General features: G+C 68.2%; 108 protein-coding genes, 2 tRNA genes, 1 pseudogene and 1 riboswitch (2 of these 112 running past the window's edge). Of the genes and pseudogenes, 44 read left to right on the top strand and 67 right to left on the bottom strand.

The window, feature by feature from the left end; genetic code table 11:
• The 6 genes from DL990_RS18315 to DL990_RS18290 all read left to right on the top strand — a co-directional run.
• Positions 1-128 carry the 3' portion of a type VII secretion target gene (locus DL990_RS18315; RefSeq protein ID WP_125782653.1) on the top strand. The gene continues 187 nt to the left of window position 1, outside the view, so only the last 128 of its 315 coding nucleotides appear in the window; its start codon lies off the left edge, out of view; the stop codon is at positions 126-128.
• Entirely contained in the window at positions 128-5140 is a 5013-nt protein-coding gene (locus DL990_RS42305) for a hypothetical protein (protein ID WP_125799379.1), read from the top strand. Before DL990_RS18315 ends, DL990_RS42305 begins: the two co-directional genes overlap by 1 nt.
• Positions 5124-5570 (top strand): hypothetical protein, encoded by a 447-nt coding sequence (locus tag DL990_RS18305; RefSeq protein ID WP_125782651.1) that lies wholly within the window; start codon positions 5124-5126, stop codon positions 5568-5570. The genes DL990_RS42305 and DL990_RS18305 overlap by 17 nt, the downstream gene beginning before the upstream one ends.
• A complete protein-coding gene (locus DL990_RS18300) occupies positions 5570-6013 on the top strand; it encodes a hypothetical protein (protein ID WP_125782649.1) in 444 nt (147 codons plus the stop codon). The genes DL990_RS18305 and DL990_RS18300 overlap by 1 nt, the downstream gene beginning before the upstream one ends.
• 20 nt (positions 6014-6033) lie before the next feature.
• A complete protein-coding gene (locus DL990_RS18295; RefSeq protein WP_125799378.1) occupies positions 6034-6900 on the top strand; it encodes a ferredoxin in 867 nt (288 codons plus the stop codon).
• Positions 6901-7020: 120 nt separating this feature from the next.
• The gene (locus DL990_RS18290; protein ID WP_125799377.1) at positions 7021-7299 is read left to right on the top strand and encodes a hypothetical protein; all 279 of its coding nucleotides are present in this window, start codon (positions 7021-7023) and stop codon (positions 7297-7299) included.
• Between the two features lie 130 nt (positions 7300-7429).
• Here the strand turns inward: DL990_RS18290 and DL990_RS18285 are convergent, their stop codons facing one another.
• The 5 genes from DL990_RS18285 to DL990_RS18265 form a co-directional block, all read right to left on the bottom strand.
• Entirely contained in the window at positions 7430-8587 is a 1158-nt protein-coding gene (locus tag DL990_RS18285; RefSeq protein ID WP_125782643.1) for a cystathionine gamma-synthase, read from the bottom strand.
• A gap of 51 nt (positions 8588-8638) precedes the next feature.
• Positions 8639-9229 carry a hypothetical protein gene (locus DL990_RS18280; RefSeq protein ID WP_125782641.1) on the bottom strand — a complete coding sequence of 197 codons (591 nt, stop codon included), beginning with the start codon at positions 9227-9229 and terminating at the stop codon, positions 8639-8641.
• A gap of 46 nt (positions 9230-9275) precedes the next feature.
• The gene (locus tag DL990_RS18275) at positions 9276-9836 is read right to left on the bottom strand and encodes a hypothetical protein (RefSeq protein ID WP_125782639.1); all 561 of its coding nucleotides are present in this window, start codon (positions 9834-9836) and stop codon (positions 9276-9278) included.
• A gap of 143 nt (positions 9837-9979) precedes the next feature.
• Positions 9980-11425 (bottom strand): hypothetical protein, encoded by a 1446-nt coding sequence (locus DL990_RS18270; protein ID WP_125799376.1) that lies wholly within the window; start codon positions 11423-11425, stop codon positions 9980-9982.
• A 233-nt stretch (positions 11426-11658) separates the two neighbouring features.
• On the bottom strand, positions 11659-13029 hold the full coding sequence (locus tag DL990_RS18265; RefSeq protein ID WP_125782635.1) for a cystathionine beta-synthase: 1371 nt from the start codon (positions 13027-13029) through the stop codon (positions 11659-11661).
• A gap of 205 nt (positions 13030-13234) precedes the next feature.
• On the opposite strand from DL990_RS18265, the gene DL990_RS18260 reads away from it, so the two are divergent.
• Positions 13235-14455 carry an acetyl-CoA C-acetyltransferase gene (locus tag DL990_RS18260; protein WP_125799375.1) on the top strand — a complete coding sequence of 407 codons (1221 nt, stop codon included), beginning with the start codon at positions 13235-13237 and terminating at the stop codon, positions 14453-14455.
• A gap of 101 nt (positions 14456-14556) precedes the next feature.
• Here the strand turns inward: DL990_RS18260 and DL990_RS18255 are convergent, their stop codons facing one another.
• From DL990_RS18255 to DL990_RS18235, 5 genes are all read right to left on the bottom strand, one after another.
• Positions 14557-16089 carry a DHA2 family efflux MFS transporter permease subunit gene (locus DL990_RS18255; protein ID WP_125799374.1) on the bottom strand — a complete coding sequence of 511 codons (1533 nt, stop codon included), beginning with the start codon at positions 16087-16089 and terminating at the stop codon, positions 14557-14559.
• A 224-nt stretch (positions 16090-16313) separates the two neighbouring features.
• Positions 16314-17582: a YeeE/YedE family protein gene (locus DL990_RS18250; RefSeq protein ID WP_125799373.1), complete on the bottom strand. Its 1269-nt coding sequence runs from the start codon at positions 17580-17582 to the stop codon at positions 16314-16316.
• 212 nt (positions 17583-17794) lie between these two features.
• Positions 17795-18376 carry a hypothetical protein gene (locus DL990_RS18245; RefSeq protein ID WP_233598720.1) on the bottom strand — a complete coding sequence of 194 codons (582 nt, stop codon included), beginning with the start codon at positions 18374-18376 and terminating at the stop codon, positions 17795-17797.
• A gap of 111 nt (positions 18377-18487) precedes the next feature.
• Positions 18488-19000, bottom strand: a complete 513-nt coding sequence (locus DL990_RS18240) for a hypothetical protein (RefSeq protein WP_125799372.1) — start codon at positions 18998-19000, stop codon at positions 18488-18490.
• Between the two features lie 74 nt (positions 19001-19074).
• Complete coding sequence (locus tag DL990_RS18235) at positions 19075-19914, bottom strand: Bax inhibitor-1/YccA family protein (RefSeq protein WP_125782625.1); 840 nt, start codon at positions 19912-19914, stop codon at positions 19075-19077.
• Between the two features lie 315 nt (positions 19915-20229).
• Here DL990_RS18235 and DL990_RS18230 point away from each other — a divergent pair, with 315 nt between their 5' ends.
• From DL990_RS18230 to DL990_RS18215, 4 genes are all read left to right on the top strand, one after another.
• On the top strand, positions 20230-21696 hold the full coding sequence (locus DL990_RS18230) for a SpaA isopeptide-forming pilin-related protein (protein ID WP_125799371.1): 1467 nt from the start codon (positions 20230-20232) through the stop codon (positions 21694-21696).
• Between the two features lie 10 nt (positions 21697-21706).
• The gene (locus tag DL990_RS18225) at positions 21707-22399 is read left to right on the top strand and encodes a class F sortase (protein ID WP_125799370.1); all 693 of its coding nucleotides are present in this window, start codon (positions 21707-21709) and stop codon (positions 22397-22399) included.
• Between the two features lie 99 nt (positions 22400-22498).
• Positions 22499-24490, top strand: coding sequence for an SDR family oxidoreductase (locus tag DL990_RS18220; protein ID WP_125799369.1), 1992 nt, complete (start codon positions 22499-22501; stop codon positions 24488-24490).
• Positions 24491-24608: 118 nt separating this feature from the next.
• Complete coding sequence (locus DL990_RS18215; protein ID WP_125799368.1) at positions 24609-25724, top strand: cell division protein DivIVA; 1116 nt, start codon at positions 24609-24611, stop codon at positions 25722-25724.
• 84 nt (positions 25725-25808) lie between these two features.
• Here DL990_RS18215 and DL990_RS18210 read toward each other — a convergent pair whose 3' ends face one another.
• Both DL990_RS18210 and DL990_RS18205 read right to left on the bottom strand, forming a co-directional pair.
• On the bottom strand, positions 25809-27134 hold the full coding sequence (locus DL990_RS18210) for an amidase (protein WP_125799367.1): 1326 nt from the start codon (positions 27132-27134) through the stop codon (positions 25809-25811).
• Positions 27135-27162: 28 nt separating this feature from the next.
• Entirely contained in the window at positions 27163-28257 is a 1095-nt protein-coding gene (locus DL990_RS18205; protein ID WP_125799366.1) for an alkene reductase, read from the bottom strand.
• Here DL990_RS18205 and DL990_RS18200 point away from each other — a divergent pair.
• Positions 28256-28738, top strand: a complete 483-nt coding sequence (locus tag DL990_RS18200) for a MerR family transcriptional regulator (protein ID WP_125799365.1) — start codon at positions 28256-28258, stop codon at positions 28736-28738. The genes DL990_RS18205 and DL990_RS18200 overlap by 2 nt on opposite strands.
• Positions 28739-28744: 6 nt before the next feature.
• Here DL990_RS18200 and DL990_RS18195 read toward each other — a convergent pair whose 3' ends face one another.
• From DL990_RS18195 to DL990_RS18185, 3 genes are read right to left on the bottom strand one after another with little or no spacing between them, the layout of a single operon-like run.
• A complete protein-coding gene (locus tag DL990_RS18195; RefSeq protein WP_125799364.1) occupies positions 28745-29320 on the bottom strand; it encodes a TIGR03086 family metal-binding protein in 576 nt (191 codons plus the stop codon).
• A complete protein-coding gene (locus tag DL990_RS18190) occupies positions 29317-29811 on the bottom strand; it encodes an SRPBCC family protein (protein WP_125799363.1) in 495 nt (164 codons plus the stop codon). The genes DL990_RS18195 and DL990_RS18190 overlap by 4 nt, the downstream gene beginning before the upstream one ends.
• A gap of 29 nt (positions 29812-29840) precedes the next feature.
• Positions 29841-30191: a helix-turn-helix transcriptional regulator gene (locus DL990_RS18185; protein ID WP_125782605.1), complete on the bottom strand. Its 351-nt coding sequence runs from the start codon at positions 30189-30191 to the stop codon at positions 29841-29843.
• Between the two features lie 269 nt (positions 30192-30460).
• On the opposite strand from DL990_RS18185, the gene DL990_RS18180 reads away from it, so the two are divergent.
• The 4 genes from DL990_RS18180 to DL990_RS18165 all read left to right on the top strand — a co-directional run bounded on the left by DL990_RS18180 (position 30461) and on the right by DL990_RS18165 (position 34854).
• Positions 30461-31702: a glycoside hydrolase family 3 N-terminal domain-containing protein gene (locus DL990_RS18180; protein WP_125799362.1), complete on the top strand. Its 1242-nt coding sequence runs from the start codon at positions 30461-30463 to the stop codon at positions 31700-31702.
• A gap of 139 nt (positions 31703-31841) precedes the next feature.
• Positions 31842-32798 carry a PHB depolymerase family esterase gene (locus DL990_RS18175; protein WP_125799361.1) on the top strand — a complete coding sequence of 319 codons (957 nt, stop codon included), beginning with the start codon at positions 31842-31844 and terminating at the stop codon, positions 32796-32798.
• Between the two features lie 108 nt (positions 32799-32906).
• A complete protein-coding gene (locus DL990_RS18170; RefSeq protein ID WP_125799360.1) occupies positions 32907-33611 on the top strand; it encodes a TetR/AcrR family transcriptional regulator in 705 nt (234 codons plus the stop codon).
• 37 nt (positions 33612-33648) lie between these two features.
• Positions 33649-34854: a cytochrome P450 gene (locus DL990_RS18165; RefSeq protein WP_125799359.1), complete on the top strand. Its 1206-nt coding sequence runs from the start codon at positions 33649-33651 to the stop codon at positions 34852-34854.
• Here the strand turns inward: DL990_RS18165 and DL990_RS18160 are convergent.
• Both DL990_RS18160 and DL990_RS18155 read right to left on the bottom strand, forming a co-directional pair.
• Positions 34851-35492 carry a histidine phosphatase family protein gene (locus DL990_RS18160; protein ID WP_125782596.1) on the bottom strand — a complete coding sequence of 214 codons (642 nt, stop codon included), beginning with the start codon at positions 35490-35492 and terminating at the stop codon, positions 34851-34853. The genes DL990_RS18165 and DL990_RS18160 overlap by 4 nt on opposite strands.
• A gap of 98 nt (positions 35493-35590) precedes the next feature.
• Positions 35591-36388, bottom strand: coding sequence for a TIGR03084 family metal-binding protein (locus DL990_RS18155; RefSeq protein ID WP_125782594.1), 798 nt, complete (start codon positions 36386-36388; stop codon positions 35591-35593).
• A 129-nt stretch (positions 36389-36517) separates the two neighbouring features.
• Here DL990_RS18155 and DL990_RS18150 point away from each other — a divergent pair, with 129 nt between their 5' ends.
• On the top strand, positions 36518-36964 hold the full coding sequence (locus DL990_RS18150) for a MerR family transcriptional regulator (RefSeq protein WP_125782592.1): 447 nt from the start codon (positions 36518-36520) through the stop codon (positions 36962-36964).
• A 109-nt stretch (positions 36965-37073) separates the two neighbouring features.
• On the opposite strand, the gene DL990_RS18145 is transcribed toward DL990_RS18150, so the two are convergent.
• Both DL990_RS18145 and DL990_RS18140 read right to left on the bottom strand, forming a co-directional pair.
• Complete coding sequence (locus tag DL990_RS18145) at positions 37074-38192, bottom strand: acyl-CoA dehydrogenase family protein (RefSeq protein WP_125799358.1); 1119 nt, start codon at positions 38190-38192, stop codon at positions 37074-37076.
• 77 nt (positions 38193-38269) lie between these two features.
• Positions 38270-38821: a DUF4190 domain-containing protein gene (locus DL990_RS18140; protein WP_125782697.1), complete on the bottom strand. Its 552-nt coding sequence runs from the start codon at positions 38819-38821 to the stop codon at positions 38270-38272.
• 224 nt (positions 38822-39045) lie between these two features.
• Here DL990_RS18140 and DL990_RS18135 point away from each other — a divergent pair, with 224 nt between their 5' ends.
• Together DL990_RS18135 and DL990_RS18130 are read left to right on the top strand one after the other, a co-directional pair.
• On the top strand, positions 39046-40245 hold the full coding sequence (locus tag DL990_RS18135) for a sensor histidine kinase (RefSeq protein ID WP_199746449.1): 1200 nt from the start codon (positions 39046-39048) through the stop codon (positions 40243-40245).
• A gap of 30 nt (positions 40246-40275) precedes the next feature.
• Positions 40276-40923 (top strand): response regulator transcription factor, encoded by a 648-nt coding sequence (locus DL990_RS18130; RefSeq protein ID WP_125782693.1) that lies wholly within the window; start codon positions 40276-40278, stop codon positions 40921-40923.
• Here DL990_RS18130 and DL990_RS18125 read toward each other — a convergent pair.
• The 5 genes from DL990_RS18125 to DL990_RS41280 form a co-directional block, all read right to left on the bottom strand.
• On the bottom strand, positions 40896-41474 hold the full coding sequence (locus tag DL990_RS18125; protein WP_125782588.1) for a hypothetical protein: 579 nt from the start codon (positions 41472-41474) through the stop codon (positions 40896-40898). The genes DL990_RS18130 and DL990_RS18125 overlap by 28 nt on opposite strands.
• Before the next feature lie 46 nt (positions 41475-41520).
• Entirely contained in the window at positions 41521-42357 is an 837-nt protein-coding gene (locus DL990_RS18120) for an alpha/beta fold hydrolase (protein ID WP_125782586.1), read from the bottom strand.
• Between the two features lie 38 nt (positions 42358-42395).
• A complete protein-coding gene (locus DL990_RS18115; RefSeq protein ID WP_125782584.1) occupies positions 42396-42911 on the bottom strand; it encodes a winged helix-turn-helix domain-containing protein in 516 nt (171 codons plus the stop codon).
• 1 nt (position 42912) lies between these two features.
• Entirely contained in the window at positions 42913-44172 is a 1260-nt protein-coding gene (locus DL990_RS18110; RefSeq protein WP_125799357.1) for a sulfite oxidase, read from the bottom strand.
• 100 nt (positions 44173-44272) lie between these two features.
• The gene (locus DL990_RS41280; RefSeq protein WP_158632636.1) at positions 44273-44701 is read right to left on the bottom strand and encodes a hypothetical protein; all 429 of its coding nucleotides are present in this window, start codon (positions 44699-44701) and stop codon (positions 44273-44275) included.
• Positions 44702-44914: 213 nt separating this feature from the next.
• On the opposite strand from DL990_RS41280, the gene DL990_RS18105 reads away from it, so the two are divergent.
• Positions 44915-47617, top strand: a complete 2703-nt coding sequence (locus DL990_RS18105) for a BTAD domain-containing putative transcriptional regulator (RefSeq protein ID WP_158632635.1) — start codon at positions 44915-44917, stop codon at positions 47615-47617.
• Between the two features lie 26 nt (positions 47618-47643).
• On the opposite strand, the gene DL990_RS18100 is transcribed toward DL990_RS18105, so the two are convergent.
• The 5 genes from DL990_RS18100 to nfi all read right to left on the bottom strand — a co-directional run bounded on the left by DL990_RS18100 (position 47644) and on the right by nfi (position 51093).
• Positions 47644-47717: transfer RNA gene (locus tag DL990_RS18100), tRNA-Leu, on the bottom strand.
• Between the two features lie 24 nt (positions 47718-47741).
• Positions 47742-48233 carry an SLATT domain-containing protein gene (locus tag DL990_RS18095; RefSeq protein WP_125799355.1) on the bottom strand — a complete coding sequence of 164 codons (492 nt, stop codon included), beginning with the start codon at positions 48231-48233 and terminating at the stop codon, positions 47742-47744.
• 77 nt (positions 48234-48310) lie between these two features.
• Positions 48311-49639, bottom strand: coding sequence for an NAD(P)/FAD-dependent oxidoreductase (locus DL990_RS18090; protein WP_007028829.1), 1329 nt, complete (start codon positions 49637-49639; stop codon positions 48311-48313).
• An 84-nt stretch (positions 49640-49723) separates the two neighbouring features.
• Positions 49724-50416 carry a uracil-DNA glycosylase gene (locus DL990_RS18085; RefSeq protein WP_125799354.1) on the bottom strand — a complete coding sequence of 231 codons (693 nt, stop codon included), beginning with the start codon at positions 50414-50416 and terminating at the stop codon, positions 49724-49726.
• Positions 50413-51093, bottom strand: coding sequence for a deoxyribonuclease V (nfi, locus tag DL990_RS18080; protein ID WP_125799353.1), 681 nt, complete (start codon positions 51091-51093; stop codon positions 50413-50415). Before nfi ends, DL990_RS18085 begins: the two co-directional genes overlap by 4 nt.
• A 28-nt stretch (positions 51094-51121) precedes the next feature.
• Here nfi and DL990_RS18075 point away from each other — a divergent pair, with 28 nt between their 5' ends.
• The gene (locus tag DL990_RS18075) at positions 51122-52627 is read left to right on the top strand and encodes a S10 family peptidase (RefSeq protein WP_125782572.1); all 1506 of its coding nucleotides are present in this window, start codon (positions 51122-51124) and stop codon (positions 52625-52627) included.
• Positions 52628-52750: 123 nt separating this feature from the next.
• Here the strand turns inward: DL990_RS18075 and DL990_RS18070 are convergent, their stop codons facing one another.
• From DL990_RS18070 to DL990_RS18015, 12 genes are all read right to left on the bottom strand, one after another.
• The gene (locus DL990_RS18070) at positions 52751-54409 is read right to left on the bottom strand and encodes a S8 family serine peptidase (RefSeq protein ID WP_199746498.1); all 1659 of its coding nucleotides are present in this window, start codon (positions 54407-54409) and stop codon (positions 52751-52753) included.
• 145 nt (positions 54410-54554) lie between these two features.
• Entirely contained in the window at positions 54555-55553 is a 999-nt protein-coding gene (locus DL990_RS18065) for an ABC transporter ATP-binding protein (RefSeq protein WP_125782568.1), read from the bottom strand.
• Positions 55546-56538, bottom strand: a complete 993-nt coding sequence (locus DL990_RS18060) for an ABC transporter ATP-binding protein (protein ID WP_125782566.1) — start codon at positions 56536-56538, stop codon at positions 55546-55548. Before DL990_RS18060 ends, DL990_RS18065 begins: the two co-directional genes overlap by 8 nt.
• Positions 56539-56544: 6 nt before the next feature.
• Positions 56545-57498 (bottom strand): ABC transporter permease, encoded by a 954-nt coding sequence (locus DL990_RS18055; RefSeq protein WP_125782564.1) that lies wholly within the window; start codon positions 57496-57498, stop codon positions 56545-56547.
• Positions 57491-58417 (bottom strand): ABC transporter permease, encoded by a 927-nt coding sequence (locus DL990_RS18050; RefSeq protein WP_125799351.1) that lies wholly within the window; start codon positions 58415-58417, stop codon positions 57491-57493. The genes DL990_RS18055 and DL990_RS18050 overlap by 8 nt, the downstream gene beginning before the upstream one ends.
• A gap of 109 nt (positions 58418-58526) precedes the next feature.
• A complete protein-coding gene (locus DL990_RS18045; protein WP_125782560.1) occupies positions 58527-60146 on the bottom strand; it encodes an ABC transporter substrate-binding protein in 1620 nt (539 codons plus the stop codon).
• A 256-nt stretch (positions 60147-60402) separates the two neighbouring features.
• A complete protein-coding gene (locus DL990_RS18040) occupies positions 60403-61356 on the bottom strand; it encodes a Ppx/GppA phosphatase family protein (RefSeq protein ID WP_125782558.1) in 954 nt (317 codons plus the stop codon).
• Positions 61357-61378: 22 nt separating this feature from the next.
• Complete coding sequence (locus tag DL990_RS18035; protein WP_125799350.1) at positions 61379-62581, bottom strand: lytic transglycosylase domain-containing protein; 1203 nt, start codon at positions 62579-62581, stop codon at positions 61379-61381.
• A 182-nt stretch (positions 62582-62763) separates the two neighbouring features.
• On the bottom strand, positions 62764-63279 hold the full coding sequence (locus DL990_RS18030; RefSeq protein ID WP_370451352.1) for a DUF501 domain-containing protein: 516 nt from the start codon (positions 63277-63279) through the stop codon (positions 62764-62766).
• Positions 63280-63297: 18 nt separating this feature from the next.
• The gene (locus DL990_RS18025; protein WP_125782691.1) at positions 63298-63660 is read right to left on the bottom strand and encodes a septum formation initiator family protein; all 363 of its coding nucleotides are present in this window, start codon (positions 63658-63660) and stop codon (positions 63298-63300) included.
• A 192-nt stretch (positions 63661-63852) separates the two neighbouring features.
• Positions 63853-65139: a phosphopyruvate hydratase gene (gene eno, locus DL990_RS18020; protein ID WP_016337276.1), complete on the bottom strand. Its 1287-nt coding sequence runs from the start codon at positions 65137-65139 to the stop codon at positions 63853-63855.
• A 104-nt stretch (positions 65140-65243) separates the two neighbouring features.
• A complete protein-coding gene (locus DL990_RS18015) occupies positions 65244-65732 on the bottom strand; it encodes a glyoxalase/bleomycin resistance/extradiol dioxygenase family protein (RefSeq protein ID WP_125799348.1) in 489 nt (162 codons plus the stop codon).
• Positions 65733-65804: 72 nt separating this feature from the next.
• Between DL990_RS18015 and DL990_RS18010 the strand changes: the two genes are divergently transcribed.
• Positions 65805-66218 (top strand): tetratricopeptide repeat protein, encoded by a 414-nt coding sequence (locus DL990_RS18010; protein ID WP_125782553.1) that lies wholly within the window; start codon positions 65805-65807, stop codon positions 66216-66218.
• Between the two features lie 33 nt (positions 66219-66251).
• On the opposite strand, the gene DL990_RS18005 is transcribed toward DL990_RS18010, so the two are convergent.
• Entirely contained in the window at positions 66252-66821 is a 570-nt protein-coding gene (locus DL990_RS18005; protein ID WP_125782551.1) for a helix-turn-helix domain-containing protein, read from the bottom strand.
• Between the two features lie 54 nt (positions 66822-66875).
• On the opposite strand from DL990_RS18005, the gene DL990_RS18000 reads away from it, so the two are divergent.
• On the top strand, positions 66876-67796 hold the full coding sequence (locus DL990_RS18000; protein WP_125782549.1) for an NAD(P)/FAD-dependent oxidoreductase: 921 nt from the start codon (positions 66876-66878) through the stop codon (positions 67794-67796).
• On the opposite strand, the gene DL990_RS17995 is transcribed toward DL990_RS18000, so the two are convergent.
• A complete protein-coding gene (locus tag DL990_RS17995; RefSeq protein WP_125782547.1) occupies positions 67769-68476 on the bottom strand; it encodes a murein transglycosylase in 708 nt (235 codons plus the stop codon). The two genes, DL990_RS18000 and DL990_RS17995, sit on opposite strands and share 28 nt — an antisense overlap.
• A gap of 153 nt (positions 68477-68629) precedes the next feature.
• On the opposite strand from DL990_RS17995, the gene DL990_RS17990 reads away from it, so the two are divergent.
• On the top strand, positions 68630-69040 hold the full coding sequence (locus DL990_RS17990) for a PPOX class F420-dependent oxidoreductase (RefSeq protein ID WP_125782545.1): 411 nt from the start codon (positions 68630-68632) through the stop codon (positions 69038-69040).
• A 73-nt stretch (positions 69041-69113) separates the two neighbouring features.
• Here the strand turns inward: DL990_RS17990 and DL990_RS17985 are convergent, their stop codons facing one another.
• The 9 genes from DL990_RS17985 to DL990_RS17945 form a co-directional block, all read right to left on the bottom strand.
• Positions 69114-69674: a hypothetical protein gene (locus DL990_RS17985; RefSeq protein ID WP_125799621.1), complete on the bottom strand. Its 561-nt coding sequence runs from the start codon at positions 69672-69674 to the stop codon at positions 69114-69116.
• A gap of 8 nt (positions 69675-69682) precedes the next feature.
• Positions 69683-71056 carry a hypothetical protein gene (locus DL990_RS17980; protein ID WP_125799347.1) on the bottom strand — a complete coding sequence of 458 codons (1374 nt, stop codon included), beginning with the start codon at positions 71054-71056 and terminating at the stop codon, positions 69683-69685.
• Positions 71053-71856, bottom strand: a complete 804-nt coding sequence (locus DL990_RS17975) for an ABC transporter ATP-binding protein (protein WP_125799346.1) — start codon at positions 71854-71856, stop codon at positions 71053-71055. The genes DL990_RS17980 and DL990_RS17975 overlap by 4 nt, the downstream gene beginning before the upstream one ends.
• Positions 71857-71873: 17 nt before the next feature.
• Positions 71874-72689: a zf-HC2 domain-containing protein gene (locus DL990_RS17970; protein WP_125799345.1), complete on the bottom strand. Its 816-nt coding sequence runs from the start codon at positions 72687-72689 to the stop codon at positions 71874-71876.
• A complete protein-coding gene (locus DL990_RS17965; RefSeq protein WP_125799344.1) occupies positions 72686-73228 on the bottom strand; it encodes an RNA polymerase sigma factor in 543 nt (180 codons plus the stop codon). Before DL990_RS17965 ends, DL990_RS17970 begins: the two co-directional genes overlap by 4 nt.
• Positions 73229-73324: 96 nt before the next feature.
• Positions 73325-74248 (bottom strand): MazG family protein, encoded by a 924-nt coding sequence (locus tag DL990_RS17960; RefSeq protein ID WP_125799343.1) that lies wholly within the window; start codon positions 74246-74248, stop codon positions 73325-73327.
• A complete protein-coding gene (locus DL990_RS17955; RefSeq protein ID WP_125799342.1) occupies positions 74245-75249 on the bottom strand; it encodes a hypothetical protein in 1005 nt (334 codons plus the stop codon). The genes DL990_RS17960 and DL990_RS17955 overlap by 4 nt, the downstream gene beginning before the upstream one ends.
• Positions 75250-75368: 119 nt before the next feature.
• Complete coding sequence (gene mfd / locus DL990_RS17950) at positions 75369-78923, bottom strand: transcription-repair coupling factor (RefSeq protein ID WP_125799620.1); 3555 nt, start codon at positions 78921-78923, stop codon at positions 75369-75371.
• Between the two features lie 56 nt (positions 78924-78979).
• Positions 78980-79894, bottom strand: coding sequence for an LLM class flavin-dependent oxidoreductase (locus DL990_RS17945; RefSeq protein WP_125782531.1), 915 nt, complete (start codon positions 79892-79894; stop codon positions 78980-78982).
• Positions 79895-79980: 86 nt separating this feature from the next.
• On the opposite strand from DL990_RS17945, the gene DL990_RS17940 reads away from it, so the two are divergent.
• Together DL990_RS17940 and DL990_RS17935 are read left to right on the top strand one after the other, a co-directional pair.
• Positions 79981-80745, top strand: coding sequence for a helix-turn-helix transcriptional regulator (locus tag DL990_RS17940; protein WP_125782529.1), 765 nt, complete (start codon positions 79981-79983; stop codon positions 80743-80745).
• A gap of 47 nt (positions 80746-80792) precedes the next feature.
• Entirely contained in the window at positions 80793-81977 is a 1185-nt protein-coding gene (locus tag DL990_RS17935) for a sorbosone dehydrogenase family protein (protein WP_125782527.1), read from the top strand.
• On the opposite strand, the gene DL990_RS17930 is transcribed toward DL990_RS17935, so the two are convergent.
• A complete protein-coding gene (locus DL990_RS17930) occupies positions 81974-82699 on the bottom strand; it encodes an SDR family NAD(P)-dependent oxidoreductase (protein WP_125782525.1) in 726 nt (241 codons plus the stop codon). The genes DL990_RS17935 and DL990_RS17930 overlap by 4 nt on opposite strands.
• 32 nt (positions 82700-82731) lie before the next feature.
• Here DL990_RS17930 and DL990_RS17925 point away from each other — a divergent pair, with 32 nt between their 5' ends.
• Together DL990_RS17925 and DL990_RS17920 are read left to right on the top strand one after the other, a co-directional pair.
• The gene (locus DL990_RS17925) at positions 82732-83253 is read left to right on the top strand and encodes an isochorismatase family protein (protein WP_125782523.1); all 522 of its coding nucleotides are present in this window, start codon (positions 82732-82734) and stop codon (positions 83251-83253) included.
• A gap of 3 nt (positions 83254-83256) precedes the next feature.
• Positions 83257-83649 (top strand): NUDIX domain-containing protein, encoded by a 393-nt coding sequence (locus DL990_RS17920; protein WP_125799341.1) that lies wholly within the window; start codon positions 83257-83259, stop codon positions 83647-83649.
• Positions 83650-83652: 3 nt separating this feature from the next.
• Here the strand turns inward: DL990_RS17920 and DL990_RS17915 are convergent, their stop codons facing one another.
• The 3 genes from DL990_RS17915 to DL990_RS17905 form a co-directional block, all read right to left on the bottom strand.
• Positions 83653-84255, bottom strand: coding sequence for a hypothetical protein (locus tag DL990_RS17915; RefSeq protein WP_233598714.1), 603 nt, complete (start codon positions 84253-84255; stop codon positions 83653-83655).
• Positions 84256-84357: 102 nt separating this feature from the next.
• Positions 84358-84951, bottom strand: coding sequence for a TetR/AcrR family transcriptional regulator (locus tag DL990_RS17910; protein ID WP_037318732.1), 594 nt, complete (start codon positions 84949-84951; stop codon positions 84358-84360).
• Positions 84952-85049: 98 nt separating this feature from the next.
• Positions 85050-86000, bottom strand: a complete 951-nt coding sequence (locus DL990_RS17905) for an acyl-CoA desaturase (protein WP_125674120.1) — start codon at positions 85998-86000, stop codon at positions 85050-85052.
• Between the two features lie 173 nt (positions 86001-86173).
• Here DL990_RS17905 and DL990_RS17900 point away from each other — a divergent pair.
• The 5 genes from DL990_RS17900 (at position 86174) to DL990_RS17880 (ending at position 91550) form a co-directional block, all read left to right on the top strand.
• A tRNA-Gln gene (locus DL990_RS17900) sits at positions 86174-86245 on the top strand.
• 43 nt (positions 86246-86288) lie between these two features.
• Entirely contained in the window at positions 86289-88037 is a 1749-nt protein-coding gene (locus DL990_RS17895; RefSeq protein WP_125782517.1) for a diguanylate cyclase, read from the top strand.
• A 44-nt stretch (positions 88038-88081) separates the two neighbouring features.
• Entirely contained in the window at positions 88082-89569 is a 1488-nt protein-coding gene (gene glmU / locus DL990_RS17890; RefSeq protein WP_125782515.1) for a bifunctional UDP-N-acetylglucosamine diphosphorylase/glucosamine-1-phosphate N-acetyltransferase GlmU, read from the top strand.
• Positions 89566-90546, top strand: a complete 981-nt coding sequence (locus tag DL990_RS17885; RefSeq protein WP_125782513.1) for a ribose-phosphate diphosphokinase — start codon at positions 89566-89568, stop codon at positions 90544-90546. The genes glmU and DL990_RS17885 overlap by 4 nt, the downstream gene beginning before the upstream one ends.
• Positions 90547-90674: 128 nt before the next feature.
• Positions 90675-91550 carry a TIGR03621 family F420-dependent LLM class oxidoreductase gene (locus DL990_RS17880; RefSeq protein ID WP_125799340.1) on the top strand — a complete coding sequence of 292 codons (876 nt, stop codon included), beginning with the start codon at positions 90675-90677 and terminating at the stop codon, positions 91548-91550.
• Here the strand turns inward: DL990_RS17880 and DL990_RS17875 are convergent.
• Both DL990_RS17875 and DL990_RS17870 read right to left on the bottom strand, forming a co-directional pair.
• Complete coding sequence (locus DL990_RS17875) at positions 91544-92161, bottom strand: NAD(P)-dependent oxidoreductase (protein WP_125782509.1); 618 nt, start codon at positions 92159-92161, stop codon at positions 91544-91546. The two genes, DL990_RS17880 and DL990_RS17875, sit on opposite strands and share 7 nt — an antisense overlap.
• A gap of 97 nt (positions 92162-92258) precedes the next feature.
• Positions 92259-93380, bottom strand: coding sequence for a hypothetical protein (locus DL990_RS17870; RefSeq protein ID WP_125799339.1), 1122 nt, complete (start codon positions 93378-93380; stop codon positions 92259-92261).
• Positions 93381-93721: 341 nt separating this feature from the next.
• On the opposite strand from DL990_RS17870, the gene DL990_RS17865 reads away from it, so the two are divergent.
• The 4 genes from DL990_RS17865 to DL990_RS17850 all read left to right on the top strand — a co-directional run bounded on the left by DL990_RS17865 (position 93722) and on the right by DL990_RS17850 (position 95787).
• Positions 93722-94333 (top strand): 50S ribosomal protein L25/general stress protein Ctc, encoded by a 612-nt coding sequence (locus DL990_RS17865; RefSeq protein ID WP_125782505.1) that lies wholly within the window; start codon positions 93722-93724, stop codon positions 94331-94333.
• 10 nt (positions 94334-94343) lie between these two features.
• The gene (gene pth, locus DL990_RS17860; RefSeq protein WP_125799338.1) at positions 94344-94940 is read left to right on the top strand and encodes an aminoacyl-tRNA hydrolase; all 597 of its coding nucleotides are present in this window, start codon (positions 94344-94346) and stop codon (positions 94938-94940) included.
• Between the two features lie 158 nt (positions 94941-95098).
• Positions 95099-95458, top strand: coding sequence for a DivIVA domain-containing protein (locus tag DL990_RS17855; RefSeq protein ID WP_125782501.1), 360 nt, complete (start codon positions 95099-95101; stop codon positions 95456-95458).
• Complete coding sequence (locus tag DL990_RS17850; protein WP_125782499.1) at positions 95458-95787, top strand: DivIVA domain-containing protein; 330 nt, start codon at positions 95458-95460, stop codon at positions 95785-95787. The genes DL990_RS17855 and DL990_RS17850 overlap by 1 nt, the downstream gene beginning before the upstream one ends.
• A gap of 61 nt (positions 95788-95848) precedes the next feature.
• On the opposite strand, the gene DL990_RS17845 is transcribed toward DL990_RS17850, so the two are convergent.
• From DL990_RS17845 to rsmA, 5 genes and pseudogenes are all read right to left on the bottom strand, one after another.
• On the bottom strand, positions 95849-97540 hold the full coding sequence (locus tag DL990_RS17845) for a fatty acyl-AMP ligase (RefSeq protein WP_125799337.1): 1692 nt from the start codon (positions 97538-97540) through the stop codon (positions 95849-95851).
• A 51-nt stretch (positions 97541-97591) separates the two neighbouring features.
• The gene (locus tag DL990_RS17840) at positions 97592-99367 is read right to left on the bottom strand and encodes an ABC-F family ATP-binding cassette domain-containing protein (protein WP_125782495.1); all 1776 of its coding nucleotides are present in this window, start codon (positions 99365-99367) and stop codon (positions 97592-97594) included.
• Between the two features lie 67 nt (positions 99368-99434).
• Positions 99435-100400 carry a 4-(cytidine 5'-diphospho)-2-C-methyl-D-erythritol kinase gene (locus DL990_RS17835; RefSeq protein WP_125791768.1) on the bottom strand — a complete coding sequence of 322 codons (966 nt, stop codon included), beginning with the start codon at positions 100398-100400 and terminating at the stop codon, positions 99435-99437.
• 122 nt (positions 100401-100522) lie between these two features.
• Positions 100523-101533 (bottom strand): annotated as a pseudogene (locus DL990_RS17830) (methionine ABC transporter ATP-binding protein).
• Between the two features lie 210 nt (positions 101534-101743).
• Positions 101744-101834, bottom strand: a riboswitch (SAM riboswitch).
• A 247-nt stretch (positions 101835-102081) separates the two neighbouring features.
• Entirely contained in the window at positions 102082-102918 is an 837-nt protein-coding gene (rsmA, locus tag DL990_RS17825; RefSeq protein ID WP_125782489.1) for a 16S rRNA (adenine(1518)-N(6)/adenine(1519)-N(6))-dimethyltransferase RsmA, read from the bottom strand.
• 40 nt (positions 102919-102958) lie between these two features.
• On the opposite strand from rsmA, the gene DL990_RS17820 reads away from it, so the two are divergent.
• Both DL990_RS17820 and DL990_RS17815 read left to right on the top strand, forming a co-directional pair.
• Complete coding sequence (locus DL990_RS17820) at positions 102959-103543, top strand: GNAT family N-acetyltransferase (protein WP_125782487.1); 585 nt, start codon at positions 102959-102961, stop codon at positions 103541-103543.
• A 145-nt stretch (positions 103544-103688) separates the two neighbouring features.
• Positions 103689-104711, top strand: a complete 1023-nt coding sequence (locus DL990_RS17815; RefSeq protein ID WP_125782485.1) for a DUF222 domain-containing protein — start codon at positions 103689-103691, stop codon at positions 104709-104711.
• Between the two features lie 60 nt (positions 104712-104771).
• Here DL990_RS17815 and DL990_RS17810 read toward each other — a convergent pair whose 3' ends face one another.
• The 3 genes from DL990_RS17810 to metG form a co-directional block, all read right to left on the bottom strand.
• Entirely contained in the window at positions 104772-106151 is a 1380-nt protein-coding gene (locus DL990_RS17810) for a resuscitation-promoting factor (RefSeq protein WP_125799619.1), read from the bottom strand.
• 413 nt (positions 106152-106564) lie between these two features.
• Complete coding sequence (locus DL990_RS17805) at positions 106565-107401, bottom strand: TatD family hydrolase (RefSeq protein WP_125799336.1); 837 nt, start codon at positions 107399-107401, stop codon at positions 106565-106567.
• A gap of 7 nt (positions 107402-107408) precedes the next feature.
• On the bottom strand, positions 107409-109202 hold the full coding sequence (metG, locus tag DL990_RS17800; RefSeq protein ID WP_199746447.1) for a methionine--tRNA ligase: 1794 nt from the start codon (positions 109200-109202) through the stop codon (positions 107409-107411).
• Positions 109203-109264: 62 nt separating this feature from the next.
• Here metG and DL990_RS17795 point away from each other — a divergent pair, with 62 nt between their 5' ends.
• The 5 genes from DL990_RS17795 to DL990_RS17775 all read left to right on the top strand — a co-directional run bounded on the left by DL990_RS17795 (position 109265) and on the right by DL990_RS17775 (position 113806).
• Positions 109265-109858, top strand: coding sequence for a PadR family transcriptional regulator (locus DL990_RS17795; RefSeq protein ID WP_125782481.1), 594 nt, complete (start codon positions 109265-109267; stop codon positions 109856-109858).
• An 88-nt stretch (positions 109859-109946) separates the two neighbouring features.
• A complete protein-coding gene (locus DL990_RS17790) occupies positions 109947-110957 on the top strand; it encodes an ATP-binding cassette domain-containing protein (protein WP_125782478.1) in 1011 nt (336 codons plus the stop codon).
• Positions 110947-111711 carry an ABC transporter permease gene (locus tag DL990_RS17785; protein ID WP_125782476.1) on the top strand — a complete coding sequence of 255 codons (765 nt, stop codon included), beginning with the start codon at positions 110947-110949 and terminating at the stop codon, positions 111709-111711. Before DL990_RS17790 ends, DL990_RS17785 begins: the two co-directional genes overlap by 11 nt.
• 92 nt (positions 111712-111803) lie before the next feature.
• Positions 111804-112418, top strand: a complete 615-nt coding sequence (locus DL990_RS17780; protein ID WP_125782683.1) for a glycoside hydrolase family 25 protein — start codon at positions 111804-111806, stop codon at positions 112416-112418.
• A gap of 110 nt (positions 112419-112528) precedes the next feature.
• Positions 112529-113806, top strand: a complete 1278-nt coding sequence (locus tag DL990_RS17775; RefSeq protein WP_125799335.1) for an aminodeoxychorismate synthase component I — start codon at positions 112529-112531, stop codon at positions 113804-113806.
• 1 nt (position 113807) lies between these two features.
• Here DL990_RS17775 and DL990_RS17770 read toward each other — a convergent pair whose 3' ends face one another.
• On the bottom strand, positions 113808-114198 hold the 3' portion of the coding sequence (locus tag DL990_RS17770) for a zinc-binding dehydrogenase (RefSeq protein ID WP_125799334.1). Its footprint extends 569 nt past the window's final position; only the last 391 of its 960 coding nucleotides appear in the window; the start codon falls outside the window, past its right edge — the gene reads right to left on this strand; the stop codon is at positions 113808-113810.

The raw sequence follows: 114198 nt of genomic DNA, 5'->3' as shown, positions 1-114198 counted from the left end.
ACGCGCTGAACAAGGCCGTCGAGGCCGCGACGACGGTGGCGAACAACGTGCGGTCCGCTTCCAACGCCTACCAGACGCAGGACGAAAACTTCGCCGCCGAGTTCAAGAACGCGCAGGTGCCTGACTGATGCCCGAGGGAAACCCGCTCGTCGCGAAGGCGCCGACGGATGGCGACGGTCCCGGACCGCTGACGGCCGGGAACAGCGAGTACGGCTACGCGGCGGGCATCGGTGTCGCCGAGTCGGCCATGGACGCCTTCAACGGCATCTCGAACGGTGACTGGATCGGCGGCGGGCTCGGCGTCCTGAGCCTCGCGGGCGAGATCGCCAGCGCCGCGATCGACCCGTTCGGCTACCTGATGTCGTCGGTGGCGTCGTTCCTGATGGAACACATGCAGCCGCTGAAGGACATGCTGGACGCCGTGGCGGGCGATCCGCCGGTCATCCAGTCGTATTCGGAGACCTGGGGCAACGTCGCCAAGAAGCTGGAAGACACCCAGGTCGAGTTCTCGAACGCGGTCAAGAACGGGACTTCGGGCTGGACCGGCGACGCGGCCGACCAGTACCGCAAGCAGGCCGCGGAACAGGCGGAGGCGATCAGCGGCGCGGCGACGGTCGCGGGCGCGATCAGCACCGTGGTGATGATCTTCGGCGAGATCGTCGCGTTCGTCCGCGAATTCATCCGCCAGCTCATCGCGGACGCGGTCGGCAAACTCATCGCGTGGGTCTTGGAGACGGTGTTCTCCCTCGGCTTCGGCACGCCCGTGGTGGTCGCGCAGGCCGTCACCGCCATCGCCGGGTGGGCCGCGAAGATCGCCGACAAGCTCAAGGAACTCTGCGACGCCATGCGGCGGGTCTCGCCGCTGCTGGGCAAGCTGGCAGACGTCTTCGAGAAGATCATCAAGATCTTCGGCAAGATCGCGGGCAAGGTCACCGGCCTGGACGTGATCAACACCAGGAACATCAAGCCGGGCGGCTTCGTCCAGCGTGGCGGCAGCGGTGGTGGGTCCGGCGGATCCGGCGGTGGCACGGGCTCCGGCGACGGCCCGGACGGCGATGGATCCGGCAGCGGCTCCGGCGACGGCTCCAACGGTTCGGGCGACGGCTCCAACGGTTCGAACGGCTCCGACGGTGACTCCGGTTCTTCCGGTAACTCCGGTTCTTCCGGCGACTCCGGTTCTTCCGGCGACTCGGGTCGCTCTGGTGATTCCGGCGGCGACAGCCCGTCGAACACCACGCGAGCCGGCGACGGCGGCGGTTCACCGTCCACAAGGGACAGTGGCGGCTCCTCCCGCTCGGACGGCGGCTCTCCCGGCCGCGCGGGCGATGGACCGTCCACTTCGGACGGCAACTCCGGCGGCACGCCGGACGGGGGCTCTCCCAACGCCGCCCGCTCCGACAACGGATCTCCCGGCGATTCCGGCACCCCGAACCGCACACCCGACAACGGCTCCCCGAGCCGTGCGGACACCGGCGGTTCGCCAAGCAACACACCCGACGCCACTCCTCACACCCGCGCCGACAGTGGCGGCTCACCGAGCAACACACCCGCGCCCCACACCCGCACGGACACCGGCGGTTCGCCAAGCAACACACCCGACGCCACTCCTCACACCCGCGCCGACAGTGGCGGCTCACCGAGCAACACGCCGGACAGCGGCTCCCCCGCACCCCACACGCGCGCCGACAGCGGCGGCTCACCCAGCCACACACCCGACGCGCCGAACACCCGCGCCGACACCGGCGGCTCACCCAGCCACACACCCGACGCGCCGAACACCCGCGCCGACACCGGCGGCTCACCCAGCCACACACCCGACGCGCCGAACACCCGTGCCGACACCGGCGGCTCTCCCGGCCACACCGGCGACGGCGGCGGCTCGCCCCGGACGCACGGCGGCGAGGGCGGCGGTTCACCCACGCCTCGTTCCGATCCGTCGCCCGGCCAGCACGGCGGCGGTAACGCCGGTGACGGCGGCAGTCCCACCCGGCCGACCGACAGCGGCACGACGACCAGCGGTACCGCGCCCACGGCACCACGTCTCGGCGACGCAGGCCCGTCACACGTGCCTTCGCAGCGTGGCGGTACCGGTGGCGACGGTTCGCCCGGTGTCCCGCCGCAGGGTCAGCCGATGGCAGGCGGCATGCCGCCCCAAGGCGCGCCGGGTGGCGCTCCCGGCGGCACCCCGGGTTCGCCCGGCGGCAGGCCGCAGGGTGGCGGCTGGACGGGCACGCCCGGTTCGCCGCGCACCCCGGACACGCACGCCCCGCGCACTCCCGACACCCACACCGGCCCCAGCCGCGGTCCGGGCCAGACCGGCCCCGGCGGACGGCCGAACCAGCCGCAGCCCGTCGCCCGTGGCAACGACTTCGGCCCCGGCGCCCAGCCGCACACCGGCACGCCCGGAACGCACGGCCCCGGCACCCGGCCCGGAGGCACCGGTCCCGGCAACACCGGACCGGGCGGCCGCGGACCCGGCGGCCATTCCGGGCCGCCGCATTCGCCGGACGGTCACGGCCCCGACGGACACGGCCCGCGCCAGGACCCGAACGGCCACCCCGACGGTTCACCGCACGACCGCGGCCCCGACGCCGAGCCGGATCGTCCGCTGACGCCCGACGAGGTCAACCAGCGGCATTCCGAAGGCACCCCCGCGGGTAGCTCCTACCACCGCGGGGATCCCGACATGGGCGACCTCCCGCACCGGGTCCAGCCGGATCCGGACGGCCGCTACACGGTCGACGTCCACGTCACCCCGGACGGGCACGCCCGGATCGGCAACCGCACCTACACCCCGGAAGAGTTCGCGGACATCCTGCGGCGCAACGGGGACTACGACGGCCGCCCGATCCGGCTGATCGGCTGCGACGCCGGCTCGAACGACTTCGCGCGCCGTCTGTCGCGCGAACTCGACACCGAGGTGATGGCGCCGAGCAAGCCGGCGTGGACCGACTCGAACGGGCGCGTCTTCTCGTCCGACTACGAGATCGGCCCCGACGGCCGCACCCGGCCCCGGATCCCGCCGAACGGTGAATGGGACGTCCACAGCCCCGACGGCACCGCCCGCCGGGCGAGCGACGACGGCTTCACCCCGGACACCTCGCACGCGGACAAGCAGGACGTGGACGCCGACAGCGCCCGCGATCGCGGTCAGGGCGACGATCTCAACCCCCAGCACCAGATCGAAGGACGCTGGGACGAGCCCGATTTCACGCCGCCCGCCCGTCCCGTCCAGCTACGCGACGATCAGTCGTTCTTCGACCCGACGACGCCTCCGCGCAGGCTCGACCCGGACACGCGGTACGACGTCACCGACGCGGACGGCAACGTGCGCAGCCGGGTCTACACCGACGCGAACCGCAACGTGACGCACGTCGACGCCGTCGCGCCGAACAGGCTGCACGGCCCCGGTAACCCGGAGATCATGCGCCCGGCGCCGAACTCCGACTACCGCGTGCAGGTCGGTCATCGGCACGACACCTTCCCGACCGACGCGGACGGCAATGTCCGGACGGTGACGCACACCGATGTGAAGACCCCGCAAGGCACCCGGGACGTCACGAGGATCGGTGACATCGAGTCCCCGCCGAAGCCCCGTGACCAGGTGCGGATCGAGGCGGACGACCCGCGGGCGCCGGGTGCGGACGACGCGTTCAGCCACCGGAGCGATCTGGACGCGAACACCCGCTACCACGTCACGGACGCGGACGGGAACTCCCGCGGCAGTTTCCAGACCGACGAGCACGGCAAGGTCAAGTGGGTCGACACCCACGAGGGAGCGAACAACCCGGAGCTGCGGGATCCGCTGCCCGACAGCAACTACCGGGTCGACCGCGGCCCGCTCCACCAGGAGTACCACGTCGGACCCGACGGGCGGCCGGAACACGGCCAGGGCTACCACCCGCCGCAGCCGACGGGGACCCCTGTCGATCACCCGAACGCGGTCAAGCAGGACGAGGCGTTCAACCGCCAGCACACCGACGAAAACGGGAACCCCAGGCTCGACGAGAACGACAGGCCGACGCTGGCGCCGAACAGCGTGCACCGGCCGACCGACGAGTTCGGCCATCCGCGGGGCGAGTTCCACACCGACGGGACCGGGCACATCAGCCACGTCGACACCACCAGCGGCCAGCGAGCCAGGACCAACCCGGAGGTCGCGGCCGCGCCGAGGGACGCGGACGTCACCCAGGACGGTCACTACGGAACCAGGAACGCCAAGAACGTCCAGGATTCGTGGCCCGCGCCCGACCGCGAAGTCACCTACTCGCACCAGGTTCCGCCCAAGAGCGAGAACGCGGTCGCCCACCAGAACAAGGACCCGCGCGGGTTCACCGACGGTGATCCGAGCTCGATGTCCGACGCCCAGCAAAAGGCGATCAGCGACAAGCTCGCGCACAAGGATCCGATCGCGGGCCGTGACGATCTGCCGCCCAACACCCGGATCCACGTGGTGGACAAGGACGGCCTGCCGTACGGGTCGTTCCAGACCGGGCCGGACGGCAAGATCACCCATATGCACACCGGGCAGCCGTTCAACGCGGATATGAACAACCCGCCGCCGAACGCGGTGGTCCGAGTCGACCACGGCCTGGAAATGCACGACGCCGACGGCAACCCGCTGGGCAGGCAGTCGCCCGGCGAAGTCCACCGGACGGACGCGCGAGGCAACACCGTGGTGACGTCGGCTCCCCCGGACCCGGGTGGCTCCAGCAACATCCGGCGTGACGGCTCGGCGCAGAGCCAGGTCGGCGGTATGGGCGGCAAGGACGCGTCCGGGAAGAACATCGACGACGGCGGCCACCACCGCGGCACGTCCGTCGGCGGCTCCGGCGAGGCGATCAACCAAGGCTCGCAAGGCCGTGTGGACAACAGCAACGCGGGCGCCAAGGAGCTCAAGGAGACCTACGACCCGGACGACAGCTGGTACCGGATGGAGCGGGATCGGGACGACACCGGCCTCGCGGGTAGGTTGGAGAACGAGGACACGTTCGAACTTCGGGATGCCGGTATCGACGACGCGCACACCCGCCAATACCGGGCTTACGGCCCGGACGCCGAAGGCCGGATCTCGGTAATCGTCAGGAGTTTCCCCAATGACCACAACAACCCACTCTGGCCCGATGACTTCCGGGGGTGAGAGTCACGAGGACCTGATCCAGCAGATCGGCATCGCGCTGCTGAACCTCGTTCCGGAGGAAGGCTGGCGGCGCATCGACCTGGTCAGCTCGATGACCGTGCCCGTACAGGATCTCGGCCTGACCGTGATCATGGACGACGGCTCCCGTCCGGAGATCGCGCCGCCCACCGAGCTCAACGTGATCCTCGCGAAGCTGCGCACGCTGCTGTACGAGCCCGGCCGCGGAACCTGGTTCTCGGCACGCATTTCGCTGAACCCGCCGGGGCAGATCTTCTTCAACTACAACAACGACTACGAACCGGTCCTCACGCCGCCGATGGAACCGGGACACTACGTCGAAGACCTGAAGAAGTTCCCCAGGGATCCCGAGCACATCCCGGGCTGGCTCGACGCGAAGCTCGCGGCGGCGGAAGAGAAGGAGCAGAACTGATGCCGATGCCCGTTGTGCCCACGAGCGCGGCACAGGCGAACGAGCTGTTCAAGGACTTCACCACTTGGATGGTGCACTCCGTACCCGCGGACTGGGAGCAGCTGTTCATCATCTTCCGTTCCGTCGGTGACTACTACGAAATCTCCGCGCAGGTCCTGACCGTGATGGGCACCGGCACCCCGTGGACACCGCCTGAGGGCGTCGCGGACTTCTTCGTGGAACTGCGCGACAGCATGGCGAAGCCGGGCGAAGGCGCGTGGAGTTCGATCCGCTATCACCTCGTGCACCCTGGCGGGTACTCGGCCGAGTACAACTGGGACAACGAACCCGTTTGGGATCACGTCCCGCCCGCCGAGTTCTTCGCACAGGAGCTGGAGCGCTACCCGCGGACCGGTGAGCGCGCGGAATGGCTTCAGCGACGTGCCGCCGGCCAGGCGGACTGACCATCGGTGAGCGAGGGCAGATGAGCCGACCACAACAACCGTTGAACCAGCAGCAGCAACAGCAGCTCGTCTGGCAGATCGGCCATGCCCTCGCGACGCCGCTGCCGCCCGGCTGGCAGCAGATGCGCGTCGAGTACCGGGCGGCGGGCAGGCATGTCGAGATCGACCTGCTCGTCACCGGTCAGGACGGTCTGCCGCGCCCGGTTCCGCCGAACCCGGAGGCCGCGCGACTGCTCGCGAACCTGCGGTCGGGGATGTACCAGCCCGGCCGAGGGACCTGGCTGAGCGCGATCCTGGTCTACGGTTCGGCGACCGTGCTCAGTACGGACTTCCTCGCGGATGTGGAGCCGCCGTGGCGGCAGGCGCCGCCATCGATCGGCTTCCAGGACGAGCTGCGCTTCTTCCCGCGAGCCGAACAGAACATCCCGGCGTGGCTGCGGCAGCGAGCAGGGCTCGACGCCGCGCCGCAGGCCGAGCCGCCGGTGGCCACTCCGCCCGCGCAAGCGCCGGAAGACTTGAAGTCGCCGCGGGTCTACGACGGGCTCGACGAGTCCGGTCGTCCGGTGGTGAACCGCGAGCCGTTGCCCCCCGCCGAACGGGATCGTGTGCTGGAGTACCTCGACGGCGCCCCGGTCGTACTGGCGTCGCGGACTTACGAAGCCGATGCCTTCGATCCGGACAGGGAACCGTTGGTTCCCTTGAACTTCCGCACGGACGGCCGCTGGTACTGGCCGGGCGCGGTCGCCTACTACCTGCGCGAGCACGACGTGGCGCCCGACCCCGAACTGCTCGGCCACATCCGGGCGTCGCGGTTCACCCTGCCCGAGGTCGGCGAGCCCGAACGCGAACTCGCGGTCGCCGCCATCACCGGTCAACCGTCCACTTAGGACTACATGTTTCGCGGGCGTCCGGACGGCCGGATGATGCCACCTGACGGATACGTCACGTGACAAGTTCACCGTCCGGGTACTCTTGACGATGGCGGCGAAGGCGACCAGGGAGCGCGCATGGCACGGGGGAACATCGGCAGGGTCCGGGCGACCCGTTCCGCCGGGATGCTCCCGGTCGTGCTGGCCCTCACGTCGGCCGCGCTGTTGACCGGCGCCGCCGTCTACACGGTCGACCGCGCCGGTTGCGTGGACCCGGGCCAGTACATCCGGCACGACAACCACATCGAACTCGTCGGCGGCTGCATCGACGGTTCCGAGCTGCCTGCCGCACCTCAGGGCACTTCGCACGAGGCGGACGCGAAGAGCGGCATCGCGCCCAGCAACTTCCGCCCGTAACCGGGCGCTTCCTCCCACCACACCGCGCTGACCAGCGCGAACGGAGCAAGGGACCTTTGCTGTCACTTAGTTAGCGTGGGTACGCTAACGATAGCAAGGGTCCCTTGCTATCGCCTGGGCTCGGCGGCGGTCAGCCCAGGGCCTTGGCCAGATCGTCGACCAGGTCGCTGCCGTCCTCGATGCCGACGGAGAGGCGCACCAGGTTGTCCGGCACCTCCAGGGTGGATCCGGCGGTGCTCGCATGCGTCATCCGGCCCGGGTGCTCGATGAGTGATTCGATCCCGCCCAGCGACTCGGCGAGGATGAACAGCTTCGTCTTCGCCGCGACGTCGAGCGCGGCCTGCTCGCCGTCGATGTGGGTGAACGAGATCATCCCGCCGAAACGCCGCATCTGCTTCGAAGCGACCTCGTGGCCGGGGTGCTCCGGCAGGCCCGGGTAGTAGACACGCTCGACCTTCGGGTGCTTCAGCAGCATCCGGGCGATCAGTTCGGCGTTGTCGCTGTGCCGCTCCATCCGCAGCGCGAGGGTCTTGATCCCGCGCAGGGTCAGCCACGCGTCGAACGGACCGGGCACCGCACCCGCCGCGTTGCGCAGGTAGAACAGCTGCTCGCGCAGTTCGTCCTCGTTCGTCAGGATCGCGCCGCCGACGACGTCGGAGTGCCCGCCGAGGTACTTGGTCGTCGAGTGCAGGACGACGTCGGCACCCAGCGAAAGCGGGTTCTGCAGATACGGGGTGGCGAAGGTGTTGTCGACGACCAGACGGGCGCCGGCGCCGTGCGCGGCCTCGGCCAGCGCGGCGATGTCGGCGATCCCCAGCATGGGGTTCGTCGGCGACTCGCACCAGATCAGCTTCGTTTCCGGCCGGATCGCGGCGCGGACCTCGGCGATGTTGCCGAGATCGGCGACCGTGTGCTCGACGCCCCACAGGCTGAGCACCTTGTCGATCAGCCGGAACGTGCCGCCGTACGCGTCGTTGCCGAGCACGAGGTGATCACCGGGCCGCAGGGTCGCCCGCAGCAGGACGTCACTGGCCGCCATCCCCGACGCGTAGGCCAGACCGTGCCGGGCGCCTTCGAGCGCCGCGAGCGCGACCTCCAGCGCGGTGCGCGTGGGGTTCGCGGTGCGGGAGTACTCGTAGTCGCCTTCGCGTGTGCCGCCGACGCCGTCCTGCGCGTAAGTCGAGGTCTGATAGATCGGCACGATGACCGCGCCGGTCCGGGGATCAGGGGTCTGCCCGGCGTGGATCGCGCGCGTCTCGAAGCCCAGCAGAGAGTAATCGTCGGCCATACGGTCCAGGGTACGACCACCCGCTCGAGATCCCATGGTCTGGGACCGAATTCACCACTGCCCGGGTGGTGGTCCACCCTGCTGCCGCCCACCGGGAGCGGGCGGATAGCCGGGCTGCGGGGGCGGATAACCGAAGTTCGGCGGCGGCCCGGCGAGGGCGGGCTGCTTCTTGGCCGCCAGCCAGCGCGCCGTCGGCGGGACCAGCGCCAGCACCAAGGTCGCGATCGCCGGGATCAGCACCACGATGAGGAGCCAACCGGCACCGAAGCGCAGGGTCACTCCGCTGTACGAGAAGAAGAAATGCGAGCCGATCGCCCGCATCAGGAAGATCGACGCCACGAGAAGGATCGTGGCCCCGGCCCCGATCACGGTGAGCACTCGCCCGGCGCTCTTGCGCAGGAGCAGCAGGAGCCCGCCGCTCAAGAGCAAGGCCGCGGAGAGGAAGTCGAGCACCGCGCCGACCACGAGGAACGAAACCGTGAAATCGACGAGTTCGATGACGTGGAACGCGAGTCCGGCGAGAAACCAGAGCCCGCCGAGGATCGCGAGGATCCCGGCGATCATTCCGGTGGCGCCGCTCGGTTGCCGTGCCGTTCCCGGTGGCGGGTAGGCGCCCTGCGGTGGGTACTGCTGATAAGTCATTTCTCCCCCTGTCGAAATCCTCGCCTCATCCTGCCAGCCGGACGGCTCACCAACCGCCTTGCCGGGGAAACTGATTCTGCGGCCGATAGGGCTGGACCGGGGCAGGTCGCCGGCGCAGGTACTTCCACGTCGGCGGAAGGATCGCCAGCAGCAGCGCCAGCAGGCCGAACACGATCATGGCCAGGCGGAGAACGCCGTCGAAGGTCGCGAACCGGAGCAGGATGTCGAGGTGGATCCGGTACGGCACGCGGAACGCGATCGGCTCCAGCGCGACGGCCACGATGGCGAGCAGTGAGCCGAGGATCAGCAGGACGGCGCCGATCACCGATCGGAAGAACGTCGTCAATGCGCCGACCAGCAGGAACAGCGCGGCGAGCAGGTAGAGCACCAGTTCGACGAGCGCGAAGCCGGGCAGGTTCGAGAGGCTGAAGCCCGACGGGAGTCCGATGAAGTAGCGGATCGGGATGAAACCGGACGCGAGAGCACCGAGGAGCCCGAGCACCGCGGCGATGATCGCCGTCGCGCCGGAGGGCCGGGCCTGCTGCGCGGGATAGCCGAAACCTGCCGGTCCGGGCTGCTGTGCGGGATATCCGTACGGACCGGTCACGTCGCTCCCGTCGGCAAGGGGTGAGTCAACGGCGCTCACCCTAGCCCCGCGGCCTTGGCCGCGGCAGGCGAATCCGGAAACGCGGGAAGCCCCCGGCCGACGGGCCGGGGGCTTCCTGAGCGAAACCGTTCAGCGGTGGCGAGTCACCACTGCTGCGGCGGCTGACCGGGCTGCTGGCCCGGCTGACCGAACCCGCCGCTGGGCGGGCCCTGCTGACCAGGCTGCTGCCCGAAACCGCCGGGCTGCTGCTGCTGCTGCTGCGGCTGGCCGAAGCCGCCCTGCGGCGACTGACCCGGCTGGCCGAAACCACCGCTGGGCGGACCCTGCTGGCCCGGCTGCTGCCCGAACCCACCAGGCTGCCCCTGCTGCGGGAAACCACCCGAAGGCGGACCGGCCTGGCCGGGCTGACCGTACTGGCCGGGCTGACCGGGCTGCTGCTGACCGTATTGCCCCGGCTGCTGCTGGCCGAACTGACCAGGCTGGCCGGGCTGCCCCGGCTGGCCGAAGCCGCCCTGCGGCGGTCCGCCGAATCCGCCGGGCTGGCCGCTCTGCGGGGCACCGAGCACCGAACCGCCGCCACCGAGACCGACGAACTGCGCGGTCGCCGGGATCAGGCCCAGCACACCCACGATCAGGATCAGGATGCCGAAGATCAGGTGCGGCAGGCCGATCCCGATGCTGACCCCGCTCGGGACACCGTCGCCCGACGCGGTCGTGGCGCCGAGGAGCAGGATGCCGAAGAGAAGCAGCAGCGCGCCGCCCGCGGTGACCGCGATCGGCACGATCTTCTTGAGCGAGGCCGGGAGCTTGCCTGCCAGCGCGAGACCGGCGCCGGCCGCGGTCGCGACGATCGAAGCGACCAGCAGCAGGATCACGTAGAGCCAGACGGTGCCGGGCGAAGCCAGGCCGAACTGGTCGAGGGCCTTGTTGATGGCCTCTTCGCCCATCCTGGAGGCCTGACCGTCGACGCCTTCGGAGAAGTCGCTCGCGTCACCGAAGTAGACGAAGCTGAAGACGAGCGCGAGAAGACCGAGAAGGCCGACGAGGCCACCGGCGATGAACCCGAACAGCGGGTTCCCGCCGGCACCACCACCGGCAGCGGGGCTGTAGCCCTGCGGCGGTCCGCCGAAACCGGGCTGCTGGCCGAAGCCGCCCTGAGGCGGTCCGCCGAAGCCCTGCTGCGGCTGGCCGTAACCAGGCTGCTGCTGGCCCTGCGACGGGTCGAACCCGCCCTGCTGGGGCCCGCCGAAGCCCTGCTGCTGACCGAAACCGCCACCCTGGGCGCCGTAGGCACCGGCGGCCGGGTTGTCGGCCGCGCTCGGCGGCGGGGCATACGGGATGGCGGGCGGCTGCGAACCCGGCGGCACGAGCTGGGTGGACTCGGCGGTGGGGGATTCCCCGCCGCCGCTCACCGGCTGCACGACCTGGGTCGCGTTCGCGTCGCCGGAACCGGGCTGGACCGGCTGCACGACCTGTGTGGGCTCCGGCGTGTCGCCGAACCCTCCACCCTGGGACTGCTCATAGGAGGGCTGCTGCCCGTACTGCTGTTGCCCGTAGTCGGGCTGGGGCGGCTGGCCGGGCTGGACCACCTGAGTCGGTTCCGGGGAACCGAACGGGTTGTCTTGCTGCGGCTGGGGGCCACTCGGGGGTCCCTGCGGTGGCTGGGCGCCACCCCAAGGCTGATTCGGTGGCTGCGGAGCACTCATTTGGGTCTTGAACCCCCTTGACGAGGACATAGAAGTTCAACTCACCCGACACGCTATCGGATAGCCGGGTGGGCCGCTCGTAACGCCCCGGCCCGACCATCCGATGAAATGCCTCTTTACCGTCCCGCGAGAAAAGCGAGCAGGTCGTGCCGGGTGACGACCCCCGCCGGCTTGCCGTCGACCAGCACCAGCGCGCCGTCCGCGCCCGAGAGCGCGTTCATCGCCACGCTGACCTGTTCACCGGCGCCGATGGTCGGCAGCGGCGGCGACATGTGCTGCTCGAGCCGGTCGGCCAGCTGGGCCTTGCCGGTGAAGAGCGCTTCGAGCAGGTCGCGTTCGTTGACCGCGCCGACGACCTCGGCCGCCATGACCGGCGGTTCCGCGCTGACCACGGGCATCTGGCTGACGCCGAACTCCGAGAGGATCGCCACCGCTTCGGCGACGGTCTCGTTCGGGTGGCTGTGCACGAGGCTGGGCAGCGAGCCGCTCTTCTTCATCAGGACGTCGCCGACGGTGGCGCCGCTGGAGTCCGGCGGCAGGAAGCCGTAGGAGGACATCCAGTCGTCGTTGAACACCTTGGTGAGGTAACCGCGGCCGCCGTCGGGCAGGAGCACGACGACGACGTCGTCCGGGCCGAGGCCCTCGGCGAGCTTGAGCGCGGCGGCGACGGCCATCCCGCACGAGCCTCCGACGAGCAGTCCCTCTTCGAGCGCGAGGCGGCGGGTGATGTCGAAGGAGTTCGCGTCCGACACCGCGATGATCCGGTCGGCGATGTCCCGGTCGTAGGTGTCCGGCCAGAAGTCCTCACCGACGCCCTCGACGAGGTACGGCCGTCCGGTCCCGCCGGAGTACACCGAGCCTTCGGGGTCCGCGCCGATGACCTGGACGCGCCCGTCGCTGACCTCCTTGAGGTACTTGCCGGTGCCCGAGATCGTGCCGCCCGTGCCGACGCCCGCGACGAAGTGCGTGATCTTGCCTTCGGTCTGGCGCCAGAGCTCCGGGCCGGTCGAGTGGTAGTGGCTGGCGGGGTTCTCCGGGTTGGCGTACTGGTTCGGCTTCCAGGCGCCCTCGATCTCGCGGACGAGGCGATCGGAAACGTTGTAGTAGGAGTCCGGGTGCTCCGGCGCCACAGCGGTCGGGCAGACGACGACGCGGGCGCCGTAGGCCTTGAGCACGTTGCGTTTGTCCTCGCTGACCTTGTCCGGGCAGACGAACACGCACTTGTACCCCTTGCGCTGCGCCACCATGGCCAGCCCGACGCCGGTGTTGCCGGAGGTCGGCTCGACGATGGTGCCGCCGGGCTTCAGCGCGCCCGAACGCTCCGCGGCCTCGATCATCCGAAGCGCGATGCGGTCCTTGACACTGCCGCCGGGGTTGACGTACTCGACCTTGGCCAGGATGAGCGGTTGCAGCCCCTCGGCCAGTGCGTTCAGCTTGACCAGAGGGGTGTTGCCCACGAGGTCCACGATGTGCTCGACGTATTCCACCCCGACAGCCTAAACGCCGCAGGTCGTGCTGTGTCCACTCAACCGGGCGGGGTGAAGACCGCGGCCGAACAGCGCGGTCCAGCGGCGCAGGTTAAAAGAGTGGCGTGGATCGCGTTCGCCTTTGACCCGCGCCTCCCTCCGGTGAAGGATGCGAGGTGAGCAACCGCTTAGCGCGTCTGGATCGAGAACAAGGGAGTGTCGTTCCATGCCCGAAGCCGTCATCGTCTCCACCGCCCGATCCCCGATCGGCCGCGCCGGCAAGGGATCGCTGGTGAGCATCCGCCCGGACGACCTCACCGCGCAGATGGTCCGCGCCGCGCTCGACAAGATCCCCGAACTCGACCCGACGCAGATCGAAGACCTCATGCTGGGCTGTGGTCTCCCCGGCGGCGAGCAGGGCTTCAACATGGGCCGCGCGGTCGCCGTCGAACTCGGCTACGACCACCTTCCCGGCTGCACGATCACCCGGTACTGCTCCTCCAGCCTCCAGACCACCCGCATGGCGCTGCACGCGATCAAGGCAGGCGAAGGCGATGTGTTCATCTCCGCCGGCGTCGAGACCGTGTCCCGCTTCGCCAACGGCAGCTCGGACTCGTGGCCGAACACCCACAACCCGCTCTTCGCCGACGCCGAGGCCCGCACCGCACAGGTCGCGGCCGAAGGCGCCGACAGCTGGACCGACCCGCGCGAGAACGGCACCCTGCCCGACGTCTACATCGCGATGGGCCAGACCGCCGAAAACCTCGCGCGGCTGAAGAACGTCTCGCGTGAAGAGATGGACGAGTTCGGCGTCCGCTCGCAGAACCTCGCCGAGAAGGCCATCGCCGACGGCTTCTGGGCCAACGACATCACCCCGGTCACCCTGCCGGACGGCACCGTGGTCTCGAAGGACGACGGCCCGCGCGCCGGCGTCACCCTCGAAGGCGTCTCCGGCCTCAAGCCGGTCTTCCGCCCCGACGGCCGGATCACCGCGGGCAACTGCTGCGCGCTCAACGACGGCGCCGCCGCCGTGATCATCATGTCCGACACCAAGGCGAAGGAACTGGGTCTGACGCCGCTGGCCCGCGTCGTCTCCACCGGTGTTTCCGGGCTGTCGCCGGAGATCATGGGCTACGGCCCGGTCGAGGCGTCGAAGCGGGCGCTCGCCCGCGCCGGGATGTCCATCGACGACATCGACCTCGTCGAGATCAACGAGGCCTTCGCCGCGCAGGTCATCCCGTCCTACAAGGACCTCGGGATCGACCTCGACAAGCTGAACGTCAACGGTGGCGCGATCGCCGTCGGCCACCCGTTCGGCATGACCGGCGCGCGGATCACCTCCACGCTGATCAACTCGCTGCGCCACCACGACAAGCAGTTCGGCCTCGAAACCATGTGCGTCGGCGGCGGCCAGGGCATGGCGATGGTCCTGGAGCGCCTCTCCTGACCCCCTGACCTGCGAAAAGGGAGCAAGGGACCTTTGCTACCGCTTGTCTCGACGTCGAGAGAAGCGAGAGCAAAGGTCCCTTGCTCCCTTTCGGGCCGGGCCTAGCGGGTCATGATCGGGGCCGCCGGGACCTCGCCGTCGGCCGCGCCCTCCGGCAGCGCGGGCTTGGTCTTCGGCAGGAACGCCGCCGGGACAAGGCACAGCGCGAGCAGGATCAACGACCACAGGAACGTCGTCGAGAACGCGTCCGCGGTCAGCCCCGAAGCCGCTTCGTGCGTCGCCGGGTTCATCACCGCGGCCGTCGCGGCCAGCTGTCCCTGCGCGGTCGGCACGCCGAACTTCCCGGCGAGCAACGCCGCCAGGATGATCGACAGCACCGCCGCCCCGATCGCACCCGCGGTCTGCTGCAGGATGTTCGTCGCCGTCGACGCCTTCGCCATGTCCTGCGGCTTGAGCGTCTGCAACGCGGCCGAGGTGATCGGCATCATCGTCGCGCCCATGCCGAGCCCCATCACGAACAGGGCCGAAAGCAGCAGCCAGTACGGCGTCGCCGCGGTGACCTGGGTGAAGGCGATCAGCCCGGCGAGCATCAGCACGAGACCGGGCAGCACGATCTTCCGCGCGCCGATCTTGTCCGCGAGCCTGCCCGCGATCGGCATGGTCAGCATCGCGCCGACCCCCTGCGGGGCGAGCAGCAGACCGGCGTTCATCGCCGATTCACCGCGTGCCAGCACGAAGTACGTGGGCAGCAACAGCATCGCGCCGAAGAACGCGACGCAGAAGAAGGTCATCGTCACCATGGCGACGGAGAACGACCGGTTCTTGAACAGCTTCAGATCGAGCAGCGGGTTCGTGACCCGGTTCGCCCGGAACACGAAAGCCACCAGCAGCGCGACCCCGGCCAGCGCGGGCAGCCAGACTTCCACCGCGCCGATCCCGCCTGCCGACGGGATGTTCGAAACACCGAAGATCAGCGCCGCCAGCCCCGGCGACACCATCAGCATGCCGAGGAAGTCGAAGCGCTCACTGGGCTCTGGCCGGTCCTTCGGCAGCACGCGCCAGGCCAGCACCATGGTGACGAGGCCGATCGGCACGTTGATGTAGAAGATCCAGCGCCAGCTCACCGCGTCGACCAGCCAGCCGCCAAGGATCGGGCCGCCGATCGGGCCGAGCAGCATCGGCACGCCGAGCACGCCCATCACGCGCCCGATCCGGTGCGGTCCCGCGGCCCTGGTCAGGATCGTCATGCCGGCGGGCATCAGCATGCCGCCGCCGAAGCCCTGCAGGACCCGGAAGATGATCAGCGATTCGACGTCCCAGGCCATGCCGGCGAGCATCGACCCGATCAGGAACAGCCCGATCGCGGTCATGTAGAGCCGCTTGGTGCCGAATCGGTCCGAGGCCCAGCCGGTGACCGGGATGACCGTCGCCAGCGCCAGCATGTAGCCGGTCGCGATCCACTGGATGGTGTCGAACGAGGTCTGGAACTCGATGGTCAGTTTCTGGAGCGCGACGTTGACGACCGTCGTGTCGAGGATCGCCATGATCGCGCCGAGGATGACGACGCCGGCGACCTTGAGCACGCCGGCGTCGAGTTTGTCGCCGCCCGGTGCGGCCGGGCTTTGCGTTGACATGAAAAGTCCGTCCCTGTTACTGAGTGGACGCGACGACCCCCGTGGTCGCGACTACGGAATCGACGCCCGGCACCAGGCCGAGCCTTCCCCAGTCGAGCTTGTGCCTTAATGCGCAAGCTCGCACATGTAGCCGAGCGTAGCCGAACACGGGTTTTACCTGCCAACTTTTTCCCCGTATGCGGACCGAAAGGGCAGGCCCGCATACGGGTTGTCACGAAGAGTGATCAGCAGACGCTATCCGTCGGAGCCGGGTTGCCCAGTCCGAACAGCGGTCGCAGCTTGAGCCCGATCCAGGTGCCGCCGAGCGCGAACACGCCCCACAGCCAGCCGTGCAGGCTGCCGACCGAGATACCGCCGAGGTAGGCGCCGATGTTGCAGCCGCCCGCCATCCGCGCGCCGACGCCCATCAGGATCCCGCCGAGCACCGCGGCGACGGCGGTCCGCCACGGGATCGAGCTGTGGATCTTCCACGCCACCGGCGGCGCGGCCGCGACCCCCGCGCCGACCATGATGCCGATGTCGGTGAGGCTGTTCTTGTCCTTCCAGATCGGCCCGGCCAGCGAAGCCGCGTTCGCCTTGAGCCGCCAGAATTCCCAGGTCTCCGGGTGCAGGCCGAACACCTGAAGGATCTTGGCGCCCCACAGGCTGAACGCGCTCGTGACACCCCAGATCCCGCCGGAAACCAGGAAGACCGCGCCCGCCAGCACCCCGAGGACGAGGGCGCCGACGAGGATCGGCCAGGAACCGCGGTAGATCCGGGCGAGACCGCGCGCGGTCGGGACGACGTCGACCGGCGGCGGGTTGCGGCGCTTCTGCACGAACCGCGTCCCCAGCACGATCGCGGCGAGGACGGCGACGGTGATCGCCCACGAACCGAACCAGCCGACGTGGTCGGCGAGCAGGACGCCCTTGAACTCGGGCCAGCCCGACAGCAGCGGATACGCCCACGTGTAGAGGACGGAACCGGTGATGAAGCCGCCGAGGGTCAGGACGATCGTCGACTGGCCGGAACCGACCGCGAACAACGTTCCCGACGCGCAGGCGCCGCCCAGCTGCATGCCGATGGCGAAGATCGTCGCGCCGGCGAACAGCGCGAGTCCCAGCCCGCCCGCGGTCGGGTTCGGCGTGCTGCCGAAGAGGCCGGAACCGGTGCCCACGATCAGCGCGATCAACGTCGCGGCCGTACCGAGCAGCAGCGTATGCGCCCGCAGTCCCTGGCCGTTCCCGACCGCGATCAGCTGGCGCCAGGCCGAGGTGAAACCGAACCGGGAGTGGAACAGCGCGATGCCCAGCAGGAGGCCGAGGATCAGCAGGACCCCGAACTTCGCCCCGTGCGCCGCCCAGACGTACCAGGTCAGTCCGATCGCGAGGGCACCCGCGACCGCCAGCGGCACGATCTTGACCGGCTCCTCCGGTCGCGGGACCGGGGCGGCGCAGGAGGTCGGGAAGTCGAGGAGCTTCTTCTCACCGGCTTGGGTTTCTGTCGTCGCCACCAGGACTCCAGGTCGATCGGCGGGGTGGGGGACGAGCAACGTTAGGACCGGTGACCGCCCGGTCGCAGCCCGTCCCACACTGTGCGACGAATGGCGGCACGCGCGGAGCCGGATGGCGGCGGCGATACCAAAGGTCCCTTGCTCCCCCGGAACGCGTGAAGGCCCCTTTCCCTCAGCCGAGCCGAGGGAAAGGGGCCTTCACGTGCTTGTGGTTACGGCGCCGTCTTGATGCAGATAGTGGTCGGCGGCGTCGAGTACACCGCCACTCGCGTCGCTTCGGTGCCCTCACAGGACGCCTGGTCCGCGGCGTTGGCGATCTTCACCAATTCCGCGTCCTTGGCGGGATCGGTGCAGGCCACCTTCTGATAGCCGGCGGTCTTCGACATGTAGCCCTTGAGGCAGTCGCCCTGCTTGGCGTTGACGATCAGGCACAGCTTGTACGAGATCCGGCCGGACATCGAGATGCTGTCGTAGTCGCCCTCCGGGCAGGCCTCGTCACCGCCCACGCGGGCGGCGATCTTGACGTTCGCCTCCTGCGCGCCGCAATCGGCCTTCTTAGGATCGTCGGCCGTCCGGGAGAACTCGGTCACGCTGAGGCATTCACCGGCCTGGGCGTTGCCCGTCCCGGTGAAGTGGTTGACCAGGAAGAGACCGCCGCCGATCACGACGACGAGCACCGGGATGGCGAAACGCAGCCAGCCGAGCTTGGATTTTTTGGGCGCTTCCGGCTGGCCGAAAGCGTCAGGCTGTCCCACCGGCATTTGGCCCCCAGGGGCCGGCTGGGAAGTGGTCACCGAGAAACCTCACAGTTGTGAAGAGGAATGAGAACCTCGGTATCCAACACTCATCGTGTTCAGCCCCGTGAAGCGGCCCCACGAACGGGTGAAAACCGCTGGCCGAGGCCGCTATTTCGTACTCTTCACACAGACCGTCGAAGGCGGGGTCGAGTAGCTCTTGAGATGCGTCGCTTCCGTGTCGTCACAGGTCGCGACACCGTCGACCACCTTCAGGACCTCCGCGTCCCGCGCGGGGTCCGAGCAGGGGACCTTCTGATACGCCACACTGTCGGCGAGGAAGTTCTCGAGGCAGTCGCCCTGCTTCGCGTTGAGGATCATGCAGAGCTTGTACGAAGCGAACGTCTTGTCGACGGTGAGCTGGTCGTACTCGCCCGCCGGGCACGCGCCGCCGGCGTCGGTCTTCGCCGCCGCCTTCGCATTGGCCTCGGCCGAGCCGCAGTCCGCCTTGACCGGATCCTCGTCGACGTCTCCGAACGTGGTGACCGCGTAGCAGCCGCCCGCCTGGACGTCGTCCGTGTTGGAAAGATAACCGAGGATCCACGAAGACGCGCTGAGCACCACGATCGCGACCGGCACCAGGATGCCAACCCAAAACCATTTGGAACGCCTGTGTTCGGTCATGCCAGCAGGGTATTCGCCACCACGGAAAAGGGCGCCCCGATCGCTCGGGGCGCCCTTTCGCGGAGAGACTCCGGTCAGTCGTTTTGGAAGTACGACAGCAACCGCAGGATCTCGAGGTACAGCCAGACCAGCGTGGTCATCAGGCCGAAGGCGACGTACCAGGACCACTTCGAGGGCGTGCCTTCGCGGATCATCCGGTCGGCCTGGTCGAAGTCGAGCAGGAAGCTGAACGCCGCGACACCGATCACCACGAGGCTGAAGATGATCGCGATCGGACCGCCGTCACGCAGCGGGTTGAAACCGAAGAAGAGGCTGGTGACGAGGTTGACCAGCATCATGATCGCCACGCCGACCACGGCGCCGATGATCCACTTCGTCAACTTCGGGGTGACCTTGACGGCACCCGTCTTGTAGACGACCAGCATCGCGATGAAGACACCGGCGGTACCGACGATCGCCTGCAGCGCGATACCGGGGTACAGCGCTTCGAACAGACCGCTGATCGCACCGAGGAAGACACCCTCGACGGCCGAGTACGCCAGCGTGAGCGGGCCGCTCGGCATCTTCTTGAAGATGATCACCAGCGAGATCACGAGGCCGACGATCATCGAGCCGACGAGCGCGCCGATCACGGCACCGGGGATGCCCAGAATCTTGCCGGACGCCGACATCGGGATCTGGCTGATCGCCCAGATCGCGGTGAGCACACCGGTCACCAGCGCGGTGCCGAGGCTCAGCGCCGTCTTGATGACGACGTCGTCGACGGTCATCGGACGATCGCCGGCACCGGCGGAGGTCTGCGGAGGGCCGTAGCCGGGCACGCCGCCCTGGGGTTGGTTGAAGCCTACGTTGGGTCCGTACTCCGCCGCGCCACGCGGCAGGTTCCGGAACGCCGGGTTGCTACTGGATCGCACCTGATCCTCCTGGATCTACTGGCACCTGCATCGGGTTCAACGACCGCGTGGGCCGCCCGGTTCCCGTCGAAGTAAAGACGACTTTACTCACAATCGGCGCGACGCCCATCCCCCACACCGTATGCGGCGGAGATCACCGACCGTTCACCGATACCCCACCTGATGACCTCTTGCCAAAACCGCTGATCACACGGGACTCTGCACGGTGCGTGTTCGGACAAACACCGAAGGCGTGTCGGGGAACCTATCGATCGTGTGACCTGCGTCGACGTAAAGGCGCCGAAGGCAGCGCACGGCCAAAGGAGTCAACACACCATGGGGTGGACCACACGCCCGAGCGTGCGTTCGCGCGCCTTGACCAGCCTGATCGCGACGTGCCTGCTCGGCGCTTTGTCCGCCACCGTCGCGGCGACACCGGCCTCGGCCGTCGAAAACGAAGGTGTCGGCTACGAAGTCACACCTGGCCAGCCTCACAAGGCCGCGTCCGGCAGAGACTGGCTCGGTTCCTACGTCGTGAACGGCAAGCACGTGTTCTGTGTCTCGTTCCAGCTCAAGGCGCCGGGCACGGACGAGAAGTACAAGCCCGGCGACGAACTCCTCGACAAATGGGGCAAGAAGCTGCCTGCCGACGTCGCGGCCAACATCTCCTATCTTCTGCTGCGCTACGGCGCGGCGGAGAACAAGGCCGATTCCGCCGCGCTGGCCCACCTGCTCCACTCGTGGACGTCCAAGCCCCGCACCCCGGCCGATCTCGACCCGACACGGGACCCGGACCAACTCGGCTACGACGTCGGGTTCCACCTCGACAAGCTGAAAGCGCAGCACTCCGACGCCGCCGCGGCCGTCGAGAAGCTGACCAAGGACGCCGAGGCCAACCGCGGCCCGTGGACCACCGCCATCGCGCCGCCGAAGGACGACCAGCACATCGGCACCGCGGGCGAGTGGACGATCAGCGTCAAGAACGCCAAGGGCAAGGGTGTCTCCGGCGTGCCGGTGCAGCTCACGCCGTCGAACGCGACCGTGGAAAGCGGCGAGAGCACGAAGCCCGCGTCGACCTCGAACGCCAAGGCCGAGAAGGCCACCACGGTGAAGACCGGCGAGGACGGCACCGTCACGGTCAAGGTGACGCCGACCGGTGACCAGCCGAAGCTGGCCAGCTCGCTGTCCGCCCCCGCGGACCGGCCGTATGTGCAGTTCCCCGTCGAGACCGGCGTGCAGAAGGTCGTGTCGACCGGCGGCGAGAAGGAACTGAAGGCCCAGGGTGTCGCGGTCGTCTCGAAGCCGGGCAAGGTCCAGGTGACCAAGGTCGACGCGAAGACCGGCAAGGGCATCGCCGGCGCCGCGCTGCGGATCACCGCCAAGGACAAGGCCACCGCCGCCGTCGGCCATGACGGCAAGCCGCTCAACGGCGCCGACGGCAAACCCGCCGTCGTCACCACCGAGGGCGAAACCGGCACGGTCACCGTGGAGAACCTGCGGACCCCGCAGGAGATCTGCGTAGTCGAGGTCAGCGCGCCCCCGGGTTACACGAACGCGTTCGACCCGAAGAATCCGCCGTCCGCCTGCGGTGAGCTCAAGCCGGGTGAGACGCTGGCGCTCAAGGTCGCCAACACGCCCAACGAGGTACCGCGCACCATCCCCGCCGGCGACCGGCCGGTGGCGATGATGCAGGGCACCGTCGAGAATTCGGCGTCGACCGCCGGGATCCTCGGCGTCGGCGCGCTCGCGCTGCTCGGTTCGGTGCTGGTGGGCGTGGCCGCGCGGCGGTCCTCGCGACGCTAAGGATTCGGGAATGTCAGTACGACGCGGGTTCGCGCTGGGAGCCGTCACGGTCCTGTGCGCGGACCTCGTCGCGGCCTTGATCATCTGGCCGCCGACGACCGTGGTGGCGGGGACGGCTCAGCCCGTCTCCGTCGCCGTCGCGGGCGGCGCCCCGGCCGCGCCCGCGCAGCAGGAGGTGCCGCCTCCGCCGGACATCGTTCCCACGACGCCGACGGCCGCTCCTCCCCCGCCGTCGTCTGCGAAACAACCCGAGGCTCCGAAACCCCAGGGTCCGGGGACGATCCAGCTGCCCGCGGGTGGCGCGGCGAAACTCGTGCGCAAGGAACTCGGACCGGGCGCGGAGCTTCCCGTGCCGGAGAACCTCGGCGAGGTGACCTGGTGGGGCGCCGAACTGAGCGCGGCCACCGGCGCGAGCGTGTTCGCCGGGCACGTGAACTGGAAGGGCGCGACGGGCCCGTTCGCGGAGCTGTGGACCGAACGGATCGGCGGCGTCGTCACCGTGGTCGACAAGGCCGGGAAGTCTTGGCGGTACAAGGTTTCCCAGCTGATCACGCTGAAGAAGAACGAACTGCCACAGCGGGCGGACGAGCTGTTCGGCCAGTCCGGTCCCCATCGGATAGTCCTCGTGACCTGCGGCGGCCGCTGGGTCGGTGGGGAGACCGGCTACGCCGAGAACCGGGTCGTCATCGCCGACCCGGCATAGTTACCCGTGAGTAACTTCACTGGTGCCGTGGTGGTCCTCGCCGTCGTCATGCAGCACAATGCCGGTGGACGCGGGCGAGCACGGTGAAGGGTGAAGCGAATGGCGACTTTTCTGGTGACCGGGGCGACCGGACTGATCGGGCGCCACTTCACCCGGCTGCTGCTCACCAGGGAGGACGTCGAGAAGGTCGCGCTCGTCGTCCGCGCGTCCTCCCGGGACAAACTCGCGAAACTCGTGAACGCCTGGCCGCATCCCGAACGCGTCACCCTCGTCACCGGTGACCTCGGCGAGCCACTGCTCGGCGTCGGCGAAGACGACCGAGAGATGCTTCGCGGCGTCGATCATGTCGTGCACCTCGCCGCCCTTTACGACCTGACCGCCGACGACGAAGCCAGCATCAAGGCCAACGTCGAAGGCACCGCGCAGGTGATCGCACTCGCCGCCGACCTGAACGCCGGCTGCCTGCACCACGTGTCCTCGGTGGCCGTCGCCGGTGACCACGAGGGCATGTTCACCGAGGAGATGTTCGACGTCGGCCAGCGGCTCGTCACGCCGTACCACCGCACGAAGTTCGAGGCGGAGCGCCTCGTGCGCGAGCAGCAGGACGTGCCGTGGCGGGTGTACCGGCCCGCGGTCGTCGTCGGGGACTCCGAGACCGGCGAGATGGACAAGATCGACGGCCCGTACTACCTGTTCCCCGCGATCAGCAGGCTCGCCGGACTGCCCGACGTGCCGATCGTCGGCCCCGACCTCGGCGACACCAACGTCGTCCCGGTCGACTACGTCGCCGAATCGCTGAACGCACTGGTCACCACGAAGGGGCTCGACGGGCGCGCGTTCCACCTGGTCAACCCGGAACCCCAGCCGGTCGTCTCGGTCTACAACGCCTTCGCGAAGGCGGCGGGCGCGCCGACGATCTCCGTGCAGCTCAACGACCGCTTGTCCAAGGGCATCGTCAACCTGGTGAAACTGAGTGAGCACATCCCCGGCTTCACGATCGCGCGCGACGCCGTGATGGAACGGCTCGGCATCCCGCCGGTGCTGCTGGAGACCATGGCGTTCCCGTCGGTGTTCTCGTCGGCGTCGACTCGCAAAGCGCTCATCGGCTCGGGCGTCGAGGTGCCCCGGATCGAGGACTACGCGCCCACGCTGTGGCGCTACTGGCGTGAGCACCTCGACCCGTTCCGCGCCCGTAAGCACGGCCCGCGCGGTGAACTGGACGGCCGCCGCGTGATCATCACCGGCGCGTCTTCCGGCATCGGCCGGGCGACCGCGATCAAGGTCGCGGCCGCCGGCGGGGTGCCGCTGCTCGTGGCGCGGCGCCGTCACGAACTCGAAGAGGTGCGGGACGAGATCATCGCCGCCGGCGGTACGGCGTCGGTGTACCCGGCCGACCTGACCGACGAGGAATCGGTGCACAAGGCCGTCGACGCGATGCTCGCCGAGCACGGCAGGGTCGACATGCTCGTGAACAACGCCGGCCGGTCGATCCGGCGATCGATCAAACTGTCGTACGACCGGTTCCACGACTACGAACGCGCGATGGCGATCAACTACTTCGGCGCGGTGCGGCTGATCCTCGCGGTACTGCCACATATGTCCGAGCGGAAATTCGGGCATATCGTCAACGTGTCGTCGATCGGCGTGCAGGGAATCGCGCCGCGCTTTTCGGCATATGCGGCTTCGAAGGCCGCTTTGGACTATTTCTCGCGGATCGCCGCGACCGAGACCCACGGTGACGGAATCACCTTCACGACCATCCACATGCCACTCGTGCGCACGCCGATGATCCGGCCGACGAAGATCTATGACGCGTTTCCGACCAAATCCCCGGATCAGGCCGCGAACATGGTGATGAAGGCGCTGAAGGAACGTCCGAAGCACATCGGCACGCCTGCCGGACAAGCGATCGGCCTCGCGTACACGCTTACGCCGGGGCTGACGGATGCCGTGGCCTACCAAGGATTCCGCGTGTTCCCGGACTCCGCGGCCGCGGGCGGCGAGGGCGGTCTCAAAATCGGGAAGGGCGAGCAGCATCTGTCCCGTGCGGCGATGGCGCTCGCCCGGCTCAGCCGCGGCTTCCATTGGTGACACTGCGCACACGGGTGGCGGCCGTTCAGGTGAGGGATCGCAGCTGAGAGCCGACACACGTCGGTGAATCACCAAGCCTGACAACGGCGACGCCGGGTACGCAGGTACCGTCGTGACCATGGTTCCCGAGCGAGACAACGGCCTGTTGCCCCTGCGGCGCGAGTACACCCAGGCCTGGCACGGCTTCGACCGGAACGAAGTGCGCCAGTATCTGGATCATCTCGAAGCCCAGCTGCATCGCGTGATCACCGACCGCGACGCCGCGATCGCGCAGGCGACCTCGGCCACCCGCGAACTCGAAACCGTCCGCCACGAGGTGGCGAAGCTGAACGCCCGGATCGAGGAGCTGAAGAAACCGCCGGAGCGGCTCGAAGACCTCGACGAGCGGATGCAGCGCACCGTCACGCTCGCTCAGGCGCGCGCGGACGAGATCACGAAGCGTGCCGAGGTCGCGGCCGAGAAGCACTGGGCGTCTTCGAGCGAGGCTTCGAAGAAGCTCCGTGAGCGGTACACGCGGCTCGTCGCCGAGCTGGACAAGCAGGCGGACGCGCTGCACTCCGAACACGAATCAGCGCTCGCCGAAACGCGGGCCGAGGTCCACCGGCTGACCGTCGAGGCCGCCCAGCGCCGGGAACTGCTGGACAACGAGGCCGAGCGCAAGCGCCGGAAGATCGAGCGCGAGTTCGAGCAGACCATCGCGGCTCAGCGCGCCTCGCACGAGAAGCACATCACCGACCAGCAGACGGCCAGCAAGAATCAGGCCGAACGCCGGATCGCGGAGGCCACCGCGGAGGCCAAGCGCCGCATCGACGAGGCCACGGCCGAGGCCAAGCGCCGTCTCGACGAGGCCACGACGACAGCCGCCCAGCGCACGACCGCCGCCCAGCGGAAGGTCGAGCGGCTGGCGGAGATCCGCGAGCAGGCCCGCAAGAGCCTGATGCAGGCCGACGAGGTCCTGAAGGGCAGCGAGGCGATGCTCGCGGCGCTGCCCGAGGAGTCGGTGATCCCGCACGCTTCGAAGCTCGTCGGCGGCGACAGCAAGGCCGCGGAGACGAAGCCTGCCGGCAAGCCCGCCGAGCCGCCCGCGTCGAAGGCCCCGGCTCCCGCCAAGCCCGCTCCCGCCAAGCCCGCTTCTTCGGCGCCTGCCGCCGCTGCGCCGAAGAACGGACAGAACGAGCAGGGCGGCCCGAAGACGAACGGCCAGAAGCCGTCACCGGCCAAAACCGGCTCCTGACCTGCGCGAAGTAGCAAGGGACCTTTGCTGTCACTCTCTCTCGGAGAGCGATAGCAAAGGTCCCTTGCTCTCTTTTCGACGCTGTCAGGAGGCGGTGGTGCGAGGCCAGGGATTGGCCGCTTCGAGCTGGGCGGCGAGGCCGAGGAGGAGTGCTTCCCCGCCGGGTGCGGCGACGAGCTGGACGCAGGCCGGGATGCCCGAAGGATGTACGCCGACCGGAACCGACATCGCCGGGTAACCCGCGAGATTCCAGAAGCCCGCGAAGCCCGCCACGCGTACGGACGGTAGGACGTTGGCGATCCACCGGGCCTCATGCCACCTGCGGGCCTTGAGCGGAAGGGTCGCCAGCATGGGCGTCACCAGGACGTCGTGGCAGGCGAAGAACTCTTCGGCACGCTCCAGCCAGCGCTCGCGGGTGCTGTCCCGGACACGCTTGGCCAGCAGCCGCCCAAGCCGGACGTGGGTGCGCGTCCGAGGCTGGAGCGCACCGAGATCGAAGCCCTCGGCCTGCTCGGCAGGGCCCGCGACCCAGCGCGCGAAGAGACCACCGACGGCTCCGGCGCTGTATCGGGGCGCGCCGGGCGCGACGGTGTGCCCGGCCTCGCGGAACAGCTCGCCGGCCCTCGTGACGGCTCGGCCGAACGCGCGCGGCAACGGCGCCCTCGTCAACGGGACCCGAGTCGACAGAGCGATGCGAGACCGCTTCGGGTCGGTGAGGTCCGCCAGGCCGGGCTCTTCGGCGAGGACCGACATCAGCACGGCCGCGTCGGCCACGGTGGTCGTCATCGGACCGTGCGTGGACAGGCCGAACCAGCCGCTCTCCCCCGGTACGCGGACCACGTCCTTACCCGGTTTGAGACCGACGAGCCCGCACATGGCGGACGGCAGCCGGATCGAGCCCAGCCCATCGGTGCCGTGCGCGATGGGCACCAGCCCGGCCGCGACGGCCGCGGCACTCCCGCCCGAGGAACCACCCGCGGCGTAGGCCGGGTTGCGCGGATTGCGCGCCACTCCGTCCGGACCGTCGCTCGATGGCCAGACACACAGCTCCGGCACCCGGGTCAGGCCGACGATCACCGCACCGGCGGCCCGCAGCCGCCGCGCTATCTCACCGTCCTCTGTGGACAACGCAGACGAACCCGCACGCGACCCCCACGAGGCGTATTCGCCCTCGACCGGCGCGACGTCCTTGACCGCGATCGGCACGCCGGCCAACGGCAGGTCCGCCAGGTCCGCGCGTTCGGCGACGGCGGCCGCCTCGGCGAGTGCCTCCTCATGCCTGACCCGGCGAAACGCGCCGACCACCCCGTCCGCCGCCGCGATCCGGGCCAACGCCTCTCGCGTCACCTCGACCGGGTCGAGCTCCTTGGCACGCACAGCCGCCGCGATTTCCACTGCCGTCTTGACCATCCCCGCACTGTAGAGCGACCGGCGAAGATCAGCTGCGCGCCGAACAGGCGAACATGGCCGAGTCCGGTTCGTACGCCGGGAAGTCGGTGTAGCCGTCGAGCCGGGCGCCGTAGTAGACGTCGTGGTCGGCCCGAGCGAGCGGGGCGCCCCGAGTGAACCGGGCGGGCAGGTCCGGGTTCGCGATGAACAGCCGTCCGAAGGCGACCACATCGGCGAGACCGGCTTCGATCAAGGACTCACCTTCGTCCCGGGAAGTCGGTTCCTCTGAACGCAGGTTCGCGACGAGCGTCCCCGGCCACAGCGGCCGCAGGTGGGACAACGCCACAGCGTCGGGAGTGTCGATGACGTGCAGGTACGCGAGCTCGTACCGGCGTAGTTCCTTGAGCAGTCGTGAGTACACCTCCTTCCAATCGTCTTCCACGATGTCGTTCTCCGGGTTGCCCGGCGAAATCCGCAGAGCGACCCTGGCCGCGCCGATCCGCTCGGTCACGGCCGCCACCACCTCGAGCGGGAAGCGGAGCCGGGCGGCGACCGAACCGCCGTAACGGTCCTCCCGGAGATTGGTGTTGCGGGCGAGGAACTCCTGGATGAGGTAGCCGTTGGCACCGTGGAGTTCCACGCCGTCGAATCCCGCCTCGACGGCCCGGCGTGCCGCCACGGCGAAGTCCCGGACGACCTCGCCTATCTCTTCCTCGCCGAGCGCGCGCGGTTCGACCGTGTCCGTCCAGCCGCCGGCCGAGAAGATCCGCCCGGCCTGCCGGACCGCCGACGGCGCCACCGGCGTCCGGCCCATCACACCGGGATGACTGACCCGGCCCGAGTGCCAAAGCTGCGCGAAGATCCGGCCGCCTTCCTTGTGCACGGCTTCCGTCACCGCACGCCAGGCCTCGGCCTGCCGTTCCGTCGCGAGTCCGGGGATGCCCGGACCGCTCTTGCCGGTCTTGTCGACCCAGATGCCTTCGCTCACGATCAACCCTGCGCTCGCGCGTTGCGCGTAGTACTCGGCCGTCCGCGGATGCGGCACGCCTGTGACATCGTCGGCGCGCCCCCGGGTCATCGGGGCCATCGCGATGCGGTTCGGCAACTGGATCGCGGTGCCGCGAAATGCTTCGAGCAACCTCATGAACGCGAAGCTAAACCCTGACACCGGCGTCACGGTCAACCTCGATTTCCGCGGCTACTGTGGACTGATGCGGATCGGCGAACTGGCGAAGCGGACCGGGGTGAGCATCCGCTCGTTGCGGTACTACGAAACGGAAGGCCTGCTGCGTCCCGATCGATGTGGCAACGGCTACCGGACCTTCACCGAAGACGACATCGCCAGGGTGCTGCAGATCCAGCTCTTCTATTCGGCCGGGTTGTGCAGCGGCAAGATCGCGGAACTCCTTCCCTGTGTTTCCGGGGACCACACGCATTTGGTGCCTTCGCCGGGAATGGCCGACGAACTGGAGATCGCCAAGACTCGGATCCAGAACCAGATCTCCTTGCTCACCACCTCTCTATCGGTTCTGGAGCGTGTCCTGGCCGCGGCCAAGGGGACCGACACCGCCGAGGTACCGGTTCCTTCCCGGCCCGTCCGGCGGCACCGTGGAATCCATGTCTGAACCGGATCAGGCGTTCGGGTCGCGGCCCAGCAGCCCGAGCAGCCTGGCCTGCAAGGGCGCGTCTTCGGGCACCTTCACTTCAGGGCCGAAGACGACGATGCCGGGCCCGAAAGCGCCGGGGATCCTCATCTGTTCGGGGATCGCCTGCACGCCTGGCCACATCCGGGCGACCTCCTCCGGATCGATCGTGTCGTCCTGACCGGTGGCACGGGCCAGATCCCAGCCATGGAGCACCATGTCGGCGCTGACGACCTGGTCGATGTGCTGTTCGGCGGTCAGCTTCCCGGCCGGTGTCTCGTGTTCGGTGGCCGCGAGCACAGGGTCGGCGAGGATGGCTTCGACATCGGCCCGAGCCGCCCGGAGGGCGCCGAGCGGATCATCCGAGAGCGCGGGCGCAGGCTCGAGATCACGTCCGAAGGGACGCAGCATCGCGCCGTGCATGTCGACGATGTGCCCGACGACATCCCTGGCGGTCCACTCTTCACAGGGCGACCTGTTCTCCCATTGCCCGGCTTCGACGGCGGCGACCTTGCTCTCGAAGGCGTCGGCCCGGGCGCGGTAGCGGTCCGCGATGGCGTTCATCGTGTTCCCGCCCTCTCCGGAGTGGCGACGACCTCGGCAAGCTTGTCGAAGCCCTCACCGACACCCCGCTCCATCCCGGATTCGAGCACTGCGTCCCGGATCCGCTTCGAGGCGTACCGCACGACCTGGGTCAGCGTGGTGACCCCGCCGTGTTCGACCAACGTCAGCGTCGCCAAGGCCTGACCTTCCGAGGCATCGCAATCCTCGTTCGTCTCGAGGGAGACGAGCCTTTCCGGACGGTCGATCTCCTGGTAGACACCCCGCAGCAGCATCTCCGTCCCGCCGTCTTGGCGCAGCCGGTAACGCCATCCGCCGCCGACCCGCAGGTCGATCTCGCATTCGACGACCTCCCAGTCGCGCGGACCGAACCAGCGGCGTACCAGTTCCGGTTTGGTCCACGCGTCGAACACCAACGCCCTCGGCGCGTCGAAGGACCTCGTCATGACGATCTCGAGATCGCCGGATTTCGTCACGCTGAGAGTGCGTCCCATCGTGCTGTTCCTTTCCGCTCGTGCGGTGGTCAATCGGTCTCGTCCCGGCGCTCCGGGTGCTTCATCTCTTCGTCCAGGACGAGGTCCAGCCGCGAGAAGGTCTCGTCCCAGTGGCGGCGGTAGCCGCCGAGCCATTCGTTCGCGTTCTTCAGCGGATCGGCCACCAACCGGCAGGGGCGACGCTGGGCATCGCGCCCCCTTGCCACCAGTCCCGCCCGCTCCAGCACTTTCAGATGCTTGGAGATGGCGGGCTGGCTCATCGCGAACGGCTCGGCCAGCTCCGTCACCGTGGCCTCACCGTGGGCGAGCCGCGCGAGGATCGCACGGCGGGTGGGGTCGGCGAGTGCCGCGAAGGTGACATCGAGCAGATCCTGCGTCACGGTCTCCCGCCTTCCATTTCCCGAGTTCGAGTGGTTCTCACGACTTCCAATTCTCACGATCGGCGCTCATCGGCACCGCGACGGTGGATAACCTTGCGGTTTCATAACCATGTGGTAATCTACGGCGGAGCAGATCGAGTTGTCAAGGCCGAGCACCGGCTTGACGAGGGAGAACACGAAAGAGGAAGGAGGTGGGACCGAGCCGGTCTCGCACTAAAGGACACGCGAGCGCGTACGAAAGGGCAACTGGGGTTACCGTCGATACCGGCATGGACGACGAACGAAACGAGCCGATGAACTCCGGGCGACCGAAGACGACGAAGCGATGGACCACCGTCATCCTGGGAGCCGCCACCGTTCTCCTCACCAGCGTGCAGTGCGGCACGACGGACGACCAGGCAGGCTCGGCACAGCCGGCGGGGACGGTACCTCCGCCGAGCAGCAGTGTCGCTTCGAGCCCGTCCAGCTCCGGCAAACCCGCACCCTCGCCGTCACCGAGGGCGGAGCAGGCGCCTGCTCCGGGCTGCGAAGGGATCGTCGCCGGGATGAGCCCCCGGCAGCGACTGGCCCAGCTGGTGGTGGTCGGCGTGAACGCCGGCGACCCGCAGGCAGCGGTGAAACTGGTGCGCGATCAACAGGTCGGCGGGATCTTCCTCGGCGGCAACGAGACGGCCCTGTTGCAGAACGGTGCGCTGGACGAGGTCCAACGCGCGGCGAAGATCCCGGTATCGGTGGCGATCGACGAGGAAGGCGGTCGTGTTCAGCGGATCGACGCCCTCGACGGCAACATGCCCAGTGCCCGGAAGATGGCCTCGACCCTGACGCCGGCGCAGGTGCGGAAGAAGGCCGCCGAGCGAGGACGGCAGATGCGGGCTCGTGGCGTCACCGTCGACTACGCGCCCGACGCCGACATCACCGACCAGCCGGACCGCGACATCGTCGGCGACCGGTCGTTCGGCTCGGATCCGGAGGTCGCGCGCAAGTACGTCCTGGCGTTCGCGCAGGGCCTGCGGGACGCCGGAGTGCAGCCGGTGCTGAAGCACTTCCCCGGGCACGGACACGCCACCGGGGACTCACACAAGGGGCTGGTGCGGACGCCGCCGCTGGCCTCGCTGCGCAAGGTCGACCTGGTGCCGTACCGCGACATCGGCGAGTACGGCGAGATCGGCGTCATGGTCGGACATCTGGACGTGCCCGACCTGACCGGTGGGACACCGTCGACCCTGTCGGCGCCGGCGTACCGGCTGCTACGGAAGGACTACGCGTTCGACGGCCCGGTGATCACGGACGATCTCGGGGCGATGAAGGCGATCACGTCGCAGTACCCGTTGCAGACGGCCGTGCTCAAAGCCTTGCAGGCCGGGGCGGATCAGGCGTTGTGGTCTTCCGGCGGCAACGTCGGCACGGTGCTGGCCACACTGGAGCAAGCGCTTGCGTCCGGCGACCTCCCGGCCGCCCGGGTCGACGAGGCAGTGACCCGCGTGCTCGCGGCGAAACACGCCTGCGGCTGACCTGCCCCAGCCCGCGCGGCGATCAGGCCGGCGGGGTGACGTGAAAAGCGGCCCGAAAACTCAATGAACACAATGCTGACCAGGCCCGCGTCAGGGGTGACCCTGATCACCGCCCTGCCGCCCGATCAAGGAGGATCGCGTGCCTGGTCCCACGAAGTCCCTGCGCCGTCTCGCTCTGACGGCCGCCGCCGTTGCCGGACTGAGCCTGCTCGCCGCGCCGGTGGCGTCGGCCGCGCCGGTGACGTCGGCCGTGCCGTCGCCGATCGATCATCCGGTGCGGACCACCGGCTGTCACCGTCCGCCCCCGGTGCCGGCCGGGGCGACGACACTGCGGACCGTGACGTCCGGAGGCCTGGTCCGTGAGTACACGGTGCACGTTCCGGCGCGATACCGGCCTTCGCGGCAGTACCCGCTGGTGTTGTCGTTCCATGGCCACAAACGGACGTCGAAATATCAGGAGGAGCTGTCCGGGTTTTCCGCGCATAACGCGATTTCCGTCTACCCGCAAGGACTTCCGGGTACTGACGGCGAGTCGGCATGGACCGGCGCGCCGTATTCCGCGGACGCTGACGACGTGCTCTTCACCAGCGATCTGCTGAACACGCTCCAGCGTGAACTGTGCGTCGACTCCCACCGGATCTACGCGACGGGCAAGTCGAACGGCGGCGGGTTCGTCGGCGTCCTCGCCTGCCGGATGCCGGGCCGGATCGCGGCGTTCGCCCCGGTCGCCGGCGCGTTCTATCCGCAAGGCGGCGAATGCCACCCGTCGCGTCCCGCTCCGATCCTCGACTTCCACGGAACGGCCGACGCGACGATCCCTTACACCGGAAATCCCGCAAAGGGCCTGCCGACACTGCCGGACTGGCTCGCCGCGTGGTCCGACCGGAACGGCTGCTTCCCGCGTCCGATCCAGTACTCGCCGCAGGCCGGCGTCACCGTCCAGCGCTGGCTCGGTTGCTCGCTCCAGCATTACCGGGTCGAAGGCGCCGGGCATGTCTGGCCGAGCACGGCGCCGAACAACGACTCCGCCACGCCGACCGTCATCGACGCCACGCCGGTGATCTGGAACTTCATGCTCGCCCATCGTCTGCGTTAAGAACTCGTCCATTTCCTTGCCGGATCCCCGCGCTTGGCGCTACCGTCGAACTTGACCGGATGACCAGATGAGCAAATCTGGTCACGAAGTCAGAGACTGGGAGCGCACGTGGCAGAACGTCCGGACCGCACCGCCGGCCGCGCCGATCGCATCCTCGACGCGGCCGGCGTCCTGCTGTCGCGGCTGGGCTATCGCAAGGTGACCATCGAGGACATCGCGAGCCAGGCGGGCATCGGGAAGGGCACGATCTACCTGCATTGGCCCACCAAGGAAACCCTCTTCCACGCATTGCTCCTGCGTGAATCCCTTCGAGCCGCCGAGACCATTCTCGATCGGCTGGACGAGGATCCGGCGGAAGTCGTCCCGCATCGGTTCCAGCGGGCCGTTTTCCTGTACACCCAGCGAAACCCGTTGCTCGGCGCACTCATCACCGGCAACACCGAAATGCTGGGCAGGCTGAAGAAACATCCCTTGCAGGATCAGGACGCGGTCGTGACCGATCGGTACCTGAAGACGATGACCGATCGGGGCCTGTTGCGCGACGACATCCCGAACCTGCTCTTTTCCCTCCGCGCCTCGGCGCTGGGGTTCTACCTGATGGACAGCTTCACCACCGACGGCACCGGCCTCACCTCCGAAGAGAAGGCCGACGCCCTCGCGCACATCATCCGGACGGCGTTCGAGCCGCCGGAGCCACCGTCCACGGCGGATCTGGCCGCCACCGCGGCCGAAGTGATCCAGGCGTTCCGTGAACTGATCTCGTCCTATCGCGCCTGGATCTACCGGAAGGACGGTGCCGGGGAGCCCGCTTGATCCGCGCTCCTCCACCACGAGAAGAAGGGGGCAAGCCATGACCACGATCGCCGAAACCTGGGGCATCCACGAAGGCCAGTTCTGGCTTCGAGGGGAATTCCCGGCCGACCCGGTCCACTTCGACGCCGAGACGGGCATGTGGAACGTCTACGGCCACGCCGAGGCGTTGGAGACCCTGAGTGATCCCAAGGTGTTCTCCTCCGACACCGCCCGGCTGATCCCCCAGGAGATCGCACCGGACAAGGACCTGTTCGTCGAGGGCAACCTGCTCCAGATGGACCCGCCGGACCACAAGAAGCTGCGCACGCTGGTGAGTCACGCCTTCACGCCGAAGGTCGTCGCGGATCTCGAACCGCGGATCGCCGCGTTGACGAACGAGCTCCTCGACGCGGTCGACGGCGCGGACTCGATGGAACTGGTGACGCATCTGGCTTATCCGCTGCCGGTGATCGTCATCGCCGAACTGCTCGGCATCCCGGCGAGCGATCGCGACCTGTTCAAGGAATGGGTCGACACGATGCTGCGGAACAGCCAGCAGCGGTCGCTGATCAAGCAGACCGAGGAGGACAAGAAGGCCTCCGAGGAAACCGCGGAGCAGCTGAAGAACCTGGTGAACTACCTTGCCGAGCACGTCGAGGACCGACGGCGGAACCCGCGCGAGGACCTGCTGACCAAACTCGTCGAAGCCGAGGTGGACGGCGCGAAACTCACGCAGAACGAAGTCGTCAACTTCGCGAACGTGCTGCTGCTCGCCGGGCACATCACCACCACGATGCTGCTCGGGAACACGGTGCTGTGCCTGGATTCCCATCCGGACGAGTACCGGCGCGTCCGCGAGGACCGTGCGCTGCTTCCGGCCACCATCGAGGAATCGCTGCGCTTCCTCAGCCCGTTCGCCCTCGTCGCCCGCGCCACGACGACCGACGTCGAGCTGGGCGGGAAGACGGTCCCCGCGGACAGCATGCTCGCCATCTGGGTCGCGGCGGCGAACCGGGATCCGCGCACGTTCAAGGATCCGGGCACCTTCGACCCGGCGAGGGCGCACAATCCGCATCTGGCCTTCGGCCGCGGGATCCATTTCTGCATCGGCGCCCCGCTCGCCAGGCTGGAAGGCAAGACGGCGCTCAACATCCTGCTGGACCGGTTCCCGGCCCTGCGTACCGATCCGGCCGTTCCGCCGTCGTTCATCCCCAGCCCGAACATGACCGGGGTGAACAAGCTCCAGCTGCTGCTGAAGCCCTAGCGGTCGGCGAACCGGGAGACGAGCGGCACCACCACTCGCGGAGTCCGCTTTCCGGCGGTGTACCGCAATTCGGTGATGTTGCCGTTCGGCACCTGGTAGGTGTCGGCGAACGTCCGGAATCCGCGCATGGCCTCGCTGTCCGGGGTGGTGATCCCGGTCAGCAGTGACCACATGACCGCTCGGATGAAGAGCCCGTGCGTGAAGACGGCGATCGGCCCGGGTTCCCGTTCTCCCAGCCGCGCCAGGAAGTCCTGGGTCCGGGCGTAGAGGGCAGCGAAGGATTCCGCGCCGTTCACCGCGTGGTGGGGATCGGCCCGATCCCAGTAGGCCTCGGTGTACGGCTTACGGGTGGCGGTGGTGGTGACCTGTCCATGGAGTTCGCCGAGAAAGGTGAACTCCTGGACAGGCCACTCCTCGAGCTCCGCGCCGGGGAACCGCTCGATCGTCGGCTCGGCGGTCTGCCGCGCCCGCACGAACGGCGACGTCACGATCAACCGAGGCGGTTCGGCCAGCGAATCCGCGATTTCGACGGCTTGCCGCCTGCCGAGTCCGGTCAGCGCCGAAGCCCCCGGCTCCCCGCCGGGAAGACCCGCGTTGGACTCGCTTTCCCCATGCCTGATCAGCCACACCCTTGCCACGATCGCCTCCTAGACCCCGTGTGCCGACGACGATCGCACCGAGCGGAGTTGATCGCGACTTCCAGGATGCCGTAATCGCCACGGATGTGGCGCGGTTTTCAGCGGTCGAACTGTCCCGGCACGCGTCCCTCGCCCGCGGGGCCGCGGTACGCCTGCGCGATGTCCAGCCAGTGGTCCGCCAGCGCGCCTTCGGCACGGATGTCGAGGTCGTCGCGATGACGACGCCGCGTGACGAGGAGACAGAAGTCCTCCGCGCTCCCGGTGATCCGCTGCCGCGATTCCTCGGGTCCGAACGTCCACAACCGGCCGGACGGCGAGGTGATCTCGAACCGGAACTCCTGCTCCGGCGGGGTCAGGCCCCGCGCCTCGTAGCCGAAGTCCCGCACCCGGACGGCGAAGCCGACGAGGTACGCGAGCCGGTCCGTCCGCTCCGGCCGCACGCCCAGCGCGTCCGCGACGTCCTGCCCGTGGGCGAACAGTTCCATCATCCCGGCGCAGGCGAGGATCGCCGGCGGCAGCGGGTTGACCAGCCACGGCACGACCTGGCCCGCCGGGACCGCGGCGAGCGCCTTGATGCCGGCGTCACGTTCGGCGCGCCAGCGGCCGAGCAGGACCTCGTTGGGGTCGCCGAGGTAGTCGTCGAGGGCCGCGTTGACGGCGGCGTCGAACCCGCGCACCATCGAGCTCTTCATGACTTCGGCGAACTTCCGCGGCTCGCCCGCGGACAGTCCGGCGATCTTGAAGATGAAGGAGAGATGGGCGATCTGGTGTTTGACCGACCAGCCCGCCGCGGGTGTCGGCAGCTCCCATCCCGCGTCGTCCAGGCCGGCCACCAGGGCGTCGACCTGTTCGCCCTCCGTGGTGAGGTCCCTGATCACGTTCCGGAAGTCAGTCACCGTGCCGTCCTCTCGCCGTTTCCACCCTTTCGAATGATGCGGACGCGCGGGGCCGTCGTCTTCTCCTGGTGAGCCCAGTCGAATTCCGGGCTTGATTCTGGAGCCGGGTCCAAGTTCTACCCTCGTGTCATGCGAACCGAAGCGACGACGGCGCTGACGGCGTTGACCATGTCCCAGGTGACCGCCCGCGCCGGGGTGCGGCCGGACACCGTCCGCTACTACGAGCGCATCGGTCTCCTGCCCGCCCCGGCGCGGACGACCGGGGCGCATCGGCGCTACGACGAGAACGTCATCGACAGGCTGCGGTTCATCCGCGGCACCCAGCGGCTCGGGCTGACGCTGACGGAGATCGGTGACCTGCTGAGCGTGCGCGACACCGGGGTCTGCCCGTGTGAACCCGCCGAAACCATGCTGGAACGCCATCTCACCGAGATCGAAGCGGAGATGACGCGGCTCGGCGAACTGCACGCCGAACTCACTTCCATGCTGTCCGGGATGTCCGGCGCCAAGTGCGCCGATCCGCTTCCCGGCGCCTGGTGCCCGCCTGACCGCGAACCCGAGGGAGGAGGTGGATGACCATGCGTATCGACGATTGGTGCGACTGCGACTGCAGTGGCACCGGCTGCTGCTGACCCGCTTCGGCGGGACCGGCCGGGCTTGACGTCACCCGGCCGGCCATCCGAGGTCAGTCCTGCGGCAGGAGCACCGTCTTGCCGATCCGGTCCTTGCAGACTTCGGCCGAGTAGGCCATCAGGCCGCCCGCCTGCGCGTCCCGGAACAGCCGCTGGATCGGCGAAGTGCGCAGAAATCCCGAACCACCGCCCGCCTTCAGCGCCAACTGGGCGACGTCGCGGGCGATCTCGTTCGCGAGCACCTTCGCCGTCATGGTCGCGGGCATGAACTCCGGCGAGTTCTGATCTGCCAGCCACGCCATGTTCCGGGAGTACATACGAGCGGCTTCGAGGCGTGTGTGGACGTCCGCGACTTCGAACTGCAGCCATTGCATTTCGGCTAGCGGCTGCCCGGTCACCGGGATGACGCGGCTTCGGGAGTGCGCGATCAGAGCGTCCTCCGCCGCGTCGGCGATCCCCAGGGACAAGAAGGCGAGGCCCGCCGCGATGTGGTTCGGACGTTGCTCGGCCGAGGGCGGGCACCTGCGGTCGTCTCGCAGGACCGTCCCTTCGAAGGAGACGAGCTGACTCCTGCTGGCGCGCAGTCCCATCGTGTCCCAGATGGGCACGAAGGTCATCGTTTCGTCCGGCGATACGCCGAAGAACGTCGGGACGCCGTCGACGAGCGCGTTCACCAGGAAGTGGTCGGCGACCTCGCAACCGGAAACGAACCGCTTGGCACCGGTGAGCCGGTGCCCGCCCTCGATGGGCTCGGCTATCTGTTGCGGCATCAGGAACATGTTGCCGCCGCTCGGTTCCGACAGCGCGTTGGCGAACCGCTTGCCGTCGATGAGCTCCCCGGCGTAGAAGCGGCCGACATCGGGAGCGGACAGCTGGACCAGCCCGACGGCGGCGCCGATGTGCATCACCCAGACGCACGCCGTCGACGAACAGGCCGCGCTGAGGATCCGGACGATCTCGCCGTAGGACCGGTAGCTGAGGTCTTCACCGCCGAATTCCGCGGGCAACGTCGCCCTGTCGAGTCCGGTCGCGTGCAACGCGCGGAGGTTGGCGATGGGCAGCTCGGCCGTCTCGTCGAACTCGGCGGCGCTCGCCGCGAAGTCCCTGGCCAGTTCGGTGACGGTTTCGATCCAGTGGCGTTCGTGGGCGGGCGGGGCGAACGGATGGGTCATGACCGCATCATGCCGGAATCGCGAAGGCCTCCCCGCCACCCCGAGAATGGCGAAGGAGGCCTTTCACGGTCCGGCCGTCACACTCCGGTGCAGGCGGCCATCGCGAATTCGCCGGAAGCGGTCTTGGTCGAAACCACGGCGCCGTCGACGGTGATCTTGCAGGTGACGGAGCCGCCGGTCTCGCCGGTGGTCACCGTGAGCGTCCCGCCCTTGTAGACGCCCTTGTTCTCGACTTCCTTGTTCCACGGCAGCGCCGGAATCGTTTCGGTGACGGGGTTGAGCACCTCGCCGTAGATGACCTCGACGTTCGTGGCGTCGCCGGTGATCTCGTAGGACACCTTCGCGGTGCGGTTGATCTCGTTGTTGACTTCGTTGACCGCCGCGTTGAACACGAAGATCCACACCACGCAGACCACGAGCCCGAGTGCGGACAAGGCGATACCGGTGATGGAGAGCCCCTTGTTGGAGGCCTTCCCGTTCTTGACGCGGATCAGCCCGATGATCGAGAAGATCAGGCCGAGGATCACCAGCGGCCACGCGATGACGCCGACGAACGGGATCGGGGAGAAGACCAGCCCCACCAGGCCGAGGACGAAGCCCGTGACGCCGATGCCGTTGCGGGGCGGCATCGGACTGGCGGGGGCTTGCGGGGCCGGCGTGTAGGGGGTTTGCTGGGTCACGAGGGTTTTTCCTTTCCAACGGGATGAACGAGGCGGCATACAACCAGTGATCCCGAGGCGGGCGCATCGTCCTCGGCGCGCCGACCCGTTACGACGAAAGTCGTAATCCGCGCGTTTCGAAGGATCGGTTCCGCTGATGCGGGTGGCCCGGCCCGCCTGCGTACGCTCAGCGCATGGCAAGGCGTGTGCTGGGTGTGGTGCTCACCGTGGTGGCGGTCGCGGCGTGCGTGATCAGCAGCATTTTCGTCTTCAGCGCCCAGGGGTATCTTCCGGCGACGCGATCGTTCGACCCGACCTGGTGGTCCACGCTCGGCTTCTTCACCGGTATCGGCGCCGCGGTCATGCTCTGCTGGCGGCACAAATGGCCGGAACTCGTCCTCGCCATCGCCTTGGTGCCGCCGCTTTGCTTCCGCTCCGACGCGCTGGCCGACGCGCTCGCCCTCGCCGCGATGGCCGCGCGCCGCCGCGACCGTTTCCTTTGGCTCGGGTCCGTGCTCGTCTACCTCGCCACGGCGTGGGCGTTGTTCGGCGACGCCAACCGCCATCCCGACGTGACCGTCGCGGGGCAGGTCGTCGGCAAGCAGTTCTCCGCGGTGCAGGTGATGGGAACGCTGACGGTCGCCGTCGTGATGACGGCCGTGCCGCTCACCGTCGGGGTCGTGCGCGGGATGCAGGACACCCTCGCGATCCGTGAGGCCAAGGAAGAAGAACTCCGTGCCGAGATGACCCGGCGCGCGGAACGCACCCGGATCGCGCGCGAGATGCACGACGTCCTCGGGCACCGGCTTTCCCTGCTGTCACTGCAAGCCGGCGCGCTCGAGGTCAGCAAAGGACCCGCGACGACGGAAGCGGCGAAGACCGTCCGCACGACGGCGCGCCAGTCGCTCGAAGATCTGAGGCAGGTCATCGGTGTGCTGCGCGACGGCCAGGGATTCGGCGAAAACGGGGAGAACGGAACCCATCCGGAACCGCCGCAGCCGACGCTGGCCGACATCCCCGAACTGGTCGCCAACGCCCGCCGGGCCGGACTCGGGGTCAACGTGACGATCCTGCTCGACGACGCGGGCGGCGCGCCGGCGTTGCTCGGCACGACCGCGTACCGGATCGTCCAGGAGTCGATGACCAACATCCTGAAACACGCTCCGGGTGCGACGGCCGAGGTTTCGGTTCGCGGAGGGCCGGGGAACGGGCTCACCGTCGAGGTCGTCAATCCACTGCCCGCGACGGCTCCCGCCGGCAAGGCGCCGGGTGCGGGCTCCGGGCTGACCGGGATCGGCGAACGCGTCACGCTGATCGGCGGGAACGTCAGCACCGGCCCCACCGAAGAGCGCACATTCGCCGTCCGGGCTTGGCTACCGTGGGGACACCACTAACCTGTCCGGGTGAACCAGCGCCCACTGCGAGTGCTGCTCGTCGACGACGATCCCCTCGTGCGAACCGGCTTGTCGATGATCCTGTCGAGCGCGGGCGACATCCAGGTCGTCGCGGAAGCCGGCGACGGGGACGAGGCCGTGCCGAAGGTGACCATGCACGCACCCGACGTCGTGCTGATGGACATCAGGATGCGGCGGATGAACGGCCTCGTCGCGACCGCCGCCGTCACCGCGCTCCCCAACCCGCCGAAGGTCCTCGTCCTGACCACGTACGACCTCGACGAGTACGTCTTCGACGCGCTCGGCGCGGGCGCCAGCGGATTCCTGCTGAAAGAGGGGTCACCGCAGGAGATCATCGACGCGGTGCGCGTGGTCGCGGCGGGCGAGGCGATGTTGTCGCCGCGGACGACGCGGAAACTCATCGGGCATTTCGTCGCGACCAGGACGAGCCCTCGCCGCCATCGGGCGCGAGCGGGACTGAGGACCCTGACCGAACGCGAGCGGGACATCGTCACGGCTGTCGCGCAGGGCGGGACCAACGCCGAAATCGGCGCGGAACTGCACCTGAGCGAAGCGACCGTGAAGACCCACATCACCCGGATCTTCGCGAAACTCGACGCGACCAACCGGGTCCAGCTGACGATCTTCGCCTACGAAGCCGGGCTCGTCACTCCCTGACGGTCCGTCGCGAGCAACCCGGCGGCGACGGTCGCCCAGAGCACCACGGCGCCGCCGAAGCCCGGCACGAGCTGCCACGCGGCCGTCCACCCCGCGATCGCGAGCACGGCGGCCAGCACGGCGACGACGCACAACAAAGCGCTCAGCACCAGGAAACGCCGCGAGCCGAACAACTTCGCGAACGGCAAGAAGTGCAGCCCGACAACGAACAAAACCCACGCGGGCACGGCCTCGGGAACTTCGAAGACCGCCGAGAGCACCCGCGCCCCGGCGAAGATCCCCACCAGCATGAGCAGCACGGCGATCCCGTACCGCTTGCCGAACGGGCTTTCCTCCCGGCCTCCGCCCGCGGGCAGACCGGCACCGCGGCGGGCGGTCAGTGCCAGCCAGCCGGCCAATGCCAGCACCACGACGACACCCACCACGACCAGCGGCGCCGATCCGGCGGATGAAGCGCCGAAGAACCACCATCCGGCACCGAATCCCACGCCGATCGCGGAACTGATCAGCAACGTGATCAGATGTCCTTTGGTGAACTGTCCGTCCGTCATCGCTTTCGGGTCTCCTCCTCCCCCCGGCGGAACAGTACCCGCGGGACTACGCGAGCCCGGCGAGGACGGCGGCCGCCTCCTTCGGGTGGATGAGGAAACGGACGTGGCCGCTCACGAGCGAGCGCACGTCGGTCGGGTTGTCCGGGGTGAGCGCGTCCGCCTCCTTGATGAAGCGGTCCTGCAGCGCGAGCGGCATCGACCGGTCCTCGGTGAGCCTGAGATACGTGCGCGGGATCCGGCCCCAGGTGGCCGCGTCGGCGCGTTCGGTACCGGCGTCGAGGCTCTCGTCCGGCTCAAGAGTGTTGAGGTAGGCCAAGAATTCCTGCTCGGTGCCGTCTTCGAGCATCGCCGTCTTCAAGGCGGCCAGCAGCGTGGGATCGGCGGTGCGCCAGTTCATCCGGAGCGCCCCGAGCACGGCGGGATCGGCGACGACGACACCGCCGACGTCGTTGAGCGCACTGCTCGCGTACTCGGGTCCCTGCATGTACTCGCCCACCGTCGCGTCGACGCAGCACCACGCGGAGATGTAGACGATCCGGTCGATCAGTTCCGGGACGGCGTTGCCGACCCCGGTGAGCGTGACGCCACCCCGGCTGTGCCCGACCAGGACGACCGGCCCGTACTCGGCGACCTCGCGCACGACGTCCACCACCTGCTCGACGGCCTCGGCCAGCGTGACACCCGCCTGGTTCGACGGTGCCGTGGCCAGCACTTCGAGGTCTTGCGGCGCTTGGTAAGCGGCGTGGAAACCGGCGGCGAACCCGTGTCCGGGAAGGTCGACGGCCAGCGTGCGGTGGCCGAGCAGGGCGAGTTCGCGTTGCAGCGGACCCCAGGTGAACGAGGCGCTGCTGGAACCGTGCACGAAAACGTAGGTCGGAGTCACGGCTCGTATCCTGGCATCCAGGCTTTGTCCGGTGATGATCAGTCAGCGATGAGCACCTGGCCTGCCCCGTCGAACCGGTAGCCGACCCCGCGCACCGTCGTGATCGGCGTCAGCACGGGTTCGAGTTTCCCGCGGATCTTGCGGACGTGGACGTCCACGGTCCGCCCGTTGCCGCCGGACAGCCCCCACACCTGCGCCATCAGCGTGAGGCGGTCGAAGACGCGGTCCGGATTCCGGCTCAGGAACAGCAGGAGGTCGAATTCCAGTCTGGTGAATTCCAGTACCTCGCCACGCAGCAGCACTCGCCGCGAATCGGGTTCGATGCGCAGCGGCGGCGCGGGTTCGCCGGATCGTCGCCGTCGTCCGGCGAGTTCGATGACCTGGCCGGAATCCGCTGGGACGGTGCGAGCCGTCAGGGTCACGCCGACAGTGTCCTCAAAGGACTCAAGCAGGCGCGCGGCGATCGCGGCGGCATGCTCCGAGTCGGTGCTCACCCGTAACGCCAGCGTCAGTTCGACGGCCGGTTCCTGGCTCAGCGCGAGCGGCTGTGTCATCTCACACCACCCGGACCGGATGCCGGACGACGGCGTCGAACAGGTAGCCCTGGGTGTTGAGCGGGGTCACTTCCGGCTGGGTGACGCCGGTGATGTCCGTGGCCCGCGCCCGGAGGGTATGGGCACCGGAAACCGTGGGGCGCCAAGGGAATTCCCAGCGTTGCCAGCCCCGATCCGCCGCCGCGCCCACGAACTTCGCCTGCCGCCAGCCGTCGCCGGTGTCGACTTCCACCCGGCGGATCCGGCCGTTGCCCGACCATGACCGGCCACGCAGCACCGCCCTGCCGCCGGCCGTGAACTCGGCGTTCCACGGCAGTTCGAACGCGCTCTTGACCACCTGCCGGGTGACGACCGTGCCGTCGGCCGGATAGTCCGGCCCGAGCAGCCGGTAGTACTGCGTGCTCCACGGCGACACGAGTGGCGTTTCCGAGACTTCGATACGCCCCAGCCATTTGATGGACGAGATCCCGACCCAGGACGGCACGACGAGCCGCACCGGATGGCCGTGGTCCGGCGGGAGCGGGCGCCCGTTCATCTCGTAGGCGAGCAGAACGTCCTGCAACGCTTTCTCGACCGGCAGCGGGCGGCGCACCTTCCCCAGGTCGACCCCGCCGGTGACGTAGTCGGCGTCCAGCCCTTCCGGCAGGACGTCCACCGCGTGCCGCGTCAACCCGGCCTTGGCCAGCACGGTGGAGAGCCGGACACCGCGCCAGCGCGCGACCCCGATCGCGCCGAGCTTCCACGCCGTGCCGGACACCGCCTGCCCTTGCTGACCGGTGAAGAAACTCCGCCCGTTACCCGCGCATTCGATCGCGGAAGTGATCGTCTCCGAAGGCAACCGGAGCAGGTCATGGTAGGTGAATTCGACGGGCCTGTCCGCCGTCGGCGCGCCGCGCAACCCGGTTCCGAACAGCTTCAGCCGCCAGGTGCCCGCGTCGATCGATGGGGTGGCGGTGTGGTTTCGCACGAAGAACCGCTCGACCGGCGTCAGATAGCCCTGCCCGCTCAACGCCTCCCAGCGTGTCTCCGCGTTGGTGCCGTAGACCTCGAAGATCTCCGGCGGCAAGGGTTTCACGATCGGCGAGGCCGCCGACGCCGTTCCCGCCACCGTGCCGAACGCCGTCAGCGCGAGTGACCCACCGGCCGCCAGCCGAAGCAGCCCACGCCGCGATATCCCGTCACCCCGCGCCTCCCCCGCACGCCACTGGGCGAGCCGAACGCGGTCGTAGGTGGCTTCATCGGTCAGGCCGGTTCCGGTCATGCGGGTCATTGTCGGCAGCGGCGGTCCGCGCGGACCAGGACGTCCACAGAGCGGAACGGGAACCCGGAAGGCGACCGCCTTCCGGGTTCCCGTCAGGACATCACATGACCGCGACGTACTTCACCCAAATGCACAGTCCGCTGTCCCATTGCACGTCGACCTGGAACAGCACACCGTCGGTCTGCACCGCGGTGTTCTGCATGTTGATCACCGCGTTCCCGATGAATTCGACGCCACCGCTACCCGATTCGGCGACCGAAAGCACGGCCCCGTGACCGGGACGGAGACCGCCGATCGGCAGCCAGAGATTTCTCAGCCCCTTGATGCCGCAGTACTGGGCTCGTCCACCGTGGGCGGTCCCGGGAGCGAGGGCGGTTCGGTCGCCTTCGATCTTCTCCGCCCGCTGGACCTGCTGCGACGAAACACCGGACACCCTTTCCTCCGTCGGCGACGCCTGCGCGGCGGCGGTACCGAAACCCGCCGCGGTCACCAGCGCGAACACCGCGGCCCACCTCAACGCTTTACTCATCGTTTCTCCCCTGAACTCAGAATTGTTTACCGGACCCCCACTGTGCGTTCTCCGGCGTACAAGCTCAGCACTCACCCGAGTACAGGAGCAGCTGCCCGAAAGGGCGAGATCATTGACACCGGGGCGCCGGAATTGCTGGAATCGCCTCAGCGATCCGGGGGGCGGGTTATGGAATTCCGAATATTGGGTCCATGGGAAGTGGTCGCCGAAGGGGTGCCTCGACCAGTGGGGCCGGGGCGGCGGCGCGCGGTGCTCACGGCGTTGCTGCTGCATTCCAACCGGGTCGTGCCGAGTAGCGAATTGGTCGACATGGTGTGGGGTGAGCCGGCACCCCGGTCCGCCGCGGTCAACCTGCGCACCCACATCGCCGGGCTGCGGCGGGTGCTCGCGCCGGAGGGCGAGCGGCGGTTGACGGCAGGCAACGGCGGTTACCGGATCTCGGTGCGGCCGGAGGAGATGGACCTGACTGTTTTCGAGGACCTCATTGCACGAGGCCGAGCCGCTCAGCGGGCAGGTGAGCACGCGGCCGCGGCACTGCGGTTCGGGGCAGCGCTGCGCCTGTGGCGCGGACGCCCTTTCGACGACGTCGAGTTGCACGGCGCCGCGGCGGCCGAAGCGGCTCGTCTGAACGAAGTCCGGCTCACCCTCACCGAGGAGCACCTCCGCGCACGGCTGGGCACCGGGGACGGCACCGTAGTCGGGGAACTGCGCGGCCTGGTGGTGGCACATCCGCTCCGGGAACCGTTGTGGATGTTGCTCATGCTCGCGCTTCACGGCACCGGGCGCCAGGCCGACGCGCTCGCCGCCTACGACCAGGCCAAGGAGCGTCTCGCGGGCGAACTCGGCATCGACCCCGGTCCCGCGCTGAGAGATCTGCGCCAGCGGATCCTCACCGAGGACCCGGCACTTCCCGGCACGGACATCCGGGAGCGCACGGCCATCACTCATCGACGCCCGCTGGCTTCGCTCGTAGGCCGGGAATCGGAGCTGCGGACACTGGCGCGACTGCTGGACGAGCAGAGGCTGGTGACCGTGGTCGGTCCCGCGGGAGTCGGCAAGACCCGGCTGGCCGCGGAGCATCTGGCCGGCCGGGAGGCGTGGCTGGTCCGGCTCGCCGATGTCGGTCAGGCGGCGGTGTTGCCGCAGGCCGTCGCCGACGCCGTCGGACTGGTCAAGATCGCGGGAGATCCACGGCGCGCACTGGTCCGTGCGCTGGCGGTCCGCTCCGGCCTGCTGGTCCTCGACAACTGCGAGCATCTCGTCCCGGCCGTCGCCGGGCTCGTCGCGGAACTGCTCGCCGGGTGTCCCGGGCTGCGCGTCCTCACCACCAGCCGGGAACCACTGGACATCGACGGCGAGGCGATGCTGCCGTTGAGCCCGCTGCACACCGAAACGGCCGTGACGCTGCTCGTCGATCGGGTGCGCGCGGCTCGCCCCGGCTGGACGCCCTCACCCGACGAGCTCACCCACGCGACACGGGTGTGCGAGGCGCTGGACGGTCTTCCGCTCGCGATCGAACTCGCCGCGGCGCGCGCGAAAGTCCTCGGACTCGAGGAAATCGCCGAAGCGCTGTCAGATCGTTTCGCCGTACTCGGGCCGGTGCCACGCGGATCGCTGACCCCGCACGCGACACTCCGCGAAGCCATCGCCTGGAGCATCGAACCGCTTTCCGCCGCCGACCGGACGCTCCTGCTGCGTCTGTGGCCGTTCGAAGGCGGCTTCCCCATGGCCGCGGCCGCGGGCAACGCGTCGGAGTTCGCGTCGCTGTCGTCGCTGATCTCCCGCTCGGTGGTGCTGGCCGACACGACGACTACGCCATCGCGCTATCGGATGCTGGAAACGATCCGCGCATACTGCGAGTCAGCGGATCCGACGCCGGGCGCCACCCGGGACGGGCACGCCGTATGGGTACGGGGGTTGGCGGCCGACTGCGCCGTGATGCTCATCGGCGACCAGTCGGGCCTGGCGGTGGCCGCGCTGAACCGTGAGTGGCCGAATCTGCGCGCCGGCATCAGCCACGACCTTGCCCACCGCCCCGCAGCGGCCCTGCGCACGGTCGGTTTGCTCGACTGGTTCTGGACCCGCAGCGGTCACCTCACCGAGGGACGGGAACTGGTCGGCGCCGCGCTGCGCGCCACGACCGACGCGGCGACAGCGGACCGGGCACGCGCACTCTCCGCGGCCGCCAACCTCGCCTACTTCGCCGGCGACATCGCCGAAGGGCGCCGCCTCGGCGACGAGACCTTCGCTCTCACCGGCGGGCAAGTCGACGAAGAGCACCAGATTCTGCACGGCTCGGCGCTCTTCTATCACTCGGTGGCGTGGTTGCACACCGGCGAACTCGGCCAAGCACGAGCAGCCGCGGAGAAGGCGATCGTCATCGGCGGACTGACGCGGTCGGACTGGCTGGTCCTGGGAGCCCGCATGGTCCTCGGTGCCGTTCTCGTCGAGCGGGGACAAGTCCGCGCCGGTGAGGAGACGCTGGCCGAGGTCGCCCGCTCGGCCGACAACGGCTGGCTCGCGGGATGGGCGGAGTTCGCGCTCGGCAAGTCCCTGCTGGGGCGCGCGAAAACCGCTGAGCAGCTCGGCGACGCCGCGGGCGCCGTGCGACGGGCCATCGTCCGGTTCCAAGCCGAAGGCGACGTCTGTCATGTCCTCTTCACGATGAACGTCGCCGTGGAGCTGCTGCTGCGCGTCGGCAGGCCCGTCGACGCGGCCATCTTGGAAACCGCGATCGTCCACCGCGCGGACCAGCTGGGATTGGACCGGGCGAGCGTCTCCTATGCCGGCGCGGGCCCGCACGAGACCGAGCCGGCCGAAACACTCACCCCAGCGCAGCGCCGCACCGCGAACGCCGAGGGCGTCCGCCTGAACTGGACGGAAATGATCGAACTAGCCATGACGGCGACGATCTGACGATCTTGGTGGGGTACGACTGGCTGTGCCCCGGACGGGGATCGAACCCGCACTGGGTCGATTTTAAGTCGACTGCCTCTGCCAGTTGGGCTACCGGGGCACGGGACAGCCTAGGCGATGTCCCTCAGTTCGCGGCTTCAGTACGCCGATATTCGAGCCAACGGAGACCGAGTTCGTTCCAAACTGCCTGGTATTCCTCGAACTTCGCGTTGATCACCTGGGGGTCGACCTGCTCGGGCGGGGTCGAAGCGAGGTAGAAGCTGAGCTCGTCGCGCAGCCAATAGAGCCGGAACTGGACCTCTTCCATGAGGACCCACAGGGAACGCCAGGCGAAGAAGGGTTCGAGCGCGCCGACCACGGTCGTCACGGCCACGAGAGCGAACGCCACACCGGTCCAGCCGTTGAGGTTCTGCAAGCCGAGAATGATCGTGGACGCCGAGGCCAAAGCGAGCAGCAGAAGCCTGATCGACACGGCACGCCAGCGAAAGCGCCTCTTCCTGGAGCGGGCGTGCGCGTTGTCACGCTCGATCCTCTCCAGAACGTGCTTCGCCAAGTCGGCCGGGGCCAGACCGGTGGCGAGCGGAACGGCGGGTACGGACTTCCGGAATGCCTGCACCGGCACACCTTAAACGCCGTGAAGGCCTCCTTCCCTACCTTGAGAGTAGGGAAGGAGGCCTTCACGGACCTCCGGACTCAGGACTTCGACAGCCGGTCGAACTCCTCGCGCGGGTTGTTGATCTGGCCGAGCGAGATGACCTCGCGCCGGAACAGGCCACCGAGCATCCAGTCGAACAGGATGCGGATCTTGCGGTTCCACGTCGGCATCGCCTTGAGGTGGTACGCGCGGTGGAAGAGCCAGGCCGGGAAGCCCTTGATCTTCAGGTTCAGCGCGTCGGCGACACCCTTGTGCAGGCCGAGGCTGGCCACCGCACCCAGGTTCTTGTGGTAGTAGTCCTTCGGCTTGCCGCCGCGGATCACCTTGATGATGTTCTTCGCCAGCAGACGCGCCTGGCGAACGGCGTGCTGCGCGTTCGGCGGGCAGGTCGCGGTCGGGTCCTGCTCGGTGCGCGACAGGTCCGGCACGGCGGCGTTGTCACCGGCGGTCCAGACGTCGGGGTGCCCGACGACCTGCATCGCGGCGGTGGCCTCGACGCGGCCGCGCTTGTCCAGCGGCAGGTCCGAGCTGGCGAGCACCGGGTTCGCCTTCACGCCGGCGGTCCAGATGATCGTGTCGGTGTCGAACTCGGTGCCGTCCGAGAGCACGACGTGGCCGTTTTCGAACGACTTCGCCGCTGTCGACAAATAGACCTCGATGCCGCGCTTTTCGAGCTGCTCGACGGTGTACACACCGAGCGTCTCGCGCACCTCGGGGAGGATCCGCCCGGCCGCCTCGACGAGCACCCAGCGGATGTCCTCGACCTTGAGGTTCGGGTAGTAGTTCTCCACCGCGAAGCGGGTCATGTCCTCGAGTTCGGCGAGCGCCTCGATACCGGCGAACCCGCCGCCGACGACGGTGAACGTCAACAGGCGTTTGCGCTGCTCGGGATCGAGCGTGCTGGCGGCCTCGTCCAGCTTCGTCATGACGTGGTTGCGCAGGTAGATCGCCTCACCGATGGTCTTGAAGGCGATGCCTTCCTCGACCAGGCCCGGGATCGGCAGGATGCGCGCCACGGCGCCGAGCGCGACCACGAGGACGTCGTAGTTCAGCTGCTCGACGTGCCCGTCGGCGGCCTCGACCGTCACGGCTTTGCGCTCGTGCTCGATCTTCGTCACGCGCGCGGTGAGCACGTGGCAGCGCTTGAGCACGCGCCTCAGCGGCACGACCACGTGCCGCGGTTCGATCGCACCGGCCGCCGCCTCGGGCAGGAAGGGGGCATAGGTCATGTGCGGCTGCGGGTCAACGACCGTCACGGACGCTTCGTTGGCCCGGAGCATCTTCTGGAGCCCGTACGCCGTGTAGAGCCCGACGTATCCACCACCAAGGACGAGGATCCGTGTCGGTTCCGACTTAACACCAGCCATATTCCTATAGTCGCACCCATCTGCTGAGATCGCTCGTAGACCCCATCCGGCTGTGACCAGCGTCGCCACGGCTTCCGCACCGATTCAGTTCAGGCCGGCCACCGAGGTCGCGGAGGCCAGGACGTCGCACACCATGTCAAGGGTCAGGCGGCCGGTCTGGACATTGCGCTGCGACACGTGATAACAGCCGAAAAGGCGCAGGTCGCCGAGGTCCACTTCGACGCCGTGGCCGAACTTCGGGCGTGGCGCGGGCACCGGCCAGCCCACCTCCGCGAGCACCGGCAGCAGCGCCTGCCAGCCGAAGGCGCCGAGCACCACGACGGCTTTCAGTGTCGGCCGCAGCAACTCCAGCTCGGCCGCGAGCCAGGATCGGCAGGTTTCCCGTTCCTCAGGTGTGGGCTTGTTGGCGGGTGGCGCGCATCTCACCGGGGAGACCATCCGGGTCCCCCGCAGCTCGAGACCGTCACCGATATGGGTCGACGTCGGCTGCAAAGCGACCCCGACCCGGTGAAGTGCCTTGAAGAGAACGTCACCGGACGGGTCGCCCGTGAACAGGCGGCCGGTCCGGTTGGCGCCGTGTGCCGAAGGAGCGAGACCGACGATCGCCAGCGACGCGTCCGGCGGGCCGAAGCCGGGCACCGGCCTGGCCCAATAGGTCTCGTCGGCGAAGGCCGCGCGTTTGACCACGGCGATCTCCTCGCGCCACGCGACCAGCCGCGGGCAGGCGCGGCAGCCGATGACCTCGGCGTCGAGTTCGGCGAGGTCATGGAACCTCATAACGCCTCCTTCAACGCGTCGCGGGCGAGACGGTCGGCGTGCCGGGTCGTCTCCGGCTGGCGGAACGAGGGGCACAGCCGCAGCACCTGGCGGCACGCGTTGTCCAGCGAGATCTTGTGGCCGACGGAGACATAAACGGGTTTCACGCCGTCCTGGGTGCGCAGGACCGCGCCGACGACCTCGCCGTCGTCCAGCAAGGGTGCCCGCGAGCCGCGTTCCGCGCCGGGTTCGCCGTGTTCGCCGACGAACCGGGTCTTGCCGACCCCGATGGACGGCAGGCCGGTCACGACACCGACATGGCACGCGAGCCCGAACCGGCGCGGATGCGCCAGGCCGTGCCCGTCGCAGACCAGGAGATCCGGGACGTGGTCGAGCGAGCGGAGGGCGTCGAGCAGCGGGGGCAGCTCGCGGAAGGCGAAAAGCCCGGGTTCGTACGGGAACGAAACCCGGGAAACGACGGTGCGCTTTTCCACGACGCGGAACCCGGATGTTTCGAGGGTGACCGCGGCGGCGGCGATGAGGTCGCTGCCCTCGTCGTAGGCGACGTCGAGTCCGGTGACCGTGACGATCTCTTGTGGACAGCGATCCTCGGGATCGACCAGGCCACGCAGGGTTTCCTGGATCTCGATCGCCTGCCGAGGAGTGCTCGGGCGATCATGCGCCGTGACGATGTCCACTCCTACAGACTGCCAGTAAGTTGGGGGTATGCCGGACACCAATCCCGATTCGAACACCGCGAAGGCCGCCGACGAGAAGGACGCCCCGTCGGCGGAAACCAAGGTCGAGCCGACCGACGACCTGGTCACCACGAAGCACACGCTGACGCTCAAGCGCAAGAAGCTCGCCTACACGGCCCAGACCGGGCGGATCGTGCTGAGGAAGGAGGTCATCACCGACGGCAAGTCCGAGGGCTACAAGGCCAAGGCCGAAGTGTTCGTGACCTCCTACACGCTCGACGACGCGGAGCCCGGCTCGCGCCCTGTCACGTTCGCGTTCAACGGCGGGCCAGGCTCGGCGAGCGTCTGGCTGCACATGGGCCTGCTCGGCCCGCGCCGCGTACTCTCAGGTGACGTCGACGACCCGGCCACGCCGCCCTACGGGTTGACCGACAACCAGGAAACCCTGCTGGCGCACAGCGACCTGGTGTTCATCGACCCGGTTTCGACCGGCTATTCACGCGCCGTGGACGGCGAGGCCGCCAAGGAATACCACGGCTACACCGCCGACATCGAGTCCATCGGCGAGGTCATCCGGCTGTGGGTCTCGCGTAAGCAGCGCTGGCTGTCGCCGAAGTTCCTGGCGGGCGAGTCCTACGGCACGCTGCGCGCGGCCGGGCTGGCGGCTCATCTGCAGGAACGCCACGGCATGTACCTCAACGGGCTCCTGCTGATCTCGTCCGTGCTGGATCTGGGCACCCTGCGGTTCACCGAGGGCAACGACCTGCCGTACTCGCTCTACGTGCCGACGTACGCGGCGATCGCGCACTACCACGGCCTTCACGGCGACCGGCCGCTCGACGACGTCCTCGCCGACGCCGAGGACTTCGCGGCCAAGGAACTCCCCTGGGCCCTCGCACGCGGCGCCCGGCTGTCCACACAGGACCGCGCGGAGGCCGTGGCGACGCTCGCTTCCCTGACCGGACTCAGCGAGTCCTATGTGGACCGGGTCAACCTGCGGATCGAGCACGTCCGGTACTTCACCGAGCTGTTGCGGGACAAGGGCCTCGTCGTCGGCAGGATGGACGGCCGGTTCACCACCTGGGAGCCTGACGGCGGCCGCGAGCACATGAGCGACGACCCGTCGATCTCGCGGATCATCGGCGCCTACACGGGCGGGCTCAACCACTACGTTCGCGCCGAACTCGGCTACGAGAACGACCTGCCGTACGAGGTCCTGTCGACGGACGTCTTCAAAGCCTGGTCGTACTCCGACTTCGAGGGTCGCTCGGTGTCCTCTGTGGACTCACTGGCCTCGGCCATGCGGGCGAACCCGCACCTTCGGGTGCATGTCGCCTTCGGTCACTACGATGGCGCTACGCCGTACTTCGCTTCGGAGCACGTGCTGGCGCGCCTCCAGATCCCGGAGGAACTGCGGGAGAACATCGACACGGCCTACTACCCGGCCGGGCACATGATGTACGTGCACGAGGAGTCGCGGGTGCGACAGGCGAAGGACCTGGCGAAGTTCATCAAGACCGCCTCGGGTAAGTAACCCTCTCGGCCTCCCTTCTGCCTGCAGGTACGCAGGAGGCCACCCCCAGCGCCGCAATGAAGGGGCCTTTCATAGCAAATTTTGCTATGAAAGGCCCCTTCATTGCACTAAAGAACCGAGGGATCAGCCCCGCAGGTACTGCGAACCCCGCGTAACAGCCGACCAGGCGTCCACGGCACCGTGACCGTAGAAGCCGTTGAACGAAGCGTCACCGGTGCAGGTCGCGGTGAACGACGCGTCCCGGCCTTCGTCCAGGTAGTCGACGGTGCGCGGCACCGGGCAGGCGACGTCCGAAGCCGTGCCCTCGAGCACCCGCTGCACGGAGTCCGGGTTCATACCGAAGTCGCGCGAACCCTTGCCGTACTGCGAAACGATCAGCGCCGCGACACCCGCGGCGTGCGGGGACGCCATCGACGTGCCCTGCAGCCACTGGTAGTAGCCGACGCTGCCGTCGGCGGCGGTCGCCTTCTTGATACCGGCGGTGACACCGTCGGGGGTGATGTTCCCGGCGGCGTCGATGTTGCCTTCCGCGACGCCGACGTTGCGCGGGTACGTCGAGAGGATCTGGTTCTCGATCGTGCGGAACCACGGAGTGCCGAAGCCGTCACGGAAGTACCCGCCGGGCGCGGAGACCGAGATCTGCTCGACGCCGTAGTTCGAGTAGTCCGCCTTCGCCTGCGAAGGACCGAAGGACGAGACGCCGATGGTGTGCGGGCCTTCGATGGGCAGCGAGAGGCAACTCGCGTTGTCGATCTGCCTCGGGTGCGTGCTGTTCGACGGGTAGCCGGGGCTGGAAGCGTCCGGCTGCGGGGCGGCGAGGTCGCTGTGCTGGTTGCCCAGCGAGACGACCTGGGTGACGCCCTTGCGGTGCGCGTAGTTCAGCGCGCGGGTCGTCGCCTCGATGATGGTGCGCTGCTCGGCCTGCTGCGCGGGCGTGTCCGCGGGGTTCGCGGCGCAGTTGTACAGCCACGGGTCCGTGAAGAAGCTCATGTTGACGACATCCACACCGGCGTCGCCCGCGTAGGTGATCGCGTCCACGGTCGACTGCAGGAAGAAGAAGCCCGAGTCCTGCCCGGCGCGGATGTTCACCAGCGTCACGTTCGGCGCGACACCCGAGACACCGAAGCCGTTCGCGGCGGCGCCGATGGTGCCGGCGACGTGCGTGCCGTGCCCGTTGTCGTCGTGGTCCGCCGGGTCGACACAGCTGCGGTATTCACACGGTCCGTCGACCACGGCGCCGTTGACGTCGGCGACGATGTCCTTGGTGAAGTTCCGCGACGCCGCGCGGTCGAAGTTCGGCGCGATGTCCGGATGGCTCCCGTCGACGCCGGTGTCGATGACGCCGACCTTGACGCGCTTGTCACCAGGCTGCTTGGTCCGCGAAAGATCCGACCGGACGGACTTGAGCCCCCAAAGCTGATCGTCGAGCGGGTCCATGCCGACGGCCTGCGCTTGCGCCGGCTTCTTGGCGGACGGGGCCGCGGCGCCGCGGCCCTCCTTCTCGACGACGCTCGGCTTGACCTTCGCCTTGCCGTTCTTCGGCGCGGTGCCGATCGGCTTCGCTTTCGCCGCGCCGAAGACCGAGCGGTCCGCGGAGACGCGTTCGGCGAAACCGTTGGCGGGCGCGGTCGCGGTGATCAGGCCGACCGCGGCGTTGCTCGCCACGACGGTGCCCCCGGCGGCGCGGATCGCCTTCTCGACCGAAGCCACACTTTGACCTTCGCGGGCCAGAACGGAGAATTCGGTGGCGGCGCCGGAAAGCTGTGGTTGCGCGGACGCCATCGGCGCGGCGACGATTGCACCGAACAGCGGTACCGCCAGCGCGATGACGAGAGATCTGGGCTTTTTCACTTCCTGCCTCCTGAAGAAAACTATTCGTGCAAGCTACGTCAGTGATCTCTTCTTATCAACGAAGTCCCTACGAAAGTCAGGGGACGACCGTTTTCTCCTCCGCGAAATGACAGGCCGACAAATGCCCGCCGGACCGCGTGATCAATTCGGGTACCTGATCCGCGCAAATGTCCTGCGCCTTCCAGCACCGCGTGCGGAACCGGCAGCCCGACGGCGGATCGAGCGGGCTCGGCACGTCGCCTTCCAGGCGGATCACCTGTCGCTGCCCGCGCAACGCCGGATCCGCGACCGGCACCGCGGACAGCAACGCCTGCGTGTAGGGATGCGACGGATGCTCGTAGATCTCCTCTTCGGTCCCCATTTCCACGATCTTGCCGAGATACATCACCGCGACCCGCGTGGAAAGGTGACGGACAACGGACAGGTCGTGTGCGATGAACACATAGGAAAGGCCGAATTCCTTCTGCAGTTCACCGAGCAGGTTCATCACCTGAGCCTGGATCGAAACATCCAGCGCGGAAACCGGCTCGTCGCAGATGATCACTTTCGGCCGCAACGCCAGTGCCCGCGCGATCCCGATGCGCTGACGCTGTCCGCCGGAGAACTGGTGCGGATACCGGTTGATGTGCTCGGGGTTCAGCCCGACGACGTCGAGCAACTCCCGCACCTTCGCCGCCCGCGACCCCTTCGGCGCCACCTCGGTGTGGATCTCGAAGGGTTCACCGATGATGTCACCGACCGTCATTCTCGGATTCAGCGACGTGTACGGATCCTGCAGCACGATCTGGATCTCACGCCGCAACTTCCGGAGTTCGGCACCCCGCAACGCGAAGATGTCGCGGCCCTCGAAGGTCGCGAGGCCGCCCGTGGGTTCCTCCAGCCTCATCAGCACCTGGGCCAGCGTGGACTTGCCGCAACCGGATTCGCCGACGACGCCCAGCGTTTCCCCTGGCATGAGGTCGAAGGAGACGCCGTCGACGGCCTTCACCTGCCCGATGGTGCGTTTGAACAGGATCCCGGCGCGCACCGGGAAGTACTTCACCAGGTTCTCGACCCGCAGAATGGGTTCAGACACGGCCGCTCACCACCTCGTCGGCGAAGTGGCAGGCGCTGACCCGGCCGAAGCCGAGGTTGCGCAGAGCCGGCCGTTCGGTCTCGCACCGGCTCTCCGCCCGCGGGCAGCGCGGATGGAATGGGCAGCCGGGCGGGACGTTCAGCAGGCTCGGCGGCAGTCCCTTGATGGTCTCCAGCGTCTGTCCTTTGAGGTCGAGCCGCGGCAGCGAGGCCATCAGCGCCTCGGTGTAGGGATGCCCCGGCGAGCGGAACAATTCGGCGACGTCGGCCTGTTCGACGATCCGGCCCGCGTACATCACGGCGATCCGGTCGGCGACCTCGGCGACCACGGCGAGGTCGTGCGTGATGAGGATCAGCCCCATCCGCCGTTCGGCCTGGATCTCCGCCAGCAGGTCCATGATCTGGGCCTGCACGGTGACGTCGAGCGCGGTCGTCGGCTCGTCCGCGATCAGCAGATCGGGGTCGAGCGCGAGCGACATGGCGATCATCGCGCGCTGCCGCATCCCGCCGGAGAACTGGTGCGGGTACTCGCGGATCCGGCGGGCGGCGGCGGGGATGCGCACGGTGTCGAGCAGTTCGATCGCCCGCTTGCGTGCGTCCTTTTTGGACATCCCGAGCCGGACCCGCAGCTGTTCCTCGATCTGGAATCCCACGGTGAAGACGGGGTTCAGCGCCGAAAGCGCGTCCTGGAAGATCATCGCGATCTCCCCGCCCCGGACTTCACGCCGCCGCTCTTCGGTGGCCGTGAGCAGATCCTCGCCGCGGTAGCGGACGGCGCCACCGGTGACGACGGCGGGCGGACTGTCGAGGATGCCCATCACCGTCTGCGCGGTCACGCTCTTGCCGGAACCCGATTCTCCCAGCACGGCAAGGGTTTCCCCGGCGCGCACGGAGTAGTCGACGCCGTTGAGCACGGTCGCGACACCGTCGGACGTGCGGAACTCGACGTGGAGGTCTTCCACCTCTAGCAGCAATTCGTCGGTCACAGCCGCTCACCGGGCCTTCGGGTCGAGCGCGTCGCGGATCCCGTCACCGAGCATGACGAACGCGAGCACGGTCATGGTGACGAATCCGGCGGGGAACAACAGCATGTGCGGGTTCACCCGGAAGTAGTCCCGCGCGTCGCTGATCATCACGCCCCACGAGACGACCGGTGGCCGCACGCCGACACCGAGGTACGCCAGCGTCGCTTCCGCACCGATGAACGCGCCGAGCGCGATGGTCCCGTAGACGAGCACCGGCGCGACCGTGTTGGGCAGCAGATGCCGGAACACGATGCGCGGCGTGCTCGCGCCTAGTCCGCGCGCGGCCTTGACGTAGTCGAGTTGCTTGGCCACCAGTGTCGCCGACCGCATGATGCGCATCGCCACCGGCCAGCTCAGGGCGGCGATCGAGACCACCACCTGCACGATGATGGTGACCGCGCCGGGATTCGAGCCGGGTGCGTTGAAGGTGGTCAGGATGACGATCGCGCCGAGCACGAACGGCAGTGCCGCGAAGATGTCGCCAACCCGTGAGAACAGGCTGTCGACGAGGCGGCCGTAGTACCCGGCGACGATCCCGACCACCGAGCCGATCAGGATGGTCAGCACCGTGGCGAACACGCCGACCAGCAGCGACGCCCGCGCACCGTGGATGGTCCGCGCGTAGACGTCGTAACCCTGGTTGTCGTAACCGAACCAGGCGTCCGCCGACGGTCCTTCGTTGGCGTGGAGCAGATCGCTGAAGCCGGCGGGCCGGGAACTGAACAGGTCGGGCGCGATCGCGATGAGCACGACGAGCACGATGATGACGGCGGAGATGACGAACGACGGCCGTTTGCGCAGCATCCGCCAGGCGTCACCGCCGAGGCTGCGCGGTTTGTGCGCCACCGCGGAATCGTCGGCGACTCCGGCGCCGGCGACGTCCACAGAGGACACGCCACCCGCCACATTGGGGTCAGTCATAACGGATCCTCGGGTCGAGAACGGCGTAGAGCAGGTCGACGGTGAGACTCACCAGCAGGTACACCATCACCAGCAGGACGACGACGCCGGTGACGGTGGCGCCCTCCCGGTTCTGGATACCGCGGAAGATGAGCCCGCCGATGCCGTTGATGTTGAACACGCCTTCGGTGACGATGGCCCCGCCCATGAGCGCGCCGATGTCGGTGCCGATGAAGGTCAGCACCGGGATCACCGAGTTCCGGAGCAGGTGCACGCCGACGACGCGGCTGCGCGGCTGTCCTTTCGCGATGGCCGTGCGGACGTAGTCGGCGTGCCGGTTTTCGGCGATGCTCGCTCTGGTCAATCGGGCGATGTAGGCCATGGAAAGGCTGCCGAGCGCTATTCCCGGCACGATCAGTTCGCCGATCGTGGCGTCCTCGGAGACGCTCGCGTCGATGATGCCCAATTCCGAACCGAGGACGATCTGGAGCACGATCGCGGTGACGAACACCGGGATCGAGATCAGGAACGTGGTGGACATCAGCACGAGGTTGTCGAGGAAACCCTTGCCTCGCAGGCCGGTCAGGATACCGGCGGACAGGCCGATGATCGCTTCGATGGCCACCGCGATGAGGGCGAGCCGGACGGTCACCGGATAGGCGTTCCCGATCAGTTCGCCGACCGAGACGCCGTTGAAGGTCTCGCCCCAGTCGCCGGTGAACAGGTTGCCGAGGTATTTGAAGTACTGGACGAAGATCGAATCGTCGAGGTTGAACTTCGCGGTCATCATCTCGATGTAGGCGGGCGGGCAGCTGACCTGACCGCATTTGCCGGCGAACGGGTCACCGGGCACCGCCCACACGAGGGCGTAGATGAGGAACGTCGTGCCGAAGAAGACCGGGATGAGTTGGAGTAGGCGTCGGAGGATGTACTGGGACATGGGCGTGCCGTCCTGGGGATCGCGTGGTGGGAGCTGTCGGTCCGGCGGGTCGTGAGTGGCGATTCGGGTTAGAACCCGAATCGCCACTCACGACCGCACGACCACGCGATTACTTCGCCGCGACCTCGATGGACGAGTAGTCCGCGAGACGACCGAAGTCGAGCTTCACGGTCTTGAGACGGTTCGACTTGCCGCCGACACCCTTCTCTTCCCACACGGGGATCTGCGGCAGATCCTTCGCGATCAGATCCTCGGCCTGCTGGTACAGCTTGATCGCGGCCGCCTTGTCGGCGGTCTGGTCCGCCTGGGTCAGCAGCGCGTCGACGGCCGGGTTGTTGTAGGTGGAGTCGTTCGACGAACCGGTGCTCTTGTAGCGCGGGTTCAGGTAGTTCTCGATCGACGGGTAGTCGGCGGACCAGTCGGAGCGGCCCATGCCGGTCAGCTGGCGGTTGTTGACGATGCTGCGCCACTGCCCGAAGTCGGTCGCCGGCACGAAGTCGCATTCGACGCCGAGCGCGTTCTTGATGCTGTTGCACGCCGCGACCAGCGGTTCCTTACGGCCACCGTCGGCGTTCGACGCGATGGTCAGCTTGCCGGTGTAACCGGACTTCGCGAAGAACTCCTTGGCCTTCACCGGATCGAACTTGCAGAACTCGCCGCAGACACCGGGCCGGTAACCCTCGATTCCGCGCGACACGTAGCCGTCGGCGGGCGCGTAGGTGTCGTTCATGACGGTTTTGACGATCTGCTCGCGGTCGATGGCCAACGAGATCGCCTTGCGCAGGTCCAGGTTGTTGTAGCCGGGCACGTAGTACGGGAGCGCGAGCGCGCTGATGCCGAGCAGCTTCCCTTCGACCAGACGCTCACCGAGGTCGGTCTTGTACTTTCCACCGGCCTTCGCCGCGGGCGGGAGCGCCTCCATGAAGTCGAGGCGGTTGCTCAGCAGATCCTGGTACGCGGTCTCCTGGCTGGTGTAGATGCGGACTTCCAGGTCCTTGAACTTGACCTTGTCCTCGCCCTGGTACTCGTCGAACCGCGTGAGCTTCATGTTCTGGTTGGGCGTGCGCGAAACGAACTTCAGCGGTCCGTTGCCGATCGGGGCCTTGGCGAACGCCTCCGGGTCGGCGAAGAACTTGTCCGGCAGCGGCGCGAAGGCGAGGTAGCCGATCTTGGTGGCGAACACCGAGAACGGGCCCTTGAGGGTGGCCTGGAACTCGTAGTCGTTCACGACCTTGAGCCCGGACATCTCCTTGACGGCGGGCTCCTTGGCGCTGATCTCGTCGTAGCCCTGGATCTGCTCGAAGAACGACGCGTTCTGCATGCCGTTCTTGCCGTTCGCGCTGTAGTTCCAGGCGTCGACGAAGTTCTTGGCCTTGACCTCGGTCCCGTCGTGGAACTTCCAGCCCTTTTTGATCTTGATGTCGAAGACCTTCGAATCGGTCGTGGTGATCGATTCGGCCATCAGGTTGTACGGCTCGGCGGTGTCGGATTTGTAGCCGACCAGCGCCGAGAAAACCGGCTTGAGGGCCTTGGACCCACCAAGCTCGTTGGTGTTGGCGGGAATCAGCGAGTTCTCCGGCTCGGTGCCGTAGACCGAAACCGCCGCGTTGGCATCAGCGGCGCCGGATCCCTTGTTCTCACTGGACCCACCACCCCCACAGGCCGTCAGCAGCAGGGCCGCCGTGGCCACCACCGCCGTCGCTCCCCAGAACCCGCGTGAAGCCCGCATGTCCCCTCCAACTCTCGTCGTCGGATTGTCGGCGGGCGCTGGTCGCGCCCTACCGCCCAGAAGGTGAGACGACGCTATGGGACAGGTGAAGCCGATCACAGTGCGTTGGTGTTGCAAATGTGTGACGGTCTTCCGGACCACCCGGTCAGAGCACAACGTTGGTAGGAACACCGCTGCGCCGAATGGCCTAATCCGGACTGGAGGTCACCGCTTGATCACCTAAAGAAATGGCTTCACGTAAGAGAAAACCCGGACCTCAGGCCAACGAGAGCGCGATCCCGTCGAGGATGTCGTGCTCGGAGATCACCAATTCGTCGGGACCACTGCGCGTGGCGAACTGCTCGGCCAGCACCTGCACGATCACCGAACCGCCGCCGATCACATCGACCCGGCCCGGGTGGATCACCGGGTTCGCCGCGCGGGTCGCGTGGTCGGCCGTGAGAAGCGACCGCGCGACACGGTCGATGTCCGCGTGGGAGAGCTTCGAGAGGTGGGTGCGCTCGGAGTCGTACTCCGACAGGCCCTGCGCCACGGCCGTCAAGGTCGTGACCGTCCCGGCGACACCGATCCACGTCTTGGCGGTGGACACGTCCACGACGTCGAAGGCCTCGGTGAGGACCTTGGCAGCCAGCTCGCGGGCTTCGGCGATCTCGGCCGCTGTCGGCGGGTCGGACTTCAACGCGCGTTCGGTGATCCGCACACAGCCGATGTCGACCGACTTGGCCGCGATGACCTCGGCCTGGCGGCCGTCCCAGGTCCCGACCACGAGTTCGGTCGAGCCGCCGCCCACGTCGACCACCACGAACGGGCCGTCGTCGGGATCCTGCTCGCCGACTGCGCCGGTGAAGGACAGCCGCGCCTCTTCGTCCCCGCTGATGACTTCGGCCTCGGTGCCGAGCACCTCGCGCGTCATCGCGAAGAACTCGTCGCGGTTGCTCGCGTCACGAGTCGCCGACGTCGCGACCATGCGGACCTTTTCGACGCCCTTGCGGCGCGCGGCAACCGTGTAGTCGGCCAGCGCCTTGCGGGTGCGCTCGAGCGCCTCGGGGGCCAGCCTGCCGGTGGCGTCGACCCCCTGGCCGAGGCGGACGATCCGCATCTCGCGGTGCAGGTCGCGCAGGTCGACCGTCCCGTCGTGACGGGGGGTCAGCTCGGCGACGAGCAGACGGATGGAGTTGGTCCCACAGTCGATCGCGGCAACACGAGGCATGCCGCCAGGGTAGTCAATGCGATCAGGGGGACTTGGTACCGCTGGCGTCCGTCGGCGTCGGCGTCGTTGTCGTTGTGGTCGTCGTCGGCGACGTACAGGTCGACGGCGGAGTCGAAGTCGAAGTCGTGGTCGTCGGGCTGGTGCTCGTGGCCGAGGCCGTCTCCGTGACGGTGACCGTCGGGCATTGCGGCGGCTTCGAGTTTGACGTCGATTTCGACGTCGAAGAACCCGGATTCGTCGGCGGCAGCGAACTCGACGGCGGCGGCGTCACCGAACCGGGTGGCGTCGACGGCACCGGAGGCGGCGGCACCGACGCGGGCGGCGGGGCGGCTCCGGCGTTCGGGGCGCCGATGGGCACCCTGCTGTCCGGCGTCGGCAGCACACCTGTGCGGTAGGCCTCGGCCCAGATCAGCACGGTGTTCACGTAGGTGTCGGAGTTGTTGTAGCGGAAGACGGCCGCGCGCAACTGGTCCGGTTTGGACAGATCGAGCCCGCCGGAGCACAGGTACCGCCCGGTGCCCAGCGCCGCGTCGAAGATGTTGTTCGGATTGGACTCGCCGTCGCCGTTGCCGTCGGAGGCGTAGCCCTTCCACGTCGACGGGATGAACTGCGTCGGGCCGACGGCACGGTCCCAGACCGTGTCACCGTCGAATTTGCCGCCGTCGGTGTCCGGGATGGCCGCGAACGGTCCGGCGCCGTTGAGCTGCGGGCCGAGGATCGGTTCGAGGGTGTTGCCCTTCGCGTCGACGTAGCCGCCGCGCGCGTGGTTGGACTCGATGCGGCCGATACTCGCGATCAAAGCCCAGTCGATGTGACAGGTGGGCTGTTCGGCGATGAGGATGTCGGCGGCGTTGCGGTACGCGGCGAGCGCGGTGACCGGGATGCCGAGCGGTCCGTTGGGGAGTTCGTCCGCGGGGAGCGGGAGCGGGGTCGGGGCGTTCGGCAGGCTGCCGTCGACACCGATCTGCTGGACGAGCGGGTTCTTCGGGTCATAGCCGCCGACGAGGGCGACGTTGTCGGAATGAACAGTGCTCGCCGTGGCGGCCCAGCTGCCGGCGGCGATGACCGCGGCACAGGCCGGGACGATGGCGAGGACACCTCCGGTCACCGCGGCGATCGTGCGGTGCCGGAGACAGAGTCTCCGGGCGGCTCGAGGTACGCGTCTCAGGCGAGAGCCCATGGATACCGCACCGGTCACCGCGCCTGGCACGTGCCTCACGCGCATACCTCAGAACCCTCCCGGCGGATCGCGATACGGCGATCCGGTACCTGCCAACCCCGTCAACCCCGACCGTGCCCAGCCTGCCGCATACGGTGACCGGTTTCACCCCATAGGGGAGGACCAGTTGGCCGACATCGGGTGAATTAACCCACCTGGAGGAACTATCTGTGCACCAGGGGTCGGTGTTACCCCTGGCAGTCGCCCGACGGCCACCCGTTGGCTTTGAGCAGCGCGAGGGTTTCGTCGCCGAACGGGTTCACACCGGGACCGACGGCGAGCGTGTGCGCCAGGTGGACGTGCAGGCATTTGACGCGTCCGGGCATCCCGCCCGCGCTGACCTCGTGGCCGAGCGGGTCGATGGCGTCGCGTTCGGCGAGGTAGCTCTCGTGGGTCCGCTGGTAGGCGGCCGCCAGCTCGGGGTCCTCCGCGAGCCGGTCGGTCATCTCCTTCATCAGCCCGGACGCCTCGAGCGTGCCCACCATCGAAGTCAGCTTCGGGCAGGTCAAGTAGTAGAGCGTGGGGAACGGGGTGCCGTCGTCGAGGCGGGGACTGGTCTGCACGACCGACGGGTGGCCGCTCGGGCAGCGCGCGGCGACGGCACGCAGCGCACGGGGTGCCCGGCCGAGCTGTTCCGCGATGATCTCGCGGTCGGCGTCGGTCACAGGCTCGAATGGAGACTTTTCCGTGCTGTTCACGTCCATAAGGCTAAACGGAGAGCTTCAGCCGCCCGCGACCTGATCCCACAGCTTCTCGTACCAGGAGCCCGCGGGCACCGGCTGCTGACCTTGCGGCTGTCCCGGTTCGGGCGCCTTGTCCTCGGGGAGCTGCACGATGTACGGCGTCTCGCCGGGCTTCACGAAACCGAACCGCTTCCGCGCCTCCGCCTCGATCTGCGCGGGATCGCTCAGCTCGGCCTTGCGGCCTTCCAGCTGAGTGACGCTTCTCTGCAATTCGGACTGCAACTGCTGCTGCTCGTTCACCTCGGACTTCTGGCTGAGGTACGTGCGCAGCGGGACGGCGATGGTGAACGCGAGCGCGCACACCACGATCGCCACCACCGCGGCCCGGCGGGTGGTGGACATGCCGAGCACCTTCGCGGCGCCCGATGCCCGTTTCGCCGCCAGGCTGCGGCGCAGCCGGGTTCGGGCGCGGACCTCCGTCGTCGTCGTGCGGCGGGCACTCTCCGGACGGCGGCCCCTGCTGGAGCCACCGCCGCCCGCGCGCCCGCTGCTACGACGGGTCGTCCGCGCCCTCCCCCGGTCCGCCATCGCTGCTTACCCCTCCGGGCTGAACCGCGGGAACGCGAGGTCGCCGGCGTAGCGGGCCGCGTCGGCGAGGGTCTCCTCGATGCGGAGCAGCTGGTTGTACTTGGCGATCCGCTCGCCGCGCGCCGGGGCGCCGGTCTTGATCTGGCCGACACCGGTCGCGACGGCCAGGTCGGCGATGAAGGTGTCCTCGGTCTCGCCGGACCGGTGGCTCATCATCGACTTGTAGCCGTACGAAGTGGCCAGCGAGATCGCGTCGAGGGTCTCCGACAACGTGCCGATCTGGTTGACCTTCACCAGCAGCGCGTTGGCGGCGCGGCGGGTGATGCCCTCTTCGAGGCGGTCGGGATTGGTGACGAACAGGTCGTCGCCGACCAGCTGGACCTTCTCGCCGATCTCGGTGGTCAGCTGGACCCAGCCGTCCCAGTCGTCCTCGCTCAGCGGGTCCTCGATGGACACGAGCGGGTAGTCGCGGACGAGTTCGCCGTAGTAGGCGGACATCTGCTCGGCGCTCTTCTTCGCACCTTCGAAGGTGTACGCGCCGTCGGAGAAGAACTCCGTCGCGGCGACATCGAGCGCGAGCGCGACATCGCGGCCCGGGGCGTACCCGGCCTTCTCGATCGCCTGAAGGATCAGGTCGAGCGCTTCGCGGTTGTTCTTCAGGCTGGGTGCGAAGCCGCCTTCGTCGCCGAGGCCGGTGGCCAGGCCGCGACCCTTCAGGACCGACTTCAGCGAGTGGTAGACCTCGGTGCCCCAGCGCAGGGCCTCGCGGAACGACTCGGCGCCGATCGGCGCGATCATGAATTCCTGGATGTCGACATCGGTGTCGGCGTGCGCGCCACCGTTGAGGATGTTCAGCATCGGCACCGGCAGCACGTGCGCGTTCGGCCCGCCGAGGTAGCGGAACAGCTCCAGCTCGGCCGACTCGGCGGCGGCCTTCGCGACGGCGAGCGAAACGCCGAGGATGGCGTTCGCGCCGAGGCGGGACTTCGCCGGCGTGCCGTCGAGGTCGACCAGCTTCTGGTCGACGATGCGCTGGTCCACGGCGTCGGTGCCGACCAGGTCCGGGCCGATCTCGTCCAGGACGGCCGCGACCGCGCGCTCGACACCCTTGCCGTTGTACCGGCCGGTGTCGCCGTCACGCAGCTCGACGGCTTCGTGTTCGCCGGTGGACGCACCCGAGGGGACCGCGGCCCGCGCCAGCGTGCCGTCGTCGAGAGCCACCTCCACTTCGACCGTCGGGTTGCCTCGCGAGTCCAGAATCTCGCGAGCGCCTACCTGCTCGATGAGCGCCACGCCATGCTCCTCATGTGGGTTGTGCCTGCGGTGACCGCGCCCAGCCTAGCCGTCGGCGCCGTTCACCCGTTGGAGGCACGCGCCACAATGCGCGCCGACCAGACCTACGAGTCGGCTGGTTCACCTGCGCGAACTTCCCGCCACCCCGACGGCAGCTCGACGGTGTCGGAGAACTGCTGCCAGAAAGTCCAGCTGTTGCCGCCGATGTCGGAGACGGTGAACACGCGGGCGCCGTAGGGCTGATCCTGGGGCGCGTCGATGTCGGCGTCGTCGCCCAGCGCGGCGCGGACGCGCTCGTACTGCGCGTCGGCGTCGGGGACGTACACGATGTTCAGCTGCCCGACCGGGCCGTCGACGCCCTTCGCCTGCCAGTACTCGGGGCCGACCCCGGCCAGCTGGATCTTGGCCGGGCCGGCGCACAGCGTGGCCTGGAACACCTCTCCGGAGGCGTCGGAGAAGCGCACTTCCTCGGTGAACCCGAACACTCTGACCAGCCACGCGACCGCTTCGGTCGCGTCGGCGTAGTAAAGATACGGCGCGAGACCGAGGTAGCCGGGCTCGGTTTCGGGCCAATCCGCTTCGGCACTGCTCATGGCAGGACAGTCCACCATGACCGTTTCAGCGCCTCGTGAACGGCCCTGCTCCCGCGTATCATGGAGCGGACCATGATGGATGCCGAACCCGCCCCAGAACCCGGTCAGGACCCGTCCGGCGAGTCGCGGTTCCGTGCCTTCCGACAGGCGGAGGCACTGGTCGAAAGCCGCAGGCCGCTCGACGCCCTCAAAGCCCTCGAACCCCTGCTCGAAGAGGAAACCGACAAACCGAGTGTCCAGTTGCTGGCAGGCCGCGCGTACTTCCACTCCGCACAGTTGCGCCGGGCCGAACGCGCCTTCACCCGGGTGCTGGAACTGGACCCCACCGATCACTACGCCCGGTTCGTGCTCGGGCGGACCCTCCAGCGCCTCGGCCGGTTGACCGAGGCGCTCGCGCAGATGCGGATCGCGTCGGCGATGCATCCGATCCCGGAGTACCTGGAAGCGATCAGCGAGGTCAGCGCGCGGATCGCGTTGCGCGACTGACTTGCTCGCCGCTGAAGCAAGGGACCTTTGCTCTCACTTCGACCTGGCCCGCAGGTGGGCGCGCTCGCCCTGCTTGCCGAACAGCACCAGCAGCTCCACCGGCCCAGGCCCCGCGCTGCCGAACCAATGCGGCACCCGCGTGTCGAACTCCGCGGCCTCGCCGGGCCCCATCGTGAAGTCACGGTCGCCGAGCACCGCCCGCAACCGTCCACTGAGGACGTACATCCACTCGTAGCCCTCGTGCGTCCGCTGCACCGGTTCGACGTCCTCGACCGGGATCAGCAGTTTGAACGCCTGCGGCTGCCCCGGCTGCGCGGTCAGCGACCAGGCGGTGAACCTGCCGAACTTCTGCGCTTTCATCCGGACGCGGGGATCCGCCGGTTCAGGTTCGCCGACCAGTTCGTCGAGCGGGACCTGATGTGCCGCGGACAACGTGAGCAGCAGCTCCAGCGTGGCCTTCCGCGTGCCCGATTCGAGCCGCGAGAGCGTGCTGGCGGAGATCCCCGTCGCCTCCGAAAGCGCGGAAAGGGTAGTGCCGCGTTCCTTGCGAAGCTGCTTGAGCTTCGGGCCGACCTCGGCGAGCCGCCGTTCGATGTCCTCCATGTCTCCAGTTTGCCAAATCGGCAATGAACTTTGCCATCTTTCGAAGAAATCCGGATGCTCGGGAGCATGAACAACGACTACGACGTGGTGATCATCGGTGGTGGCGTCGCGGGCCTCAGCGCGGCACTGGTCCTGGGCAGGGCGCGGCGCGAGGTCGTCGTGATCGACGGCGGCACCCCGCGCAACGCGCCCGCCGCGCACGCGCACGGTTTCCTGACCAGGGACGGCATTCCACCCAAAGAACTGCTGGAGATAGGCCGTGACGAGGTCCGCGGCTACGGCGTCGAGATCGTCGAGGACGTCGTCCACCGGTTGCGGCACGACAAGGCGGTGGAACTGGCGAGCGGCCGGGTCATCACCGGTCGCCGCATCGTGGTGACCACCGGGCTGGCCGACGAACTGCCGGACGTCCCCGGCGTCGCGGAGCGTTTCGGCGCCGACGTGCTGCACTGCCCGTACTGCCACGGCTGGGAAGTGCGCGATCAGCGCTTCGGCGTGCTCGCGACCTCCGAGAAATCGGTCCACCAGGCGCTGATCGTCTGGCAGTGGAGCAAGGACTTGACCTTCTTCACCCATACGCAGCAGATCTCGGCCGAAGACCGGGCGAAGCTGACCGGGCTGGGCATCCGGATCGTCGACGGGAAGGTGTCCGAGCTGGCCGTCGAGAACGACCGGCTGACCGGGGTCCGGCTCGTCGACGGCGAGTTCGTCGAACGCGATGTCGTGTTCGTCGGCCCGAAGTTCGTCCCGCACGACCGGCTTCTCGCCCAGATCGGCTGCGTGCGTACCGAAACCGGCTCGATCGCGGTGGACGCGCAGGGCCGCACGAACGTGGACGGTGTCTGGGCGGCGGGGAACGTCGTCGATCCGATGGCCCAGCTGGTCGTCGCGGCGGGCGACGCCTACCGGATGGCGTCGGCGCTCAACTTCGACCTGGTGCTCGAAGATCAGGGCGCGACGCTGGCGTCCGCGTAGGCGTCGGCCGCGCTGAAGACTTCCTGGGCGTAGGGCACGGCCGGGTTGAACGTCCTCATCGCCTTCCACCAGCCGACCGGGGTGGCGACGTCGTCGCCGTCCGCACACAGGAACCGGGAGGTGGCGAAGGCGGCGTCGTCGAGGTCCTTCGGGTCCGGCTGCTTGCCGTCGCTCCTGGCCCTGGCGGCGTGCTTGGCCCAGACGTCGGGCGGGAGCGTGATCGGGCCGGGCCTGCCCTGCGCCGCCTCGACATGGGAGATACCCGCGAGGGTCGCCCACGAGAGGTGACAACCCGGCTTCTGCCGCCGAAGCCACATCTCGGCGCGGCCGTAAGCGGACAGCTCGGTTTCGGACAGCCGGGTCTTCGCCGCCACCCGTTTCGCCCAGGTCTCGAGTTCGGCCGCGTCGGAAACGGTGGGCCGGTCGGGCGGCGCGGCGAGCCCGGCGCGCGGCGTCGCCACCCCCGGCTGGGGTTTCTGGTCGGGGACCGCGAGCGCGGGCTGGGGCTGCGCCGGCGGGGGCGGTTCCTCCCCGCCCGGCCGGTTCACGCCGACGGTCATGATCAGCACCACGCCCGTGAGCACGAGCCCGCCCGCGAACGCGAGCCTGGGGACGTACGGCGGCAGAGGGCGCGCAGGGTGCTCCGGGGCGTCGGTGCTCGACTGGGTGGTTTCGGCCACCCGGTCAGGTTACTTCGCCACACTGCCGGGCGATGACCCATTCGGCTTACGAAGCCGACTGACGGTAAAGCGGATCGGCGATTCCGGCTGTGGCGAAAGTACCGGCACCGCACACTTGACCTCCAGTTAAGTGGAGATCGCAGACTGGATCCCATGTTCAGTGAAGCGGAACTCGACTACCTCGCCACCCAGGGACTCGGACGGCTCGCGACGGCGCAGCCGGACGGCACGCTGCAGGTCAGCCCGGTCGGTTACACCTACAACACCGAGACTCGCACGATCGACATCACCGGCTACGAACTGGCGAAGAGCAAGAAGTTCCGGAACGTGGCCGCCAACGGGCAGGCCGCGTTCGTGGTGGACGACATGCCGTCGCAGGATCCGCCGAGGATCCGCTGCCTCGAGATCCGCGGCCGGGCGGAGGCGCTGACCGGCGCCAACACCCCCGACGGCCATCTCGACGGCGCGGTGATCCGGCTCCACCCCTCGCGGATCATCAGCCTCGGTGTCGACGACCCGGACCACGACCCGCTCGATCTCGTCCCGCACAACCGAAACGTCTGACCGGGGACGTCATGAAAGGGTCGTTCCTGACGAATTTCGTCAGGAACGACCCTTTCATGACATTTCGGCGAAGTCAGCGACGGGCGCCGTAGACCGCGTAGCCACCGAAGCCCACGACGGCGAGCACCACGGCGGTCCACAGGGCGGTCGCCACGTCGGCAGGTTGGAACAACCAGGTCGCCACCAGGTTCACGGTGTCCGTACCCGACGACGCCGTCATGACCACGAAAGCGACCACGAGCGCGAGCAGCGGCAACGTCCACCCGAAGGCCCCGCCGAACAGCACCGCGGCGAGCCCGGCGAGACCGAGCAGTCCGGCCGTGTTCCGCACGATGATCTCCATCGGCACCCGCTCCGCCTCCCACAGCCGCGGCAGGAGCACGGCTCCGACGCCGAGGCCGCCGATCAGCAGCAGATGCAGCCCGCGACGGGGAAGCCACCGGATCGCGGCGGTCCGGTCGAGATCGACGTCCTGCCCGCTCAGCCCGGTGGCCGTCACCGCGACCGCCACCGCGAGCGCCAGGGAAACCGGGATCTCCGACCAGCGGTCCCGCGCCAGGAACCAGATCACCGCCATGCTCACCGCCAGCGCCGCGAACGACGCGGGCATGGCACGCGAGCGCGCGTACAGCACCGCCCACCTCATCGGGCGCCGCCGCGGAGGATGTCGAGCTGGTTGCCCTGGCAGGTCAGGCCCGCCTGCCGCTGCGCGATGATCCGCGTGCGCTGCACGTCGGGCGGCAAGGCACGGAAGGTCTCCCAATCGCGGAGGACCTCGTTCTTCTTCTCTTCGCTCAGCCAGGAACCCTCGAGCATCTTCCACTCACCCAGGAACCAGCTCGAGGTGATCGACCGCGCGGTGAGTTCGTCCAAAAAGGCCCGGTCGGCGCCGTAGATGGTGTAGCAGGTCGGCGTCCCGGTGCCGGCGACCAGTGCCCGTGTCATGTCGTCCGCGTTCTTGGTCGAGCGGAAGGACCAATTCAGCAAGTCGACCAAGACGGTGTCGGCGGCACGCGGCGGCACCTCGTCGGAGGCCAACCGCCGGTTCAAGGCCGTGACCCTGACCGGTGCGTCCGGCAGTGTTCCCAAGAGCCGCAACGCTTCTTTGCCAGGCCCGGCGACACGGGCGAGGTCGGGTTCGAGCAGGCGGGGAACACAGACCGGGCCGTCACAGACCATCGCCGTCGCGCGCGGGTCGACGGTCACGGCCTCCGCGTAGGTCGCGGGCAGGATGGGCATCGCTATCGCGACCGCCACCAGCGCGGGGACGACGGAGAGTGCCTTCGTCCGCTTGGAACGAGCCGCCAGCAGAAGGAATCCGGTCGCGGCCAGCCCGGCGAGCCAGACCCCCTGGCCGAGATCCACCCTGCTCGCGGTACTGGTGAATGGATCGTGGGTCATGTCCATCGCGGGAGAGAGCGAAGAGACCCAGGCCGGAACAGCGCCCACGAGCACGCTGCCCTGCGCCCCGGCGAGCTGCAACACGAGCACGGTCACGAGAGCGGCGACGGCCACTGCGGGCGCGGTCAGCGGATGCGGCAGCAACCGGCCGATCCCCAGCCCGATCCAGGCCCCCGCGAGCATCGCGAGCACACCGACCACGACGAGCGGCAGCCAGCCGAAGGTGAAGAACGCGCCACTGAAGATCACCTGGACGGCACCGACGGCGAAGATCAGCAGATAGCCCAGCACCAGCAAGCCGCCCAGCGCGCCGGCGAGTTTCGCGGCGCGGTGCCAGCCTGGTCGCGGCATCGTGGTGAGCAGTTCGGCCATCCCGGACCGGCTGTCCCGCATGCCTTGGATGACCCCCGCGCCGATCGCGATCGGCCACAGGAAGACCAGCAGGAACCGGCTCCACTCCGCGGCGGGCACCCAGTTCTCGTCCCAGGCGAGCGGCGCCTTCGACCACGGCCCGCTGAACGAATACAGGAATCCGAACGCGACGACGAGGACGGCGAGCGTCGCCCATGGGGCGATGGAACGGCGGATTTCGGTCCGCAGGATACGGATGTTCACCAGTTCCCCCTCCCCGGCTCGTGCCCCAGCAGCGCCGAGTAGCCGCGCTCGATCGGGCTGTCTCCGACGTACTCCTCGCTCCCGGCCGCGGCCAGCTCGTCCGGCGTCCCCTGGAAGACGAGTTTCCCGTTTTCGAACAGGACGACATCGGTGCAGGCCGTCGCGACGTCCTCGACGAGATGCGTCGAGACCACCACACAGGCATCACGCCCGATTTCCTGAAGGAGGTCCCGGAACCGCACGCGCTGTGCCGGGTCGAGTCCGGCGGTCGGCTCGTCCAGCAGGAGGACGTCCGGATCGTTCACGATCGCCTGCGCGATCCCGACCCGCCGCACCATGCCACCGGACAACGTCTTCATCCGGTCGTCGGCACGATCGGCGAGACCGACCCGTTCGATCGACCGCTGCACCGCACCCGGAATGTCTTCCTTCGCCATTTCCTTCAGCCACGCGATGTACTCGACGAACTCGCGGACGGTGAAACGCTTGTAGAACCCGAAATTCTGCGGCAGGTAGCCGATACGGCGGCGCAGGCGGCGCTGATCGGTGAACCCCCCGACGGATTCACCGAGCAGCGCCAGCCCTCCCTCCGCCGGCCTGAGCACCGTCGCCAATGCACGGATCAGCGTGGTCTTCCCCGCCCCGTTCGGGCCGAGCAGACCGTGCACCCCCGTGCCGAGTTCCAGGTCGAGCCCGTTCACGGCGAACTTGCGTTTGCCGACCCGGACCTTCAGTCCCTCCGCCTTGATCTGCCACGCGTAGGTCGTCGGTGCGACCTCCGCGGCCCCGACAGCACGCATCACGTTCTCCCCTTCGTTCATCGTTCGGATCCGGTGAGCAGGCCGAAGACGCTCCTCCGGAGCACCACCACGACCGCGGTCAGCGCGAAGATCGCGCCCCACACCGGGAGCAGCCGGGGTTCGAGCGCGGTGGCACGCCCCTGTGAAGCCACCGCGGGTGCCAAGATCACCGCCACCCAGATCCCGGCCAGGACGTAAGCCGCCCGCACCACCCCGATCACACCGCCGAGCGCGAGCGTCCCGGTGGTGAAGGCCAGGCTCGGCAGGAGACCGAGCCCGAATCCGTCGCCGCCGAGCCAGCCCGAGAGGGCCTGTATCGGCAAGACGACGGCGAGGACCGCCGTCGTCCGGCGCAGCAGCAGGTACAGCCCGGCCCGCGGTGTGGAAGTGACGAGTTCGTAGGCGGGGTCGAGACCCTTGGACCACGACACCGCGACCCCGAGCACCGGCAGCAGCGGCGAGAAGAGCTGGACGAACGAGTACCCCTCGGTCCCGGTGAACCCGACCCAGTCCAGCAGGAAGCCCAATGCCGGGATCAGGACGATCATCACCAGCCACGGCAGCATCACCGGCGTCACCCAGGTGTGCAGCCGTCCGGCCCACCGGCTTCGCATCGGCCCAGGCCCCGCTTCGGCGAGTTTCGAATCCAATCCGGCCCAGACGTCGTCCACCAGCGCCGACACCGCCGGCATGCTGACCGCGGACAGCCTTCCCCGGCATTCCGCACAGGATTCGAGATGGGCTTCGACCGCCCAGACCTCGTCACCGGCCAAGCCGTCGTCCCCGCGCACGTAACCGGCGAGGAGCTGTTCGGACACGTGTTCCTTGTTCACGACAGCGCCTCCCGCATCGCGATCCGAGCCCGCCTGGCGCGGGTTTTGACGGTTCCTTCCGGCAGGCCGAGCAGCACCGCGGTCTCGCGGACGGTCAGCCCGTCGAGCACCATGGCCTGCAGGACCTGGCGTAGTTCGGGAGCGAGCCGGCGCAGCGCGTCGCCGACGTGGTCGCCGACCGCACCGGCCAGCGCCTCGTCCTCGGCGGCGGGCGCGACGGCGACGTCGGCGACCGGCAGCGGCTGCGCGTATTTCGCCCGGCGGCGGAAGGCGTCGACCAGCCGCCGCGCGGCGATCGTCCACAGCCAGCCGACGGCGCTCCCGCCGACGGCGGAACCGGCGAACGCCCCCGCCGCACGCCAGACCGCGAGGTAGGTCTCCTGCATCACCTCGGCGACGATCTGCTCGTCGGCGCAGCGACGGCGCAGGCGCACGGCCAGCCACGGCGACGTGCGGCGGTAGAGCTCCTCGAACGCCGCCCGGTCACCTTTGGCCGTGCGGCGGACGAGGAGCTCTACCGCCGGTTCCGTTCCCTTCACACCCGGCAAGACGCGGAGACCGCCGAAACGGTTCTCACTCGATTGTGTTCCGCGTCACAAGCGCCGATCACTAGTGGGAAAGGTGCGAACCGGCGGTCAGGAAGTCGGCCAGAACTTGCGCCAGCCGTCGGCCTCCAGCGTCGTCGGTTCCAGACCGGCGTCGCGCGCGGCCCGTTCGGCGTCGCGGATATCGCGCGCGAAGCGCTTCGCCACGGCACGAAGCTCGCCTTCGGGATCGATTCCCGCCCGGCGCGCGGTCGCGGCCACCCGGAACAACTGGGCCGCCGCTTCGGAACCTTCGGGGAACAGGTCGAGCGGGATCCCGGCACGGCCGCTGCGCTGCCCGAGCTTCCCGGCGAGCGCCACGGCGGGCTGGCCGAGCGCGACACCGTCCACAATGGACTGGCGGCTCTTCTCGGCCTGCTTCAGTTCTTCCCACTTGAGGTTCTGGTCGCTGACGGTCTCGACCCGGGGCGCGTCCGCGAAGACATGCGGATGACGGCCGACGAGTTTCGCGACCAGTTCGGAAGCGACCTCGTCGATCCCGAACGGATCATCCGCGTCTTCGAACGCGACGCGCGCGTGGAAGAGCACTTGGAGCAGGACGTCGCCGAGTTCCTCGCGCAAGGCGGCCCGGTCGCCCTCCTCGATCGCGTCGAGCAGCTCGTAGGTTTCCTCGACCAGGTACTGCCGCAGCGACTCGTGCGTCTGGACGGCGTCCCACGGGCAGCCGCCCGGCGAGCGGAGGCGGTCCATCACGTCGGCTGCCTCGACCAGCGGCGGAACGGGTGCTTCGACCACCCGCGCACCGGCCCCGATCAGCGCCGCGGCCTTCGGTTCCCTTCGCGAACCGGCGATGAGCACAAGGTCGCGCACCCGCGTGTCACCGAGCGCCGATACCCCGAAGACCTCGGGGTCGACATCGGAAGCCGCGTACACGGCACTGCTGCTCCGCAAGATCGGGAGTGCCGCGGCGGGCAGCGTCGCCCCGCGGGCGATCACGACGACGGCAGCGGTCACGGGTTTTGCTGGGCGGCACCGTGCACAGGCAGCACGATGCCCTTCTTCGAAGCTTCGTTGGGCGCGAGGTCCATGCCGACAACATCCCATACGCCGTAGCGCGGGTTCACCTTGAGGTCGACCTGGTCGAGGTACGACTGGAGGAGCCGGACACCGACCTTCGCCAGCTGCTGAGCGCTGGGCTGCGCGGCCTGATCCGAAGCGACGGGCTTGTCGGCGGTCCGCTCACGCACCACGACGACGACCCACAGCGGCTGCTGCGGTGTCGGCTTGAACGCGGCGACGGTGTTGGGTTCGAGACCGAAGAGGACGGTGGCCGCGGTCGCGGGCGACTGCATCGCCGGCAGTTTCTGTCCGGTGCCCGCCTGCATACCGGGCGTCTGCTCGTCCTGCGCGATCAGCTCGGCCGCCGCGGTCGGCGAGGCGGCGAAGCGCCGGGCCTTCTCGATCGCCTGTTCGCGCAACTGGTCCGCGTCGGAACCGGTGGCGTCGGTCGAGGAGACCGAGCTGAAATCGAACGAGACGCTGAGCTTGTCCAGGTATTTCATCGCGAGCTGGGTCTGGATCGCCGCGTCGACCAGGGATTCACGGTGGTCCCGCACCCTCGCCACGAGCTGCTGGACGCTGAGCTCGGGATCGTCCTGGGGGTTGGCCTCCATCGGCTTCGCCAGCGGATCGTTCTGCAACGCGTTCACCACGAGGGATTCGTCGACCCCGATGCCTTCCCGCTGACCGGCGCGCACAGTGAGGTCGTGCAGGATCTCCTGGCGGACGATCTCGCGGCCGACGAGGTCGAGCTTGTGCTCCTTGGCGAGCTGCTGCCCGTACGGGTGCTCACGAACCGCCTTGTCGATCAGCTGCTGCACGCGATCGACCGAAACGGTCTTGCCGCCGACGATCGCCGCCGTACCGACCTGCCCGGGTCCGGCGTTGCATCCGGCGAGAAGGAGAGAACCGGCAAGAACCCCGACCAGCGCGCGACGGCGCCCCATGATCCGCATCACAGCGCCTACCCTCTCACACCGCTCCGGGCGTGGAAACCAGTCGTGAGTGGCGATTCGGGTTCTAACCCGAATCGCCACTCACGACCAACGCGACCCGGTCCCGTCCGACGGCCGTGTCACGCGACGGGCGCCGGCGACTTCATCAGATTCGTCAGCAGCTTCGCGCACCAGTCCAGCAGCTCCTCGTCCCGCAGTGTCGGGGCGCCGATCCGGCCGCCGGCCGGGCCCTCGGTCGGCCTCGGCACGGAAACCGTGTTCGTCACCGCCTTGTAGAGAGCCTTAGGATACAAGCGCTTCAGCCGCACCAGCTGTGAATCCGCCAGCGGCAGCGGCGCGAACCGGATCGACGTGCTCTGCACGGCGACCTCGGTGACGCCCGCCGCGCGGCAGGTGTGCCGGAACGCGGCGACGGCGAGCAGCCTCCGCACGGGAGCGGGCGGCTGGCCGTAGCGGTCGATCAGTTCCTCGCGGACGGCGTCGAGCCCGGTCTGGTCGGGCGCGGCCGCGATCTTGCGGTACGCCTCCAGCCGCAGTCGCTCGCCGGGGACGTAGTCGTGCGGGATGTGCGCGTCCACCGGGAGGTCGACCCGGACGTCGGCGAGTTCTTCCTCCTCCGCCGTGTCCGCGCCCGCGTGACGGCGGAACGCGTCGACCGCTTCGCCGACGAGCCGCACGTACAGATCGAAACCGACGCCCGCGATATGCCCGGACTGTTCTGCGCCGAGGATGTTGCCCGCGCCGCGGATCTCGAGGTCCTTCATCGCGACGGCCATGCCCGCGCCCAGTTCGGTGTTCTGCGCGATGGTCGCCAACCGGTCGTGCGCGGTCTCGGTGAGCGGCGCCTCCGGCGGGTACAGGAAGTACGCGTACCCGCGCTCCCGCCCGCGCCCGACCCGGCCACGCAGCTGGTGCAGCTGCGCGAGCCCCAGCAGGTCGCCTCGTTCCACGAGCAGCGTGTTCGCGTTCGAGATGTCCAGCCCGGTCTCGACGATCGTGGTGCAGACGAGCACGTCGTACTCGTTTTCCCAGAAGCCCTGGATGATCTTCTCGAGTTTGTCCTCGTTCATCTGTCCGTGCGCGGTGACGACACGCGCCTCCGGCACCAGCTCGCGAATGCGCTTCGCGGCCTTCTCGATCGAGGAAACCCTGTTGTGCACGTAGAAGACCTGGCCGTCACGCAGCAGTTCGCGCCGGATCGCGGCGCCGACCTGTTTGTCGTCGTACGTGCCGACGTAGGTCAGGATCGGGTGCCTGTCCTCGGGCGGGGTCAGGATCGTGGACATCTCACGGATCCCGGCGAGCGACATCTCCAGCGTCCGCGGGATCGGCGTCGCCGACATGGTCAGCACGTCGACGTGCGTCCGCAACGCCTTGATGTGCTCCTTGTGCTCGACGCCGAACCGCTGCTCCTCGTCGACGATCACCAGGCCGAGATCCTTGTACCGGACCCCGGTCTGCAGCAGGCGGTGCGTGCCGATCACGATGTCGACGTCGCCGGAGGACAACTGTTCGAGGACCGCGTCGGATTCGGTCTTGTTCGTGAACCGTGAGAGCCCCCTGATCTTCACCGGGAACGAACTCATCCGTTCGGTGAAGGTGTTCAGGTGCTGCTGCGCGAGCAGCGTCGTGGGCACGAGCACGGCGACCTGCTTGCCGTCCTGCACCGCCTTGAACGCCGCGCGCACCGCGATCTCGGTCTTGCCGTAGCCGACGTCACCGCAGATGACGCGGTCCATCGGGACGCCGCTTTCCATATCCGCCTTGACCTCGTCGATCGCGGCGAGCTGATCGTTGGTCTCGGTGAACGGGAAGGCGTCTTCCAGTTCGTTCTGCCACGGCGTGTCCTGCCCGAACGCGTGCCCTGGCGCGGACTGCCGAGCGGCGTAGAGCTGCACCAGTTCGGCGGCGATCTCCTTGACCGCCTTCTTCGCCTTGGCCTTGGTGTTCTTCCAGTCGGACCCGCCGAGCTTGTTCAGCGTCGGCAGCTCGCCACCGACATAGCGGGAGACCTCGTCGAGCTGGTCGGTCGGCACGAACAGCCGGTCCCCCGGATGCCCGCGTTTGGAGGAGGCGTACTCCAGCAGCAGGTACTCGCGGGTGGCGCCGGCGACGGTGCGCTGCACCATCTCGATGAACCGCCCGATGCCGTGCTGGTCGTGCACGACGTAATCGCCCGTTTTGAGGGCGAGCGGGTCGACGGCGTTGCGGCGCCGCGACGGCATCTTGGTGCTGAAGTCCTTTGTGGACGTTCCGGCGCCGGAGCCGCGGCCGGTCAGATCCGATTCGGACAGCACGACGAGGGCTCGCTCCGGCGAGACGAAGCCGTCCGAAAGGCCGCCGCACGTCACCGTCACGACGCCGGGCGTCAGCGGACCGGTGATGCCTTCCGCGAGCGAGGCGGGCACCTCTCCGGCCGACAGCTGCTCGACGGCGCGGGCCGCGGTGCCGTGCCCGGCGACGACGAGAACCGCCGTCCCGCCCGCGGCCGTATGCGCGCGCAGGTCGGTCGTCGCCCGCTCGACCTCGCCGCGGTAGTTCGGCGCGGCCTCGATCGAGACGCGGTAGACGTCGGGATCGTCGCTGGCCAGCTGCGTCAGCGTCCACCAGGGGCGCTTCGTCTCCTGAGCGTGCTTCGCGATCTCCGCGAGGTCCTGGTACGCCGACGCGCCGAGGTCGATCGGCGCCTGCCCGCCCGCGGCGGCCGTGGTCCAGGACGCTTCGAGGAACTCCTGCCCGGTGCGGACCAGGTCGGCCGCACGGGCTCGGATCTTCTCCGGATCGGCCAGCAGCACGTGCGTGCCCTGGGGCATCGCGTCGGTCAGGAGGTCCAGCTCGCCTTCGCACAGCACCGGGATGAGGGCCTCCATGCCCTCGACGGGGACCCCGCCGGAAAGCTTGGTGAGCATCTCGGTGAGCTGGGCATCCGCTTCGTACGTCGTCGCCAGCTCGGCGGCCTTCGCGCGCACCTGCTCGGTGAGCAGCAGCTCACGGCACGGCGGGGCGCTGACGTGCCGGATCTCCCCCGGCAGCGACCGCTGGTCGGACACCGCGAACGCACGGATCTCGCTGACCTCGTCGCCCCAGAACTCGACGCGCACCGGATGCTGCGCCGTCGGCCCGAACAGGTCGAGGATGCCGCCGCGCACGGCGAACTCGCCGCGCTTCTCGACCATGTCCACCCGCGTGTAGGCGAGCTCGACCAGCCGTTCCAGCAGCCCTTCGAAACTCTGCTCCTCGCCGACCACCAGGTCGATGGGCGCGAGCGAGCCGAGCCCGGGCGCCATCGGCTGGATGAGGCTGCGGACGGTCGCGACGACGACGCGCAGGTCGTCGGCCCCCGTCTTCAGGCGATGGAGCACCTCCAGCCGCCGCCCGACGGTGTCCGCCCGCGGGGACAGCCGCTCGTGCGGCAGCGTCTCCCAAGACGGGAAGTCGGCGACGGCGCCTTCGCCGAGGAACGACTTCAGCGAAGCGGTCAGCTCGTCGGCCTCGCGGCCGGTGGCGGTCACCGCGAGCACGGGGCGGCCGGCGCCCTCGTCCGCGGCGAGGGCGCCCGCGACCAGCTGGCGGGTGGCGATGGCGCCCTGGAGTTCGAGCACCGGGGCACCGGCCCGCTCGACGACCCCGCGCAGGGCCGGATCGGGAAGGATGGAATGAAGGAGTCCGGACAATGGAGCGTTTGTCACCGTCCCAGCCTACGTGGGGGCACCGACAGTCCGCCGCGCGATTACCTCGGCAGAGCGCCGGCCACCTTCGGGAGCTGTTCGTCGAACTCGGCCGGTTCCTGCGTCGCGACGCGGATCAGCACGTGTTCGGCACCCGCGTCCTGGTATTCGCGCAACCTGTCGGCGACTTGCTCGGCGCTCCCGGCGATCTGCACTTGGATCTTCTCGACGAAGTCCAGCGGAACGCCGTAATTCCGCTGTGCGTAGTCCTCCAGCCGCTCGCGGGCCCTGATCGGGTCATTCTCGATGAGCACTGTCGCGAACAACGCGGGCGTCACGGGGCGCACGGCCGTTTCGCGGATCTTCGCGAGGCCGTCGACGTAGTCCGCGACATCGGGCGGATACGGCAACCAGCCGTCGTAGAGCCGTCCCGCGCGGTCCAGCGCGCCCGGCGTGAACGCCGCCAGCCAGACCGGCGGGCCACCGGGACGGTGCGGCTCCGGGTACTCCGGAAGCGTGTCGTAGTGCAGGACCTCTCCGTGGAACGGGCCGCTCTTCCCGTTCCAGACGTGCCGCCACAACATGACGATGTCGTCGAGCCGGGCGCGGCGCCGTTCCCACGGAACGCGGGTGAAGGCGAATTCGGGTTCGCTGCGGCCGGCGAACCCGGCGCCGACGCCGAGCGTGATCCGGCCCTGGCTGAGCAGGTCGAGCGAGAGGATCGCGTTCGCGGAAAGCACCGGATCCCGCAACGCCGGCAGCAGCGCGGCGGTGCCGAGGGTGACCCGTTCCGTTCTGGCGGCGAACGCGCCGAGAAGCGTCAACGGATCGATGGGTGCCTTCGCGAGGGTGTCGCCGACCCAGACCGAATCGAAACCGAGGCGTTCGGCTTCGACCGCGACGGCGACCATTTCCGGCGCGGTGCGCCCGGCGTCGAGGATGGACCGATAGGTGGGGACGACCAGACCGAATTTCATGCCGGAAGCATCGCCGCGGCGGGGAATCGTCTCAATTCCTTCGAGGGAATGGCGGCGCCGCGCGCGACTCGGCCAAGATGACGACCATGGTTTCCGGATTCGGCCCCGCGCTCCGGGGCTGGCGCGAGCGGCGGCGGTTGTCCCAGCTGGAACTGGCGCTACGGGCCGGAACCACCCAGCGGCACGTGAGTTTCCTGGAGGGCGGCCGGTCGATCCCCGGCCGCGGTCTGGTGCTGCGCGTCGCCGAATCGCTCGAACTCCCGCTCCGGGAACGCAACGGCCTGCTGCTCGCGGCCGGCTTCGCGCCCGGATTCCCCGAAACGGAACTGGACGATCCCAGGTTGAAGCCGGTCCTCGACGGCATGCGGCGGCTGCTCGACGGGCACCGGCCGTATCCGGCCATCGTGGTCGACCGGTATGGCGTGCTGGTCGCCCGCAACGACGCGCTCGACCTGCTCTTCGAGGACGTGGCGCCGGAGCTGCTGGAGGAACCGGTCAACACCCTGCGGCTCGCGCTGCATCCGAAGGGGATGGCGCCGCGGGTGCTGAACCTCGCGGACTGGGCGCGGCACATCCTGGAACGGCTGACGCAGGAGATCGCGCACGCGCCCGACGAGCGGCTCACCGCGTTGCTGGCCGAACTCGAAGGTTACGTTCCGGAGCCGGGACCGCCAGGGCCCGATCACCTCGGTTTCGCGGTGCCGATGCGCTTGTCCACTTCGGCGGGTGAACTGCGCCTGATCACCGCCATCACGACATTCGCGACCGCCGCCGACGTCACGGTGTCGGAATTGAAACTGGAGACGTTCCTTCCCGCCGACGCCGAAACCGCCGCGATCCTCACCGGATGACCGGTTCGTTCCTCGCGGGCGATTGGCGAGGCTGGCATGCTGATGCCATGCGCACAACCGCCGTCGTCGCGTTCGCGTCCCTGTCCTTGCTGGTCACAGCCTGTTCCGGGGCGTCGAGCGAACCGGTGCAGAGCGCCCCGCCGGTCACCTCGAAGCCGGCCGTGACGACGCTCAAGGTCGAGCAGGTGACGGCCGGGCTCGAACACGGCTGGGACGTCGGCTTCCTGCCGGACGGGAAGATCCTCGTCACCCAGCGCCCCGGGAAGCTGGCACTGGTCGACGGTGGCACGAAGCGCGACGTCGCCGCGGACTTCTCCGACGTCCACGTACGCGGCGAAGGCGGTCTGATGGGGATGGTGATCAGCAAGGACTTCGCGACGTCGCGCGAATTCATCACCTGCCAGACCCACAAGGAGGGTGACAAGGCCGTCGACATCCGGCTGGTCACCTGGCGGCTTTCCGAAGACGGCGCGAGCGCCACGAAGGTCAAGGACCTGCTCACCGGCCTGCCGGTGAACTCCAGCGGCAGGCATTCGGGCTGCCGTCCCGCGTTCGGAGCGGACGGCGCGCTGCTCGTCGGCACCGGCGACACGGCCCGCCCGCAGCACCCGCAGGACCGGACGAGTCTCGGCGGCAAGGTGCTGCGAATCGACGCGAAGACCGGGAACGCGTTGCCGGACAACCCGTTCATCTCGTCGGCGAACCCGAACGAGCAGCGCGTGTTCACCTTCGGGCACCGCAACGTCCAGGGCGTCACGGTGCGGCCGGGCTCGGGTCAGGTGTTCACCGCCGAGCACGGGCCGACCATCGACGACGAGGTCAACCTGGAACGCGCGGGCGCGAATTACGGCTGGGACCCGTCGAAGGGCGGCACCGAGACCAGCTACGACGAGAGCGTGCCGATGACCGACAAGCAACGCTTCCCGGACGCCGTCAGTCCTTTGTGGACGACCGGCGAGATCACCGAAGCCATTTGCGGCGCGGAATTCCTCACCGGATCGCAGTGGGGCCCGCTCGAAGGCTCGCTCGCCGTGACCGCGTTGAAGGGGCAGAAGCTCCTGCTGTTCCGCCTCGACGACACCGGCAAGGTCACCGAAGTGACGCTGCCGCCTGAGTTCGACGACAAGTTCGGCAGGCTTCGCGCCGTCCGCAGCGCGCCGGACGGTTCCCTCTACGTGACGACCTCGGAAGGCGAGGACGACAAGCTGCTCCGCGTCACCCCTGGCGCCTAGCTTCCGAGGTACGCGCCGCCGTTGACGTGCACGACCTGACCGGTGACGTGCCGCGCTTCCGGGCTCGCCAGGAAGGCCACCACTTCGGCGACGTCCGCGGGCTCGCCGGCGCGTTTGGTCAGCGTGTTGCCGATCAGCCACGCCCGGCGCTCGTCGGAGAGCTTGCCCTGGAAGAACTCGGTGTCGCCGACCAGTCCCGGCGCGACGATGTTCGCGGTGATCCCCCGCGGCCCGAATTCCCTTGCCACGTCGGCGTTCCACGCTTCCAGCGCGGCCTTGGCGGCACCGTAGGAACCGGCTCCGGTGTGGGCGGCGATGGAGCCGATGGTGACGATCCGCGCGTTGTCGGCGAACCTTTCCCGAAGGGCACGGGTGACCAGTACGGCACTGAACACGTTCGCGTCGAGATTGGCCTGCCAGTTCGCGGCGAACGCTTTCAGGTCTCCGGCCGATCCGTTCCGGAAATCGGTGTTTCCGCCCGCGTTGTTGACCAGGACGTCGACGCGCTCCGGCAGTTCGGCCAGTGCCCGCTCCACCGCGTCCGGGTCGGCCGCGTCGAACGGGACCGGATTCGCGCCGAGCAACGTGGCGGCTTCGGTGAGGACCTGTTCGCGCCGGCCGGTGATCGTCACCCGGTCGCCTCGCGCGGCGAACGCCGCCGCGACCGCGTAGCCGATTCCCGTTCCGCCGCCGGTGACCACGATTTCCCTGTGCTTCCCCATATCTCCAGCATAGGGACACTAGGCTTCCTCGCATGACGAAGATCGACCCGGCGACGACCGCGCTCGTCCTGATCGACCTCCAGACGCGGATCGTCGCACTCGAGACTGTCCCGCTCGAAGGCACCGAAGTCGTGTCGAATGCCGTCCTGCTGCGAGACGCCTTCAGCGCGGCCGGCTCACCGATCGTCCACGTGCGGGCGCACCGGCCGGACGTCGACGAGCAGCCACCCGGCAGTGAGCTGGTCGCCGAGCTGACGCCCCGCGAAGGCGAGCACCTGATCACCAAGCACACGATCGGCGCGTTCTACCGCACCGGACTCGACGAACTCCTGCGCGGACTCGGCGTGAAGACGCTGGTGCTCGCCGGGATCGCCACGGAGTACGGCGTCGAATCGACGCTGCGGGCCGCGATCGACCACGCCTACGAGACCATCGCCGTTTCGGACGCGATGGCGGGCATCGCCGCGATCTCCCACGAATCGGCGATCACGAAGGTGTTCCCGCGGCTCGGCGAAGTGCTCACGACCGCCGAGACCGCCGCGGCACTGGGCTGAACCATGATCGACAAGATCGCTTGGCTGCATTCCCAGGACGGCCGTGTCCTCGGCGCTCGCTCGCGCGGGAAGTCCGTGTTCTATCTGCCCGGCGGCAAACGCGAACCCGGCGAAACCGACACGGAGACCCTGATCCGCGAAGTCCGTGAAGAACTGACCGTCGAGATCGATCCGGCGAGCATCGAGTCCGCCGGGGTCTTCGAGGCGCAGGCCGATGGCCACGCGACCGGACTCCTGGTCCGGACGACCTGCTACACCGCCGAATTCAGCGGAACACTCAAGGCCAGCAGCGAGATCGACGAGATCACCTGGCTGGGCTACGAGGACAGGGACCGGCTTTCGGCGGTGGGCAAGATCATCTTCGACCACCTGCGGGAGACCGGCCTCCTGCGCTGACCGCTACTTCAGTTCTTCGAGGCAGAGCACGCGTTCGCGCGGGATCAGCCCACCCGCGCCCGACGCCCAGGTGAGCTTCATGTCCGTCCCTGGCACGGAGGCGCACGTCGTGGTCCCGATGGAGACCTCGGGTTCCCTTTCAATGGCGAGTACCTTGAAATGCGCTTCCGCGCAGTCCATCTTTTCGAGCTTCTTCGCCGCGAAGAGGTCCCCGGCGAAGCAATCCCCGACGGCCGGCAACCGCGGGCCCGGGTCCTTGAGGTTTTCCAGGCAGAGCAGCACGCCGTCGTCAGCCGTCTGCCTACCCTGGAAGTAGTACAGGTCGGCGTTGAGGTAGTCGTCGCATTCGGACCCGCCCGAAAGCAGTATCCCGCCTTCCGACTTCCCGCCCTGTTTCCCGACGACCTTGAAGTTCGCTTCCGGCGACCCGCACTCGACGTTTCTGATACTTTCCGCGTTGTCGACGTTGCCCTTGAGACAGGCGCCGACCTCGGTACGCGACGCCGTCAACGGATTCTCGGCGAAGATTCCGAGCAGGACGATGGCACCGAAGACCCCCAGGATGATGACCGGCTTCAGCCACGGTCTCTTCTTCTGCGGCACCATCTGATCGACAGCAAACGTGGGAAATTTCTCCACGGTGTTCCCCCAGTCGGATCTTCTCTATGGGGGACGTAGCGCTCACAACCCGGGAAACGTTACTGCTTCTCAGTACAGCCGCAGCTTCGGTTTGTGTTCCAAATTGGACAGACCGTTCCAGGCGAGGTTGACCAGATGCGCGGCGACCTCGTCCCGCTTCGGCTTCCGGGCGTCGAGCCACCATTGCCCGGTCAACGCGACCATGCCGACGAGCGCCTGCGCGTACAGCGCGGCCAGCTTCTCGTCGTAGCCCCGCGCGGCGAACTGCTGCGCGAGGATGTGCTCGACCTGGCTGGCGATGTCGTTCAGCACCGTGGAAAACGTGCCCGTCGAACTCGCGACCGGCGAATCCCGGACGAGGATGCGGAAGCCGTCGTGCGAGTCTTCGACATAGGAGAGCAACGCGATCGCCGCCTGCTCCAGCATCACCCTCGGGTGCCCGCCGTGGAGCGTGGAGACCATCCGGTCGAGCAGCAGCTGGGTCTCGCGGTCGACGACGACGGCGTAGATGCCTTCCTTGCCGCCGAAATGTTCGTACACCACCGGTTTGGAGACGTTCGCGCGGTGCGCGATCTCCTCGATGGACGTGCCTTCGAAACCCTTCTCCGCGAAAAGGGCCCTGGCGACGTTGAGCAGCTGCTGCCTGCGCTCGGTCCCCGTCATCCGCACCCGGGCCACCGGGGCGACAGGACGCGCCCCGGTGACCGCTTCACGTTTGGTCCGCCTTCTCCCCGCCATCGCAGAAGACTAACGCGACCTCGCTATTTGCTTTCAGTGGCGATGCGCGCGAGGCGCTGCGGGGTCGGCCAGCGCACGTCGTAGGCCCAGCCGAACTTCTCGAAGATCCAAATAAGCCGCGCGGAAATGTCGATCTGGCCGCGCTGGACACCGTGCCGTGCCGAGGTCGGGTCGGCGTGGTGCAGGTTGTGCCACGACTCGCCGAAGGAGAAGATCGCCAGCGGCCAGAAGTTGGCCGACTTGTCACGGGCGGCGAACGGGCGCTCACCGATCATGTGGCAGACCGAGTTCACCGACCAGGTCACGTGGTGCAACACGCACACACGCACCAGACCGGCCCAGAAGAACGCGGTCACCGCGCCCCAGAACGACCAGGTGATCAGTCCACCGAGGATCGCGGGCAGCACCAGGGTGAGCAGGCTCCACAGCCAGAACAGGTCGTCGACCTTCTTGATGGCCGGATCCTTCACCAGATCCGGCGCGAACCGCTCCGCGTTGGTCTGGTCGCGGTCGAACAGCCAGCCCATGTGCGCGTGCCAGAAACCCTTGGCGATGGCGACCGGTGTCGTTCCGAACAGCCACGGCGAATGCGGGTCGCCGTCGCGGTCGGAGAAGGCGTGGTGGCGCCGGTGGTCGGCGACCCAGGTGATCACGGGACCCTGGACGGCCATGCTGCCGGCGATCGCCATCGCGACGCGCAGCCACGGCTTGGCCTTGAACGAGCCGTGCGTGAAGTAGCGGTGATACGAAACGGTGATACCGAGTCCGCTGATCGCGTAGAAGACCACGAAAAGGCCGACGTCGACCCAGGTCAGTCCCCAGCCCCAGGCGAACGGGACGGCCGCGAGCAGCGCGGCGAGCGGGAAGATGACCCCGAGGTAGACCGAGAGCTGCACGCCGCTCGATCGATGTCCTTCGATTACCGGCTTGGGGCCCTTCGCGGGCTTCTGGGAACGGTCCAGGGTAGCCGTCATGCAGTCACTTCTTTTCTATGCGCAACCCTCGAGGTTTCCCTAAGGGTGACCTTACCTACGATGCCGTAAGTTACGGTACAGGAGGTTTCGTCCCCTGTGGAGCGCCCGCGAAGGTGAGGCAACCCCCGGGCGCACGCGGGCGTCTCCGGCATGGCTATCCTGACCAGGATCGATCCGCCGTAGTGTAATCGGCAGCACTTCAGATTTTGGTTCTGACAGTTCAGGTTCGAATCCTGGCGGCGGAGCAGACGAACAGATGACCAGCGGCGTTTTCAACGGTGGGGGTGTGTGCGGCTGACCGAGGACGCGACGACCAGCAGCAGGCGGCCGGCGCTTGCGGAGATGTCCGACGCCTGGCTTCATGGTCGCGCGCGCGAACTCGGTGCGGCCATCCAGCGCGTCAGCTTCGCCGAACAGCTGGACATCGTCACCAGTCTCGACGAACTCCTCGACGAGACGCAGCGCCGCGGCGAACCCTTGCTGGTGGCCCAGCTGCTGCGTTACTCGGCGATGGCGAGGCTGGTCACCCGCGGTCTGGCCGCCGAAGCCGAACCCAGGCTCGACGAGATGCTCGCGCACACCAGGCGGCACGGTCTCGCGCTGATGCGAGCCGACGCGCACGCCATGCGCGGCCGCCGTCTGGTGATCGCCAAACAGGAGGACGCCGCCCTCACCGAGATCGCCAGGGCGCTGGCCATCCTCGACGACTCCGCCGTTCCGGACCGCCAAGTCGGCAGGCGCAACTGGGACCGGATGCTCTCCACGACCCTGGTCGACTGCTGGCTGGTGCTGAACCAGCTGGGCGTCTACGAGGCCGCGGAAGAGGCCATCGCCCGCGCCGCGCAGGCGATCCGCGACAGCGCGAGTCCGCACGAGATCGCGCTCCAGCTGATCAACCGGGTCAAGATGCTGCTGGGCTGGGGCCTTCGGCTCGAACGCATCGAGCGCTACGACGAGGGAGCGGACAAGTTCCGCACCGCGGCGTCGATGGCGCAGGCGGCCGAAGGTCCGTTCACCGAGTCGCTGTTCCCGCGCAAGGCCGGGGTGCCCGCGATCGACCAGGTCGGCGTACTCGCCGCGGCCGCCGCGCTGGCGTCACCCGATTCGTCCCATATCGACCGGCTGAACTCGCTGCTGCATCCGGAACTGGTGTTCCCGCACGAACGCGAGATCATCGCCATCGCGCTGGCCCGCTGCCTGGACAACGAGGGCCGCCGCGAGGACGCGCTGCAGGTACTCAAAGACGTTCGCGAGGACAACGAGGACGGCTCGCTGCCGTCGATGCGGTTGAACCTCGCCCGCGAGCTGGCCAGGCTCGACACCACCCCGGACTACGCGTCCGGGGCGAGCCAGTCGCTGATCGACTACGCGACCATCCTGGAAACGGAGATGTGGTCGCTGCGGGAATCGCAGATCGCCACGCTCAACGCGCGCCGGGAGCACGAACGCCTGTCCGCCGAGCACGGCGCGATCACCCAGCAGGCGTTGCAGGACCCGCTCACCGGGCTGCCGAACCGGCGCGCACTCGACGAAAAGCTGCGTTCGCTGGCGTCCTCCGCCGACGCGCAACCGCTCGCGGTCGCGCTGGTCGACCTCGACGGCTTCAAGGACGTCAACGACAAGCAGTCGCACGCCGAGGGCGACAACGTGCTCCGTGTCATCGCGAGCACGCTGCGCGACGCCCTGCGCGGCGACGATGTGGTCGCCCGCTACGGCGGAGACGAGTTCATCGTGCTTCTACCTGGGGCTCCGGCGTCGGCGGCGAAGCAAGCGCTCGGTCGTTCTGTGAATGCCGTCGCATCTCTGCCGCACCACCTTTCGCACGGCGTCACCCTCTCCGTCGGGCTCGTTTCCCTTCGGCCGCAGGAGCGGGCCGAACAGGTACTCGCACGCGCCGACGCGGCCATGTACCAGGCGAAACGCGGCGGCGGGAACCAGGTTTCGTCGGTGAACTCGATGGCCATCGATCCGGCGACCGGATGGCCCGGTGAGGATGCTCCGACCGACCCCGCGTGGGACGCCGAGCAGCCCACGTAGGATCAATGCCCGACAACCACCGTTGGTGAAATGTTGGGAGTGCCGTGACCGGCCCGCTGAGCACGTTGATCCTCGCCGCGGGTGAGGGCACCCGCATGCGCTCGTCCACCCCGAAGGTGCTGCACCCGATCGCCGGCCGCCCCTTGGTCGAGCACGCGGTCCGGGCCGCCGCGGGACTGAGCCCGGATCATCTGGTCGTGGTCATCGGCCACGGTCGCGATTCGGTCGGCGCGCGGCTGGCGAAGGTCGGCGAAGCGCTCGGGCGCGAGGTCGTCACGGCCGTCCAGGAGGAGCAGAAGGGCACCGGGCACGCCGTGTCTTGCGCGCTCTCGGCACTGCCGGGCGGACTGACCGGCACCGTCGTCGTCAGCTACGGCGACGTCCCGCTGCTCGACACCGAAACACTGTCTTCCCTGGTCGCCGAGCACACCTCCACCGGAAACGCGGTCACCGTGCTGACCGCGGTCGTCGAGAACCCGACCGGCTACGGCCGGATCGTCCGCGACGAGAACGGCGTCGTCACCTCGATCGTCGAGCAGAAGGACGCCACCCCCGAACAGCACGAAATCGCCGAAATCAATTCCGGCGTCTACGCCTTCGACGCCTCGATCCTGGTCGACGGGCTTTCGAGGCTCTCGACGGACAACGCGCAGGGCGAGCTCTACCTCACCGACGTCCTCGGCATCGCCCGCGGCGACGGCAAGGGCGTCGGAGCGCTGGTCATCGACGACCCGTGGGTGACCGAAGGCGTCAACGACCGCGTGCAACTCTCCGTCCTCGGCGCCGAACTGAACCGCCGGATCGTCCGCGGCTGGCAGCGGGCGGGCGTCACCGTCGTCGACCCGGCGAGCACTTGGATCGACGCGGGCGTGACCCTGTCGCGCGACGTCGTCATCGAGCCCGGCGTGCAGCTGAAGGGCTCGACGTCGATCGGCGAAGGCGCGCAGATCGGCCCGGACAGCACCCTGGAGAACGTGTCCGTCGGCGCGGGGGCGTCGGTGGTGCGGACGCACGGTTCCGATTCGGAATTGGGCGACGGCGTGAAGGTCGGCCCGTTCACCTACCTGCGTCCCGGATCCAAACTGGGGACCAAGGGCAAACTCGGCGCGTTCGTCGAAACGAAGAACGCCGACATCGGCGCCGGCACGAAGGTTCCGCACCTGACCTACGTCGGCGACGCGACCATCGGCGAGAACAGCAACATCGGGTGTTCCAGCGTCTTCGTCAACTACGACGGCGTGAACAAGCACCACACCACGATCGGCTCCCATGTACGGCTCGGCGCGGACAACACGTTCGTCGCCCCGGTGACCATCGGCGACGGCGCCTACAGTGGGGCAGGCACCGTGATCAGGCAAGACGTGCCCCCGGGCGCGCTCGCCGTGTCCACCGGGCCGCAACGCAACATCGAAGACTGGGTGTCCCGGCGCAGGCCGGGCACACCCGCGGCGGAAGCAGCTTCCGCCGCGAAGCAGGACACCACCGCCGTGTCCGATTCGAATAAGGGAAACGACGGGGAGTCGCCAGCATGAGCTCGAAGTCCGGTACACCGAAGAAGAACCTGATGCTCTTCTCCGGGCGCGCACACCCGGGACTCGCGGAGGAGGTCGCCAAGCACCTCAACGTGTCGGTCGTTCCGCAGACCGCGCACAACTTCGCCAACGGGGAGATCTTCGTCCGGTTCAACGAATCGGTGCGCGGGACCGACGCGTTCGTGATCCAGAGCCACCCGGCGCCCATCAACGAGTGGGTGATGGAGCAGCTGATCATGGTGGACGCCCTCAAGCGCGCGAGCGCCAAGCGGATCACCGTGATCATGCCGTTCTACCCGTACGCGCGGCAGGACAAGAAGCACAAGGGCCGCGAGCCGATCTCCGCGCGCCTGATCGCGGACCTGTTCAAGACCGCGGGTGCCGACCGGATCATGACGGTCGACCTGCACACCGCGCAGATCCAGGGTTTCTTCGACGGCCCCGTCGACCACCTGCTCGCGCAGAACGTGCTGGCCGCGCACATCAACAAGACCTACCAGGACGAGAACATCACCGTCGTCTCGCCGGACTCGGGCCGGGTGCGGCTCGCCGAGAAGTGGGCGGCCCAGCTGGGTGACCGGCCGATCGCCTTCATCCACAAGACCCGTGACCCGGACAAGCCGAACCAGGCCGTCGCCAACCGCGTCGTCGGCAAGGTCCGCGGTCAGCTGTGCGTGCTGATCGACGACATGATCGACACCGGCGGCACGATCGTGAAGGCCACCGAGGCCCTGCTCGACGAAGGCGCCGCCGACGTCGTCATCGCCTCGACCCACGGCATCCTGTCCGACCCCGCCACCGAGCGGCTGTCGAACTGCAAGGCGCGCGAGGTGATCGTCACCAACACGCTGCCGATCCCGGAGGAGAAGCGGTTCCCGGGCCTGACCGTGCTGTCCATCGCGCCGCTGCTGGCGCAGGCGATCCAGCAGGTCTTCGAAGACGGGTCGGTCACGTCCCTCTTCGACGGCAACGCCTGACCCATCGCAGCAAGGGACCTTTGCTATCGCTCTCTTCCGGAGAGTGACAGCAAAGGTCCCTTGCTTCGTTTTCGGCTCCTCGCGAAACGGCGCGCGCCCGGGCACCCGGCGTGACTAGGTTGCCGTTCATGGGGAAATTCAAGTTCGGCGTGAACCTGTGGGGCGCCGAGAACCGCGAAGACTGGGTCGCGAAGTGCCGTCGCGTCGAGGCCCTCGGACTCGATGTCATCTCCGTGCCCGATCATCTCGGGCCGGGACGGAACGCGCCTTTCCCGGCGTTGACCATGGCCGCCGCCGTGACCCAACGGCCACGCGTCGGCACGCTCGTCACCAACATGGCCTTCTACAACGCCGCGCTCTTCGCACGCGAAGTCGTCACGACGATGAAGATGACAGGCGGGCGGCTGGACCTCGGCCTCGGCTCCGGCCACATGAAATCGGAATTCGACAGTGCCGGCCTGCCGTGGATCCCGGCCAAGGAACGGATCGAGCACCTCGCCGAAAGCCTGGATCACCTGCGCGAACACTTCACCGACGAAGGGGCCACGCCCCCTCCGCTGCTCCTCGCGGGCAACAGCGACGGCGTGCTAGCCCTCGCCGCCCGCGAAGCCGACATCGCCGGCTTCGCGGGCCTTCGTCAAGCGCCGGGAAAGCCTCCGGGCACCTTCCGTCTCGACGACGCCGATCGCATGGACGAACGTGTCGCCTTCTTCCGCTCGCACACGAACGGCCGGACTCCCGAACTGAACATGCTCGTCCAGCGGGTCGTGATCACGGACGACCGGCGCGCGGCCGCCGAGGCCTGGCGTGAAGAGGTCAAAGACCAGGACGGCCTCGACGTCGACACTCTCCTCGAAACACCTCAGTTGCTTTTCGGCACCGTCGCCGAGATCGTCCGGCAACTCCAGGAGCGTCGCGAGCGGTACGGCTTCTCCTACATCACGGTGTTCGAGCCGATGCTGGAAACGTTCGCGCCGGTCGTGAAGGAACTGTCCGGTCAGTAAGCGACGCAGAAACGCTGACGGCGGTGTTCCGGCTTGTCGATCTCGTCGACGAACGCGATCGCGTAGTCGGCACCGCCGATCTTCGAACCACCGTTCTCGTCGGTGAGGAGCACGTCGCCGCCGAGCCGGAACTCGCCGGTCCGCTCACCCTCGGCCCACGCGCCGAACTCCGCGGCCGGGCTGACGTAGAACCAGTCGACATCCTCAGGAAGCTTCCGGAACGCCTCCAGCACCTCGACGTGCGCCCCGGCTTCACCCTTGTACTCGTCCGGGAACTCGGGAGTGTCGATCAGCCGCGGCCCGCCCTCGGCCACGTGCAGGCTGCCCGCCCCGCCGACCACGCCGATCCGCGCGCCGTTGTCCTTCGCGACCTGGGCGATCGAGGGCACCGCGTCGAGCAGGCCGCTCTGCCCGTGCACCGCGATGACCAGGACGTCGGCGCCCTTGGCGGCCTCGGCGAGGAAGGCCTCGTCGTACAGCGACCCAGCCCGGGTCCCCTCACCTTCGGCGTTCCTCGACACCGCCAGGACCTCGTGACCGCGGCTACGAGCCTCCTCCGCGATCTTCCCGCCCGCGTATCCGGTTCCTCCGAAAACAACCAACTTCGCCATTCGCGTTTCTCCCTATTCATCGGCGACCACGCCGATGTTAAGAACGCGAGTTCGGCTACTTCAACGTACGCAACGCACCCCGGGGTGAGTGTGCAGGTCAGCCGCCCAGCGTGGCGAACTCGGACTTGAGCTTTTCGCGAACGCCGTTGACGTCGACCGGGACCCGGACTTCACCGCGCGCCGACGGCTTCGCCTGGACCTGGTAGCTGGCGTTCCGATTCGGCAGCTTGAACTTGACCTCGCAGGTCATGCTCGTCGTGGTGTCCGGTGCCGCGTCGGCGGCCGCCGTGCAGGACTGCGCGCCGAGGGACTGCGCGGTGAAGTCGACGGTCAGCGTCAGGTGCACGGGCGTCCCGCTCACGCCGCCGATGACGGTGTTGGCGACGTCGATGGTCGCCCGGCAGCTTCCGACGAAGTCCGTGCAGTCCAGCTTGTCGTTGACGACGCTGACGTTGACCTGGGTGAGCGCGTCGAACGGCTGCCCGATCCCGCCGACCGCGGCGTCCAGATCGGTCTGGAGTTTCTTGAGCGCGTCCCCCGCGAGCGGCTCGACCCGCATCTCGGCACCGAGCGTCTTGCCGCCCGCCGCAGCGACGAGGGAAGGCGCGAAACTGACGACGCGGTGCGGCGCGGCTGCGGTCACCCGCAGTGCTCCGAGCCCGCTCCCGACGTCGTAGACCTCGGTCCCGTCCGGCAACTTCGACCGGACCGGATCGGTCAGCGGGTTCATCCCGGCCACCGCGGTCCGGAGTGTCGACGCGGCCTTGCGCGGGTTGAGCACCTCGACGGCGTTCACCGGCAGGTCCGAGCTGTCCGTGCGCACCCAGCCGGTGCCGTACAGGTCGCTGTTGCCGAGCCCGTGCGCTTTCCAGTACTCCGGGGTCGCCGAGACGTACAACTGCTTGTCCGCCGAGATGACCTGAATGGCCTTGCCGTCGACCGGAAGCGCACCGTGCGCGCTTCCGTTACGAGTGATCCGGAACTGCAGTTCCGAAGGTTGACCCGAAGCATCCTTTATTGTCGACTTGTAGACAACAGCCGGTGCCTGTTCGAGTGCTTTCAGCGCGCTCTCGACAGCGCCACGCTGCTCGGCACGCCGGTCCACCCGCTGCTGCTCGGCAGGCGAGATCCCCGCCGCGCCGTCGATCGCGACGTCGCAACCGGCCACGAGGCAGCACAGGGCGGCGATCGCGCCGATCCTCGACCGTCGTGCCGGCATACGGCCCCCTTTGTTCTCAAGTGCGAGGAGATCACACCTTAGAAAAGGGGTCACGCACCACCGCATCCGCGGGTTCCCGAAGCAGCTGTCACCGAGTTGTCACCTGAACGAGCCACCCGGCGGGACCCCCGCACGACCGGTTGGTCTACACTTTCCCGGTCTCGGCGAGGCGGGTTCCGTGAGCACCTGGTGCCCGACGTGATCGACGCGGCGGCTTGAGTGGCCACACGCGGTCGAGCACGCCTGTGGAATTCGCCGCCGAACACCAGAACCGCCCCGAACCATCCCCACCTCAGCATGATTTCGCTGAACATGTTGGTGAATTGAAGGAGTGCTACACCGTGTCCGAGGTACGCCTGTCCGTCGAGCCCCGCACCGAATTCGGCAAGGGTGCCGCGCGCCGCACGCGTCGCGCCGGCAAGATCCCCGCGGTGCTGTACGGGCACGGCTCGGAACCGCGCCACTACGCCCTGCCCGCCATCGAGTTCGCCCGCGTCGTGCGTGAGAACGGCAGCAACGCCGTCATCACCCTCGACCTCGAGGGCAAGAGCGAGCTGGCGCTGACGAAGACCATCGTCGTCCACCCGCTGAAGAACTACATCGAGCACGTCGACCTGCTGGTCGTCATCCGCGGCGAGAAGGTCACCGTCGACATCCCCGTCGTCGTCACCGGCACCCCCGGCCCTGGCACCCTGGTCACCACCGACCTCGACGCCATCCAGATCGAGGTCGAGGCGCTGCACATCCCCGAGCAGGTCGAGGTCTCGGTCGAGGGCGTCGTCGCCGGCACCCAGATCAACGCCTCGGACGTCGTCCTGCCGAAGGGCGCCTCGCTGGTCACCGACCCCGATGCGCTGGTCGTCGCCGTGAACGAGTCGCCGTCCGAGTCCGCGCTCGAGGGCGACGAGGGCGCCGGCGAGGCGGCCGAGACCCCCGCCGAGGACGCCGAATAAAGTCACTGGTGTGACCGAAGCAGTACTTCCTGGGGCCGGCGAGCAGATCCTGCTCGCCGGCCTTGGCAATCCCGGCCCCCAATACGCGGGCAACAGGCACAACGTCGGCTTCATGGTGCTCGACGAGCTCGCCCACCGCGTCGGCGGCAAGTTCAAGGCCCACAAGAGCGGCGCCGAAGTCCTCGAAGGCAGGCTCGCCGGGCAGCGAGTGGTCCTGGCCAAGCCGCGCTCGTACATGAACCTCTCGGGCGGCCCAGTCGTGGGCGCGGCCCGTTTCTACAAGATCCCCCCGACCGGTGTCGTGGTCGTTCACGACGAGCTGGACGTCGACTTCGGCGCGCTCAAGATGAAACTGGGCGGCGGCGACAACGGTCACAACGGTCTCCGCTCGATCACCAAATCGCTCGGCACGAAGGACTACTACCGTGTCCGTTTCGGCGTCGGCCGCCCTCCGGGACGGCAGGATCCGGCGGATTTCGTGCTGAAAGACTTCTCGACGGTCGAACGCAAAGAGCTCGCTTTCGAGATCGATCGTTGCGCCGACGCCGTTGAAGCGCTTATCAGCACCGGTCTCGCCGCGGCCCAGAACACCTTCCACGCTGGGTGAAACCGCTCACATGGCGGTGTGTTACAACTCGTCACTCGAAGGCGTTTCACCACGCCCCTGATCGAGTCGTGGAATAGCGCGAGCTCTTCCGGGGAACTCTCAAACCCGTTAGGACGGAATGCGGAGATCGCATTCCCCACCGAACCGGAGAGAGTTTCATGTCGTTTACGGCCGAAGACATCACCGGCGCCACTTTCCCGAACGCCCCGATCGGGCGGCGCGGATACGCCAAACACGAGGTCGACGCGTTCCTGGAGCGGATCGCCGACACGATCTCGGACCGGGACGACCTGACGGCCGCCGAGGTCCACCACGTCATGTTCTCGCGCCCGTTGATCGGCAAGCGCGGCTACGACGAACGCGAAGTCGACGATTTCCTCGACAAGGTCGAAGAGCAGCTCGCCCACCGGACCGGCCAGCACGTACCCGGCGTGCCTGGCGCGCGTGGAGAGGACGAGGCGACCGCCGAACGCGCCGTTCCGGACCGCGGTCCCGTCGAATTCCTGCGGGAGCGCTAGTGCCCGTAAGCGCGTTCGAGGCCAGAACCCGGCAGTTCGACCGGGCGCCGATCGGCGCCCGGGGTTATCACGAACCGGCGGTGGACGCGTTCCTCGAACGGGTCGCGGCGACTCTCGACGGCGACGACGACTTGTCGGTTTCGGACGTCCACAACGTGGCGTTCGCCAAAGCACCGCTTTCGAAACGAGGCTACGACCCGACGGCCGTCGACGCGTTCCTCCGGGACGTCGAGGGGACGCTGGCCGGACTCTCCCAGTCGGCCGGTTACTACATCGCGCCCGCCTTGGAACACACCCACACCCGTAAGCCACCCTGGCGACGCCGCTGACCAACGGGAGGTGCTGCGAGAGGGCCGGGCCCGCGATATTCGCGGGCCCGACCCTTTCGGGTCAGCTGGTCGCCGCGTTCTTGGCGATCTTGTCCGCGAACTGGGAGGCGGTCGCGGCCCGCTTCACCTTGCCCGAGGGCGTCTTGGGCAGGCTTCCCGCCGGAAGCACAACGACCGCGAAGGGCCGCATGTCGACGGCGCCGCGCACCTTTGCCGCGACCTCCTTCGCCAGCGCCTTCTCGGTCTCCGGGTCCCCTGCGAGTTTCGATTCGACAACGACGGCGAACCGTTCCCGACGGCTGCCGGCGTCGATCCGCACGGCCACGGCGTTCCCCGCCCGGACCCCCTCGACCGAGGTCGCCGCCCGTTCGATGTCGGTCGGGTACAGGTTCCGGCCGCCCATGATGATGACGTCCTTGCGACGGCCGCAGATCACGATCATGCCGTCGACCAGGTAACCGAGGTCGCCGGTGAGCAGCCAGCCGTTCTCGTCCTGTGTCGCGAGAGGGCCTTCCATCGTCAGGTAGCCCGGCGTCACGGCCTCGCCGCGCAGCCGGATCTCCCCGACCTCACGCACGCCGAGCACGGTGCCCTTGTCGTCGACGATCTCGGCTTCGAGCCCGTCGAGCGGCGGCCCGAGCACCGCGAAGGACCGGACCTCATCGGTCCCGCGCCGCGGGTCGCCTTCGGGGACCGGCACCGCGCGGTTGTCCGCCTCAAGCGCGTCGGCCTCGATGACGTCCAGTGTCAAACCGGTGAACAACGGCGCGAACGAAACTGCGAGGGTCGCCTCCGCCATGCCGTACGCCGGGAAAACGCATTCGGCGGGCATCTTGAACCGGGACCCCGCCTCGACGAATGTCTGGACGGCCGTCTCGTCGATCGGCTCGGCGCCGTTCAGCGCGATCCGCAGCTTCGAAAGGTCGTAAGCGTTGTCGTCCTCGACACGGGCCATGCGCCTGCCCACGATCGCGTAGGCGAAGTTCGGCGCGGCCGTGGTCGTGCCGCTGTACTTGCTGATCAGCTGCGGCCAGATCAACGGTCCCGAAAGGAACTCGAGCGGCGTGATCTTGACGAGCTCGACGCCGAACGTCATCGGGACCGTCAGGAAGCCGACCATCCCCATGTCGTGGAACGTGGGCAGCCACGAGACCATCACATCGACGTCGAAATCGAACTCGGCGCGTTCGACCATCGCCTTGACGTTCGAGTACAGGTTTCCGTAGGTGATCCGAACGGCCTTCGGGTCGGCCGTCGACCCACTGGTCAGCTGCAACAGCGCAGTGTCCGATTCGGCCGTCGGCACGGGCTCCGCCAGCGGTTCGGCCTCGATCAGCTCGGTGATGACCTGGAAGGCGATGCCGTGCTCGGTGAGCACCGGCGCCAACTGGTCGAACGGCTCACCGAGCAGCACCAGGCCGGAGCCGATCATCCGCAGCACACGAACCGTGTCCTCGGCCCATTCGGCGAGGTCAGTGCGCTGCGTGGGCTGGTGAAGCATCGTCACGCTGCCACCGGCGAGCCATACCGCCTGAACCGTCGGCGCGATCAACGACGGTGCCGCCGCCAGGACCGCCACCGCTTTGCCGGGCTCGAGCCCGGCAGTCACCAGACCGCCGGCGACCCGCTTGGCTTGCTCGTGAATCTCGGCCCACGTACGCCGAACCGGCTCCTTGGGCTCCCCGGTGACCATTCCCCGCTGCTGACCTCGCCCCGCCGCGGTGGCGACGAGCGTGTCCACGAACCGACTCATGCGCGTCACACTACTGTCCGCGCCGAAAGACGCGCGCGCCGTCGAGTGAACTCACTCCGCGTCTTCGGAGGTCTCCAGCCACTGGGCTTCGACCTCCTCTTTCTCCGTTTCGACGGCTTTCAGTTCGGTGTTCAGCTCGATGAGCTTCGTCGGGTCGGTGGCCGCCCCGAGGAGTGCCGCATGCAGCTTTTCTTCCTTCGCGTGCAGCTGGTCGAGCTTGCGCTCGAGGCGGGACAGTTCCTTCTGCGCCGCCCGCTGTTCCGCGGCGCTCTTCTTGGGACCGGAAACCTGCCCGTTGCCCTGCTTCCGGTCGGCACCGGCCTTCTCGAGACTCTTGGCGCGCCGGTCCAGGTACTCCTCGATCCCGCCAGGCAGATGCGTCACCTGCCCGTCCCCGAACAGGGCGACGATCGTGTCGCAGACGCGTTCAACCAGGTACCGGTCGTGCGAAACGACGACGAGGCTGCCCGGCCACGAATCGAGCAGGTCTTCCAGCTGCTGCAGAGTGTCGATATCGAGATCGTTCGTCGGTTCGTCGAGCAGCAGCACGTTGGGCTCGGCCATCAGCAGCCGGCACAGCTGGAGGCGTCGCCGTTCACCACCGGAAAGGTCTTCGACCGGAGTCCACTGCCTCGACGCGGGGAACCCCAGCTTTTCGGCCAGCTGCGAAGCGGTGAGTTCCTGCTTGCCGAACACGACCCGCCCCGACACCTCTTCGATCGCCTGCAGCACGCGCAGATCACCCGGCAGATCGTCGAGCTCCTGCCGCAGGTGCGCGAGGCTGACCGTCTTGCCCTGGATGCGCCGTCCGGTCTCAGGCTCGGTGTCGCCGCCGAGCAGCTTGAGCAGTGTGGTCTTGCCGGACCCGTTGACGCCGACCAGGCCGATCCGGTCGCCGGGCCCGATCCGCCACGTGACGTGATCGAGCAAGGTGCGGTCGCCGCCGACGGTCAACGTGGCGTCCTCGATCTCCAGCACGGTCTTCCCCAGCCGACGCCGGGCGAAAGTCTGAAGTTCGACCGAATCCCGCGGCTCCGGCACATCGGAGATCAAGGCTTCCGCCGCCTCGACGCGGTAACGCGGCTTCGACGTCCTGGCCTGCGGGCCGCGACGCAGCCATGCGAGCTCCTTACGCGCCAGGTTCTGCCGCTTTTCCTCGGCCGTCGCCGCCAGCCTCGCCCGCTCGGCCCGCGCGAAGATCCAGTCCGCGTATCCGCCTTCGTACTGCTCGACGCGACCGTTGGCGACCTCCCAGGTCACACTCGCGACCGTGTCGAGGAACCACCGGTCGTGGGTAACGACCACGACCGCGATCCTGCGGTTGAGCAGGTGATCCGCGAGCCAGCGCACACCTTCGACGTCGAGATGGTTGGTGGGCTCGTCGAGCACGACGAGGTCCAGTTCACCGGTGAGGGCCGCCGCCAACGCGACGCGGCGCCGTTCGCCACCGGACAGGTTCGCCGTCGCCTTCTCGATTCCGAGAGCGGTAATTCCCAGACCATCCATAATGGACCTGACTCGCGCGTCAGCGGCCCACTCGTGCTCAGCGCCGTAGCGCTCCAGAACGACATCTCCGACCGTGCTGCCGTCGGGAAGTTCGGTCCGCTGGGTGACCACGGCCATCCGCAAGCCCCGGACTTGACTGACACGTCCCGTATCCGGCTCGGCGATCCCCGCGAGGACCTCCAGCAGCGTCGTCTTCCCGCCCCCGTTGAGACCGACGACGCCGATACGCTGCCCCTCCGCCACACCGAGCGAAACACTGTCGAGCAGCGGGCGCACCCCGAAGGACTTGCTCACCGACTCCAGGTTGACCAAGTTGGCCATGCCTCAGCCGATCCTTTCCAAAAAGCTTGCAACACAACGAATTAGTCGGTGTCCATTTCGGACACCCTCATGCGTGCACCCGAGGCGGCGACGGTCGCGGCGCGTCATCCCCGCCGACCAGCCGGGCTCCGGGGACCGGCCCGTGCGCGACACGAACCGTGCGACAGACCCCCGCACCGGACAACTCCGCGGCGACCTCGACGGCCGACTGCGCGTCCGCGCACAGAAAGGCACAGGTCGGCCCGGATCCGGACACGGTGCCGGCAAGCGCACCGGCGTTGACCCCGGCCCGCAACGTGCGCCGCAGTCCCGGACGCAACGAGACAGCGGCCGCTTGCAGGTCATTGCCGAGAAGCAACGCCAGCTGCCGCGGATCACCGGACGCCAGCGCCTCGACCACCGGAGTGTGCGAACCGATCCGAGGCGGGCTGCCTTCTTCACGCAACCTGTCCAGCTCGCCGAACACCCGCGGAGTCGAAAGACCACGCTGGTCGAACGCCAGAACCCAGTGGAACGTGTGCCTCGACAAGACCGGCACCAGCTGCTCGCCCCGACCGGTACCCAACGCGGTTCCGCCGTAGAGCGCGAAAGGAACATCGCTGCCGAGCTTCGCGGCGATACCGGCCAGCTCGTCTCGGGAAATGTCGAGCTTCCAAAGCGACGCGAGGCCCACCAGGGTCGCGGCCGCGTCGGCGCTGCCACCGGCCATCCCGCCCGCTACCGGGATGCCTTTACGCAGCACCACTCGGACCTTGGACTCGCCGTCCGCCTTGCCGACGTGGGCCGCCAGTGCCTGCGCCGCCTTCCAGGCGAGGTTGTTGGCCCCTGTCGGCACGGCACCTTCGCCTTCGCCGTAAACCTCGACACCGGGGTCTTCTGTGACCGCGACGGTCACCTCGTCGGTCAGGGAAAGCGCCTGGAACACGGTCACCAGCTCGTGGTAGCCATCCGGGCGTACGTCACCGACCGACAGGTGCAGGTTGACCTTGGCGGGGACCCTGACGGTCACTGGAGGCGGTACGACGGCGAGCACCAGTCAAGACTACGTGGCCGCTCCACTTGTGCTGTCACCAGGAGAAAAGAGAACGGGACGAGTCAGGCACGAAACGGGCCGCCCGGACAGCTTTCGTCCTGGACGGCCCGTTCGCGGAGTAATCAGGCGGCGACGCCCTGCGGTCCGCGGACCGGGTGGGTCACGTGGCCGCCGCGTTCGGCGATTCAGGCGAGCGCGGCGTCCGCGCGCTCACCGCGCACACCGAGGCGGAACCGGCCGACCGGCGTGTCACCGATCCGGGTCAGACCGCCGCCGATGGTGGCGAGTTCGACGTCGAAGCGACCGGCGGCTTCCGGCAGCAGCGCACCGACCGAAGCGAAGCCGACGAGCACGACGTCCACCGCGCGGTCGTACTTCGAGGCCTGTGCCCGCCCGGTCTCGATCGCGGGAAGCAGCGCCTGCGCGGTCCGGCTGTTCGGGTCGGAGACCAGGTCGAGCACGGTTCCCCGTTCGATGATCGCCCCGGCCTCCAGGACCGCGACGTCGTCGCAGACACGGCGGACCACGCCGGCGTCGGGAGTGGTGAGCAGCACGGTGACTCCGAGCTCGGCACGCGCCCGGTCGAGCACGGTCAGGACAGCGCCGGACTCTTCGGGCTGCACGCCCGCGGTCGGGTCGTCGGCCAAGAGCACGGACGGCCCGGCGGCGAGAGCCTTGGCGATGGCCACCCGGCGCAGCTGCCCCTCGGTCAGGTCGCCTGGCCGCTGCCCCGCCCGGGGGGTGAGCCCGACCAGGTCGAGCAGGTTGCCGACCCGGTTGCGGCGCTGCGGACCGTCGAGGCCGAGCTGTTCGAGCGGCGAAGCGATGTTGCCGGCGATGGTGCGCTCGGCGAGCAATTCCGGTTTGGTGCTCACGACACCGACCTGGCGGCGGATCTCGCGAAGACGCCGTCCGTCGAGGGTTCCGGTGTTGAGGCCGTCGAGCCGGACGACGCCGCGGTCGGGGCGCTCCTGCAGGCCGATGCAACGAGCGAGGGTCGACTTGCCGGAGCCGGCCGGACCCACGACTCCGAATAGCGAGCCCGCTTGGATGTCCACGCTCACATCGCGCAGGGCGACGACCGGATTTCCGTTGAGGGGAAAGGATTTGGACAGGTTTTCGACAGTGATCACGAAGGGCTCCATGCACATGGGGCGCTGCATCTTTCGAGCGCGCCGACCGTCACCGAGTAACCGTCCGGAACGGACGGATTCAGAGATAAGGGAAAGAACTCAGGCAGTAACGGTGGAGCGTCGACACGCACTTACCGTGCGGCGACCTTCATCGACAACGCGTCGCCTGGTCAGCAGGAGCGGGTGGGTGACCCTGTTCATTAGGCACAGCCTCCATCGGTCCTGGCTGTAGCACCTGCCCTGTGGAGGGTGGTTGCTGCGACTTCGGCGAGCCAGGTCTCTCAGTCGCTCGGGATGGTTCACTGAGTAAAACCGATCCCACTGGATGAAAGCAAGCGCGTAGGCGCAGATCACACGTCTGGTCGCGTCCATCATACAGGATTCGCTGCCCATACTTTGAGACAGCGACAGGTGCTCTTGGACCTCGGCAAGGACGCTGCCTGCTAAGACGTGCCGGACTCGGGCAGATCTAGAAGAGGACTTACGCACTCGTGCTGACCTTGACCAACTCGCGTCGGCGCGGTGCCGGTCACATCTTCCACGGTCGGTCAGACGGCCGCCGCGGCGATCCGAGCGAACTCGTGCACATCCAGCTGCTCACCGCGGGTCTTGGGGTCGATCCCCGCCTTTTCGAGCAGCTCCCCCGCGCGTTCGGCGGAACCGGCCCATGACGCCAACGCGGCACGCAAAGTCTTCCGCCGTTGAGAGAAGGCGGCGTCCACCACCGCGAACAGCCGCTCCCGGTCAACGGACGACACCACTTCGCCCCGCTCGAAAGCGACGAGTGCGGAGTCCACATTCGGAACCGGCCAGAACACCGCGCGGGGCACCGCGGCGACCTTGCGCGTCTTCCCGTACCAAGCGAGCTTGACGCTGGGCACGCCGTAAGTCCGGCTCCCCGGGCCTGCCGCCATCCGATCCGCGACCTCGGTCTGGACCATCACGAGGCCGCTGGTGAGCGACGGCAGCTCGGCGAGCAGGTGAAGCACGACGGGAACCGCGACGTTGTACGGCAGATTCGCGACGAGCGCGGTCGGCTGCGTTGGCAGGTCGCCCGCCGTGATCCGCAAAGCGTCCGCACCGACGACCTTCAGCCTTTCGGCCCCGCCTCGTTCGGCCACCGTGTCCGGCAGCCGCTTCGCCAGCACGGGATCGATCTCGACCGCGACGACCTCGGCACCGGTCGCGAGCAGTCCGAGGGTCAACGAGCCGAGACCCGGCCCGACTTCCAGCACGACGTCACCTTCGCCGATCCCGGAAAGATCGACGATGCGGCGCACGGTGTTGGGATCGTGCACGAAGTTCTGGCCGAGCTTCTTGGTCGGACGTACGTCCAGCTCGGCCGCAAGCGCCCTGATCTCCGCAGGGCCGAGCAGTTCAGTCACCCGACAATCGTAGTCAGCCTCGGCAAGCCACGATTGGCCGGTGGACGACGTCGTACTCGAAGGTGAGAAAGTCCGGCTGCGCGACTGGCGGCCATCCGATCTCCGATCGCTCGAAGACCTGCTCGATCCCGCGCGGCCTTGGCACACGACCAACGGGCCCTACTTCGGCACCCCGACCGCAGCTGCTGTCGCATCCACGGCGAGCGAACTCACGACCACCAACGCCGAACGGCCCGATCCCCGCGCCAGCCTCGCCGTGTGCGACCTGAGCGATGGCAGGTTGATCGGCAGGGTCAGCTGGTACTGGGAAAGCAGGCAGACCGACTGGCGGCGGATGGGGCTGGTCATCTACGACGAGCGGTACTGGGGCGGCGGATTCGGCACCGAAGCCTTGCGCCTGTGGACGACTTACCTGTTCTCCCGCACCGACACGCTGCGCCTGGACTTCGCGACGTTCTCGGGGAACCCGGGAATGATCGCCGTCGGACGACGGCTGGGTTTCGTCGAAGAAGGCCGGTTCCGGCGCGCTCGACGCTGGTCCGGCGGCGTGCACGACGCCGTCGTCTACGGGGTGCTCCGCGAGGAGTGGGAACAGCTCACCCCCTCAGGCAGGGGTCCGACGTGATCCGCTCCCATCATCCTTGTGGCGTTTCGAACTGACACCCATCCCACTCCAGGGTGATACGCGCAGGTCGGCGCCCCCGGAGGGTAATGATCATCCACCCGATCGATACCGTGCATTAGTTCGAATCTGCCTCGACAATCGAAGGATGACCAGCACAAACATTCCCAAGGCCTTCCCGCTCAACCTGCCGGAAGGTGACGCCGAACTGCTTCTCGACGAGTTGCAGACACGGCTACGCGAAGGGCGACGTCTGATCGCCGAAGTCGGCCAGATCCTGGCCGAGATCGAGTCCCGTGGTGTCCGTGAGCTCTACGGATACAACTCGATCGCCGTCTTTTACGAGCATGTGGCTCGGGTTCCTCGAGCGGAGGCCCAGAAGGTGACCGCTCGAGCGGTCGCGCTCAATTCGAGACGGGTGCGCGACGGCACGTCGATCGACCCCGTCGCGCCTTTGACCGGTACCGCGGCCTCCACCGGAGCGCTGGCCGAGGCCGGCATCGACCGGATCGTCACCGTCATGAAGCGGCTGCCCGACCACCTCACCGCGAGCACGCGGCACGAGGCCGAGAAGGGCCTGGTCGAGCTCGCCTGCGTCGCCAGACCACGCGACGTCACGGTGGCGGGGACGGAGTTGCTCGCGCATCTCGACCCGGACGGGAACCCCAAAGAGGATCCCAGTCCGAAACTTCAGCGAAGCGAGTTCTGGTTGCGTCAGAAGCGCACCGGTCGTTGGGACCTGCGTGGCAACCTCGACCCCGAAACAGGCGCCCGCCTGAACGCGCTTCTGGTGCCGCGGGCGTATCCGGCTCCGAACAGAGAAGCCGACGACCGTACGCCGGCGGAGAGACGCGGTGACGCACTCTCGGAGATCGTCGATCTCGCGGAAAGCAGCCCGGACATCCCGTTGCCCCGGCAGGCGTCGGAGCGGGTCACCGAGCAGCCTCCGCCCGCGGAGCCGGCCGAGACCCCGGTAAGCCGTCCCAGACCGCCCCAGGCACGGTCCCAGGGCTACCAAAGCCCACACCGTGGTGACGGAGGCGTCCGAGAGGGCAGTGCGGCTCAGCGATCCCGGAATGTGGCCCACATACGGCCGCCTCGCTGGTGGGCACGACTGTCGAGACCGAGATCCGGAGGCACTACACCACCGCAGGAGCCCTTAACGGCCTGAAGGCCACCTTGCGGGACGGAACCCACACGATGGCCTTTAGGAAGGAGAACTATTTGGCGGTCAGGCCTTCTTGCCACAGTGCGGCCAAGCGCCGTAGCCACCGCGGTCCTCGCGGACCTTCTCGGCGACAGCGATCTGCTGGGCCTTGCTGGCCTGGTGCGGGTACGCGGCGTACTGGTCGCCACCGTAGGCATCCCAGGTGCTCTTGTTGAACTGCAGGCCACCGTAGTAGCCGTTGCCGGTGTTGGCGGACCAGTTGCCGGTCGACTCGCACTGCGCGATGCGATCCCAGGCGCCGGCGTCCCCGATGACCGGATCGGCGGGCTTCTTCGTACCGACCTTGACGATCTTGGGCTTGGCCTCGGTGATGACCTCTTCCGAGACCTTCTCGCGGCCGACCTCTTTGCCGTTGCGGTTGGTGACCTTGTAGGTCACGGTCTTCTGGCCCGGGGTGCCCGGGTCTTCGACCTTGGTCTTGCCCTTTTCGAGCTCCGGGTCGTCGACCTTCTGCTCGGGCGGAGCGATTTCCTCGTTTTGCTTGACCATGGTGACGCCGGTCCGGCTGATGTGGACCTCGGCGCCGTCGATCAGCTTGACGTCGAGGCCGCCGACGGCCTCGTGGTCCGGGCCGAGGGTCATCCGGAGCTCACCGAGGAATTCCTTGGTGGTGACCGAGTTGGTCTGCACCTTCCGCGGGTCGTTCGCGCCGTCGTAGACCGTGACGTTCTTGAGGGTCTTGACCTCGACGGTGGCGCCCTCGAGCGGCAGCTCACCGTTCTGCGGGAGCGACGTCCAGGTGCCGGCCTTGGCGAGGTCTGCGCGACCGAGCTGGTTCAGCGCGTCGCCGAGGTTGGTCGCGCGGACCCAGGACTCCTGTTGCGGCGCACCGTCGACGATCAGGTTGAGCTTGCGGCCGCGCTCCAGCTTGATGACGCCGCCGTCGCCTACCTCGGCCTGCGGCGAGGGCGAGAGCGAGTCGTGCGCGCCGACCGAAAGACCGGCGTCTTCGAGGACCTCGCCGACCGTGTCGCCGAAGCTGTGGACGGTCTGCTGCTTGCCGTCGATGTCGAGCGTGACGCTCTTGTTCATCGCCATCGCGGCCGCGCCGCCACCGCCGAGGGTGAGCAGCACCGCCATGACGGTTCCCTTGAGGAACCGCTTCTTCCAGACGCGGGTCGCGCTCGAAATGACCTCGTCCTTGGTCGCGGCCTTCATCGGCGCGCCCGCGGTGCGGTCTTCGGCCAGCTCGTCCGGAATGACGATCGGCGGAAGCATGGTGGTCTCGGCGCTGATCAGACGGATCAGCTCGTCGACGTCGACGTCGATCTCTGCCATCAGGGTGTCTGCGTCGGGGCCGAGTGCGGCCAGGACGTCCTGATGCGTGATGCGCGGATCGTCGGAGTAGTCCAGCTGACCGTACTGAGTGTCGCGGTCGAGCACGGCAACCGAACCGGAGGAAGCGAAGGTGTTCGTCTCTGCGCCGAGGCGCGAGCCATCCTGCCTACTGCTACCAGTCACTGGGTCGTTCCCTTTCCCAAGACGTCGAGGAGCTCTACAACCACTCCACTACGTCCTTCGTCTCGATGCGCACTTCGGCACACCTCTAGAAGTCCGACACCCGCAGCCAGCGCCATCGTCACGGTTCCAGGCCGTACCTCTCCTGGTCCCGCTTCCCCGACGTGCACTGACGTGACTGTGGGCGTAACAGCCGGAAACCGCATGAGCGGGTACCGACCGGCACGATCACGGGACAGTAACGAACCTCGCCGGGTTGCGCAAACACCGCCCGGAGTGTCGTGACGTTGGTCACTCATCAGAGTGGACCATTGTTGATCACTAATGTCGCAATCCGTTCAACCGATGGTGACTGTCGGCAAACCGAAGACCCGCTCAGCGGTCACTCGCACCGATTCGGCCACCTCGTGCACCGCCTCGCCTCTGAGTGAGGCGAGGTGCCGAACCGTGTAGGCGGCGCAGTAGGGCTCGTTCGGTCGCCCACGGAACGGATGCGGCGTTAGGAACGGCGCGTCCGTTTCGACGAGGTACTGGTCAGCCGGCACGATCCGTGCCGCCTCGTGGAGCCCGCGGGCGTTGCGGAAACTGACCGTTCCCGCGAACGAGAGGACATATCCCGCGTCGACGCACCGGCGCGCGATGTGCTCGTCCCCCGAGAAACAGTGGAAGACGACGCGGTCGGGCGCCCCCTCTTCCTCGAGGATCCGGAGGACGTCGTCGTGAGCGTCTCGATCATGGATCATCAGCGGCTTGCTGATCCGCTTGGCGAGATCGATGTGCCACCGGAAGGCGTCCTGTTGCGCGTCGTGAGGCGAGTAGTCCCAGTAGTAGTCGAGGCCGGTCTCGCCGACCGCGACCACTCTGGACTCTTTCGCGAGACTCTCCACTTCGGATTTCTCGGCCTCGCCGAATTCCTTGGTACGCGTGGGATGGATCGCGACGGCGGCCCAGACCCGAGTGTCCCAAGTGGACGCTTGCGCGGCCCAGCGAGCGGACGCGAGATCGTCCGCGACGGTGATCACCCGGGAAACACCGGCGCGTTCGGCGCGGTCGACCATGGCCGTCACATCGGCCGCGGTGACCGCGCCGCACGCGTCGAGGTGGGTATGCGCGTCCACCACCGAAACCGGCAATCTGTCCGGGATCGGCGGCAGCTCCTTCTTCTCCGCACCCATCAGCTGATCATTTCGAGATCGGCGCCCATTCGGGACCGGTCTCGCCGAGTTCCGGGTCCAGCTTGGCGAACAAGGGAGTCGGCTTCTCCAGCGGCTTGCCGACCTCGATCGGCACGGACTTCCAGCGCGCCTGCTCGGTCTTGTAGTCCCCGGTGATGATGGGGTTGATCCGGCCGGGGATGTCGAGGTCCTCGACATCCTGCAGTTCCGGCTGGGCCGCCCAGACACCGGTGCCGCCGAGAGCCTCGTGCACCTTCTGCGCAGAGTGGGGCAGGAACGGGGTCAGCAACGTGTTGGCGTCCGAGACGACCTGCAGCGCGGTGTGCAGGACACTGTCGCGGCGAGCGGGGTCGTCCTTGAGCTTCCAGGGTTCCTGGTCCGAGAGGTACCGGTTCGCGGCGGTGACGACGCGCATGGCCTCGCTCGCCGCGGCTTTGAACCGGGACCGCTGGAGGTGGGCACCTGCGGTGTCGAACGCCTTGCGGGAGAGCTCCTTGAGCTCCTCGTCGGCGGCCGTAGGGGCGTCGGGACGCGGAATGGCTCCGACGTTCTTGTGAGCCATGGCGATGGACCGGTTGACGAGGTTGCCCCACTCGTTGGCCAGCTCGAAGTTGGTCCGGCGGACGAATTCGTCCCAGGTGAAGTCGGTGTCCTGGGTCTCGGGGCCCGCGACCGAGATGAAGTACCGGAGCGTGTCCGGGCCGAACTCGCGCAGGAAGTCGTGGACGTAGATGACCGTGCCGCGCGAGGTCGAGAACTTCGAGCCGCTCATCGTGAGGAACTCGCTGGAAACGATCTCGTCGGGCAGGTGCAGCTTGCCGTACTTGCCCGCCACGCCGCCGCGATCGCCCTCGCCGTTGTGGCCGAAGAGCAGCGCGGGCCAGATCTGGGCGTGGAAGGTGATGTTGTCCTTGCCCATGAAGTAGTAGGAGCGGGCGTCCGGGTTGTTCCACCACTCCTGCCAGGCGTCCGGGTTACCGGACCGGCGCGCCCACTCGACGCTCGCCGAGAAGTAGCCGATGACCGCGTCGAACCAGACGTAGAAGCGTTTGAGCGGCTGGTCGCGCCAGCCGTCCAGCGGGATCTTCACGCCCCAGTCGAGATCACGGGTGATCGGCCGCGGCCGCATGTCGTCGATCAGGTTCTTCGTGAAGTTGAGGACGTTCGGGCGCCAGTCGGTCTTGCTGGACAGCCACTTGCCCAAGGTTTCGACGAACGCCGTCAGGTCGAGGAAGTAGTGCTCGGTCTCGACGAATTTCGGTGTTTCACCGTTGATCCGCGACTTCGGGTTGATCAGCTCCGCGGCGTCGAGCTGGTTGCCGCAGTTGTCGCACTGGTCGCCGCGCGCGCCGTCGTAACCGCAGATCGGGCACGTGCCCTCGATGTACCGGTCGGGCAGGGTCCGGCCGGTCGACGGGCTGATCGCACCCCGGGTCGTCTTGGGGACGACGTAGCCGTTTCGGTGCAGTGCGAGGAAGATCTGCTGCGTGACGTCGGCGTGGTTACCCGTGGTGGTGCGGGTGAACAGATCGTAGGTGAGACCGAGTCCCTGCAGGTCCTGGCCGATTTGACGGGTGTACTTGTCGGCCGTCTGCTGGGAGGTCATGCCTTCTTTGTCGGCCTGGACGGTGATCGGGGTGCCGTGCTCGTCGGTACCGGACACCATGAGCACCCGGTTGCCGGCCATTCGCTGGTAGCGGGAGAAGACGTCGGACGGGACGCCGAATCCGGACACGTGGCCGATGTGGCGGGGGCCGTTGGCGTAGGGCCAGGCCACCGCAGTCAACACTGGGGTGCTCATGCTTGTTTAGCCTACGGACGTCGTCTAAGGCATTGTTGTCCGGGAGAGGATCGGAGGCCTCGGTGTCCGCCACGCGTCTGCTGGTGCTGGGTGTCGTGCGCATGTACGGGAAGGCACACGGCTACCAGGTCCGGCGCGAACTTCTCTCGTGGGCGGCCGACAAATGGGGCAATGTCCAGCCGGGTTCGATCTATCACGCGTTGAAGAAGATGACCGCCGAAGGCCTCCTGGAACAGGTCGAGGACGTCGAGGCGGGCGGCGGGCCCGATCGGACCGCGTACAGGCTGACCGAAGACGGCGAGACCGAGTTCCTCGTGCAGCTCGGCAGGGCGTTGTCGAGCGACGACGCGACCGGGTACTCGCTGTCGGCGGCGGTCACGTTCATGCCGACTTTGCCCCGCGCGCAGGTCCTGGCCCTGCTGAAACAGCAACTGGCGAATATGGAAGCACACGCCCAGTCGACTCATTACGCCCGCGAACACGCCGTCGACCTGGGGAAACCGCCTCACGTGAGCGAGCTGTACCGCCTGTGGAGCGCGCACGCGGAAGCGAACGTGACGTGGATGCGAGATCTGATCGGCCGCCTCGAAGCCGGTGAGTACGTGATGGCGGGCGAGGGCGACGACGAACCGGTGTTCGGCGCACCGCCCAAGTAATCAAGTTTGACTACGGAACGACACCTAATGCACAGTGCGTCCGACAACTAGTCAAACTTGACTAGTTGGGCATCGGAAAGGGGCAGACATGATCAAGGCACGCGGCCTTGAGCGGCGTTTCCGCCGCAAGGGCCGCAATGGGGGCGAGGTCCACGCCGTCAAAGGCGTCGATCTCGACGTGTCGGCCGGAGAACTGGTCGGCTTCCTCGGACCGAACGGCGCCGGGAAGACCACGACCCTGCGCATGCTGACGACGCTCCTCAAGCCCACCGCGGGCGAAGCGACGGTCGGCGGCTGTGACCTGCTCACCGACCCGCTGGGGGTGCGCCGGCGAATCGGCTACGTCGCCCAAGGCGGCGGCACCGCGCCGGCGAGCAAGGTCGTCGAGGAGATCGAGTTCCAGGGCAGGCTGTACCGGATGAGCAAGGCGGACGCGCTCGCACGCGGAGCCGTCCTCGCCGAGCAGCTGGACTTGGCGGGGCTCGACCAGCGCACGACCGCGACCCTGTCGGGCGGGCAGCGCCGTCGGCTCGACATCGCGCTCGGGCTCATCCACTCGCCCGGTCTCGTCTTCCTCGACGAACCGTCGACGGGGCTCGACCCGCAGAGCCGGGCGAACCTGTGGGACCACATCCGCAGGCTGCGCGACGAGCAGGGAGTCACGGTCTTCTTGACGACGCACTATCTGGACGAGGCCGACGCGCTCTCGGACCGGCTGATCGTCATCGACGACGGGAAGATCGTCGCCGAGGGAACACCGGACTCATTGAAAGCGAGGGTTTCCGGCGACAGTGTCGTGATCGGGGTCTCACCGGAATCGGCGGCGGAGACCGCGGAGATCGCGGGCCGCCTCGAAGGGGCGCACGAGATGACCGTCACCGAAGGCACCGTGCGGTTCCGGGTGCCGCGCGGGGACACCGCGATGCCCGAATTGCTGCGGGCGCTGGACGCGCGCGGCATCGCGATGACGTCCATGCAGGTGCACCGGCCGACGCTCGACGACGTCTTCCTGACTCTCACAGGACGGAGCCTGCGCGACGCCGAAGAGGGCGCGCAGGTCGACGACGCCGCCGAAAAGGAGGCCACGCATGTTGCATGACACCTGGTTGATCTTCCGCCGCGACATGCTCGCGGCGTTGCGTAACCCGACGTGGCTCGTCATCGGCATCATGCAGCCGCTCCTCTATTTGTTCTTCTTCGGTCCGCTCCTGGTGAAGGCGCTCAACGCGCAAGGCCTGTCCGATGTGGACGGCTGGATGATCTTCACTCCGGCGATCATCGCGCAGCTCGCGCTGTTCGGCAGTTCGTTCGTCGGGTTCGGGCTTCTCGCGGAGTTCCGTTCGGGCGTGGTCGAGCGGATGCGGGTCACGCCGGTGAGCCGGGTGGCGTTGCTGCTCGGCAAGGTGCTCGCCAACGCGCTGCAGACTGTCGTCCAAGCGTTGCTCATCATCGCGCTGGCGTATCTGGTCTTCGACCTGAACGCGCCGTTCAGCGGCGTCTTGCTCAGCCTGGTGATCGTCTTCCTTCTGTCGGTCACATTGGCGTCGTGCTCATACGCGCTGGCGCTGACTCTCAAGAGCGAAGACACCTTCCCGGCTTTGCTCAACGCGGTCCTCATGCCGTTGCTGCTGCTTTCGGGAATCCTGATCCCGATCACCGCCGGCTCGGCGCCGGAGTGGCTGTACACGATTTCCCGGATCAATCCGTTCCGGCATGTGGTGGATGTCGAGCGGAACAGTTTCCGCGGCGACTTCTCGATGGACGCGTTGTTCACCGGGAGTGTCGTGGTGCTGGTCATGGCCGTTCTGGCCATCTGGTGGGGCGCGAGGACGTTCCAACGCGAAAACGCCTGAGACACGCTGTACCGAAAGGTCACCTCACGGCCGGTCCGCCGACGTAAGGTGACCTTTCGGTCGTACTGGGGCGAAATTCGAGGCAGGTGAGTTTGATCGATCCGGAAGGTGAGCACGGCGTCACCCTGTCCCACCGCGAGACGGTGACGGACTGGGCGGCGGTGCGCGGTGCCGACATCCGGTTCGCGTCGGTCACCGTCACCGAGAACACCAACTGGCGGGACGTCGCGGCGGAACGCAATCTGGCGGGCGCGCAGCACGCCGGTATCCACACCGGCGCACGGCACTACGCACGCCCCGGCGCCGTCCACGACCAGGCCGACCATTTCGTGCGGACGGCGAGCGCGCTCGGCGCCTTCGCACCCGGTTCGCTCGCGCCGGCGCTCGAAGTGGAGGCGCCGAGCGTCGACGACCGGTTCATCAAGGCATGGATCAAACACGTCAGGCACGCCGCGCGCGTCGAACGCGTTCTCGTGTACGCCGGGCTCGACTGCTGGACGAACCGCTTGCGGCCGGACAAGTGGGCGGACAGCGAAGTGGTGTTGTGGCTGGTCAGGCACAACGAGATCCCGGGAAGGCCGGGCTGGTTCCACTCGCGACTGGGATTGCACCAGCACGGTTTCGGCACCGGACTGCCCGGTGTGGACGGACCGATCGCGCAGGACGCCGTGGTCTACCCCTTCAAACTCACGGACGTGCTGCTGTAGTGCCCGCTCCGTGACGACGGGTATGCGTGTTGTCACCACATGGGTCGCGGATCTCACTTTCCGGCGGAGGCGGGTTGCGTTTCCGGCCACTCGAACGGTGACAATGGCGCGTGCGGTTGATGTGCCGGAGGCTGCGGACGGACGTCGGGCCCGAACGGGCACTGACGGTTCTCGGCGTACGCGCCCGGAACCTCGGACTCGCGCCGCCTGCCGCGCTTTGCGGAGACTGGTTCTCGTCGCGCGCGGTCATCGCGCTGAACGCTTCCCTGATTCCCGTCCGGGATGCGGCCGAAGCCTTCGCGATCCCCGCTCGGATGCCTTTCGTTCGTGACGCGGTGCCCGGCGCCGTCGGAGGCGGCTGGTTCGGCTACCTGGGTTATGACCTGATCGATCCGTCGGGCCGTTCCGGCGCGCTTCCTCCGGCGGCCTGGGGTTGGGTCGACAGGGTGCTGCGGCTGGACACGGACGGTTCGTGGTGGTTCGAAGCCCTGATTCCCGACGGCGCCCCGGATCCGGTCGACGAAGTGGCCGCGGTGGAATCTTCGCTCGCCGAGGTTCCCGAAGCGCCGGTTTGGAGTTCCGGCCCGTTATCGCGTCCGCTTCCGTCGGAGCACTTCGACGCCGTCAAGGCGTGTGTGCACGCGATCGAAGCCGGCGAGCTGTTCCAGGCGAACATCTGCGCACGCTTCAGCGGGGAGTTCACCGGCGATCCGATCGCTTTGTTCGCCGAAGGCGCCCGTCGCCTCGGAGCCCGCCGGGCGGCGTTCCTCGCCGCCGACTGGGGCTCGGTCGTCTCGTTCTCTCCTGAACTTTTCCTTGCCAGGCAAGGGCAACGTGTCCGGTCGACGCCGATCAAAGGGACGCTGCCGCGGCGGGACGCCTCAGACGAACACCTCGCGCAGCGCCTGCGGGAATCCACCAAGGACGTCGCCGAGAACGTGATGATCACCGATCTCGTCCGCAACGACCTCGGCCGGGTTTGCGCCACCGGCACGGTGCGTGTCCCCGAACTGCTCGCGGTCCGGCCCGCGCCGGGCGTCTGGCATCTCGAGTCCACTGTGGAGGGATCGCTCGCCGAGGGGATCGACGACGCGGCCTTGCTCGCGGCCACCTTCCCGCCGGGTTCGGTGACGGGCGCGCCGAAGATCCGGGCGCTGGATCTGATAGCCGAGCTGGAACCGGCCGCGCGCGGCGTCTACACGGGCGCGATCGGACTCGCGTCGCCGATCGCCGGGTTGGAACTGAACGTCGCGATCAGAACCTTCGAAATCCACGAAGGCACGATCGAACTGGGAGTCGGCGGCGGGATCACCGCCGACTCCGACAGCGAAGCGGAATGGCAGGAATGCCTGCACAAGTCCGCTCCGCTGGAGCGTCTGCTCGGCTGAGCTACTTGGCGGGGTCCAGCAGGAGCTTGCCCATCGTGCCGCGCGACCGCAGGGCCTCGTGGGCGGCGCGTGCGTCGGACAGCGCGTACTCGCCGCCGGCGATGGCACGGACCCTGCCCGCGAGCGCCAGTTCGAAAAGCTCGTCGAGCGCGCGGCCGAAAACGTTTCCGGGGAGTTTGAAGGCGTGCGGCAGCCACATGCCGGACACGGTGGTGCTGTGCCCGAGGAGATTGCGTGCCTCGATCGGCTTCGGCTGCTCGCGGCTGGCCATGCCGTAGAACGCGAGGCGGCCGAACGGCGCGAGGGCGGCGATGCTCTGGTCCGTGACGGTGCCGCCGGTCATGTCGAGCACGATGTCGACACGCTTGCCACCGTTCGCCTCGCGGAGCACG

The organism is Amycolatopsis sp. WAC 01416 (assembly GCF_003947485.1).
In the GTDB taxonomy this organism is placed as follows: Bacteria; Actinomycetota; Actinomycetes; order Mycobacteriales; family Pseudonocardiaceae; genus Amycolatopsis.
This window is presented reverse-complemented; position numbering and strand designations above follow the sequence as displayed.

Excerpts from the sequence above, each read along its gene's own strand:
- DL990_RS42305 (WP_125799379.1), top strand. The coding sequence starts at position 128 with ATGCCCGAGGGAAACCCGCTCGTCGCGAAGGCGCCGACGGATGGCGAC.
- DL990_RS18305 (WP_125782651.1), top strand. The coding sequence starts at position 5,124 with ATGACTTCCGGGGGTGAGAGTCACGAGGACCTGATCCAGCAGATCGGC.
- DL990_RS18300 (WP_125782649.1), top strand. The coding sequence starts at position 5,570 with ATGCCGATGCCCGTTGTGCCCACGAGCGCGGCACAGGCGAACGAGCTG.
- DL990_RS18295 (WP_125799378.1), top strand. The coding sequence starts at position 6,034 with ATGAGCCGACCACAACAACCGTTGAACCAGCAGCAGCAACAGCAGCTC.
- DL990_RS18290 (WP_125799377.1), top strand. The coding sequence starts at position 7,021 with ATGGCACGGGGGAACATCGGCAGGGTCCGGGCGACCCGTTCCGCCGGG.
- DL990_RS18285 (WP_125782643.1), bottom strand. The coding sequence starts at position 8,587 with ATGGCCGACGATTACTCTCTGCTGGGCTTCGAGACGCGCGCGATCCAC.
- DL990_RS18280 (WP_125782641.1), bottom strand. The coding sequence starts at position 9,229 with ATGACTTATCAGCAGTACCCACCGCAGGGCGCCTACCCGCCACCGGGA.
- DL990_RS18260 (WP_125799375.1), top strand. The coding sequence starts at position 13,235 with ATGCCCGAAGCCGTCATCGTCTCCACCGCCCGATCCCCGATCGGCCGC.
- DL990_RS18255 (WP_125799374.1), bottom strand. The coding sequence starts at position 16,089 with ATGTCAACGCAAAGCCCGGCCGCACCGGGCGGCGACAAACTCGACGCC.
- DL990_RS18240 (WP_125799372.1), bottom strand. The coding sequence starts at position 19,000 with ATGACCGAACACAGGCGTTCCAAATGGTTTTGGGTTGGCATCCTGGTG.
- DL990_RS18230 (WP_125799371.1), top strand. The coding sequence starts at position 20,230 with ATGGGGTGGACCACACGCCCGAGCGTGCGTTCGCGCGCCTTGACCAGC.
- DL990_RS18225 (WP_125799370.1), top strand. The coding sequence starts at position 21,707 with ATGTCAGTACGACGCGGGTTCGCGCTGGGAGCCGTCACGGTCCTGTGC.
- DL990_RS18220 (WP_125799369.1), top strand. The coding sequence starts at position 22,499 with ATGGCGACTTTTCTGGTGACCGGGGCGACCGGACTGATCGGGCGCCAC.
- DL990_RS18215 (WP_125799368.1), top strand. The coding sequence starts at position 24,609 with ATGGTTCCCGAGCGAGACAACGGCCTGTTGCCCCTGCGGCGCGAGTAC.
- DL990_RS18210 (WP_125799367.1), bottom strand. The coding sequence starts at position 27,134 with ATGGTCAAGACGGCAGTGGAAATCGCGGCGGCTGTGCGTGCCAAGGAG.
- DL990_RS18200 (WP_125799365.1), top strand. The coding sequence starts at position 28,256 with ATGAACGCGAAGCTAAACCCTGACACCGGCGTCACGGTCAACCTCGAT.
- DL990_RS18205 (WP_125799366.1), bottom strand. The coding sequence starts at position 28,257 with ATGAGGTTGCTCGAAGCATTTCGCGGCACCGCGATCCAGTTGCCGAAC.
- DL990_RS18195 (WP_125799364.1), bottom strand. The coding sequence starts at position 29,320 with ATGAACGCCATCGCGGACCGCTACCGCGCCCGGGCCGACGCCTTCGAG.
- DL990_RS18190 (WP_125799363.1), bottom strand. The coding sequence starts at position 29,811 with ATGGGACGCACTCTCAGCGTGACGAAATCCGGCGATCTCGAGATCGTC.
- DL990_RS18180 (WP_125799362.1), top strand. The coding sequence starts at position 30,461 with ATGGACGACGAACGAAACGAGCCGATGAACTCCGGGCGACCGAAGACG.
- DL990_RS18165 (WP_125799359.1), top strand. The coding sequence starts at position 33,649 with ATGACCACGATCGCCGAAACCTGGGGCATCCACGAAGGCCAGTTCTGG.
- DL990_RS18150 (WP_125782592.1), top strand. The coding sequence starts at position 36,518 with ATGCGAACCGAAGCGACGACGGCGCTGACGGCGTTGACCATGTCCCAG.
- DL990_RS18145 (WP_125799358.1), bottom strand. The coding sequence starts at position 38,192 with ATGACCCATCCGTTCGCCCCGCCCGCCCACGAACGCCACTGGATCGAA.
- DL990_RS18140 (WP_125782697.1), bottom strand. The coding sequence starts at position 38,821 with ATGCCGCCCCGCAACGGCATCGGCGTCACGGGCTTCGTCCTCGGCCTG.
- DL990_RS18135 (WP_199746449.1), top strand. The coding sequence starts at position 39,046 with ATGGCAAGGCGTGTGCTGGGTGTGGTGCTCACCGTGGTGGCGGTCGCG.
- DL990_RS18125 (WP_125782588.1), bottom strand. The coding sequence starts at position 41,474 with ATGACGGACGGACAGTTCACCAAAGGACATCTGATCACGTTGCTGATC.
- DL990_RS18115 (WP_125782584.1), bottom strand. The coding sequence starts at position 42,911 with ATGACACAGCCGCTCGCGCTGAGCCAGGAACCGGCCGTCGAACTGACG.
- DL990_RS18110 (WP_125799357.1), bottom strand. The coding sequence starts at position 44,172 with ATGACCGGAACCGGCCTGACCGATGAAGCCACCTACGACCGCGTTCGG.
- DL990_RS41280 (WP_158632636.1), bottom strand. The coding sequence starts at position 44,701 with ATGAGTAAAGCGTTGAGGTGGGCCGCGGTGTTCGCGCTGGTGACCGCG.
- DL990_RS18090 (WP_007028829.1), bottom strand. The coding sequence starts at position 49,639 with ATGGCTGGTGTTAAGTCGGAACCGACACGGATCCTCGTCCTTGGTGGT.
- DL990_RS18085 (WP_125799354.1), bottom strand. The coding sequence starts at position 50,416 with ATGAGGTTCCATGACCTCGCCGAACTCGACGCCGAGGTCATCGGCTGC.
- DL990_RS18075 (WP_125782572.1), top strand. The coding sequence starts at position 51,122 with ATGCCGGACACCAATCCCGATTCGAACACCGCGAAGGCCGCCGACGAG.
- DL990_RS18070 (WP_199746498.1), bottom strand. The coding sequence starts at position 54,409 with ATGGCGTCCGCGCAACCACAGCTTTCCGGCGCCGCCACCGAATTCTCC.
- DL990_RS18055 (WP_125782564.1), bottom strand. The coding sequence starts at position 57,498 with ATGACTGACCCCAATGTGGCGGGTGGCGTGTCCTCTGTGGACGTCGCC.
- DL990_RS18050 (WP_125799351.1), bottom strand. The coding sequence starts at position 58,417 with ATGTCCCAGTACATCCTCCGACGCCTACTCCAACTCATCCCGGTCTTC.
- DL990_RS18045 (WP_125782560.1), bottom strand. The coding sequence starts at position 60,146 with ATGCGGGCTTCACGCGGGTTCTGGGGAGCGACGGCGGTGGTGGCCACG.
- DL990_RS18040 (WP_125782558.1), bottom strand. The coding sequence starts at position 61,356 with ATGCCTCGTGTTGCCGCGATCGACTGTGGGACCAACTCCATCCGTCTG.
- DL990_RS18035 (WP_125799350.1), bottom strand. The coding sequence starts at position 62,581 with ATGCGCGTGAGGCACGTGCCAGGCGCGGTGACCGGTGCGGTATCCATG.
- DL990_RS18030 (WP_370451352.1), bottom strand. The coding sequence starts at position 63,279 with ATGGACGTGAACAGCACGGAAAAGTCTCCATTCGAGCCTGTGACCGAC.
- DL990_RS18025 (WP_125782691.1), bottom strand. The coding sequence starts at position 63,660 with ATGTCCACCACCCGCCGGGCCGCGGTGGTGGCGATCGTGGTGTGCGCG.
- DL990_RS18015 (WP_125799348.1), bottom strand. The coding sequence starts at position 65,732 with ATGAGCAGTGCCGAAGCGGATTGGCCCGAAACCGAGCCCGGCTACCTC.
- DL990_RS18010 (WP_125782553.1), top strand. The coding sequence starts at position 65,805 with ATGATGGATGCCGAACCCGCCCCAGAACCCGGTCAGGACCCGTCCGGC.
- DL990_RS18005 (WP_125782551.1), bottom strand. The coding sequence starts at position 66,821 with ATGGAGGACATCGAACGGCGGCTCGCCGAGGTCGGCCCGAAGCTCAAG.
- DL990_RS18000 (WP_125782549.1), top strand. The coding sequence starts at position 66,876 with ATGCTCGGGAGCATGAACAACGACTACGACGTGGTGATCATCGGTGGT.
- DL990_RS17990 (WP_125782545.1), top strand. The coding sequence starts at position 68,630 with ATGTTCAGTGAAGCGGAACTCGACTACCTCGCCACCCAGGGACTCGGA.
- DL990_RS17975 (WP_125799346.1), bottom strand. The coding sequence starts at position 71,856 with ATGCGTGCTGTCGGGGCCGCGGAGGTCGCACCGACGACCTACGCGTGG.
- DL990_RS17955 (WP_125799342.1), bottom strand. The coding sequence starts at position 75,249 with ATGCGGATCATGGGGCGCCGTCGCGCGCTGGTCGGGGTTCTTGCCGGT.
- DL990_RS17945 (WP_125782531.1), bottom strand. The coding sequence starts at position 79,894 with ATGAAATTCGGTCTGGTCGTCCCCACCTATCGGTCCATCCTCGACGCC.
- DL990_RS17940 (WP_125782529.1), top strand. The coding sequence starts at position 79,981 with ATGGTTTCCGGATTCGGCCCCGCGCTCCGGGGCTGGCGCGAGCGGCGG.
- DL990_RS17935 (WP_125782527.1), top strand. The coding sequence starts at position 80,793 with ATGCGCACAACCGCCGTCGTCGCGTTCGCGTCCCTGTCCTTGCTGGTC.
- DL990_RS17930 (WP_125782525.1), bottom strand. The coding sequence starts at position 82,699 with ATGGGGAAGCACAGGGAAATCGTGGTCACCGGCGGCGGAACGGGAATC.
- DL990_RS17925 (WP_125782523.1), top strand. The coding sequence starts at position 82,732 with ATGACGAAGATCGACCCGGCGACGACCGCGCTCGTCCTGATCGACCTC.
- DL990_RS17920 (WP_125799341.1), top strand. The coding sequence starts at position 83,257 with ATGATCGACAAGATCGCTTGGCTGCATTCCCAGGACGGCCGTGTCCTC.
- DL990_RS17915 (WP_233598714.1), bottom strand. The coding sequence starts at position 84,255 with ATGGTGCCGCAGAAGAAGAGACCGTGGCTGAAGCCGGTCATCATCCTG.
- DL990_RS17910 (WP_037318732.1), bottom strand. The coding sequence starts at position 84,951 with ATGACGGGGACCGAGCGCAGGCAGCAGCTGCTCAACGTCGCCAGGGCC.
- DL990_RS17905 (WP_125674120.1), bottom strand. The coding sequence starts at position 86,000 with ATGACGGCTACCCTGGACCGTTCCCAGAAGCCCGCGAAGGGCCCCAAG.
- DL990_RS17885 (WP_125782513.1), top strand. The coding sequence starts at position 89,566 with ATGAGCTCGAAGTCCGGTACACCGAAGAAGAACCTGATGCTCTTCTCC.
- DL990_RS17880 (WP_125799340.1), top strand. The coding sequence starts at position 90,675 with ATGGGGAAATTCAAGTTCGGCGTGAACCTGTGGGGCGCCGAGAACCGC.
- DL990_RS17875 (WP_125782509.1), bottom strand. The coding sequence starts at position 92,161 with ATGGCGAAGTTGGTTGTTTTCGGAGGAACCGGATACGCGGGCGGGAAG.
- DL990_RS17870 (WP_125799339.1), bottom strand. The coding sequence starts at position 93,380 with ATGCCGGCACGACGGTCGAGGATCGGCGCGATCGCCGCCCTGTGCTGC.
- DL990_RS17855 (WP_125782501.1), top strand. The coding sequence starts at position 95,099 with ATGTCGTTTACGGCCGAAGACATCACCGGCGCCACTTTCCCGAACGCC.
- DL990_RS17845 (WP_125799337.1), bottom strand. The coding sequence starts at position 97,540 with ATGAGTCGGTTCGTGGACACGCTCGTCGCCACCGCGGCGGGGCGAGGT.
- DL990_RS17840 (WP_125782495.1), bottom strand. The coding sequence starts at position 99,367 with ATGGCCAACTTGGTCAACCTGGAGTCGGTGAGCAAGTCCTTCGGGGTG.
- DL990_RS17815 (WP_125782485.1), top strand. The coding sequence starts at position 103,689 with ATGACCAGCACAAACATTCCCAAGGCCTTCCCGCTCAACCTGCCGGAA.
- DL990_RS17805 (WP_125799336.1), bottom strand. The coding sequence starts at position 107,401 with ATGGGTGCGGAGAAGAAGGAGCTGCCGCCGATCCCGGACAGATTGCCG.
- metG (WP_199746447.1), bottom strand. The coding sequence starts at position 109,202 with ATGAGCACCCCAGTGTTGACTGCGGTGGCCTGGCCCTACGCCAACGGC.
- DL990_RS17790 (WP_125782478.1), top strand. The coding sequence starts at position 109,947 with ATGATCAAGGCACGCGGCCTTGAGCGGCGTTTCCGCCGCAAGGGCCGC.
- DL990_RS17785 (WP_125782476.1), top strand. The coding sequence starts at position 110,947 with ATGTTGCATGACACCTGGTTGATCTTCCGCCGCGACATGCTCGCGGCG.